This window comes from Hymenobacter endophyticus, assembly GCF_032464715.1.
GTDB classification, from domain to species: Bacteria; Bacteroidota; Bacteroidia; order Cytophagales; family Hymenobacteraceae; genus Hymenobacter; species Hymenobacter endophyticus.
Genome location: NZ_JAWDJT010000012.1, coordinates 1 through 111,055 on the forward strand (window position 1 = coordinate 1; position 111,055 = coordinate 111,055).

The following is a 111,055-nucleotide window of genomic DNA, read 5'->3' on the forward strand; positions in this document are numbered from 1 at the left end:
GGTGAATCTGTGGCGGATCGTGGACTGGCTAAATACCGTGCCGTTAGCCCAGACTCGTCAGGCTGCTTTTGAGCGATTGATGCCTCCGGCAATGACCTAAAACCAATTCGCCAACAGTATCCCAAAGGGCGGATTTACACGCTAAGCACTCCGGCGCACTTACCGAGCAGTTCATTCATTTTTTCAAGTTGAGGAACTGGTATTTCAGGAGGTTCTGGAGCATTATTTAACCGGTGTTTCACCGCTGCCGCTTTGTAAAGGACGAGTCTATTGCCAAAGCCCATTCTATCACCCAGACCTAGGCAACCGCTGGTGGCAGCTTCCAAGGGAACATAATTCTGTCCCAGACTTGCATAATTCGGAAACCAGCGCGGCAAGCAAATGGTCCTGCGCTGCACCTAAAATGCCTTACAACGCGAAGGAGGCCTATTTCGGCTGTGAGTCATCACCTCACCTAGAGCAATTAGGCCTGCCAAGCAGTGGCAGGGGACATGGCGCCTATTGGCATAAGCTTTAAATTTGTAGCCAGTTCATAGTCTTTCATGTTCCGCACGCTGCAGCCCTTCCATCGTTTATTGGCGACGACCTTTCTGGTCGTCTTCGTCAATATGTGGCTGGGGCATTGCGTATGCGCAGCCAACCTCTCGTCGCGAGCCGGAGCGGCCCACGCGACGGCTTCGAAGCCGATGGCCCCGGGCTGCCAGCAGCAACGCACGGCCACACTGGCCATCCACCAAGGCACCCCGGCGCACGACCAGCAGTTGTCGGCGGGCCATGACTGCTGCCAAGGCAAGTTGGTGGCTAAGCAGACCCTGCTGGCCGCCGCCGTGGAGAAGCAACTGCACAGCCCGGCCCCGGCCCTGTTACCCGAAGCTACGAGCTTCTTCTTCCAGCCCGCTGCCAGCCACTGGGACCCTACGGCTGCCGTCGTGCTGGTTTCCCGGCAGGTGCTGCCCCCTAAAATTCCAGACATCCGCATTTTCATCGGGTCGCTGACCATCTGATTGCTGCACCTGCACAGGCTCGCCCTGGCATAGCTCTGCTATGCCTCGGGGCGAGCCTGTGCATTGGCGTGTCCGCCCGGCAACACTGTCTTTTCCTCTCGGCCTTTCCCTCCGGCCAGGAACAGCTGCTGCCAGCCAGCGAGTACGCCCCCACCTGGGCCCCACCGCCGGCGTACGTCCCGGCCTGGGGTCAGCTGCTGGGCCTTGCAGGCAAGCAGCCCATCTTTCCTCACCGCAGACCCTCCCGATGAAAAGCATTATTGGCTTCTTACTAGCCACTGTCTCCCTATTAGCCCTAGCCTGCTCTCCCCAGCAGGATTCCGCCCAACAAGTGGCCACTTCCCCGGTCGTGGTAGCCGCCGATTCTGCGGCTCCTACTGCTGACCGTCCCAACGACCCGCCGCATACCGACCACGCGACCACCCCAGACACGCAGGCGCAGAAACCGGCCATGACCAGGAACGGCCTGGCCAAGGAGCTGGTGTGCATGGTCAACAACGCCTACATGGGCAAGAAACAGGTGCCGGTGACCTTTGAGGGCCGGCAGTACTACGGCTGCTGCCAGATGTGCGTGAAAAACATCAAAACGCAGCGCCAGGTGCGCGTCGCGCAAGACCCGTTGACTGGTAAAGAAGTCGATAAATCAGCTGCCTTCGTTGCCCTGGATGCCGCGCAGCAAAACGGCAGCGTCCTCTACTTCGAGTCCGAGGGTACCTACCAGCAATACCTGAAAAAGCGCACCCCCATTCAGTAGCGGCGTCTAATTTCCTTCCGCTGCCGGCCCTAGAGTCCGGCAGCCTACTACCGGAACTTCGGTTCCAACGGAACCCGCCGCCCTCACCTTTTTAACTTCCTAATCGATGCGAATACCACGTGTCATGCTATTGCTGTGCCTTGTGCTGACCAGTGCGGGCTATGCCCAAACCCTGAGTCTGCCGGAAGCAATCAGCAAAGCATCAGCCAACTACGGCTCCCTAAAAGCCAAAGAAAGCTACCGGCAGGCCGCGGAGGCCACCGTGCAGGAACGCAAGCGGGACTACCTGCCCGACCTGCGCCTATCCGCCCAGCAAGCCTACGGCACCGTCAACGGCCAGCATGGTCCGCTGTACGGCTTCGGGGGCCTGGGCGTCGCCTCTACGGCTTTGCCCTTGCCCCAGCAAGACTGGAACGCCGGCTTCGGGGCTCTGTACCTGGCCAACGTCAACTGGGACGTATTCACTTTTGGCCGGGTCCGCCAGCGAACCAAGGTGGCAGAATCAGAAGCGCTGCGGGCCCAGCACGAGCTGGAGCAGGCCCAGTTCGAGCACCAGGTCCGAGTTGCGGCCACCTACCTGAACCTGCTCACGGCCCAGCGCCTGCTCCGTACCCGCGAGGCGAATCTGGCGCGGGCCCGGGTGTTCAAAACCACCACCGTGGCCCGCACCAAAAGCGGCCTGGTGGCCGGCGTCGATTCTTCCCTGGCCGCGGCCGAAGTATCCAATGCCCGCACCGAGCTGCTGAAGACCCGGGACCTGGAGCTGGACAAATCCAAAGCCCTGGCCGTGCTGATGGGCGTCCCCTACGCGGCGTTTCAGCTGGACTCGGCTTTCATTACCCACACGCCCGCAGGTGCCGCCTCCCTTACCGCGGTGGACCCGGCGCATCCGGTCCTGCGGCAGCAACAGTCCCGCATCGCCAAAAGCGAGCAGGAAACGCAGCTCCAGCGCAAGCTGCCCCACCCGACGGTGTCCCTGTTCGGCGTGGTGCAGGGCCGGGGCTCGGGGTTCGAGGCCAACTACCCGCAGGACCAAACCGCGTTTTCCCGGGGGTATGCCGACGGGGTGGGCATCGGCCGGGTCAACTACCTGACGGGGTTGGGCATGAGCTGGAACCTCACCTCCTACGCCCGCAACAGCCCCAAGGTAAAGGCCCAGCAGCTGCAGACCCAGGGCCTGCAGCAGGAGATGGAGCTTACCCAGCAGGAGCTGCAGGCCCAGTCGGCGCTGGCCGATGCGCAGCTGGCCAACGCCGTGGCCAACCAGCAGGAAGCCGGCGTGCAGGTGAAAGCGGCGGCGGCGGCTTACCGCCAAAAAACGGCCTTGTACAAGAACGGCCTGACCACCATCGTCGACGTCACGCAGACGCTCTACACCCTGAGCCGGGCTGAATCCGAGCAGCAAATCGCCCACGCCAACGTGTGGCAGGCCCTGCTGCTGAAAGCGGCGGCCGTGGGCGACCTCTCCCTTTTGTTAAACCAGATTACCACTGCCCGCTAATGAACATGATTCAAAGCGCCTTACGCAAGCCCGTATCCGTCCTGGTGATGGTGATGGGATTGCTCTTCTTCGGGGTGCAGGCTACCCGCGAAGTGAAAATTGACCTGCTGCCGGAAATGAAGCTGCCGGTGGTCTACGTCGCCCACTCCTTTTACGGGTACACGCCCAAGCAGATGGAGTCGTACTTCACCAAGATGTACGTCAACATGCTCTTGTTCACCAACGGCATCAAGACCATCGAGTCCAAGAACTCGCAGGGGCTGACCCTGATGAAGGTGACCTTTCATGAGAACACCAACATGGCCTCGGCCATTGCCGAGATAAACGCCCTGTCCAACCGCTCGCAGGTGTTTCTGCCGCCCGGAACCCCGCCGCCCTTCATCATCCGCTTCGACGCCTCCTCGCAGCCGGTCGGCCAGCTGGTCTTCACCAGTCCGACCAAGAACAACAACCAGCTCCAGGACGTGGCCAACTTTGTGGCCCGGCCCTTCCTGATTTCCATTCCGGGCATCCAGACGGCCCCGCCGTTCGGGGGCAGCCCGCGCACGATTGAAATCAACATCGACCCCGAGCTGATTCGCGCCCACAACCTGACGCCGGACCAGATTGTCGAGGCCATCAGCAACAACAACATCACCGCCCCGGCCGGCAATGCCTCCATCGGCGACATCAACTACCTGACGCCGACCAACACCGTCCTCAAGACCCTGGACGAGTTCGGCGACATTCCCCTGTTCAAGGGCGGCGTGGACAACGTGTACCTGCGCGACGTGGCCACCGTGAAAGACGGCGCCGACGTCACCACGGGCTACGCCCTGATTAACGGCAAGCGGTCGGTGTACATCAACATCGCCAAGGCCGGGGATGCTTCCACCTGGGACGTGGTCAAAACGCTGAAGGAAAAGCTGCCTGCCATCCAGCAGAACCTGCCCGACGACGTCAAAATCTCCTATGAGTTTGACCAGTCGGTGTACGTCATCAACGCGGTAAAAAGCCTGGTGACCGAAGGGGCCCTGGGGGCCTTGCTGACGGGCCTCATGGTGCTCCTGTTTCTGGGCGACCGCCGCGCCGCGCTGATTGTCGTGCTGACCATTCCGATTTCCATTATATCCGGCGTGCTGCTGCTCAAGCTCTTCGGGCAGACCATCAACCTGATGACCCTGAGCGGCCTGGCGCTGGCCATCGGCGTGCTGGTGGACGAGAGCACGGTCACCATTGAAAACATCCACCGCCACCTGGCCATGGGCAAGCCCAAGGCCCTGGCCATTTGGGACGCCTGTCAGGAAATTGCCTTTCCCAAGCTGCTGATTCTGCTGGTGGTGCTGGCCGTGTTTGCCCCGGCCTTTATGATGAGCGGCATCCCCGGGGCGCTGTTCAAGCCCCTGGCGCTGGCCATCGGCTTTTCGATGATCGTCTCGTTTGTGCTCTCGCAGACCTTTGTGCCGGTAATGGCCAACTGGCTGCTCAAGGAAGAGCACCAGGCGGCCCCCGGCAAACGGTTTGAGCGGTTTCGCGCCGGCTTCAGCCGTTTGATACACCGCCTGATGCCGCAGCGCCGGCTGGTGGTTTCCGCCTACCTCGTCGCGGCCCTGGGAGTCGCCGGACTGCTCTTCGTCAACATCGGGCGGGACGTGCTGCCCACGGTGAACTCCAGCCAGTTCCAGGTTCGGCTGCGGGCCCCGGACGGCACCCGCATCGACCGAACGGAGGACAAAGTGAAAACGCTGCTGGCCCAGATTGAAAGCCTCGTGGGCAAGGAGCACGTGGCCATTTCGTCGGTGTTCATCGGCCAGCATCCGTCCACCTTCGCCGTCAGCCCCATCTACCTCTACAACGCCGGCCCGCACGAGGCCCTGCTGCAGGTGGCGCTGAAAAACTACGACGGGGACGTGGCCGCCCTCAAAGACCAGCTCCGGCAGCGGGTCCGGCAGGTGATGCCCGGCGTGAAGCTCTCCTTTGAGCCCATTGAGCTCATCGACAAGGTGCTGAGCCAGGGCTCGCCCACGCCCATCGAAGTGCGCCTCTCGGGCATGAACAAGATGCAGAACCTGCAGTACGCCAAGCAGCTGCTGGGCAAGCTCAAAAAGGTTGACTACCTGCGCGACCAGCAGATTGCCCAGTCGCAGAAGTACCCGGCCCTGAACATCGAAATCGACCGGCAGCGCGCCGCGCAGCTGGGGGTGGACGTGCGGGATATTTCCCGCTCGCTGATTGCTTCCACGGCCTCTTCGCGCTACACCAGCAAGAACATGTGGATAGACAACGGCATGATGGGCATTGCCTACGACGTGCAGGTGCAAACGCCGCTCAACAAGATGAACAGCCAGGCCGACCTGGCCAACATCCCGGTGCTGAAAAACGCCACCCGGCCGGTGCTCAGCGACGTGGCCACCATCACGGCGGATACCACTTACGGGGAAAGCGCCAACCTGGGCACCATGGGCTTTGTGACCGTGACGGCCAACCTCCACCGCCAGGACCTGGGCACCGCGACCAAAGACGTGCAGGCCGCCATTACCTCCCTGGGCGAACTGCCCAAGGGACTGACCGTCTCGCTGATTGGCACCGCGACGGTGCTGACGGAAACCGCCGACAGCCTGCAGAACGGGCTCCTGGTCGCCGTGGTGGTGGTTTTCCTGCTGCTGGCGGCCAACTTCCAGTCGGTGAAGGTGCCCCTGGTTATTCTGACCACGGTGCCCATCGTCATCGTGGGCGCGTTGGGCCTGCTGCTGGCCACCGGCTCGACCCTGAACCTGCAGTCCTACATGGGCCTCATCATGTCCATCGGGGTTTCGCTGGCCAATGCCCTGTTGCTGGTGAGCCACGCCGAAGGCGTGCGCAAAACCAACGGCGGGGACGCGGTGGCGGCCGCGCAGGAAGCCGTCGCGCTGCGCCTGCGGCCCATCATCATGACTTCGCTGGCTATGCTGGCGGGTATGCTGCCCATGGCCATCGGGCACGGCGAAGGCGGCGACCTGGTCGCTCCGCTGGGCCGGGCGGTGATTGGCGGGCTGCTGGCCAGCACCTTCGCCGTGCTGCTGCTGCTGCCCCTGGCCTTTGCCTGGGTGCAAGGCCGGTCGTCCATCGACTCCGTATCGCTGGACCCGCAGGACGCCGACAGCAAGCACTTCATTCCGGCACACGCCTAATCCTTACTTCCCCGAAATCACTTCCATGAAACCTCGTATTTTTTTAGTAACCAACATAATGACTGGTCTGGCTGTGGTAGCTGGGCTGAGCCAGTGCAGCCCGGCGGAAACGCCGGCAACTGCTGCTCCCGCTGCCCCAATGGCCATGCCCATGGCAACCATTTCGCTCGCCAAGGACCGGCTTCAGGACACGCTCTCGCTGCCGGGCGAGCTGCTGCCCTACCAGGAAGTGGACCTGTACGCCAAGGTCAGCAGCTTTGTCCAAGAGCTCAAAGTGGACGTGGGCTCCGAGGTGCAGGCCGGCCAGCTGCTGCTGGTGCTGGAGGCGCCGGAAATCAGCTCCCAGCGGGCGGCGGCCCGATCGCGGGTGCAGTCCCTGGAAGCCACGTACCTGGCCACCAAGGCCAGCTATGACCGCGTTCGGGAAGCCAGCCGCACGGAAGGCGCCATTGCGCCGGATGCGCTGGACCAGATTACGGCCCGCAAAAACGCCGACCTCGCGCAGCTGCAAGCCGCCAAAGCGGCCCTGCAGGAAGTGGGGGTAATGGAAAGCTACCTGGAGCTGCGGGCTCCCTTTAGCGGAGTCATCACGGCCCGCAACGTGGACAAGGGCGCCTACGTGGGCCCCGCCGGTAAGGGCTCCCAACTGCCGCTGCTCACGTTGCAGGAGCAGAAAAAGCTGCGGCTGGTCGTATCGGTTCCCGAAGCGCACCGCTCCTACCTGAACGCCCTGAGCACGGTGAGCTTCACGGTGCGCTCGCTGCCGCAGACCACCTTTACCGGTAAAATCATGCGGCAGGCCGGCGCCCTGGACCAGCGGCTGCGCTCGGAGCGCATCGAGCTCGACGTGCCCAACGCCGGCAAGCAGCTGCTGCCTCGCATGATTGCCGACATCCGTCTGCCGCTGGCGGCCAAAGACAGCACCTTTGTGGTGCCACTCACCGCGGTTACAGACTCGGATGAAGGCGTTTATGTTCTCAAGATGGGTACTAATGGCCCCGTAAAAGTGCCGGTCCGGAAAGGCCGTCAGCAAGGGGGGAAAGTGGAAATCTTTGGGCGCCTGGCGGTGGGAGATAAGCTACAGGCCAGGGCCATGCCGCCGATGAAAGGCGCTATGGGCGCCATGAAATAATGCCTAGCCGAGATTCCTTGCACCTTGAAACGAGTTCCTTACAACAGCTGGCCTTGGCGCCGGCTGTTGTAACTAACAAAAAGATACCAGTGCCAACTCATGAGACTCTTCCATTACCACTTGCGGGCGTCACTAGCCCTTTTTGGCGCTACAGTGCTTTTACTAGCCTCAGCCTGCAGCAACGACGGTGCCTCTTCGGAAGCCAGCTTGCCCAAAACCAGCATCGGCTCCATTTACGAGTCCGAGGCGTACAAACAGGCTTTACAAGCAGCCGACTCTGTTCAGGACAAGCCACTACCAGCCGCTTCGGCTGGTTTACTTTCCGGCAGAGATGTTCGACTTTCCCCCGTGCTGGACGAAGCTATGGTCGCGAAGGGTCAGCGGCTTTATGCCAGCAATTGCCAAGCCTGCCATAGCCTCGGTACTGATAAAACGGTAGGGCCGGGCTGGCAAGGCATCACCGTTCGACGCCAGCCCGAGTGGATTCTCAACATGATCCTGCATACGGATGCTATGCTCACCCACGACGCGACAGCCCGCAAGCTGTTGGCTGAGTATCAGGTCCGCATGCCCACGCAAACCATCTCCCAGGATGAAGCACGGCAGGTGCTTGAGTTTATGCGCACCCTGAAATAGCCCATTTGCCTTATCGCTGCTTCGCCTCTCCTTTGCCTGCTGGCGGGCGGAAGGGGCCCGAGCCTTGAATTTGCCCGGTAGTTACTCGTTTTGCACCATGGCGCTATGCCGATTAGCCAGTACATTGCCAGTCACCCAGCTTGGCCATGGCTGTGAAAAAGCGCCCTTATTCAACGGGAGCCCGCCGCGTTGTCTTGAGGCTTCTTGCTGCCTGTTACATCCCGACGGGCCCTTCGTCACTACCACAACCGGCCATATCTCGCCAAGCAGCGGAATACTGCTCAGCGGGGTGAAAATATCACCTGAAAACGCCTCTGCAATCCGCAAACTGAGGAATAACTGCTGAACCTATGAAAAACAGTAAAGTGGGCGTCGTGCAAGCGACCCCGGCCCTTTTTGACTTAGAAAGAAGTGTTGACCTAGTCATTCACTGGATTGAACGGGGTGCGGCTGCGGGGTGTGAACTGCTGCTCTTCCCCGAGTCTTTCATTCCCTGCTATCCGCGGGGCCTCACCTTCGAAGCCATTGTGGGACGCCGCACGGATAAAGGGCGCACGATGTGGCTGGACTACTGGGAAAACAGCTTAGAAGTCGGAGCCCCGGGCATGGTTCGCATTCAGCACGCGGTCCGGCAAGCGGGACTTTTCGTGGTCCTCGGCATCACGGAGAAAGAACCCCTCGGGGGCTCGCTACACTGCACGCTACTCTATTTTGGCCCTGACGGGTCGTTGCTAGGCAAGCACCGCAAGCTCAAGCCCACGGGACTGGAGCGCTACATTTGGGGCGAAAGTGACGGGCGCTCGCTCGTTACCTTGGCTACGAAGCTTGGCCGGATAGGCGGACTTATCTGCTGGGAAAACTATATGCCCCTGGCCCGCACGGCGCTCTACCAGAAGGGCGTGGACATTTATCTGGCCCCTACGGCGGATGCCCGCGATTCCTGGCAGGCTACGATGCAACACATTGCGCTGGAAGGCCGCTGCTTCGTGCTGGCCAGCAATCAGTTCGTGCGCAAAAGCGACTACCCGGAGCGCTACCAAACCGACTTACGGGACGAACCAGATATTATGAGCCGCGGGGGCAGCGTGATTATCTCCCCGATGGGTGAGGTCTTGGCGGGGCCTTTGTGGGATCAAGAGGGGCTGCTCATCGCGGACCTAGACGCGGCCATCCTGGCCAAAAGCAAGCTGGACTTTGATTGTGTGGGACACTACTCTCGGGACGATGTCTTTCAGCTAACAGTAATTAATCAGCCCGAAACACTGCCGGTACCGCTTTAAGCGAGTTTTTCTACCAGCAGTAAACCCCGGGTGGCTGGTGCAGACGCGACGCTACTACAGGAGCACCCTAGTCATGTTCCACACCAACGGAGTTCCAGCTATTTTTTACTTGACGTACAATACATGGCCGGGAGCCGTCAGTCTGGTTGCGTAGCGGCTGGCACCTGGCCGTGGCTTTTATCGCGCTCAAAGCTGTAATAGAGATAAAATAGCGCGGGCAATATCAACAGGCTGCCCAGGAGCAGCGCCTGCCCCAACGCCTCCACGGTGCGGGGTGGGGCCAACTCGTCCACCAGCGACAAATGGTGCCCGCCGCGCAGCATCAGGAAATTGGGGAAGTGCGCGTAACCCACCGCTAGCAGGATCATCGTCACCTGAAAGCCCGCCAAGATGCGCAGCATGGCCGTATTGCCCCGATCCAAGCGGAGCCACAGCAGCCCCAACGAGGCCGTTGCCAGGCCCAGGGCGGTGCGCCCTACGGCGTTGCCCAGTACCCAGTGGAGCAGCGGTAATTTCTCCATATATGCGGCCACAAACACCAGTGCTCCGGCCACCACGGCCACCACCGTCAGCAAGCGGGTTTTACGCACAAAGCGCTGCCGGTCCGGCGCAGTACGCGCTTCGCCGATGGTGTACACCGCCGCCAGGTAGCCGCACAGCGCCACCGTGAACACACCTACCGCCAGGGCAAAGGGGTGCAGCCAGCTGCCCACGTAGGCCGTCCAGAAGTCGGTGGCCAGCGGGTCGATGTACCCGGCCAGGGCACTGCCGGCAATAACGCCCAGAAAAAACGGGGTGATGGCACTGGAATACACGAAAATGCGGCTGTACACACCCTGCATCCGGTCGTGCACGGCATCGTAGTGCCGGAAGCCAAAGGCCGTACCCCGGGCAATGATGCCCAGCAGCAGGGCCAGCAGCGGCAGGTGCAGGTGCACCGACATGGTAGTATAAATTCTTGGAAAGCCCACGAATAGAATCACCACCGCGATAATGAGCCACATGTGATTGGCTTCCCAGATGGGTCCAATGGCGTGGTACACCGTCTCCCGGGTGACGCGGCGGTTTTTCTCTGAGGTGAACAGCTCTATGATGCCTCCCCCGAAATCAGCCCCGCCCAGCAGCAGGTACAACAGAATAGCTAGGAAAAGATAGGCAATGACGACGTAGGAGAGCAGCGGCATGGCAGTAGGGCGTTAGGCGTGGGCCGACGTGGGAGCTTCCACATCGTAGAGCTCGGGTACCATGCGAATCTGTCGGCTGAGTAAGAATACCACCATAAAGCTCAGGGAGACATACACGGCCGAGAAGATATAAAATGAGTACGCAATACCCGGCATGGGCGTCACGGCGTCCGCCGTGCGCATCACGCCGTTGATGATCCAGGGCTGGCGGCCCACCTCCGTCACCGTCCAGCCCGCTTCCACGGCCAGAAAACCGGCGGGGGTAGCCACCACAAAAAGTTGCAGCAGCCAGCGGCTCTGCAACCAAGCCTTTTTGCGCCAGCGGGCCAGCAGGTAGAGGACGCCAATGCCCATCATCAGGGTACCCAGGCCCACCATCAGCTGGAAAGCTAAATGGGGAATGAGCACGGGCGGCCGGTCGGCCACGGGCACCCGGTCTAGGCCCTGTACTTCCTGGGTGAAGTTGCCATGGGCCAGAAAGCTTAGCATCCCCGGGATTTTAATGGCGTAGTTCACGCGCTGCGTCTTTTCGTCGGGAATGCCCCCGAGCACGAGCGAGGCCGGCTTTTCAGTGTGGAACAAGGCTTCCATAGCTGCCAGCTTGGCGGGCTGGCGCCGGGCCACATCCTTGGCCGAGAAGTCGCCGCTCAGCGGCTGCACCAGCGCCGCCACGGTTCCAAACACGGCCGCAATGTGAAAGGCGCGGCGGTGAAATCCGACGTTCCTGCCCTTGAGCAGCATCAAAGCATGAATGCCCGCGACAGCAAAGCCGGTGGCCACAAAGGCGGCAATACTCATGTGCAGGGCCTGCGAGAACCAGGCCTCGTTGAACATGGCCTTAATGGGGTCGACGTTTAGGTACTGGCCATTCACGAAGTCGAACCCGGCCGGGCTGTTCATCCAGGCGTTGGCGGCTACCACCAAAATCCCCGACACCAGCCCGCTAATGCCCACCACGACCCCGGTAAACCAGTGAAACCAGGGGTGAAAGCGATCCCAGCCGTAAAGAAAGAACCCCAGGGCAATGGCTTCGATGAAGAACGCCGTGCCTTCCAGCGAAAAGGGCATCCCGAATATCGGGCCGGCGTGCTCCATGAACCCGGGCCAGAGCAGGCCCAGCTCAAAGGAGAGCATGGTACCTGACACGGCCCCCGTGACGAAGAAAATGGCTACGCCCTTGCTCCAGGTCTTGGTGATGTTACGATACGTTTCGTCACGCGTCGTCAGCCAGCGGAAATGCGCCACCGCCATGAAGAAGGGCATGACCATGCCAATGCAGGAGTAGATGATGTGAAAGCCGAGCGAGAGGGCCATCTGGGAGCGGGCCGCCAAAAAATCATCCATGGTACGACACTTTAAAGAGCAAAGGGGTCATGCACCTACCCGGCGAGGCCTAGGGCCCCACCGAGCATCATAGGCGAGAAGTTCAAGGCAATGAGGGCTATGCTGTTCCAGAAAACGAGAACAAGACAAATGTACGGCCCTCCCTAAGGCAGGGGAAGCCCATATGCGGGTAAATACCGGCTAAATCAACGAACTGCACAAGTTAACGCGGAAACTGATGCTGCTGGAAAGCTTCGGTCCTTGGTTCACGCACTGTAGAAGTAGCGCCTGCTGTGTAAGCGAAGGCCCGCTTCCACCAAAACGCTGCCATGCACGCAGCCAACCCTGCAACCTCCTCATTATCTTAATGATATGCCTTACGTATGAATAGAGCCCTTTTTTCATAGGTATCTTAAAGTTACCGGCCTGGTAACCATGTGCCAACGTTGATTCAGGCATAGAGCGGACAGACTAGTGACCATCGTTGATTTGTGCGGGATGTCCCCTGATTTGTGTCTTACCCGGGGGGTTGGGGGCCGGTACCTTTGTAATGTCAAATAACTCTTCATCTGACCATTATGAAACCCATTGATTCGTCTGCCCTGGCCCTGCTGGATTTACGCTGCCCCCGGTGTCATCAAGGCCCGCTCTTTTCGTATCCGGCCTACTACATCACCAAGTACGCCATGATGCCCGATGCCTGCCCAGTCTGCGCGCAGCGCTACGAGCCCGAGCCCGGCTTCTATTGGGGGGCCATGTTTGTGAGCTACGCTTTTTCCGTCGCTTGCTTTGTGGTTGGAGGGCTAATCTCTTATTTTCTGCTGAACGATCCCGACGTATGGGTCTACATGCTGGTCGTAACCGGATTTGTGCTGGCGACGGCTCCGGCCGCGCTGCGCTACTCCCGTGCCATCATGCTGTATCTGTTTGGCGGCATCAAGTATGATCCTACCTACGTGCAGCGGCAGGTGGCCTCGCCCTCCGCTTCCGTCGCGGTGAATGACGCTCCGCGTTCCTAACCTGCCTGCTTGATGTCCGCCATCCTCTCTCCCCCCGACGCACCCCGGCCCAAGCACAAGGGGTCTGCTCAGCTCTTTGATAACCCGGTTCTCGAGCGCCTTACTCATACGCACTTTGCCATTCCGGTGTCGATCTTTCTGCTTACTGCCAACGTGAGCCTCTACTACGGGCTCACGCGTAACCTGCTGACCGGCCTGAGTGCCTTCGCCTTATTTATAGCAGGCCTGCTGCTCTTCACCCTAGCCGAGTACGGGATGCATCGCTTCGTGTACCATCTGGCGATCACCTCCCCGGCCCGGGCCAAATTCCAGTACACCATGCACGGGGTACATCACGAATACCCCAAGGATAAAACCCGGCTGGCCATGCCCCCTATCCTGACCGTGTTCGTGGCCTCGCTGTTGTTTTTCATCTTCCGCTTCACGTTGGGGTACGCCGCCTTCGGGGTGCTGGCCGGCTTCGTGTTCGGCTACGCCAGCTACCTGCTGGTGCACTACTGCTTGCACATGTACGCCCCGCCCAGGAATGCGCTCAAGTGGCTCTGGCATCACCACGCCATGCACCACTACACCCAGGAGTCAGCCGCGTTTGGCGTGTCCACGACGCTGTGGGACCATGTCTTTGGCACCATGCCTCGCCGACGCCCCCGGTAACGCCCCCGGCCCGGGTGCTTCTTCCCTTTACTCTTATGAAAACAACTGCTTCACGGAGCGTGGGCGTCTGGACGCATGCCCGGGAGCCCCGGCTCTTTTTTGTCGAGCACCTGCCCGCTGCCCAAGTTCGCTTCCAGTTCACGGGGGGGCCGGCGGAGCCACCAGTCTATGTGCTGGTATACATTACCCACGGCTCGGGCAGCCTTACCGTGGATTTTGAACAGTATTCGGTCCAGCCTGACCGGCTATTTTTTCTCCTGCCTGGTCAAGTGGGTTGCGCGCAGCTGTCGGCCGACGTGCAGGGCCTGGTGCTAGGCTTTAGCGCCGAGTTTTATGAAGAGCGGTTTCCGGACTTTCCGCTGGCAGCGTACCCCTTCTTCAGCAACTTTCACCCGCCCCTGCTGGACGTGCGGCCTCCCATGGAGCCCCTGTTACCATTGCTGCAGGGGTTATACCAAGAAGCCGCCGGGCCCGCACCCCAGCAGTTGGAGGTGAGCCGCTCGTACCTGCACGTGCTGCTGCAACTGGCTGACCGCCACTACCGCCGGGCGCACCCGCTGGCCGCCGGGGACAACCCCCAGGTGGCGGCGTTCGAGTACCTGATCAACCGGCACTTCCGCTCGCAGAAGGTGCTGCGTGACTATGCTGACCAACTGCAGCTCTCGCCCAACCACCTGAATGCTTTGTGCCGACGGGTACTGCGGAAAACGGCCAGTGACCGCCTACATGAGCGCATTGTGCTAGAAGCTAAGCGCCTCTTACTATCGAGCTCGCAGTCTGTTGGGCAGGTAGCGCTAACGCTGGGGTTTGGCGATGCCTCTTACTTTGGGCGCTATTTCAAAAAGTACGTGCACGTTACCCCGGAGGCTTTCCGCCAGCAACAGCGGGCCTAGTAGCCGATATCGTGAACTTCTATCGCTGAAGCGGGCTGCTGAAGCCCACTATTCTTTTTTTACCCTACGCCTAAAACCGTGTGAAAGCGTTGATTTAGCCGGGGTTTTCCCGGCTATGTCTCTTTCCACCTACCCGAAGCCCGGGGACCTTTGTGTCGTTCTTCCACACACACACATTGCCTCTCATGGAAACGACCGTTCCCCCAACCGGCGAGGACTTATCCGCAGCTGACGTAGTGGGCCACCACGAGCATCACCCAGCGCAACACTGGCTGTTTCGCTACATTTTCAGCACTGACCACAAGACCATTGCCAAGCAATACCTGATTACTGGGATCCTGTGGGCACTTGTAGGGGGCGCACTTTCCACGTTGTTCCGCTTGCAGCTAGGCTGGCCTGATGCACAGTTTTCCTGGCTTGAACCGCTGCTGGGCAAGTGGGTAGCCGGCGGCAAGTTAGACCCGGAGTTTTATCTCTCTCTGGTCACCATTCACGGTACGATCATGGTATTCTTCGTCCTGACGGCTGGTTTGTCGGGTACGTTTTCCAACTTGCTTATCCCCCTGCAGATCGGAGCCCGCGACATGGCGTCGGGCTTTATGAACATGCTTTCTTACTGGTTCTTTTTTCTCTCCAGTGCGGTCATGTTCGCCTCTATTTTTTTAGAAACGGGCCCAGCTGCTGCAGGCTGGACCATATACCCCCCGCTTTCCGCCCTGCCGCAAGCCATTGGAGGTTCGGGGCTGGGTCAGACCATGTGGCTGGTGTCTATGGCCCTGTTCATCGTGTCGCAAATGCTGGGCGGGGTGAATTACGTGACCACCATCATCAACCTGCGCACCCAGGGCATGTCCATGAGCAAGCTGCCGCTGACCATCTGGGCCTTTATGATGACGGCCATCCTGGGCATCATCGCCTTCCCGGTACTTCTTGCTGCCGTGTTGTTGCTGGTGTTTGATCGCTCGTTTGGCACCTCGTTCTTTCTCTCCGACATCTACATCGCCGGCCAAGCCCTGCACAATACGGGGGGAAGTCCAATTCTCTTCCAGCACTTGTTTTGGTTTCTAGGTCACCCTGAGGTCTACATCGTGATTATGCCCGCTATGGGCATGGTTTCGGAAATCCTGGCTACCAATTCCCGGAAGCCCATCTTTGGGTACCGCGCTATGATTGGCTCGCTCATCGGCATCACGCTGCTGGCGTGTGTGGTGTGGGCCCATCATATGTTCGTGACGGGCATGAACCCCTTCCTGGGGTCTATATTTATGTTTCTGACGCTTATTATTGCCGTGCCCTCAGCGGTAAAGACCTTCAACTGGCTGGCTACGCTGTGGCGCGGCAACATCCGCTTTACGACGGCCATGCTCTACTCGATTGGGTTCGTTTCCCTCTTCATATCGGGGGGGCTAACGGGCATTATTCTAGGGAATGCGGCCATCGATATTCAAGTGCACAACACCTACTTCGTGGTGGCTCACTTTCATCTGGTGATGGGCTCGTCCGCTTTCTTTGGCATGTTCGCCGGGGTGTATCACTGGTTCCCGAAGATGTTTGGACGTGTGATGAATGAAACGCTAGGCTATTTACACTTTTGGTGCACCTTTCTGGGTGCCTATCTGGTCTTTCTACCCATGCACTACGTGGGCATTGCTGGGTTTCCACGTCGCTACTACGCCTTCACAGCTTTTGATACCTTTAGTCAGTTTGCCGAAATGAATAAGTTTATTTCGGCCTCAGCAGTCTTGGTCTTCCTGGCCCAGTTCATTTTTCTGTTCAATTTTTTCCATAGTATCTTCCGAGGCCGCCGGGCCACACAGAACCCCTGGCGCTCCACTACCCTGGAATGGACGACGCCCGTGGTTCCTGGTCACGGCAATTGGCCCGGCGAAATTCCTGCCGTACACCGCTGGCCCTATGACTATAGCAAGCCTGGTGCCGACGAGGACTTTATTCCCCAGCACGTTCCCCTGTCGCAAACTGCCAGCTCAAACCTGCCCAACGAACGTTATGATGTCGAGTAGGGGCCCTTCATCTGTTGTCCCTTTTGACACACAGTCTTATGCAACGACCTCTGTCTTTCTCTTCGCAAGCACTGTCGCTGTTGCTGCTTGTGATGCTCGGTACTGCCTTGGTATGTGGTCCGTTAGCCGTGTGGCTGCACATGTCCCGCGCAGCAGGTGAAGGGTTAGCTTGGATGAGCTCGGCCTTGCTGGGGCTGCTGCTGGCCGCTCCGTATGGGTTTTTACTGCTAGCTGGCTGGTTGTGGTACCGTAGCGGGGCCTTGTCCCGATACAGCCCTTCTGGCACTCCTCTCAGCAGCTGGGAGGTATGAGGTGGTCTAGGCATGACGGACAGAAGAAGGACGTATATTTCTTCTGTCATGACCGCAAAAAAGAACGGGGCGTCGCCCGACAAACGGCGCAAGTACGACGAGGCGTTTAAGGCCGAAGCGCTACGCCTGGCCGGCGAGAGCCGCAGCACGCAGGCCGCGGCCCGGCAGTTGGGCATCAGCCCCAAGCTGCTTTACCGCTGGCAGCAGGCGCAGCTCGTGGCCGAGGTCGGCAGCGAGGAAGTAGCCCGAGACCCGGAGGTGCGCGCCCTGCGGGCCCGCCTCAAGCGGGCCGAGCAGGAGCTGGATATTTTAAAAAAAGCCTTGGTCATCTTCGGCCAGCCGACCCGGTGAGCGCCTACGAGCACATCGCCCAGCGAGCGGGCCAGGTGCCCGTGCGGCAGCTCTGCCAGGTGCTGCGCGTGGCGCCCAGCGCGTACTACGCCTGGCGCCGGCAGCGGTGCCAGGCCGTGCCCGAGCCCGCGTGGCAAGTGGCCGTGCGTGAAGCGTTTGCGTACCACAGTCAGCGCTACGGCACGCGCCGGCTGCGCGCCGAAGTGCAGGCCCAAGGCCACGCGGTGGGCCGTTGGCGCATCCGCCGGGTGCTCCAAGCCCACGGCCTGCGGGCGCAGCAGCCCCGCTCGTTCGTGCCGCGCACCACCGATTCCGACCCGGCCGTGCGCGCCGCGCCCAACCGCTTGCTCGGCCAGCCGGCCCCCACCGCCCCGAACCGGGTGTGGGTGGGCGACATCACCTACCTGCCCCGGCAGGGCGGCGGCTGGCTCTACCTGGCCGTGTGGCTCGACCGCTGCTCGCGCAAGATTGTGGGCTGGGACGTGCGCGAGACCATGCCCGAGGACCTCGTGAGCGAGGCGCTCCGCCGAGCCCTCGTGGTGCGCCGGCCCCCGGCCGGGCTCGTCGTGCACTCCGACCAGGGCAGCCAGTATACGGCCACCCGGTTCAAGGACTTGCTGGCCCGGCACGGCGCCGTGCAAAGCATGAGCCGGCGCGGCAACTGCTACGACAACGCCCACGCCGAATCTGAGGTGGTCTAGTTAAAACGGACAGCGCGAAGTCTTAACTTCCGCTGCCCATGACTGAAAAATCGAACCCTGGCGGCTTGCCTGCCACCCGTAAAAAATACACACCGGCTTTCAAGGCCGAGTGCGTGCGCCAAGTAGCAGCCGGTGCCCGGCAAAGCGACGTGGCTCGTGCCCAGGGCATTTCGCCGGCCTTGCTGGGTCGCTGGCAACGCCAGGCGCTGGAAGCCGCCGTGCCCAGCAGCGCGGAGCGCGACGAAATCAAGCAGCTGCGGGCCGCGCTCAAGCGCGTGGAAATGGAGCGCGATATGTTAAAAAAAGTCGTGACCATCGGAATGCTCTAGCCGCATTATCCCAACCGCCTCAGTTATGAGCCGCTACGCCTTTATCGCCGCCTGCACCGAGCCGTGGCCCGTGCAACTGCTCTGCCAAGTGCTGGCCGTGAGCCCGGCCGGCTATTATCAGTGGCGGCACCGGCCGGCCGCCACGCCGACGCCGTGGCAAGTGGCGGCGCAAGCGGCCTTTACGCGCCACGCCCGACGCTACGGCACCCGTCGGTTGCGGGCGGAATTGCGCGCCGAAGGCCATGCCGTGGGCCGCTACGCGTTGCGCACCTGGCTGCGCCGGCACGGGCTGCGGGCTTTGAGCACCCGACCGCACCGGCCGCGCACGACGGTGGCCGACCCGGCGGCCGTGGTGGCCGAAAACCGCTTGCTGGGCCAGCCGGCCCCCACTGCCCCGAACCAGGTCTGGGTCGGCGACATTACCTATCTACCCCTGGTGGGCGGGCGCTGGTGCTACCTGGCCACGTGGCGCGATGCCTGCTCGCGGCGCGTGGTAGGCTGGCACCTGGCTGCGCAGATGCCGACCGAGTTGGTGCTCCAGGCCCTAGAACAGGCCCTGACGCTGCGCCAGCCCGCGCCGGGGCTCATCATCCACGCCGACCGCGGCAGCCAGTACACCAGCGCGGCCTGTCGCGCCCGCATCGCGCAAGCCGGCGCCCTACCCAGTTTCAGCCGGCCGGGCAACCCCTACGACAACGCCCAGGCCGAAGCCGGCTGGAGCACGCTCAAAACCGAATTATTACCACCAGGCTCCGTTTTCGCCTCCCTCGAAGAAGCCCGTTTGGAAGTCGCCCACTACCTCGATACCTACTTCAACCTAGACCGCCGCCACTCCGCCCTGGGCTACCGCTCGCCCCACCAGTTCGAACACGACCTGAAAATCAACCTATCTTAGCTCACTGTCCGTTTTTACTGGACCACCCCAGTTTTACCCTATTTGTTTAATAACACCCTATATACTGCCCGTCAGCGGGAACCTGAATCAGGCCAACGGGAAAAACGGGGGCGGTTGGGGAAAGCATGGCGGGTAAGGAAGGCGCGGTGAAAGCTGTTAACCTGGATGGCAGCCGGTGGGAGCCGCCCCGTCGGGGGCGGCTCCGTGGCTTAGCGCAGCAGCGAAGTGTGCATGATCAGGGCCGGGCCGTGCTGAAAAAAGAAGGGCTCGTACTGCTCCGGCGGATAGCTGGCTTTCCAGATGGCAGAGGCTACCGGATTGACCGGCCGCCCGTCGCGCCCATCCTCGTCGAGGATGATGATGTAGTCCTCGAACTCCCCTTGCAGGGGCTGCATCTCGATGTGGTCGCACGTCAGCAGCCGCCGCATCTCCCGCAGCTGAAAATCGGTCCCGTTCTCGGCGGTGTGAAGGCTGTGCACGCCGTTCGGCAGCAGCAGCACGGCCCCGGGGATCGGCTGGCGGGCCGCCGCATACGCCTGCTCAAACCGTTCGCTGGCCTCGGCTACTGTCAGCTCCTGGCCGTCGCACACGCGCAACGTACCCTGGTAGGCCAGGTTCCAGAGACGGTAGCCCGGCTGCATTTCGTGGAAGCTACCGGCGCTCAGGTAACAGAAATTGCGCAGGGGCTGATAGGTGGGCTCGCCTCCGGTGTACAGAAACTCAAGGCCACCGATGGGAAAAGCGGGGGTGAATGCTATGATGCTCATAGGGTCTATAATGTTGATTGATTGATACTTATTAAACGAAAATACACCCTAATAGTTACTAAAAACTATAAACAATTAGGTATTTTTTCAAGGAATTTGCGGCCCCTATCACAAAAAAAGCCGGGCAATCTGCCCGGCTCTTTTTCCCCTCTTTTTTTGCTATTGTATCAGGGAGTTTCCCCCGATTGCCCCGCCTGAAATTCGGCCAGTTCCCGCGCCGGTTCCACCTGCGCCGCCAGCGGGGCCAGCGCGTCGAGCAGCCGGCGCAACTGCTGCTGCTGGTAGTCCTGCGTGCCGGCAACAGCCTGGTTTACCTGGTACACGTTGTGGACTGCCTGATACAGGACCGACAGGGCCAGCCCGGCCGAAAAGCCCCGGCCAAACGCCTGCACGGCCGGAGTAAGCGGCCGGCTCAGGCTCTGCCCCTGCGCGGCCTGGCTGAATGCCCGAAACAGGGTATTGAGTAACAGGCCCTCGGCGCTGTCCTCGAAGGCCCGGAACTGCTGGCGGGCCTCCAGCTCCTGCGCCCGCTTGCGGGCCGGGTTCAGGTAGGCCGCCGCATTACCGGCGGCCTGAATGTGCTGCATATCCCAATCGGGCCAAAACTCTGACTCTGGCATAAACTACGGATTAGGCGGCCAGCTCCTGCTGGCCGCGGTGAAGATCCTTCTGCTGGCGGCGTGCCCGGCAGACTCGCGCAATCATGTTCGTAATGCAATCCTCACCGCTCGCGCTCTCGGTCGTCAGCGGTTCCGGCCCAATGGCCATACCCTGCACTTTTAGCCGGTACATGATGATGCCCACGCCGAGCGCAGTTTCCTTTTCATACATGCAGACATCCACGTTCAGATTGTAGATGCGCTTGCGGGCCTGCTGGGAGAAAGTGAAGAAGTCCATTGTAAAAGAGGGGTTAAGTAGTTGCTTGTCTTATACTTATTAAACGTAAAAGCCCTTGCAACTGTTGTAAAAAATTATAAACAATTACCTGTCTTTTACGCTCCCTCAACTTTCTCCCCCACTGCCCCTACCAGTTCCGGCGGCCTTCCCCCTTGTCCTGCTGCTGATCTTCCTGCAGGGCTTCCAGCAGCCCGTCCGGCACCGATATGCCGTAGGTGACCAGTGTATCGACTACGTTCTGGGCGGTCATCTGCCCCCCGCCCGGTAGTCTCAGATTCGAGAACACGTACTGGGGGAAGGGTTGCTCCTGGGCTTCATCACTCATATCCTCCACGACCAGAAAATGCCGCTGATCGGGCCGGTCCCACCCGCAGAACACCTCCACGGGGCGGGCAACTTTATTTAGCGTCGTAACGCTGGCGAAGGCATCAAAAAGGTGCTGGCTCATTTTCTCTGAAGTTGAGTGGACTCTTGTGCAAATATACGGGAAACACGGTTTTTTGATTCAATTATTAAATCAAAAAGTTATGAGCCCGTGCTTTCTCCCCTTACTGCCCTTCTGCGCCGATTGGCACGAAAAAGGCCCCCTGGTACTGACCAGGGGGCCTTGGCAGCACGGTTCCTGCGTATCTATTCTACTACCAGCCGGGCCGTATGGCGCCCGGCGGAAGAACGAACTTCTACCAGGTACAGGCCAGCCGGGAATTGCTCGAGCGACCAGCTCCAGTCCACGACGGGCGCGGCCGGCAGCTTGTGCCGGCGAACCAGCTTGCCGTGCACCGTATAGATAGCTATCTCTACGGCACTCTCGCGGTCTTTTAGCCCGCTCAGGCGCAGGTGGGCCTGCTGGTCGGCCCCTACCGGGTTGGGCCATACGGTCAGCGTGACGCTTGGCTGTACTACCGGCTGCAGGGTAAGCACGCCCGAGTAGTGCGCCGTGCTGTCCCGGTCAACCTGACGGAGCCGGTAATAGGTGGGAACCGTGAGTTGGGTTGGGTCCTGCAATTCGTACGCGCGCACGGCCGTACTGGAGCCCGCTGCCGGCCTACGGCCAACAGGTGAGAAACGGGTGCCATCCTCGCTGCGCTGCAGCTCAAAGTAATCACTGTTCACCTCCGCGGCCGTGGCCCAGGTCAGGTGCGCGAAGCTGCGCCCATCCACTTTACCCTTAAACGAGGTCAGCGTTACCGGCAGGGGCCGCGCCGGTTCCAGGCGTACCACGTTGGAGTATTCACTGTGCTGGTCCCGGTGCAGCAGCCGTAACCGATAGAAGGTAGGAGCCGTCAGCGGTACGGCCAGACTCTCTTTCCCTTTTACCTGCGTGACCGAGCTATCCATGCCGACTTCCTGCCGGTTTCCGTAGGGCAGGAAGCTCTGCCCGTCACTGGAATATTCCAGCTCGTAGGTATCAGGCAGGTAAAGGGCTGCCGTTTGCCAAGTAAACTGGGGCAGCACGCCTTCCAACTGGCCACTCAGGGAGGGGGCGAACCGGGGAGCGACGAACGTGAGGGAAGTCGGGGTGCTGTACTCGGGCTCCCCCATAAAGTTCAGGGTATATTCCGTCAGGGCAACCTCATAGACGTGCCCGATTCGCGCGTTTCGCAGGTAAGTAACCGTATCTCCTGGTCCCTGGTACCGCTCGTTGCTCAGCACGTACACCCCGCCTCCGATATGACTGTTCTCGTCCATGATCTGCCGATGCCGACTGACGGAGGGGTAAGCACTCCATTCTACCGGCGTTGGCAACGGGGCCCGTCCGTCCCGTACCTCGCGGATCAGCACCAGGTAATGCGATCCATTGCCCTGCTTCCAGTGCAGCTGCACCAGCCCGTCGTGGTAGGTAAAGGCCTGCGCGAAGCCCATTCTCAGCTTATCGGCGGATTCTGACCCGGGAACGGGCGGGAAAGCTGTCATCACCACGGTCGAGGCCGGCTGCTGGCTCAGCAGGTAAGTTGGTCGCCCATCCGGCGCAAGGTTATACTCGTAGACCTCCAGCTGATACAGGCTGGCCGGCTGCAGGCCGGTCAGGTTGATTACGCTGTCCTGCCCCGTAAGCACCACGTAGCTGCCGGGATGCGTCTGATCCCCCAGGCCGTAGGTCGCGTTGGCCTGATACACCGTATTCTGAACCGGTTTGAGCATACCCTGCGTGAATTCCCGCACGACGACCAACCGGCCCTGGCCGCTACCGTTGCGCCAAACGACGCGGGCCGTGGTCAGGGTCGTATCCGTCTGCCGAGCGTTGGTAGCCGGCCGTTCTGGCTCACTTGTGCTGCAGGTCTCCAGCTGCACGTAGGCCGTATCCGTGGCGGCGGCATAGGTAATGCTGCCGCCGCCAACGGGGTTGCCGTCCGCGTCTTTCTCGACGGCATATTCATACACGATGAATTTGTACAGGCCCCCGGGCGGCAGCCCGTAGACCGTCAGGGAAGTGTCAGTACCGAACTGCACGGCGTAGGCGTCCGGCCCCACCGTCTGCCCCTGGCCGTAATTCTGGCTGGCCAGGTAGTAGATGTCGTTGTCGGGCATAGTTGGCTTGGATGCGCCATCGGCTCTGCTTGACACGGGCTGGACCACCAGGAGCCTACCGTCCCCCTGACCGGCCCGGCAGCTGAGCTGCAGCGTCGAGCAGTCGAGGGCCGTAGCCTGGGGGGCACTGGCCGGAGCCGGCGCGGCCGGCTTCGTGGGCGGGGCCGTAGTAAAAAACAAGGTGGCGGTCGTGTCCCGGTCTTCTACTTTCGTGTAGCCCGGGGCCCGGTAGAAATCGCTTTCCGCTTCATAGGCTATCACGTCCGCCCGGTACGTAGCGCCGGGCGTCAGGCCCTTTACCACCACGATCCGGCCCGTATCGGCGTACACGACGAACTCGCCGGCTCCGATCTGCTGGCCCAGCCCGAAATACTGGTTGGCAATGTAGGCTACGCTTTCTACCGGCTTGGGGGTTGTGGCCGTGCGGCCGGAAATCAGTTGCAGCACAACCAGGCTCTTGGGCACGGCTGGGCCGGGTTTGACCCGCGTCCAGCTTAGCGTGGCCTCGCGGGAACTTACCTGCGGGGCCTTCAGGTCCTTATCGGATGGCGGAATGGACATGGCCCGCAGCAGCTGCGGAACCAGCAGTTGCAGCAGCAGCAGCAGACTGAGGCGTAAAATCGCTTTCATGGGTACAAAAAATGTGTGTGAAAAAAGGGCTGTGGGGGAAGGGGATCAGCAGGGGGCTTCTTCCGGTAGCTGCTGCAGGTGCAGCAGCTGACCCGGCCGCGAAAAGCAGGGAATCCCGATCTGGTGATAGTAGCTGAGGAGCTGTTCGGCCCATTGCCGTTCCTGCTCGCTGGCCGGCAGCGAATCGTCGAGGCCGATCAGCACCCAGTGCAGCAGCTCGCTTGGGTTCCACTCCAGCTTGTTAGTGCTGTGGCAGTTGTGGCAGGTTGGAGCGCCATCCCAGACGCCGCTGCCGCATCGCTTGCAGCGCATCATCTCCTGCTCGACTCCCTTGCAGCGCATCATCTCCTGCTCGACTCCCTCCACTCGCCGGTACACATGGGCGAAGGGATAGAGCAGCGCCGTTTCCAGCCGGTCATGCACCAGAAAGCGCCGCTGGGCCGGAATACTTAGCAGCAATGGGAGTCGCTCGCTGTCGCGCAGGGAGTTGCAGCGCATACCGATCAGCACGTTTGCCGGCAATTGTCCCCAGGGGTTGCGCCAGTACCCGTCATGCGGGAACTGCTCCCGGGCCAGCTCGGGAAAATCCGTCAGTAGCAGCCAGTCCAGGTCCGGCGAATCTTCAATCAGCTGCCACAGGCTTTCGCGCTGCAGTAGGGCCTCAGTGCCGGGGGAGAACACATCCCCCCGGCAGTACACCCGTCGCCGCCGGCCGGTCCGAAGCGCCTGACGCTGCCAGGCCTGTACCTGAGCGGCCGCTGCTTCCCCTTCAAAGTCGAAGGTGTACTGCCAGCGCCGCTGAAATTCTAACGCCTGGCCACTCATCTGCTCGGACCGGCCTGCACCGGGGCTGCGTTTGCGGGTGGGGGGCCTGGTCGAAAAGGGCCGAAATGCGCCCGTATGGCGCAGATTGTCAGGTTTCTCATAAGCGGGCTGAATACGTGAGAGATTCGCCCCCGCAAATTAGATAAAGATTAACTTTTGACGAGTAATAAATTAATTATTGGATAGATTTTGGTGATATGAAAATGATATTTACTTTTGACTCATACTCCGGGTTACAAGTGGTTTCCCGGTGCGGTGCCTACAGTTCTTCAGGCCAGCACGCCAGCGGGAGAAGTCACGCGCAGAGTGGGATCTAGCGCAGGATATCGACAGAGAATGAGAGTCCTTCTCCCGCTGGTAAAAGCCGCTTCCAATGACTTGGGAGCGGCTTTTTTCTGGTCCTGACTTCCCCCCCCCCACCGTGACCGCTCACTTTAAAGGCCTTTGCCATGCTGCTATTTCTACTTCGCTTAGCTCCTGCCACTCGCCGCCTGGTGCGCTGCCTGCTGGTACTGGTCGGCGTCCTGCTGCTCACCGCCATCCTCACCCTGCTGGCCTGCCAATTCTAACGCCGGCCCGATGGTGTACTTCTTCTTTCAGGCCCTGACCCTGCTGCTGGTTCCGAATCTGCTGCTGTTGGCCCTGCTGGCGCTGGCTTATCTGCACCTGACCCATCACCCCCGCCGCGTGTACTGGGCCGGCCCCGGGTTGCTGACGGCCACCAGCGGCCTGCTGCTGTGGGTAATGCTCCCCGACCTGGTAGCCCCGGCTTACAGCTTCAGCCTGGTCTTTTTCGGCCTGTTGGCCGCGCTGTTGCTGCCCTGGCTGCCTCGCCCTGCTGCTTCCTTCTAAGGCCAGTATCCGCTGGTCTTTTCTGCTTTTAGTGCCGGCCCGGCCGGAAATCTTTTCTCCTCATCACTTTCATCATCCCTTATGCGCTCCTTATTTCCCGCGCTTACTACCGGTCTGCTCCTGGCAGCGGCAACTACCCACTCCGTGCAGGCCCAGCAAGCCACGCGGGAACTGTTCGGCTCGATCCAGACCGATGCCGGCGAGCCCCTGCCCGGGGCCACCGTATTCATCAAAGGCACCTATATTGGCTGCACGACCAACAGCGACGGTGCCTTTCGGCTGGTGGTGCCCATCAGTCTGCTGCCCGCTTCGCTCTCGGTAAGCTTCGTCGGCTTTGAAACGGCTGCCCTGCCCCTGGACAACACGTCCGGTACGCTGGCGCCCATCATCCTGCAGCCCAGCCCGGCGCTGGTAAACGAGGTAGTTGTTTCGGCTTCCCGCGTGGAAGAGAACATTCTGCGCACCGGCGTTACCGTGGACAAGCTCAACACCCAGCAGCTGTCCCGCCTGACGATGCCTGACCTGATCACCGGCCTGGCCCGCCAGAAAGGCGTGGACGTGACCACGAGCGGGATGTTCATGGCCAGTGCCAGCACCCGTGGTTTCGGCGGAGCTACCTCCGAGCGGCTGGTTCAGCTGGTAGACTACATGGATACGCAGTCTCCCAGCCTGAACATCAACGCGGGCAATGCCCTGGGCCTGCCGGAAGTCGATATGGCCAGCGTCGAGGTACTGCACGGACCAAGCTCGGCCCTGTACGGGGCCAACGCCTTCAACGGGGTAGTACTGACCAACTCCAAAGATCCCTTCCAGTATGAGGGCCTGAGCGTGCGCCTGCGCGGGGGCAACCGCGACTACCTGGATGGCCAGCTGCGCTACGCGCTGCGCCTGGGCCGGAAGGTGGCCTTCAAGATCAGCGGCAGCTATGCCCGCGCCAATGACTGGATTGCCAGCAACAACGATGCCCTGAGCCAACTCTACGCGCCCGGCAACAACGCCGCCGGCTCCGGCCTGGGCTACGATGCCGTTAACCGCTACGGCGACGTGGGCAACACCTTCAACGCGACCGGCGGGGCCTTGGCCGGCAAAACCGTATTCATGCCCGGCTGGTCGGAACGCGAGCTGATCGGCGGCGACAACCGCGCCCAGCTTTACCGCGTCATCCCGTCCGTTCACTGGCTGATCAGCGACAAACTCAAGGCCGCCGTCGAATTCAAGCGGGCGGAGGGTACTACCGCCTACCAGTTCACCAACCGCTACCGGTTCAAGAATTTTGCCACCAACCAGTGGCGCGCCGAGCTGAAAAGCGACAACGGGTTTCTGCGCGCGTACCAGACCCAGGACTTCGGCAACGACTCCTACGACTTGCCCTTTACCGGCGCGTTTATGCAGTCGCTGAAGGACCCGAACAGTGCCGCCGGTCTGACCTATGCCCAGCAGTATTTCCAGGCCTACGCCGTGGCCTACAATACGTACCTGGCCTTGAATCCCGGCAATACGGCCGGGGCGGAACAAGCGGCCCGCACCAAAGCCGCCCCGTATCAGCTCGCCCCCGGCACGCCCGCCTTCGACGCGGCCCGGCAGCGGGTGATTGAGGATGCCACCCCCGGCGTTGGCTCCCGCATCAATCCCTCCTCGCTGCTCAACGACATCAGCGGCCAGTACAACTTCAAAACGGATGTGGCTGATATTGTCCTTGGGGGCGCTTACCGCCAGTACCGGCTAGGCTCCAATGGCCAGCTCTTTTCCGACCGGGACGGCAAGCGCATTCTCAACGATGAGTATGGCGCCTACCTGCAGCTCACGAAGGAGCTGCTCAGCAACCGGCTGAAGATGACGGCCGCCGGCCGCATCGACGACAGCCGCAACTTCGAGTCCGTCTTCTCGCCCCGGGCTTCGGCTGTGTTCTCCCTCGATAAGCAGCAGCTGCACAACCTGCGCGGCAGCTACAATCAGGCCTACCGTTCCCCCACCCAGCAAGGCCAGTACTTGTCGCTGGATCTGGCCCGGGTGCTGCTGCTGGGCAACATCAGCAACGGGTTCCTGGGCTACAGCACGGCCGCGGCCGCGCAGCTGGGCCGCATCCTGAGCAATCCGGCCACCGCGCAGACCAATCTGGACGCCTACGCCGTGAAAGCGGACCGGCTCAAACCGGAGCGCGTGGCCACCTGGGAAATCGGTTACAAAGGGCTGTTGCTGCCGAACCTGGTGTTGGACGTGAACTACTACAACAGCCGCTACAATGATTTCATTGGCCAGGTGCGGCTGATCTCCAACGTGGACGGGACCAAGCCGACGGTTGCCCAGATCGGCGCAACGGCCGCCACGCCGCGCCCCTTCCAGACCGGCAACACCCGCGTTATCCAGGTGCAGGCCAACGCCAACCAGGAAGTAAAGGCGTCGGGTAGCGTGGTCGCCCTGACCTACACGGCCTTCAAGGCCCTGAGCCTGACGGGCAACTACACCCTGAACCTGCTCAACCGCGACGGTCTGCCCGAAGGCTTCCAGACCTACTACAACACGCCCAAGCACAAATACAACGTGGGGGCCTACGGGGAGGTCGCCAAGGTGCTCACTTACTCGGTGAACTACCGCTGGGCTCAGGGCCATCTGTTTGAGTCCCCGTTTGCCGCCGGCCAGCTGCGGGCGTACTCGTCGCTCGATGCCCAGCTCGGCTACGCCCTGCCGAAGCTGCACACCACCCTGCAGGTGGGCGGCTCCAACCTGGCCAACGCCCGCAACATTCAGGTCTATGGCGGCCCGCAGGTCGGCCGCCTCGTGTACGCCGGCCTGAGCCTCGACCTTAAGTAATCTGCTACCCGCTCCGGGCCGGCATCTGCCGGCCCGGCGCAACAAGCCCCTCTTTCTGCTATGGATGCTCGCAAACTACTTCTGGCTGTACTCTGCAGCCTGTGCTCCGGCTCCGCCTGGGCCCAGTTCAGCCACGGTACTGATTCCGTGTCGGTGAATGCTCCCCGAATCGTGCTGACCGGCACCGTTACGGACGAGCAAGCCAACCCCATTGCCGGGGCCACCGTGCGCCTGCAGGGAATCGTGCCCCAATACTGCATTACCAATTCGCGGGGGCGCTACCTGCTTCAGGTACCGGCCAAAGGAGCCACGGTGACGGTATCCTTTTCCGGCTACCTCTCCCAGGATCACCCGGTAGACAGCCGCCGGCAGCTGGACGTGGTGCTGCAACCGGCTCCCGGCTTTCATCGCCCCCACAAGGCCCGCGTGGTGCACCGCCGCTACCTGCGCACGCTGCGCGCCGATGCGGACTCGATCTGAGCCGCCTGCCTCTCTCCCGCCCTCCTTCGTTCCCCTTTTCCCCTATTGCCATGACGGCTTCCTCCCGCCTCGCCCAAACATACTTTCCTGTTGCTGCGGCCGCCATGCAGGAAGCGGCGACGTTTCTGCTGGCCTCACATCCGGCCACCCGCGCCAGCTTCCCTCCCGGGGGCGGACCCATGCTGCTGAATATGCTGCTGGGCTTCTTCTCTTTCCCGGTAGAGCACATTATCGACGTGCTGGAACGGGGCGCACGCACCTACCCGGCTTCCCCGCTGGCGAAAACGCAGATCCTGTGCAGCGGCTTCCGCAAGGGTGCCCACCGCCAGACGCAGCTGGTCGTGCTGACTGCCACGCAGTCGCTGCAGGCCGCGCATGCCGTCACCCCCGACGCGCCCGCGATGGCCCGTCTCACCCAACTATTCAACGCCCACTAAGGCCCCGCCTATTTTCCACTTACCCATGAAACGAACCTTTACGCACCGGCCTTCCATCTCCGAGCGCGCCCGCGCCGCCCTGGTCCTGTCCCTGGTGGGCCTGATGATGGCGGGCGCGCTGGTATCCTCTTACCAGACGGCCGCTTACTTCTGCCTGCTGCTGGCCTGCGCGGCCCTGCTGCTGAGTCAGCTGCTGGGCGACCGGGGTTTTCTGATTCTGGCCGTTGCCTTGCTCTTTGGCAGCCTGGTGCTGTTCACTGCCCCCGCCGGCCCCGTAGCGGCCCAGCTCAGCGCCCTGCTATGACCGGACTACCGTTGCTTCGCCCGCCCCGTGACGTGCCTCTCCGCTTTACTTTGCCGGCCTGAACTATCCTAAAACCACTACTAGATCCCATGAAACGCATTGTATTTCCCGCCTTGCTCCTGACTGCCCTAACTGGCTGCATGAAAGAAGCTGCCCTGCCGACTCCCCAGCTTCCTGCTGCTACCCAAACCGGCCAGCAAACGGCCGGCTGCCGGGTTGATGGCCAGCTGTGGGTACCGGCCGGCGGCGGCTTGTTTGCCCCCAACCCGATTTCGGTAACGCTGCGGCGGGACGGGACGCGACGGCATCTCTCCGTGCTGCTGGACCGGAACCCGGCCACCGATGATGGACTGCCGAACCCGAACACGCTTATTCAGCTGTACGTGCCCAACGTGAGCGGGCCGGGGGTATTCGCCCTCGACCAGCCCGCAGATCCGCGCCTGACGAACAGCAATCCGGCTTACGCGGCTTTCTGGTACACGGCTCCCTCGCCGGATCAGCTCCTGATCACTGGCCCGACCGCCACCGGCCAGCTTACGATCACGCGGCTGGATACGGTGGCTCGCGTGGTAGCCGGCACCTTCCAGTTCAGGTCCCGGGAGCAGGCGGGGCCGGCCACCGTGCACGTCACGGACGGTCGGTTCGACCTTACCTACTAGCCCCCTTCTACTCCATGACTTCTTCTCCTACTGCCCCGGCCCGGCTCTCCCGCCGTCTGTGGGCCTCAGCGGCGGCCCTCGTGGCCGCCGCCCATTTGTCCGCCTCACCTGCACAGGCGCAGGTGCTGCCGCCCGCAACCCCTTTCACGGCTGAGAAGCCCAGTCTCTACACCCAGCTCATTGATAGCCTGATCGCTCCCCTGAGCAAGGCCAACATTCCCGGCGGCATTCTCTACGACCGGGTGCCTTCCGTCGCCCGCCTGCACGATTTCACCGCTACCACGCCTTCCAACGGCTCCCACTTTCTGCAGAGTTACTTCGAGCTGCGCACGGCTGCGTACGAGAAGTTCGCGTTTCCCTACGAGCGGTCTGTACTGCGCACGGCCGTCGATCAGATCGTAGCCACTGGGTATGTGCCCATCGGCCTGCTGGACTACCGGTTTGCCGTGTTGGATACGCTGGCTGAGGAGCGGGGTACCATCCGCGAAGCCAATGGCCTGTACTACGATGGGAACGGCTCACCCTACCAGCAGCGCGACGTGACTGTAGGCAGCGTACTGGCCGACACCGTAGCCAGCCAGTTTCAGCTCAGCATGCCGGCTGGCCTGCTGCTGGGTAATCGCGGCCGCAGCGTGCGCTTCGTCTTCGTTCGCGGATACAATCAGGCCTTTACCCTGCAGCCGGGCTCCAGTGCCCAGATGACGTTTTTCGGTACGTCCGGCTGGCAGAACCTGACGCTTACGTACTACCTCACGGACGGGTCCACCGCGCAGGCTACCTGCCAGCTGTACGTGCGCCCGCCGCTGGCTTCGCGGCCTAACGGCTCGGTTTTCATGCCCTTCGGAGCGCCTGTTCGCGGCCGGGCCTGGACCGACTACGACGGCCTGAGCGCCCAGGGCGAAGGAGAAGCCGCCGGCTACCTTTACCACCCCCAAAGCCAGCGGGATGCCCGGCTGCGGAACCCGGTAATCGTCATGGATGGCTTTGACCCCTCCGACAAGCGTAAGCTGCCCCAGATCGCGCAGGACTTTGCGCCGTTGGAGCCGGCCCTCAGCGTACCCGGCCGGGAACGGGACCTGGTTATCCTCAACTTTCCCTGGACCCTGCGCCCGGATAAAAAGGGTGTGTGGTACTGGGCCGATGGGGGGGCGGATTACATCGAGCGCAACGCGCTGGTATTTGTCGAGCTGCTGAACCGCGTCAAGCAGCTGATGATCGACCCGACCCAGAAAATCACGGTTATCGGTCCCAGCATGGGGGGGCTGATTTCCCGTTACGCGCTGGCGCTGATGGAAAAGAACTTCGCGGACGCCTCCAACCCGGCCACTTACCAGAATCCGTACTGGCAGCACAACGTGGATACCTGGCTCTCGTTTGACGCCCCCCACGGCGGGGCCAACATTCCCCTCGGCGACCAGGCCTTTCTGCGGTATTTCGAGGGCGTTTCCGAGCAGGCGGAAATCAACAATAAGCGCCTGCAATCCGTGGCCGCCAAGCAGATGCTCGTGCAACACATCAGCGACCTGGCCGGCCTGCAGTACCACGTCCCGTTCATGCGCAACCTGAACAACAACGGCCTGCCCGGCTCGTTCGGGTATCCTACCCAGGTTCGCCGCGTTGGCCTGGCCAACGGAGCCAGCTCGGGGCTGATGAACACCCAGCTGGGCTCGCCCGGCGCCACCGGCCTGCAGCTCGACGTGGTGCGCAACGCCGGCAACAAGCGCCGCCAGTTTTTCTACCGTTCCACCGAACCCGGCACCCAGATTGCGGCCAACATGTATTTCGGCCCCGGAGCCGGCGGCATGGCCACGGTGTTCAACGGGGAAGCCCGGGTAATCGTCGCCCTGGCCAAGGACATTAAGAAGCGCGTGGAGATGCGCATGACCTCCCCCCACGGCACCTACGACCTGGCCCCCGGCAGCACGTTCGATACCCAGTATCAGATTCAGTACTACACGCTCACGGGCAAGCAGATCCCGGGCTACTCGTACAGGTTTTCACGCCTGGCCCCGAATCACTGCTTTATCCCTACCGTCAGCGCCCTGGCGTTTCAATACCGTAACCTGAGCAACTACGGCACGATTGGCAACCTGCCCAACCCCTACACTGACCTCTCCAGCCGGGGCCTGATCTGCCAGGACGAAACGCCCTTTCACGAATACTACACCTACGGCCGCGCCAATGCTCCCCACGTTACGCTGGACGCGGCCGCGCAGCAATTTGTGACCCGAGCCCTGTTCAACGTGACCCAACCGCCCCGCTTTGCCCCCGGCAACCCGGTCAGCGTGTGTCCTGGTGCGACGATCAGCCTCCGCCTCGACGACTGCACCCTTCCGTCTCCCCGGACCGTGTACGCCTGGAGCATCAGTGGCCCGGCCGTCTTTACCGGCTCCGGCACGACTTCCGTGGCTGATGGAGGCCAGGGGCAAAGCATCCGGCATACGGGTGGGGCCGGCACCATCATTGTTTCCGTCATCGCGCAGCGCCCGGGGGCTGCGCCCGCCCCGGCCGCTACCCACACGATCACGTCGGCCGCCGGCTCCGACCCGCTGACTATCTCCGTGGATATGCAGGGTCAGTACCGGATCTGTCCCTACTCGTCGGTGACGCTGCAGGCGCTGGGCCGCACGCCTGGTCCCTACACCTGGACCCGCCGCACCATCCGCCCTACCGGCCCCACCGCCCCGCTCACCACGACAACCACCTCCCCGACGCTGCCGCTGCTGGTGCGCTATGACCCGATAGAGGTGACCGTGACCGCGCCCGATCCCTGCGGCGGCCAGCCCCTGCCCCTGGGAGATCTGACGGTTACGCCCGACTATGACCCCAACACCGGTAGCCACTGTGACCCTTACACCTACGAACTGACCCCGAATCCAAGCGAAAGCTACCTGCTGGCCAGCACGCTCGTGGCGGGGGAGCCGCTGCCCACTGGTAACGAGCCTGAGGCGGAAAGTCCCCATGCTTTCCGTGCCGAACTCTACAACGACCGGGGCCGCAAGGTCCGGACCCAGCAGACCCGCGTGGGTCAGGCTCGCCTCGACGTGCGGGACCTGCCGGCCGGCCTCTACGTGATTCGTCTCACCCGGGGCCGCCAGGTCATCTCGCGCAACATCCGCATTCAGCATTAATCGTCCTGCCTCCCTGCCCGGCCGGGTGGGGAGGTATCCTTTCTTTCTGGCTTATGAAACCTATTCGTTCCCTGCTGCTTGGTGCCGCCCTGGTTCTAAGCAGCCCCTTCGCCTCCCTGGCTCAGCAGCTTTCACTGGAGCAGCTGCAGAAGCTGGGGGCCCTACCCAGCGGCCTGCCGCTGCAGCGCATGACGGCCGCCCTCTTCACGCCCGAGTGGACGTACCGCGGCGTCATCACCAAAACCCAGGAAACCTACTGGACCGCCGGCGACACGCTCGACAACGGCGCGGAGCCGGAAGAAGTCTACGAGTCCAGCGTCAGCCTGCGCCCGATGCCGGGCGGTATTGTCGATGTCCTGTTCCGCACGACCAGCGCCCGCTATTTCGAACCCCTGCACCGCGCCCTGAAGCGGGAGAAGCTTACCAGTACGCCCGTTACCTGCCTGGAGTGCGAGGGCGTACGCTACGAAACGGCCGCGTACTCGATTACCCTGTACTCGGGCAAGAAAGGGGCCTATCCCTTCGTGGCCGTTCTCCACCCGGCCGCCCCGCCGGTTCCGCTGCTGCCGGCCGCTTCTGAGAATGTCGTTCCTGCCACTGGTCAATAAACCTTCCCATGTCCGCACTAGAAACCTCATCCGATTCACTCGAACGGCTTATACTGGCTCGTGGCCTTGCGCTTTCCACGGGGGATGCGCAAGACTCGCTACGCAACTATTTGCCTTATCCCCAAGCGGAGTTGCCACTGCCGGCGTTCCATGCTTCCGGGAATGTCATTCCCATCCTGATCTGCTTTTTGACGGTCGTGCTGCTCCTGCTGCTGGGCGGGGCACTCCTGCGCTCATCAATCAGGGAACATAACCGGCTGCTGGAACAGCGCATGGGGGAGTTGAAGACCAGCCTGCAAGCCAACTCGGCGGCCGTCACTTCCTGGCATAATGCCCGCCCTCTGCTGCAGCAGCGCGACCGGCTGCTGACTCAGTTCCAGTTTGCCTTAACGCTTCCCCCGGCTGAGTATGAGACCTGGAAACGATTAACCTGGAAAGAGTACGCCTACTGCACCCTGAACCATATTCGCCTGGTACGGCCCTTGACATTTCAGGATTACCGTCAGCGTGTCCTGGCTTCTTCCGCTACCTACGATCCTGAATATCGCCGATTTTCCCCTACTTCCCCCAACTTTTCCATTGACGCAAACTTTGCAGACCTGGTTGATCCCACGCCGGTACCCGTTGCCCTCGTTCCCCCGCCACCGGGTTATGTGCGCCCCCGTCGCCGCCCGCGTCTGGACCGGGACCTGGTGCAGGTTGTTTCCGCTATTATGGCCCAAAGACTCCGTTCCTGATGCTTCCCTTTTCCCGCCTCGTTTTCTGGCCACTGTTCCTTGTTTGCGCCCTTGGGGCAGGACTCGTGGCCCGCACCTGCTGGTTTTCGACGACTGCGCCAGCCCCCTCCCCGGGGCTGGCGCAGTCGCTTACGCCCGGGGCTTCGGCCGCTGCCCTTTCCCGCCTGCAGCAGGCAATCCGCTTCCGCACCGTCTCCCAGGATGATACCCTGCAGGTAGATACAGTCCAGTTCGCGGGATTTCGCCGCTTCCTGGCCGTGTCCTATCCGCTGACGCACCGGCATCTGAGCCCCCGCCTGATCGGGGGGGGCACGTTGCTCTTTACCTGGCCCGGCCGGGCCGATGGGCCTGGCACGTTGCTGCTGGCCCATCAGGACGTGGTACCGGTTGAGGACTCCGCGCAGTGGCAATTCCCTCCCTTTGCGGGCCTGGTCCGCCGGGACTCGATCTGGGGCCGGGGCGTGACCGACAACAAGGCCAACCTCATCGGCCAGCTGGAAGCCATTGAAATACTCCTGCACGAAGGCTACGTCCCTTCCCACCCAGTGTACCTGGTCCTGGGCCACGACGAGGAACTAGGCGGCTGGCGGGGGGCGGCCCGGGCCGCGGCGTGGCTGCGCGCCCGGGGTCTGCGCCTGGCGCGCGTCCTGGACGAAGGCGGCTTTATCACCCGGCGACGGGTTCCCGGCATGCAGGGCCGCCCGGTCGCGTTGATCGGAACCGCCGAGAAAGGCCTTCTCACCGTCGAGCTGATTGCCAGCGCCCCGGGCGGGCACGCCTCGATGCCGGCGGCCGAAACGGCTCCGGATCTGCTGCTCACGGCGCTGCAGCAACTGCGGCACCATGAGTTTACGGCCCAGCTGACAGAACCCATGCAGCAGCTGGCCGGCCGGGTTGGCCCCGTGCTGCCATGGCCGCAGCGCCTGGCTTTCGCCAACCGGTGGCTGCTTGAGCCGCTCATCCTGCGCGGCTACGCCGCATCGCCGGCCGGGGCGGCGGCCATCCGGACTACGCTGGCTCCGGTGCGGCTGCTGGCCGGCTCCAAGGATAACGTCGTGCCTGCGGAAGCCCGCGCCCGGCTTAATCTGCGTCTGCTGCCCGGCAGCACGGTGGCCACCACGTTGCAGCAGCTGCGCAGCCTGCTACCCGACTCCGGCCGCGTACGCCTGCGGGTCGTCGGCCGGCCGGCGGAGCCTACCCGGCAGGCGGCGCTGGTTTCCTCTCCCGACTATGCGCTACTGGATGCCTCGTTGCCGGTACGCGCCCTGAGCACGCCTTTCCTGATGGTGGGCCAGACGGATGCCCGGCACTTCACTTCCTTTACCCGCCAGGTATTCCGCTTCGGCCCCATGAGCGACCCCGCCGGATTCCATGCCCGCGACGAGCACCTGGCTGTTTCCAGCTTCCTTGGCGGTATCCGCTTCTACCGCCACTACCTGCGCAACCTGCCGGAATAATTTTCCATAACTCCCCGCAGAAACGAGCCAGTGCATTCTTTGGCATAGATATTGATCTAGTCATTACATCAATCTATCCTTACCCGTTATGTTCCCGATGTTAAGCCTTATTGCCCTGACGCTGGTAGCTTTCGCTCAGGTCGCCCTCATTCGCTCCGTTACCCTGCGGCCGGTACCGGTTACCTCCACCCGATTTACGCTGCTGCGCGGCGGCTGGGCCATTCTGCTGGGCTTCGGCGGCTGGTTGCTGCTGGGTCCCGGCTTCACCGAGTGGGCACTGAATCGACCTGAATTGCTCGTGCTGTTGGGCGTGGCCCTGCTGGCTTACGTGGATCAGATCAGCCGGCATCTGCTCTTCGCCTTCTCCCAGCAGTGGAATCAGCGTCTCGTCTGCGGAATGTACCTGGCTACGCTGGCCGGTGGCCTGCTCTATCTGCTGGACGCCCCGGCCCCCGTATCCGGCTGGCTCATCGCTTCCCGGGTGCTGGTCGTGCTGCTGGTACTGGGCACCTTCTACGACCGCACGAAACGCCGGGCTGATCGTACCCGCTGGGAAGTTACCGGCCCTGCTGCCTGCTCCCGGTAAGACGTTCAACCCCAACCGCCCCTCTGATTCGCCAAAAGTTAATTTTAAACTAATCTTAATGTTGTTTTAAATAAATCAATTACTCATATTTGCCTACTCCCTAGCTAGGACCGCGGCCGCCGAAAAGCGCACGAGTAGGCATCAAATCACTTCACTCATTACCATGCAAGGCAAATTTCAACGCCTCCTGAAAACTGTCCGTCAGAAGGGCAAAAAAGTAGCCGTAGTTGGGGCACTGGCCACCGGTGTTATGCTGGCTGCCGCTCCCGCCAACAAGGCAGAAGCCAAGCTGTTCGGCTCGGGAATGCACTGCGACGCCAACGGCGGCGGCACCTGGAGCTACTGGGTATTCGGTATCCGCCTGGGTACTGGCACAACCATCCCCAACTCCGCCTTCTGCGACTAACCCAGTCGCCGCACACCTTCTGCAGCAACACGACAATACCGGGCTCACTACCCGGTATTGTTATTTCCCCCCTTCCCTCTTCTCTACCTTTGTCATAAGTAGATCCCACAACGACCATGCTTGCTTCCCTTATCTTTCTGCTGGGCCAATCCGGCTCGCTGGCTTCTGCTCCCGATACAATCCGCCAGCAGCATCTACCTGATGTCGTCGTCCGTCCGCGCCACGAAGCGGTGGTCACCCCGTATGTTGGCCGGCCCCATCCGATCAATGCCTATTCGCTGATTCCCGGTATCCAGGTAGCCGTGCATCTGGTGGGTACCGCCGATGACCCGATCACCGGCCTTCGCCTGCACCTGAAGAAGGAAACGGTTAAACAAGGGCGGCTGCGGGTGCGTCTGGTCCCTGCCGGCTCCGACAACCCGACTTCCGTTCCCAACGGCCCCGACCTCATGCATCCCATCACCCTGACGGCCGCGCAGCTTTCGGTGCCGGATGGATTGCTTACGCTCCCGCTGCACCAGCTGAACCTGGTTATGCCCCAGGGTGGTATTTTCGTCGTGCTGGAATCCCTCGGTAATGAGCGGGCCCCGGAGTACGTGGCCGTCACGACGCCGGCCAAGGGCAACGACGGTCCGAAGGTGGTCATGAAGGGAGAGGACGCTATTGAAACCACCCCGCTCGAGGAGTGGGCTCAGCTCAAGGGAGCCACCACGAAATCTGCGGCCCGTACCTGGGTGAACGGCCACAACGGCAAAGGCTGGACGCTACGCCATCCGCGCGGCACCCGCGAGGACGTGATGAACAGCAACGTGGAGCTGCTCGTGCAGTCGCGGTAGCTCGCGCCGACAGCAACAGAAAGCGCCTGCCCCATAAGGGCAGGCGCTTTGCTATTTGCGTGGTTGCGGCGGGTGTTGTTGCAGCAGCCACTCGATGGCCTGCTTTTCGTGGCCCGCGTGAAAGACTTTGATCCGGAGCCGGGTGGAATCGCCTATCAGGTGCTTAAGCATTCCCAGCGTGGCAATCCGCACCAGCAGGCTGCGGCCCGAAAGCACGGCTGCCGCCCCGAAATCAAAATTAATGCGGGCCCTGGTCAGCCAGTCGTACTTGAACCAGACCTCCACCTCGACGGAGCAGGTCTGCATGAACTCCTGGTCCACCAGCAGCCGGTAGATGTTGAGCACCTTCCCGGTTTCCAGCGTTTTGTTAAGCGCTTCCATGATGTCTTCGTCCGTCCTGGCGCCTGATTTCCAGACTAGCCGGACGTATTCCTTATAGCTGATGATCTGACCAGCATCGTTTTCGAAGCACAACATGTAGGTGGGTAGGTGTGGGCAATAGGGAGATTAGTTACGCGGGGAGCGAAGCAGTCGCCGGCCTCGGCCGGCCAGGAACCTTACCACGGCCTGGCAGATGTTCCAGATGGACGCCGGCACGAGTGTCAGCAGTCCGTGGCCCTGGTCATAGGTCGGGTTCTGCTCCGTAAAATACACCGCATGCGGGTTAATTGCCGAGTTCCAGACGATTTTCTTTCCCGGCTCCCGCGTAATCCAGCCGACGTAGCGCACCAGCGGCGCACTCTCTGACACTTTCCGCAGCTTGAACACGTCGGCCAGCTCATAGAGCAGCGCCTGTGTTTCCGCCGGCATCGCGTGCGTAAAGGTAGGCCACACGCGCGGGGCGTACTTGGCCGCCATTGCGTACGAGGACGGGTACACCATGGACGCGAAGAAAAAGCTCTCGTAGCGCAGGCCCGACAGGCTGTGCACCAGCATCCGGGCCATCACCCGGAGTACTGTCAGATCCCGTCCCCGGTAGGCGGGGAGCTTGCCGGTTTCCATCCGGAAGATCTGCCGGCGTTTCCCGGTGATGACCTTACGGAACGTATGCAACGCCAGGTACCCGACCAATTCGCCCTGCTCCGACCGGTGCAGGTAAATCCACGTCCTCCAGGCCGTAGAATCCACTACGTACGTGCGGAACGTTTCGTAGTCAACGCCCGCAAACAATTTAGCCTGCAGCGGATACATCTGCTGGCTGAGGGCGGCGCGCTCCACCGAGTTAAGCCGGTGAACCGCAATTTTTTGTGTGAACATGGGGTTTGGGGTTTGGGTAAAAAAAAGCCCCTGCGACCATCGCAGGGGCTTTATTGATATCCAAAGGGATGAAGCTCTATCGTTCCCGGTCAAAGGCCGGTCCGTCACGGGTTAGCGGCGTGGGTTGCAGCAGCTGCTGGGAAGTCCGGCCCATCACCTGCAGGGCCGTGCGGGCTTCCTGATCTCCTGATCGGCTGGAGGCCAGATAGGCCGTCTGCATGGCCCCATCCAGGCGCCTCATCTGGTCCGGTGACAGCAGGTCGCCCCGGGATACTGTATCGGCGGCCCGCCGCACCTCCTGCGCCTCCAGCCGGCTCCCGTTGCCCCACAAGGTATTTTCCACGGTGGTGCTGGCCTGGGTAAATGCGTCACGGGTTCGCTGCCCTTCGAAAGCCGGCTGCAGTTCCTGGAGTTTGCGCAGGGCCTGCTGCAGCGGCTGGGCGGACTCAACGTGGAACGGGTTGTTTTTCTCTACGTACCGGGCGGCGTCGTTCAGTAAAGGCGCGCCTTCCCGGATCTGCTCGCCGCGGCTGACCTGATTCAGGGCCCGGTACGTATCCTCGACCCTGACCCGGGACACATCCCCCTGCACGGCAATGATGGCGTAGGTATCGACCACGTTCCGGCCGTGCTGGTGAACCGCCCGCTGCGCATCCCGCATCTGCTGGCTTACCTCGGCCGGCTCCTGGACCGGCCCCCGCATGACGGGGTGGCGCGCAGCTTCCGCCTGAACGCCGGGCAGGGGGACGGTTACGCGCTCGAACAGCGCCGTCAGCTCCCGCAGGCGGTACTGCTCACTGCCCTGCCCGGCTCTGGACTCCCCCACGTTACGCAGGGCCTCGTCGCCCGCCCGCCGCAAGTCCTCGGGCTTGATCTGGTCAAATTTCAGGTCGTAGCCGGCCTGCTTGGCCAGCACCGTCATCCCGGCCATGAGCGTCTGCTCGTTGCCGGCGCGGAAGGGCTGGATAAAATTGAGCTGATCGAAGTAGTGCGCGGCCCGCCCGGCGAAGTTCTCGGCCGTATTTCCACGCAGCATGTTCTCGCCTTTAAGCTGATTGCTCAGCGCGTCGAGGCGCGGGCCGACTTCGGCCGCCGGCGCGTAGCTGATCGTCTCGATCCGTCCCCGCTGCAGACTGCCGCTGAGCCGCTCCCGCTCGTGCTGCTGTTCCTGCCGGGTCTGGCCGGCCCAGTCGTACACGTCTTTCATGACGTGGCTGTGCAGCTGCTTCAGGTGCTGCGTGTCCAGGCTGCCTTTCACTTCCACCAGTCCGGTTTCCAGCTGCATGCGGCGGAAGTCGCCGGCAATTCGCTCTGCCCGGGCCAGCTGCTCGGCTGAGCCAGCCCCGACTTTGTTCTCCGGCAAACTATTGCCGTACCGATTATAATCCAGGTTCATGCAGTAGCGGGCTTGTCAATGGCGGCGACTTCCCCGGCATTACGCGCAGTTTCCAGGGCCATTACCTGGCTGATGGCCTCTTCCTCCGTCAGGTTTCCTTCCGATAACTGCACGTACACATCGCGCTGCTCGGGCGTCAGTTCCGGATTGCTCAGCAGCCGGGCAATGGCGGCGCTGGGTACTTGTTTGTTGCTGGTCATGGCAATAGGGAATTAAACTGGTTACTGGATGGGCTGCTCAAGCAGCCGTTTATTCCACGATCAGGCTTTGCTCGGCGCACACCTCGCACCGGGCGGCCAGAAGGCATTTTTCGTGGTTCAACTGCTCAACGACCTGCTCGACCTGGTGCGGCGTATCGACTCCGCACCGCGGACAGGTAGCGAGCACGGCCGCTTCCTGGGCCTGGTCGGCCAGCTGCTCGTCAGAATGGAAATGAGGGGGCTTCATGGGACTTGGAGAAGTAGAGAAGAGTAGGATAAAGGACTGCAGCAACGCTGTCAGCAAGATACTACGTAGCCCGGCTCAATGGGCCACTGGGGTCGGTGAATGAGCCGGTAAATCGGCTAAACGAGGGGTTTTGGCAGCTTCAGCTTATCGAGTTCAAAAGCATAGCGGTCTACCACAACGTCGATCTCCTGATAAATGCGGGTGTGGTTCTCGATCAGCAGCAGCTCCAGGGGTGAGCGGGCGCCAGTGCTGACTTTGCGGGCCAACCGATCAAAGGGTTTTTCTTCGGCCGCCGGCTGACTGGGCTCTACCCCGGCCAGCAGCTCCTTTTCCGCCCGTACTGCCAGCACCCGCTGCTGCGTTTCCCGCACCTTTTCCTCCAGCTCCAGTTCGTTGGGAACGTCACCCCACTGAAAATCGGCCCGCTTGGGAATGGGGAACTCCCCCGGCAATTCCTCGCGCAGGATGCGGCCCCGGAAAAACGTCTGCTTGCTCTCAACCGTCTGGCCGATGAATTCCCCCTGCACCAGCTCGTACACGTCGCGGCCCTGCACTACCTGCCGTTCCTGAATAGAAACGGAGGTGCCCTGGTTGCTGCCGCCCCCGGCTTTACCCCCGCCACTGCTTTTGCCCATCGAAACACTCACGACTTCCGTTTCCACCTTGCCGATCATGCGTGACACCATCTCGGCCGTTTTCTCATTGTTGACCTTGCCGATCAGTTGATTGTTGAGGTTGGAAATGATTACCTCCGTCAGATCCTGCCCGTACCGGGCTACCATCTGCGCGTAATCCTGCGTCATGTACAACAGGCAGACCTTCCGGCTCCGGGCCGTCGCCGGCAGCTGCTCCAGGCCGGGCACGTAGATTGTCGCGCCCTCGTCAATGACTACGAACGAGGGCTTTTTCTTCTCCTGGTTCATTTGCTTAATGCACATGGAAATGATGCAGCTCAGCAGCGGGCCGAACGTATCGGCCAGCGAAGCGTCGTTCCCCAGGCACAGAATGGCCGGCGCGGCCGGGTTGTTCAGGTCCAGCGAAAAGCCTTCGCCGCTTTGCTCATCCGGGGCCAGTACCCAGCTGATCTCCTTGGTGGCAATCTTGGCCAGTGACAGCTGCAGCTGGCCGACAATGCCGGCCGTCTGCTTCTCGGCCCCGCCCAGCACGGAGGAAATGATACTCTGCACCATCGTCCGGCTTTCCGTATCGGTGCTGAGCATCCCGAGGACGGCCGGCAGGTTGGGATGCTGAGCGGCCGCCACGACGTGGGGAAGCGTGCACAAGCTCGGATAGTTATTCTTGAAAAACCACATCAGCGCCCCCAGGATCATTTCGGCACTCTGCGAGAAAAAGTCGCTTTCCTTCGCTCCGCCCGGCGAGAGATTCTTCATCAGCGTCGTGGCAATTTCCATGGCCAGGGCCTGTTCCGTCAGATTCGCCGGCCGGATCGGATTTACCTTATCCGTGAGTTCCATGTCCCGGAAGTTCACCACGTAGCTGTTGGGCTTCACTTCGGCTTTGGAGTAGTGCAGAGCCTTATTCACCGCGTTGGTCAGCGTTGGAAACTTGAAGTCATACACCAGCCCGCACATGCCCTTGCCGATCATCTGCTCCAGGGCCGGCTCCCCGATGGAGTACGTCTTACCGGCCCCCGCCCCACCCAGTACGAGGATGCCGCGGAAGATATTGGGCATGTTGACGTATTGCCCCCCGGCTGCCCGCAGCACAATCCCGAACTCGGTTACAATCGGCTCTTTCTCGGCCTGCAACTCCCCTTTGGCAATTTTGGTGCTGGCCAGCGTCACGCCGCCCAGAAATCCCGTCACCAGCATTCCCGCCAGTAACGAGGGATAGCCGTATTCCAGCAGCTTATCGGTGGCCTGGTCAATGAACAGCAGACCCACTCCGAGCAGCAGCACCAGTACACCCATCACCACCAGGGCCGGCCGTACGGTCTTCAGGTCGCGTGGTATCCGCCGGGGCTGCCCCGGTCGTTTCACCGGCGCCTTGATCACAAAAAACATCGCCAGGCTAATAACCAGCAATAGGGCTCGCAGCCCTTTGCCAATGCCAAGGGCCAGCAGCTTGTTGCCGCCCGCCAGTAGCTTTTGTTCCCAGCCACCGCCGCTGAATTTATTGAGCAGCCCGCCGCCCGCCGCCGGCGCAGCCTTCGCTGCCTGGACCGTTTCGGCTGCCGCCCCCAGCGTAGCCGGATGCGTGAGTAGGTAATACTCGCCGCCGGCAATCAGTAGCAGGGCAACCAGCCCGTAAAGTGCCCCGCCGCTGCTCCCGGGGGGCCGGGCCTGTGGTACAGTTGTCATAAGATGAGTTTTGAGTTAGTTTGAAATGAGTTTATTACGAACTTTAGATTATTTTTCGCAAAAAACCTCATTTTTTCCGTAACCCGCTCTGACCTGCCGCTTTCTTTCCTCCTGTTGCTATGACTGTTTCTGAATTTGCCGCCCTTACCGCTGACGAGAAATGTAATTTGATTTGGTGCCGAGGCCATTTTCTGGCCAACTACGTGGACGGCCGTTCCATCTTCAACCTGCATTACCTGCACTCTTTTCTTGTCGAAATCAGGCACTCCCCTACCACGGCCCGGGTAGACAGCGTTATCATCCTCGATCCGTCTGCTGTGGATACGCTCTACCTCTACGTCAAGCGTCTGGAGCTGCCGCTCGATGATGACTCAGAGGCGACGGCTGCATGAGCAAAGCGGCTCGTACGATTGTGCTGGATGGCGTAGCATTTCGCCTCCGCTCTATCTGGTATGAGCTGGAGCCTACTGCTCCGGCCCCGCAGCCGGGCGAGTTGCTGGCCAGCGTCATTGGCAAGGGTACCCGCGTCGGGACGGTGTATCACATCGTTTCCTGTCGCCGCATCAAATCGCTACGGTACTGCCGCTATCAGCTCGGCCTAGTGGCTGCCCCTGAGCTGGCCAGCGTAGCGACTATAGGGCCGGGTGGCATTTCTGTGCGTGACGTGAAAGCGCATCCCCTCTACTGGCTGCCTCGCCGGCGGCCGTAACGACCGCTACCGCTCCCGCTCGTGGCGGCGGTCCGTTTTCTCCGACATATCCTGGGTGTAGTTCTCCCGCTGACCACCGGTCAGCTTAGCCACGCCTTGCCCGAAAGGCACAAGGCTGCGTCTGGTCACGGCTGCCGCCTGCGCTATCTCTGCCCCAGGATTCAGTTTGCCGGTGCGCAGCAACTGATACGGGGCTTCCACCGGTTTGCCTTCCTCCGCCCGCTTGCCGATCCGGTTCAGGCTGGAGTAAAATACCCGGTCAAATCCCCGGTCCTGCCCGATGGTCTTGACCAGTTCGGCATCCAGCTGTTTATCGGCTGGTAGCTGCAGGTTCACCTGCGCCACCTTCTCCCCTATCTTCGCCTGCCGCCGTATTATTTCCTCCTCGCTCATCAGCTCCTTGCCCTGGATTGCGCGCCGGAACGTGGCCGTCAGGGCCTGCATGGTCGGCAGCTGGCCCTGCTTGCCGGTGTAGTCTAACACCTGGTACTGCATGGCAAATTCCGCGGCCCCACGGGCGGCAAACTCGACCCGGTTAAACCGGTCGGCCTTACCCAATGGATTGAGTGTAATCTTCTGCTCCGCATCCCGCGCGGAAACCAGAACGTGGATGTGGGTCTGCAGCCCTTCCTTCTTCGCGCCGGCCACGGCTTCCCCCGCTTGCACCTCTTTGTCCGTGCCCCGGTAGTGCCGCTCGTCGTGCCGCACGGCGGCCCAGACAATCTCTTCCGGTGCCAGCTGTCGCCCGTTGGCCAGTTTGAATTCGGCCGCGTACACGGCCATCACGTCGCGGGTGAAGGCCTGAAGTTTCACCGGATCATTCCCGATTGAATGCAATTCCTGCTCACTGGGACTGATCACCAGCGAGTAGAATTTAGCGTCCGTTTTGGTAAGACCTTTCACGTTCGTGTCGATCATCTGTGCGGCTTCAGCACCGCTGATGGCGTCCTGATCGCGGGTAAAAAACTGAACTTCCTCCTTCTTTTCCAGCCCTTCCTTACGCAGGTAGTTGACTACCTGGGCGGAGCTACCGTCATTCTTGTAGGCGTCGTGACCGTCCGTCTTGGGGTTGATTACCTTAATGTACATACTGCATTCCCATCGTTATTCAACCGGAAATTTACTCCCCATTGCCCGCTGCCTGCTTCTTTCTCCGGCTGGCTTTCGATGCTGTTTCGAGCTGCTTCAGCAACAAATCCATGCCTGCTTCTGACTGATTTAGGATCGCCTTTTCCCCCTCTTGGTTGTGATAATCGAACGTATCGAACTGCCGTTGCAAGGTTAACAGCGTGCGTAAACTCTGCCGCCGACTTGCGTTGGCGTGATGCAATGCGTCGAACATGACCCGCGCCATGGGCAGCAATATCCCCATCTCCTGCACCTGCAGGAAGCGAAAAAGCCGGTCCGTGGACTTGCGGATTTCGTCGATGATCACCACGCTCTCGCGGGCTTTGATGGAACGCGGATCAAGGCCCCGCTCGGCGAAATACGATACCGCTGCGTCCACGTACTCGCCAATCGGCACCCCCAGATCCTTCGCCACAACGCTGGCCTGGCGATGCGTAACGCCGCTAATCCGAACCTGTTTCGGTGATTTCATAAAAATCTATATTCAACTGCCTGATGTGACATCAAATTAACTGGAAATAAGCTACTTAAGTAGTCAATAATACAAAAAATCAGCTCTGCTGATTGTAAGCAACTAACTACCAAGCTGTTAAGCGAGGTAGGTAGTTGCTCCTCTTGCTAAAAATTCGGGGTGGTCGATTCGGGGCTGTCGGGAGGGGATGGGGTGCGTGCTGCCGGTGCCTCCATACCGCCCCGTCGTCCGCTGACGTTGCCACCATACTGCCCCGCTTCGTGCTGACGTTGCTCCCTTACCGCCCCGTCGTCCGCGCCGGCTGCCAGACGTCCGCGCCGGTCGTGGACGCCTGGTGCCGATAGGGGCCGTTGGGCAACCCAGGTGGGGGCAACTGGGCTCTTGTCGCGTAAGTGACTGAAGCCACTTTACCATTATGCCACTTTACCACTATACCATTATACCACTTTACTACTTTACCATTATGCCACTTTACCACTTTACCATTATGCCACTTTACCACTATACCATTATGCCACTTTACCACTATACCATTATGCCACTTTACCATTTTACCATTATGCCACTTTACCATTTTACCATTATGCCACTTTACCATTTTACCATTATACCACTTTACCATTTTACCATTATACCACTTTACCACTATACCATTATGCCACTTTACCATTTTACCATTATACCACTTTACCATTATGCCACTTTACCATTTTACCATTTTACCATTATACCACTTCACCATTTTACCACTTTACCACTTTACCATTTTACCACTTTACCATTAATGGTTTTTCTTATATTGCGCCCGTTCTCTGTTTCATCACATCACAAACAATCACATTTCCCATGGTACTAGTAAGCTTTGCCAACCAGAAAGGCGGTTCTGGAAAAAGCACACTCACCACTGCTGTTGCCACTATGCTGGCGGTAGACTACAACTATCGAGTACTGGTTATTGACGCGGACACCCAGCAGTCAATTGCCGGCAAACGCAAGGCCCTCGATACGCAGCTGCTCAATGAAGGGGAGGAGTTTCCCTACCCAATCCTGGGCTTGGCCCCGGGTAAGATTCTGGACTACCTCGATAGTCTGGAAGAAGGCCAGTACGATGTCGTGCTGATTGATTTGCCGGGCCGGTCTGATGACGTTGCCGGCGTGGAAGTAATTATTTCCTGTGACCTGGTTATCGTGCCGGTTGTTGCCTCCGACTTCGACCAGCTGAGCACTGGCGCCTTTCTGGATGGCATGTCTGCCGTCATCAAGGAAGGCAACCCGGATCTGAAGCTTCGGGTGTTGCGCATGAAAGTCAACCCTGGCCAGCTGGAAGAGGAAGCAGCCGTAGAATTCCTCGAATCGTACGGCATTGCTCAGATGCCCTTATTTATCCAGGAGCGGGCCGGCTACAAGCGGGTGTCTACTTTACGACCCGTCACTAGCCGACAGTACGCCCGGGAAATGAATATTACTCCGCAGGTCCAGCAGGAAGTAGTAAAACTAACGGAAGCCGTCGTTGAAATTCTTGGCCTCCCCTCATCCACCGCAACTGAATAAGCAATGGCTAAGACAATACGAAACCGAATTAACCGGGATGTACTCCAAACAGCCCTGGCCAACCAAACGGGCACCCTCCAGTCACAGGAAGTTCTGGCCACGATTACCGCCCCCGAGCAAACTATGTCTACTGCTGCAGAACCGGAAAAGACGGAAGCCGAAGCTGCTTCGGCCTCAATAGTGGAGCCACCGATTCAGTCGGTCTCTTCTGAATCGGTGGCTCCACTTGCTTCGTCTGACGTGTCAGCTCATCGGAACTCACCAGTAACACCTACTATCCCTCGAGCTTCCCGATCGACCAAACGTGCTTCCACTGAGCCAACCGGTAACACGGAAATCACTGACCGGTTCTCTACGCGTCTCGATAGCCAGTATTATGCGCCCCTGCAGAATGCTCGGACTTTCCTGCGCAGTAAGGGGATCAAAGTATCAGCAACGGAACTAATAGAGCACGCTCTTGCCTACTACCTACCCCTTGTAATGGAGAAAGAAGAACTGGTCGCTCATCGGAAGAAGTCCTGACGACCACAAAAAAAGAGGCCCAGCAATGCTGGGCCTTTTTTCGTCTGTCTTGTGCAGCACCAACGAGTTACAACAGATGGCCCGTTTAGCACTCTGTTGCTTCGTTACGCTGAAACAAAGATAGAGGGGCAATAGGTGAAGTAAAGGACAATTGAATCAAAGTTGTGACTTTAGGGAAATGGCTTTAAAAAGAAATCCATCCAATATTAAATATAACTAATTTTGTCAAAAGACGTGCATGGAGTGTTTACTGTGTTGTTACCGGCTTCTTTTGTGACATCTGTCTTACAGTTGAGTCTAACAATTGGACGCGCTATGTCCAATTGTTGGAATTGTGGTAGGCGCAAAAGGGGCAATGGGGAAGAAGAATTCTGTGGGGCGGCAGTAGGGGAGGGGCGACCTGATCCACTGCGGCTGGTATGGAAGAGGCCACGAAAAACCCGGTTTGATATGTTGGGTAGGGGCTCACGTCCACTCCGGGCTTAGGATTTGCGCCCAGTGGCCTCCGCTGCGGGCAAACGGCCAGTCAGACATATCAAACCGGGTTTTTCAGTTACAGGAATGGGACGGCGAACAAGCGCTTGGGTGGCAGCCCGCATATCAAACCGGGTTTTAACCACATTTAAGCAAAATAAAAGTTAGCATAGTGCAATCGCCTTGCTCGGCCCCGCCTTGTGGTGCTTGTTTTGTTTCCTTTGTCCCCACTGGTTGTCGCTATCCTCTTAAATTCTCTTACTGCCGGCGAACATCAACTTTGTGTATTTATAGTCTTTGTATCTATTTGAGGCCCTTATAACCTATTGATTAGCAGGATTATACTTGCCTCAAAAACCCGGTTTGATATGCGAAAAACCCGGTTTGATATGGCAAGAGCCCGGTTTAATATGCGAAAAACCCGGTTTGATATGCGGAAGAGCCCGGTTTGATATGCGAAAAACCCGGTTGCTTTTCTAGCCGGGTTTTTGTCTATTTGACGGCATGGAATCAAAGCAGTCCCTCGAAATCCGGCACCACAATGCCATCACCACGGCGCGCTACGAATACACGGAGCTGCAGATGGATCTGTTCTTCTACCTGCTCTCCCAGTTGCGCAAGGAGAACGAGAAAGGTGTCTATCAGATTTCGGTGCGCGACCTGGCAGAGGTGACCGGGAAGAAGCAGAATCACGTCCAGCTGCGGAAAGCGACGGCCGATATGGGCTCCCGGGTTTTCGAGGTGCAGACCCGCAAGAGCTACAAGCAGATCTGGATGTTTCAAAGCGTCGAGTACCTGGATGGGGAGGGGATCATTGCCCTGAAGCTGTCGGAAGATATCCGCCCGTACCTGTTTGAGCTCAAGGAGAACTTTACCTCCTTCCAGCTATACGCGGCGCTACGCTTATCGAGTAAGTACGCCAAACGCATCTACTCCATCTGCAGTCAGTGGAAGGACAAGGCCGAAACCCCACAGATGGAAATCGCCGAGCTGAAGCGGATGCTCGGGGTGATCGACGAGAAGGGCAACGACAAGTTCAAAAAAATCAGTCAGCTGCGCGAATGGGTGCTGGACGTTTCGGTTAACCAGATCAGCACCCATACGGACCTGCGCATCAGCTACGAGCTGAGCAAGCGGGGCCGTAGCTACGAGCTGATCAAGTTTGTGATCAAGCGCCAGGCTCAGGCCCCGCAGTTGAGCATTGCCTTCGAGGACCCGCTTGACGACAACAAGGCCGCCGCCTGCAAGCGTAACCTGGAGCTGCTAAAAATTGTGCGCCCCGACCTGGTGCAGCAGATCCTGGCCAGTCCCGACCTAGTGGCCAAGGTAAACCGGTTCGTCTATGACCTGCGTACCGAGAAAGTAAAAGCCAACACCAACGCCGGCGGCTTGCTGTTAAAAACACTGGGGCTGGTGTAACCCCTGAAAAACCCGGTGCGTCTGAGCCGCGCCCCCCTGGTGCTAGAATTTCCCCTCTGTGCCGTTCGTTCGTATACGGATGGCTCCATGTACGTGCGCAGCCCTGATCGTTCAACAGACGCAAAGTTTCCGGGGTCTGTCGCCTTTCTCACCGTTCTCGCGTCCTCCTTACCCTTTAAAAGCTAATCGTTGGTATATGCTTCAGGTGCAGGCTGCCGGGATCGTCGGGCGCTTTTTCCTTTTTATTTTTTTGATTCCTTTTTAAAAAAAATCTTCCTGTAGTAAAACGTTCTTTCCTCCCTATAAGGAGTGCGTTCCGCTGAAACAACAGGGCGTTCCGTCGAAACAACAGTGTGTTCCGCTGAAACAACAATTAGGGCGTTCCGCTGAAACAACAGTCGTTCCGCTGAAACAACAGCGCATTCCTTCACAACAACAGTGCGTTCCGCTGAAACAACAGCGGCGTTCCGTTGAAACAACAGTGCGTTCCGCTGAAACAACAGTCAAAAAAGGGGGGGGTATTTACGTTATTAGAGGTAATAATCTGTGCTCGTTATAGCAGTTCCGTATATCTCAAGTAACTGATTATTAAATCATAAGCACAAAAAAGCACAAAGCTTTTATAGCCTTGTGCTTTTATATACTCATACTGTTAATGGCTAGCTAGTTACGCCGCTTGCTCGCTCATAGCTTGTGCTACTTTAGGGACGGTGAGCTTCCATTGTTCCAGTTCTTGCTGGCTGAGGGCGCTTTTCTTGCGGAGGGTGATCTTATAGGGTGGGGCCTCGCGTTTGTTCTGGCGGCTGTACTCATTCCGGTCTGCGTAGGAAGTAGGCGTTATCGTGGCCACGAACGGAATACTCTCCAGCTGGCAGCACGCGGCGAACAGTTCCTTTAGGCGAAAGGCATTCTTGCGATGAACGGCCTGCTGATGCTTGTAAGAAACGTTCTCCCGCTCCGTCCAGGCCGCCTTGAAATCCAGCATGTGGCATAGCTCGAAGTAATGCTCAAAGCTCACATCAAGCTGCTTCATATTCTCCCGCTGCCACATTCCCCAAACGTTACGCAGGCGCAAGTACAACATGCGCGCGTTAGTCCAGGATCGTTTACTAGTTCCGCTTACCAAACGCAGGTAATCATCCAGATAGATCGTCTGGTAATTAAGGTGGTTGTTCTGAATAAATCGGCCGTCAACCTCCAGCTCATAGCCTACCGGAAAGCGTTTAGCGCCGGCGCCCGGCTCACGGTTGATGGTCACCTTCCGGAACAGCTGCATCGACCCGTCGTGGACCCGTTCGATGCCTTTACCACTCGGCCGCGCCACCACGTAAGGCAGCCGTTCATCCACTGTCAGGTTACGATGGCTCATCTGGTACAGCAGGCTATCGAGTAACCACCCCTCGTACTTGCCCCGCTTGTCGGGCTCATACTTAAACCAGGTGTCCAACGTCTCGGGGGAAGCGGGGCTTAACAGGTTGGCGCGGCTATGGCCAAACATGGAGTAGATGTCACTGGCCCGGAAGAAGATGGTCTGGTCCGCCTGCAGTTGGTGCTGCCCCTGATGGTAAGCAGGCCGTAGTGTTTTGGCCGCCGTAAACAGCAGAATGTCGAGGGCAAGTCCGGGGTAAGGGCCGAAGCAGCGCACGCGGTTTGGCCACCGGCAAAAATTTGAATCCAGGTAAACTTTGTCTATATTTGGCATGTCGATTCCTGTGCAGCCCTTTCGGGCATTCCGACCGCACGGAAGCGCTCTTTATTGGCATTCAGAGTGCTTCCGAACTTAAATCCCCCCGCTTCCGGCAAGAAGCGGGGGCTGTTTTTTTTAGGGGTTTTGTTCCGGCGACGCGTTCGTAAAGAAGTACGCCACCAATTCCATCTCCTCGACCTCCAGCTTGGCAGCAATCCGACGAGTCTCCTGCAGGGAGAATAGCAACGGGTTCGTAGCGGCCGTATTGAGATGATACCATCCGATGTCCAGCTGCTCCCGGCACGTTCGCTGCGTTACCCCACGCCAGCGTAACAGTTCCAATAGGTCGGAGGAACCAGTACGTAGCGCAGGCAATGGGGCAATGGTTAGCGCGTCTTCAGGAACGGCAGGTGTGCGGGGCATCAGAAAGGGGTTCGCAGAATGGGATTGGCGAAAGTAGCAAGAAATTAGCTAATCAAAAGTTCATTTATTTCTCGCTTTTGATCGCAGCTTTCTTAGGCGCGGGCGGCCAGCCGCTGCCACTGCTGCAGCTGCTGGTCGGCTACGTGGTGCCAGTGCACCCCCTTCAGCTCGGTCCCGAAAAGGCTGTAGTCGAGTCCTTCCCAGGAAACCTGCATCAACTGGGCCGGCCCGCAATGCGGGACCTGCTCCAGCGGCACGTAGCTGAGCACCAGCACGATTTTACCCGGGTCGAGGTTGTAGGTGGCGCACATCAGGTTCACGAAAGCCGACATGCTGTTCTGCAGCGGAGCGTTGACCCGGGTTTCCTGGTGGCGAATGAACGGCACCTCACACACGATGGTCGTCCGCTGGAAGGAGTGTTCCAGCAGTTGGTAACGGGTGCGTAGGCGCGCGCCCGTTCTGTCCTGATAGTCAAGCAGACTGGGTTTCATAGCAGTAGCGGATTACTTACTGCTCTCGCAGGCAATGTCCACGTACGTGGTAGCGCACAGCGAGTGCAGCTCACGGGAATTGAAACGGTCACAGATAATCTGCTGGGCCATGCGCGCCAGCTTGCCGGGCAGAAACCGCCGCTGGCGCCCAAGCAGGGCCCGGGCCTCAGTGGCCATGGAGCCTGGTACCTGGATCACGCGCAGGGCCAGTACTTCTCCGGTATAGGTATCGGCCAAAGCCAGGGCCAGGGGAACCATCTCCCGCGCGGGTTGACGCAGCCATAGTTCCGCGGCGCCCTTACCCGGGGTCTCCAGCGTCAGGCCGGCTTCGATCACCCACTGGCGGGGACCCTTCAGGTCCAGCAGCAGAAATCCGACGCCCGGCGCGGGCTCTGCCAGTCCGTAGACGGCCGGCCAGCTCAGAAAGGCCTCACACCAGTCCTGCTCGTGCTGGCCTGACTTACGGTCGATGAAATAGGTTAGATGAAATAGATCTGGGGTAAACGAGATGGCTACGTTGTCATTACCAGGAAGTGGATTCTGAACTGGGCAGGTCTGACCAAGCCGAACGTGTGCTACGTCGATAAAATCGAGCATGTCGAAGGGGGTTCACCGGGCAATACATGACAAGCACAGGACAGGACAGAACCAGAACGGGAAGAAAGGAGCAGAATGGGAATCCAAATGTACAAAACTTCGGATATTGCACAGTAGGCTTCCCGCAAATTAGGCGGGCTGCATCTTGGCGGCCGCGGCCGCCTGCTCCGCCAGGAAAGCATCAACCTGCAACAGGCAGTGGGCGGCAAACCGGTCGGCCTCGGGCGACGACAACAGGGGGTTTGCTACGTAGTTGTCCACGGTGGCTTCAGGTTGCGATGGGGTCTGGGAGATGAAATTGGTTTCCATGGGAGTTTGTAGTGAAAAAGATAAGCAAACAATCGTAGAATCAGTTGCTGGTCCAGGCCGCCAGGTCTTCCGGCAGATCTGCCCAGCATCCGGCAAGCTGCCGCTGCCGGTCATCGTGCGCATCCCGCCGGTGCAGCAGCACCTGCTCCAGCTCATCGAGCTCCTCCGCTGCGGCCACCAGCCCCAGTTGCTTTACCAGGCAGTTGACCCACCGCGCAGAAAAGGCCGGGTGGCGTAGCAGCGCGGCCGTGCTGGCCACGGCCGGCGTGCAGGCCAGCTGCTCGACCGCCGGCCGCACGATCCGCACTTGGTACCGCTCGCCCAGCCATGGGAGCACCCGGATCTGCAGGGCCCAGCTGCTCCACTCGCATACGACGAGTTCCCCGGCCTGTACCACACCCACCCGCAGCGTGTGTCCGACGTGCCAGGCTTCGGGACCAGTCAGGTAGAACCGGTCGTCCAGTTCGAACAGAATGGCCGCCTCCGGGTAATCCAACCGCACCCGCTCGCCCATCACCACCAGCTGGCGAAGGTTAAGAAGAGCAACGGATGAGGCAGCGCGGGTCATGAGAATCGGTCTTTAGGTAGCTATACGCAGCCTTCTGCCTAATGATTCAATTACTGAATCAAAATAATAGAATACTATTCAGGTACGGAACCTTTCTCTCCTACGGCCCCCCATCTTCCAATTTATGGTGCCATAAAAATGATTGGTAAAGACGAAGGTGAAATGCTGATTGAGCATGCCAGCTAATAGCTGTGGTAGGGGTATGTTCTTATCTTGCGGGGCTGCATTCGGCCAGCGAAGTTTTTTGGCTCGGAAATGCGTTATCCTGTCATCTCACCGTTTTAGCTGGTTTTGGCCAAGAAAATCACCCCTCCTGTAAAAACGGAGGCATCCTCAACCGATAAGGCCGACAAGTGGTATGAAAAGCCTTTAAACCTGGCAGCACTTGTTCTGGGACTTATAGCCTCGCTATTCGGTGCTGGATACGGGGCCGCCACGTACAAAATCGGCGTTGAACAAGCGATGCTTAACCTTCGTCGGGAACAGGAATGCAACGAGCGGGTAAATCTGGAGAAGGAGAAATGCGCGGAATACCGCCAATCAGTGCAAGCCGAAAAAATGGAAAACCTCGTCAAAACGATTGAGAGTCTTCAGACTGTTAGCAAAAAATGACCAGCACCATAAAAGCAATTCTTACTGGACTGGTCCTTAGTGTCTTTCTTATCATTGGCGCCGTGGGGTATCAACTGCACGATACCAACGTGGAATTGAAAAACCAAATCAACCAGCGCGACAGTCTCATCAAGCGTATCCAGGCGAATGATTCTCTTTCCTGCCAGTCCTCGGAGCAGTATGAGTCAACTGTAACTAAGTATGTAACCACCGATTGTAGCCTACTAGTCGATGGTAAGAAAATTTCGCTCGAAAGCTTCATTGACATCTATGTTAATCAACAGCAGGAGCGACTAGAATTGCAAAATCAAATAAGCAAAATGGGGCGGAGCGTGGCTGCCGTCGAAAAGCAGATCAAAATCCGAGAGCTTGAGTATAGCATCTCCCAGGATTCACTGGCCCTGTACAGAGGCATCTTACGGAGTGCTAAGAATACTTATGGCCTCAGCTTTACTATTCGTCAGAACAGCAAATACCGGTATGTAGTCCCCGAATCCGCGCAGCTTGACTCCGCAATGATATTGCTACGGGTATTTCGCCGCCAGCTAAGCTATGACTCCGCCTCACGTAAATGGATCGTGAGACATGAAGTACTTCGATTACCGGCCCCAAAAAGCAAATAAGAGAGGCCCCTGACACTGCAGCGTCAGGGGCCTCTGGTAGGTCGGCACGCTTCTCAGGCACCCCGTCAAAAGACTTCCTCGGCGGCGACCAGCTCCTCCGAAGTAATAGTCGCCTCCAGGTACGGCAGCATACCAAAGCGGCTGGTCTGGTGCTCTTGCAAAGTGTTGCCCTTCAAAAAGGTGAGCAAAAAAACAGCTTCACATCGCTGCCCGAAAGCATGGCCGTGGGCTGCTCTCGGTGCGCAGCAAACTGCCGTCGTTTCCCGGCCAGCGGTGGTGCCGCTCTCAGGAGCGCACGCAGCTGAACCAGACAAAAATACCGCTGCTGCTTACTCCTGCTGTTCGGGAGGCAAAACGTACTTGTCTGGCTCGTTCGCAGTCAAGTCGTCGTCGCCCGCACTGCTGTCAAACACATGCGCCTCCAACCAGCCCTCGCTTTCGTCACCCCCCGGCTGACCGTGCGTTTCACCCCTGCGCGCTCCGCCATTCTCCAGAATGCGAATCAGGCGGTTAGGAGTAGTGATTTCCGTCTTCACCGCCCGCCCCTTTGCTACTTTCATGTGCAACGAGTAGCCCATTTTTTTCAGTTCCTGTGTCACCTGCTGGTCGATGTCATCATCAGCGTCGACCAGATTCATCACCATTTCAGCCACATCACGCACCGTGCGGTAATCGCGGTAAACCTCCTGTGCCAACGAACCGGATGGAAAACCCTCCTGACTACCAGCGATATACCAACGAGTTGTTTCCAACTTTTTCATCTTGTTTCTGACTAGTGAAATTAATTGTTCAGGACTCGTTGATACTCGGCACGAGCGTAAGCCAGATGCCCTTGTTCAATCATGTCGCTGGTCCAGGACAACGTAAACTTAATAACCAAGGCCAAATAGCAGCGAAAGAGCATGCCCGTTCATTATGAAACCGTATGAACTACCGGCCCGGGCTCGGGCATCGTGCTGGGTGATGGATTGACGGCGGGTTCAATCTGTGCCGGCTCACTACTCAGATACAACAGGATATTCAGCAACGGTGCAATCAGTTGCGTCATGCCGGCTACCGCTCCCATCTGGATGGGCATATCGACGCCAGCCTTGTGAGCTACCTGCAAGGCGGATTGCAGAATTTCCCTCACTCCCTGCTTTGGGTCAGACCCTAAGATCAAGGGTAAGGGCAGGAGCGTGCCATCGTTTTGATGAACTAATAGCCTCAATTCAGGTCGATTTTGCTTGTTGGCATCGGCTTCCAGGTGCCACCAGAACCCCGCTGCATTCAGCTTCTCCGCCTGCATGAGGTCTACGTAGCCGCCCCACTTTGGCAGATTGTTTAACAACTTTTCAACGGGAACATCCTGCGGGGTATGCTGATCAACCAGCGCGTTCAGTAACGGCTTATCGAACAGAAATACCGCCTTCGTCGGCCACCAGGCTAACGCTACGGCTACCGGCGCAATAGCCATTGCGGCAGCGGGGCGCATATTTCCACCCTTCGACACAATGGCATAGCTGCCGGCAATGGGCAGAAAGCACCAGGCTGGCCAGGCCGGAATACCGGTACCTTGCTGCCTACGGAAGCGCCGGGCCTGCTCCCAGGCAGTGGGAAAAGCCGCCAGCACACGCTGCATAGCTTCCAGCGCAGATGAATAATCAGTAGTCATTGAATGTGGAAACGGTGGAGGATACGGCCAACGGGTACTCTGCAAACTTACAGCATCATTGCCTCCAGGATATTAGGAACTGGCTCTGGGTTCTAGCGGAACGGGCCGGCCTGATCCTCAACCCGGTCTTTTCTTCAATTCAAATCGCCTGCTTGTAAAGGACTGCAACGGCAGCCTCGAACCTTCCTGAACTTGTACTTGGAAGTTCAGGTGTGGTTGTTATCCTTCTTTAGATTCGCTCGAATTAGCAATCTAAAGGCTAAAAATATCGCGGTTATAACGCCTACTACAAACGCGAATTTGAGGAAAACAAAAAGCCATGACAACCAAGTATATAAGAACAAGCTCATCAGAAGCATCATTTGAAAGGAAGAAATGAGATAAAGCAGCACTCAATAAGAGTGACTGATACAACTCGTTCACTTTTTTACACCCAGATGAAAAGTGGTAGTGCCCTTGTACAGTTCCTTTCGCAAAGTGAATCTATCACAGTAACGGTTGGATAGCCAGTTAACACTTTTGCTGGCTGGGAACTCGGTAAAGCTCAGGGGGGATGCATTCAACCGGGTATAGCCAGAGAGCTCTCCGCCGCTGAACAGAAGCAACACAATATGGTGATCACTGTATGACTGCTCATTTATCAGCTTACGCACATCGGCTGGCAACTTGTATCCGATAGAGTCCTGTACAGCTTCTGCCTGCGCATACGGCCTGATAAAGGCAAGCGAATCCCACTGCACCCGGAAATCTGCGCAGATAGCGTAAGGGAAGGTGCCTGTTAGACTCCGGGTTTTCCCTTGCACGGATTTCATGTCAATCAACTCATCAAGCGTGTACTCCCGTGTCTTTCCCCCTAAACCACAAGATTGCCCTGCCACAAGTGCAACAGCTGCAAAGAGGATAACTTTTCTCAATTTGCTCATGGTAAGAATTGGTAAAAGATGCATTAACCGGCATCAAGCAGAACTGATACTGGCAAAGCTACCTAGTTAGGCATTCTCTGTTTGGGCTTGGTCAACCCCATGTTGTGAAGGCTCCGTGTCCAGCGGCCGGCTATAAGAACTGGTGAAAGGTTGTAGGGCACTCGTAGCCATAGGCTCCCAGCATCTGCTGCATCTGCTCGATGTGGTGGGCATTGGCGGATCGTGTCTGCTTCATGAAGTGACGGATATAGCCCTCGCTGACGTTGATGCGCCGCGCCAGCTCCCGGCCGCTGGGTTTACCGCCCGGGCGGATAGCCCACCAGGCGGCTACATGTGCTTGTTCAGCAGCCAGGTCCCGGCCGGCCGGGGCCTCCGCTGCTGGACGGCCCCGGCGTTTGGTGGTGACCTCAGGCATGATCAGTAACTACTGGTGCCAACTGCCCGAGGCTTTCTTCCAGGGCCGCTGCCTTCTCATGCAGGCTATACATCAGGGTAGGGGAACCGAATTGGCCAACGGCGTCATACCACTCCCATGACTGCTTAACCACTCGGGCGGCTCGTTTGGCATTTACGGCGTCCGCGTCGTTCTCACGGAAGCGCGCCAGGTTGACCAACGACTCACATGCCTCCAACGCTGATTCTGCGGCCAGCAGCAGGATACGTTCATCCAGGTCGTCAACTTCACCATCAGTGGGCATCAAGGAAGCGTACGCATCCCGAGCCTGCAAGGCTTGCTGGTGTCCCTCAATGCTGCCGCCTTCCGATACGGGATTGGTCCGCTCGATTTCTACGAAAGTGCGCAGGGCCCTCTCCGCAAAGGCCAGTTTTTCCTGATCTACCTGTCGTCCAGCAGCCCGATACTCTGCTGCTGACTGCGCGGCGTTAATCATGTTCTGCGTAGCTGTTGATACCGTGAATTTCATGGTTACATCCGAGTGCCGCCCGGCCGGAGTTTCAGTGCGTTAAGAAGTGTGGGATGAAGATAGAACCGGGTTGGAGTCAGACCGGACAATCTATGTCCGGTCTGGGGGAGAAACTGCCCCTTGTTAGAGCAAGGTACCATGCTGGGCAAAGGCGCCGCGTAACTCATCCTCGCTGGTTTCCTCACCCGTGGCTACCAGTAGATCGATTGACTCAGCCAGTGTCAGGCGTCGGAAGGGGCAATATTACCAGCCTACCCGGGACAACTTATGTCCACTTGAAGTAGCGTGTACCGAGTAGTTGATTATGAGGTAATATACGTAGTATTTATAATAATGTACGCAATGCGTACATAAATATTTTAACGCTGCAGCAACACCCCTTCTGTAGGCTACAGAAGGGGTGTTGCTGGCTTCTAAGCGGGAAACAGGCAATTCAGCGCTCCGGTTGCCGGCTCCGGCTGGTGTGCAGTCAGCGGGAATCTACCCGGTAATTGTCCTGGCTGAACAGCTCGCCCTGTTCCCACCGCTCCACCACCTGATGCCGTAAGGGTGGCCGCTTCCGCCGGCCGCTAAGCAGCAGCGCCGGCAGCATGGCCCGACCCAGGGCCTCGGCTACCTGGGGACAGACCGCATTGCCCAGCATGGCCTTCTGCTCGGTCTGGGTACCCAGCAGCTGATAATCCTCCGGGAACCCCATGATGCGCTTCAGCTCCGGGACCTTCAGCATGCGCAGCAGGATGTCGGCAATACCGTATTTGCGGCACACAAACTTCAGCAGCCGCATCACCAGCGAATCACCCTCGGCCGGGGCCAGATGGCAGGGGCCGCGTCGGATCAGGGCCAGGTACTGATGGCGCCGGGAGGCAACTACCGTCCGGGCCGGCTCGCGCAGCAGCCGGGGCGTGTTGCTGAACTGGTGGGAGAAGGTAAAGCCGTCGAGGTGCACAGTGGCCATGGCCGCGCAGTCCTTCGTGCGCAGGGTAGGGCACGCATCCGACGTGCGCTTAACGGCCCCGTGCTTGTAGTAGGTTGTCAGCAGCTTGACGCTGGCCAGGAAGAGGTTCCCGCCATTGGTGGTGACGGTGGGGGAGTACCGGCATACCGGCCGAACGGACCGGGCGGCTTTGTCGCCGGCGCGGGTGCCGTTGTTCTGATACAGGAACTGCTGCAGCGTGCGGGGCCGGCAGTGGCTGTCTTCCTGGATGCCCTCCGCAAACAGGTCGCTTCCCTGCACCTGGCGGGCCGTTGGGAGTAACAGCTTCCGGATACCGGCCAGCAGCCGGCTGAGCGTAGCATCCGCATAGTCCTTTTTGCCGCGCTGCCGGCGCGTAAAGATGCTGTGCCCGGTGTCATCCAGATCCAGGCACTGTTCAACGCCGTTCCAGCGGGGCAACCCGCCTTTGCCGTGCCGGTCGTGGGTGGCCGCCGGCCAGCTGATAGGGATGCCGGCGCGGGTGAAAATCCCGAAGTACCGGACCCGGCTTTGCGGGGTACCGTAGTTGGCCGCATCAAGCAGGCGGCACTCGTAGTTGACATAGCCCATGCCTTTTAGCGTGGCCACCCACCGGCGGTAATACTCTCCCTTGCGGGACTTGACGGGCACGTACACCGGCTCGGGCTGGCCGTCGGCTCCTTTCCGGTACACGATCCGGCCCTGCTTGTCGCGCTTGGGCTCGGTCGGCCCCCAGTTGCGGAACTCCTTCACGTTCTCAATCATCAGGCACTTGGCATCGGCCGCCAGCGCAAAGCGGGGCAACTCCTCGGGCAAGGCCCGCTCCTGCTCGTCGCAGCTCATGCCGCCCCGGGCAATGCTGTGGTGGGTGCAGCTGGGGGAAGCCCAGATGATGTCCGCCCGGCCCAGATCAAATTCATTGGTTGCGCGCACGTCGGCGCAGAAATGGCGGGTGGTGGGGTTATTGACCTTGTGGGTGGCCACGCACGTTGCATTGTGGTTCAGCATGGCGGCCACGTCGTAGCCGCCTGCTCGCTTCAGGCCCAGGCTCCCGCCGCCGCACCCGCCGTAGTGATCGTGCAGGCGCAACCGGAATCCGGCCCGCAGCAGTTGGGCCGCGGCCTCCAGCCCTTTGAGATGGGAAATCGTGAGCGTCTTCATCTACGCGGCCAGAATAGGTTGAGCGGCTCCGGCCGCAATCCACGTTACCAGCTCGTCGATGCTCCACACCCCGCGCACCTGGTGCCAGCGGGCGGCCAGCTGGTCGAGGCGGGCCGTCGATAGCTGCCAGAGCAGCGCCCGCACCCGGCGCACCTGCCGGGCCTGGTGCCGCCGCCAGTTCTGCCAGCGGTGGAACTCTACGTGGCTGACGTGTTCCAGCTGCTGGTGTTCATCCTGCCAGCGGCCCAGCTCCGCGCGCAGGGGCTGGGCGGCCCGCTCCCGGCGTACGGCCTGCCGGGCAGCCGTGCGGCCTTTGGGGCGCAGGTGAACGGGGCGGCTGCCACCGGCCAGCAATACACAGAAGGAAACGCCGTGAACGGTAACGCTAAAGGCGGGAAGGGTCGTGGGTAGTAACATGGTAAGGGGGCTATGGGAATAAGGGTCAAAGGCTGTATTTCCAGCGGAGGTAGCGCACGTAATGCACCGGGCAGCACCATCCGTAATTGCGCTCTATGCCTTCCAGCCCGCAGGCATCCTGCTGGTCGTCGGGGTGGGCCGGGGCCTGCTGGTCGGGCCAGCGGGGCCGGGGGCAGCAGCGGGGCAAGGGCCGGGGTCGCTCGTGGGGTGGGGGAGGGGGCGGTAGGGCGAAAAGCTCCCCCTGTTGCCCGGCCCCCAACGGGAGCCGGGCGGGGTACTGCTGGCCTACTTCTTGGGCTTCCAAGTCGTCAGGTCGTAGATGGCTCCCAATCGCTCCTGTAGCTGCTCCTGAAATCCATCCAAGACTGAGGGCACATTCATGCGCTTGGCTAAGTCCTGCTGGTGCCGCTCATACTCTATGCCTACGTTGTGGGTAATCATGGCCCACATCAGCAGATTCATGGCCGATTCCAGCGTCTGGCAAGTGCGGTTGATTTGCTTGCTCATCCAGTCCTGCTGCGAGTACTCCCGCTCTCCGCGTTTCTCCCAGCCGAAGCTATCAACCAGTTCCTGTAGGGTCTGCTCGTCCATCGAGCCGCGCCGGGCGTGGAACTGGTTAGCAATTACCACCCGCAGAACGCCGGTCATGTAGTCGGCAGATACCGCCGCGTCCTCGTTGCTCACGCCCGCCGTAATGCGTTCCATCAGCACCGTTTTTTCCATGTCAGTAGTGGCGCGCTGCTTGCGGTTGTCCTTCATCACCTCGCCCCGCGTGGGCTGGTTGGCCGTTACGGCTTTGCCGCTGGGGGCTACCACGACATTCTGCAAAATCACGCGCTGGGCGTGGCCCGCCTTCGGCCCATCCACATACACGCCCCACACGCCTTCTTTCTTCTTGCGGGTGGTTTCGTACTTGCTCGGGGCCAGCCCTTTATCCCCGTAGAAGTAGTTACTCAGCAGTACGGCGGGCTGCTGCTCGGTGCTGAGGGTTTCCTGCTTGCGGGTAATTTCAGCGTTGAGCTTGGTATCCCAGCAAGCGGCATCAAGGCAGTTGTCTTTCTTGGCAAGCTCGGCAAACAGCACCGTGGCGCACCCGCTGCGCTTGGGGCAACTGCTGCAAGCCCCGGCCTCCGGCACTAGCTCCGCGTCCGACAAAGGCCACGGCGCGGCCGACAGTACCCGGCTTTCCTGTTCCAACCACCCTTTCAGGCTGGAATGTTGCAGGGCGTACCGCCCGCCCCACTTCTGAAACAGCCGCACCTGCACATCGAGGGGCCAGCGGGCCAGTTCCTCCGCGCTGCTCATGGTCACCAGTCCGTCATACACGCCCTTCGTCCACTCGGCGGCAAGCTCCGTGAGGCCGCGCCGCTGGGCGACCCAGCGCGAATCCTTCCCGAGCATGGCGGCAACTTCCTGGTACGTGCGCGTGGGCTGGCCTTCCTCCTTCCCCAGCAGCTTCGCCACGGCGGCGGCTTCGTCCAGCGGGTGCGGGTTGCTGCGGTGCAGGTTCTCCACGATACGGGCCGCTTCGGCCTCGCTCTCCGTCATATCCAGCACCATTGCCCGAATGGTCGGCCACTCCAAAATCAGCTCGTGGGCGGCAAAGCGGCTGAAACCGGCAGTCAGCGCGTAATTCTTGCCCTCCATCGGTTCGGCCAACCGGCGCATGGGCACGGCGTGAAGCAGCCCGCCCGTTGCGCGGATGCCCTCGGCCAATGCTTCCAAATCCTTGCGGTTCAGCTTCTCGCGCCGCTCCCGGTAGTTGAAAGGGAGCCACACATCCGAAAGGGCTACTTCCAACAACTCGGCGGCAGCGCGGCCCGGCTGCTCGGGGGTGTCCTGCTGCTCGGGGGTGTCGGGCTGGCCCGCCTCGGGCCGGGCCTCGTCGCCCCGTACAACATTCATCACGGCTTCGGCTTCGGTGCCTTCGGTCAACAAAAGAGGTGCTGCACTCATGGTACTGATTGTTAAGTGGTTGTTTAGTATTTATACGTTGGTAGCCCTGCTTTTGATTCAATAATTGAATCAAAATAATGGTATCTGTCACTTTATTTTTGCCCCCCCAACCTTCTCCCCACCGCCCCGTTTTTCGCCCCGGCCGGGCAAAAAAAGGGGGGCTTATGCCCCCTCCGTGTAGGTTTCCAGTACTGCTTTGCACGTCCTGGCTCCCATGATGCGCCGGGCCGTTTCAGTGTCGAGCGGGGCGGTACGCTGGCGTTCCACGCGGCCGATGATTTCCTGTGCCTCGCCGCCGATACGTTCGGCTACGCGGGCGGCGAAAACGCTCACGTCCCGGTCACCCCGGGCCGTGTTGCACTTCATGCAGCAGGTCACCAGATTGGTGGCCTCGTGGGTGCTGCCGGGCTGGCTGCGGGGTACGATGTGGTCGAGGGCCAACTTAATGCCCGACTCAACGCCGGCACCGCAATACGCGCAGGCCAACCCGTCGCGCAGGTAGATGGCAAGCCGCTTGTGCTGGCTAATCCAGTTCATGCCGTGCCATACGGGCGTGGTCGAGGCGGCGGCAACTGCGGGGGCGGAGGTGGTATGTTTTTTCATAATAAATTTGTTTATGGTTGATTTACAATAGATTATACGTCGATAAATAGATTTTGATGCAATTATCAAATCAAAAATTGTTCGTATTTTGTCACATCTTATTTTTCTCCCCACTGCCCCTATTTAATTCCGCGATTATGCCTCCGTTATCTGGCTACCGAACCCTCTTCAACACAACCTGTTACTTCGTCCAGAAGGCCGATGCCCCCGCCGGCCTTTCCTTCGCTTCCCACCTGGTGCTGGATCAGCCCCTCCACGCGTTTGCTTCCATGCGGGGCTGGCAGCTGGAAGCGGAGCCGGGCCGGTGGCTCGACGTGTTCAACAATGGTCCCCTTGCCGCCCAGCTGAATCTGGTAACGGGTGAATTGTGGACGCCCACCTACCCGAAAGAGGGCTGGGTGCTCGAAGGCATCATGCAACCCGACTACCTGGTGCGCAAAGCCGACGGCGTGCCGGTCGCCTGGTCGTCGCTGCAGCCCCGCTGGTGGGGCATGTTCCGTTCCATGAAAGACCAGTATCAGATGTACCGGCAGTTCAGCTCGCTACCCACGGACTCCGCGCTCCGGATGCGGGACTTGAAGCTGCTCACGTCGAAGGAAAACCGCTACGGCGTCTATGAGCACACGGCCACGGGGCTCTACTATATCAGCTACGTGCTGCCCACCGAGTTTTTCCAGGAATACCTGGCCGGTCCCTACTCACCGCAGGAACTGCTCACGACCGGCGACCGCATTTTCCTGCGCCGGACCGGCATTGATACCGTCCTGGATATGCTTGAAAAAAAATCCTCCCGCTCGTCCAGCCCCAGAAAAAGAGCCGTGGAAAAGGTCGAATAGGTGCTCCAAAATGGGAATGCGGGAAAGCATAATGGGAGCGATCCGGCATCGTTCCTTGCGACCAATCGGTTTACTTTGCCTCACCGGAGCAGACATCCACTCGCGTGGAGATCAGCTTAGCTGACAGCCGGCGAACTTCATTCCCGATCCCCGCACCTACGACCTTTTCCACAACCAAACAAACAACAAAAGCCCCGCATGGCTGCTGCGGGGCTTTTCGTGCGTAGAAGAATACGGTAAGCGAAAGCTTAATTCAGTGACGTCTGCAGCAGCGGCGGCAGGGGCCGATTGCCCGGGCTGCTCTTGAGCTGCATCGTGCCGGCTACCATCATCTGCCAGAGGGGGATGAGCTGATCTTCCTGCGCGGCCAGCGGGATCTGCGCGGCCGGCAACTCCTCCATCTGGGTGGTCACGGCGGCGCGCAGCGCCCGGGCCCACTCTGCTTCGGCAGTTACCTCGCGCAGGGCGCATACCCGCCCGGAATGCGTATCAACCAAGATTAACAGCACGTTACGGCCCTTACCGGCCGCCCAGCGTTCCAGGTGCGCATCCGCTACTAGTGGCAGGCGCGGCAGCGCATCGAAGACGCACATCCCGTCGATCTGCGTGACCAGGTGCGTCAACCGCCGGCGCCCCTGGTAGATGGTGATGTTCAGCTCGTGGGTCGCCCAGCTCAGCTTGTCCTCCTCTGGCAGGGGCGTGAAATACACGAGTTGCAACAGTTCGTCTGCGGCATCTGCCGGCAGGTAAGCCACGGCCCCTTCCTCGCCGGCAGGGATACTCAGTGGTCGGGAATAGGGGTAAGGAGCTCCTACCTGCAGCAGCATATCGAGGGGGGTTTCTGGGATCAAGTACGTGATCATGGGACTAGGACTAGGAAGGGAGGATGTGGACGCTCAGAATACGCTGCAACAACTGATCCACCGGGATGCCCACCAGCTCGCCCACCAGCTTCAGCTGGGCGCAGGTGATTTCGCGGCCCTGCACCGGCAGCTGCGTCATTTCCGCCGGCGGCAGGGCAACAGTCAGTACCCAGGCCAGCAGCTCACTGGCGGGACGTCCCAGCAACTGGGCCAGCTGGTCTACCTGGGCGCAGGTCAGGCGGCCGGGCTCCGCCAGCCGGGCTTTCAGCGTCCGCATGTCCACGATGCCCAACTGTTCGCGGGTTTTGCGCAGTGAGACGCGGTGCGCCGTCAGGATGGCTTCCAGATCCGGCATTTCCTGCAGGGACGCAGGGGACTGATGAGGAACTTGTTTACGCGGCATAGGGAGTGGGATAAGCCCCGAAGATAGCGCCACCGGTAGAAAGGCGTCCGGCCAGGCCTGCCGCAACGCTTCCGCCGCCGGCAGCAGCCGGGGCCGACGATAACGTATCAGGCAGAATTCCTGCCGCTCCGTGCCGTCGAAACTCACTTGCTGGAGCAGGTCCAGCCGGAGCATGCCCGCCTGAATCGGCTGCCGGCTGAGCAGCAACTCAAACCGGGTGGCCTGCAGGCTGAAATAATCCCCCAGCTTGGTGGCCAGGGACTCGAGTACGTCGGGCAACTGCGGTAGTGCGACCCTTGTACCGTCATCCTGCCGCGGCCATTCGGCCACGATCAACACGCGGCTCTGCTCGCGGCCCGGCTCACCGGCCCGGGTAAGCAGGATGCGACTCTGCCAGCGAACCTCCTGCTCATCGGGGAATAGGTAACGCTGAAATAGAACACTATCGGTAACCATGGATGGGTAGATTAAGCGGTCCAGTAGCGGACCCGGGGATTCTTACGCAAGCAAGGTACAAAGTGTTGTAATCAATCACAACACTTTGTACCTTGCCGCCGTACACTCCCCCAAAGCCTCTCCATCCAGTACAGCGCTTCTTCTGAGCGGATTGCCCTACATTGCAGCTCCGGAGCTGAAATTAAAATTACGTTTTGGCGAGCTTTTAAATAGTTTTGCATTCAGTCACTCCGTCGGGCGAAGTGTTTTGCCTCGTCTCGCTCCGGATGTCTATCCCCGCTACTGCCCTTTGCACTTTTTCGGTACGCCGTTCAGGTGCCCCCGCTTTCAGCACGCACACCTATCCGCTTTCCGTCGTGTTGTTCCACTACTATTCTACCGTTTCCCGTGCGCATCATTCGTCACACTCTCGCGCTGGCCGGGCTCCTGTGCGCGCTGCAGGCTCCCGCCCAACAAGTCCCCGCCGCTGACACGAGCCGCCAGGTGCACCTGGCCAACGTGGACGTGGCCCCCGCGGCCGCCGACACCAAAGGCTGGCTGCTGCTCGATGAGAATATCAAGCTGGAACTGGAGGGCGCCATGCACAACCTCTACAATTTCCACTATGATCGGGCCGAGAAGCAGTTCCGCAGCCTGCGCCGGCGCTACCCTGAGCACCCGATGCCCTACTTCCTGATGGGACTGACCCAGTGGTGGAAAATCATGCCCAGCAACGTAACCAACCGGCAGTACGACAAGGTCTTCTACGCCTACATGGATTCGGCCATCACGAAAGGAGAGCGCCTCTATGAGGCTGATCAGAACAACTACGAAGCCAGCTTTCTGCTCTCGGCCGCGTACGGATTTTCCGCCCGTCTGCACGCCGAGCGCCGCGACCTGCGCCTGGCCACCGTCTACAGCAAACGGGCCCTGGACTACGTGCAGCGCAGCCAGCAGGCCAACGGCCTGAGCCCGGAATTCCTCTTCGGTACGGCCCTGTTTAATTACTACGCCGTATCCGTGGCCGATGATTACCCCTTCCTGCGGCCGATTTTGCTCTTTTTCCCCAAAGGCAACCGGCCACTGGGCCTGCAGCAGCTGCGCTCCACGGCGGAAAACGGCTTTTATACCGGGGCCGAAGCCCGGTATTTTCTGATGAAGATCCTGGCCAGCCCGAAGGAGAATGACGAGGCCGGCGCCCTGGTCATTGCCCGGCAGCTGGCAAAGGCCTATCCCGACAACGCCTACTTTCAACGCTACTACGCGCTGCTGAGCTTCAACCAGGGCGAGTACCGCGAGTGCGAGCAGATCAGCCTCAACATCCTCGACAAGCTTAACCAGGGGCTACCGGGCTACGAGTCGTTCAGCGGCCGCTACGCCACCTACTACCTGGGCTTCCTGCAGCAGACCAAATACAAGAACCTGACCAAGGCCCGCGACTACTACCAGCGCTGCATCGTGTTCTCGGAAATGGCCGAGATGACCAAAGGCGGCTACTACCTCTACGCGAATTTCAACCTGGCCCGCATTGCCGAATCGCAGCGGGACCTGCGCGCCGCCCACCACTACTACCAGGTCGTACTGAAGCAGGCCGACCGCTCCTCCCCGATGTACACGACGGCCAAGGCCTTCCTGCGCGAGCACCGCGCGACGCGTCTGACCGATACCCTGCCCGCCGGCTACTCGGCCCGCTAACTGCCCTCCCGCTCCCTGTCTGTGCTTTGCCTGCTGCACCCGGTCGTCCGGCCGGTGGCCCGCTTGTCTCACGTTTCCGTCATTGCTATGTCTCTGCTCGAGAAAATCGTCCGGGGCCTGCCCGTCAGCCCCGACATCCAACAGGCGCTGACCAGCCCCGACCTGCTGCGCAAGCACGCGCTCTACCTGCGCCTGCCTCATTTGCTGGCTCCTGCCTACGGGCCGGTAACACCCCAGCAACTGGAACAGCTATCCGCGTACGGCTACCTGTACTTCCGCTTTCTGGTCGAGTTCGACCAGGTGCTGGATCAGGCCGGCCACCAGCCGCTTTCGGCCGCCGCTACCGGCCGCATCTTCGAGTTTTGCGCGGTCTACGAGGCCGCCATCCGGGGCCTGAGCGCGCTGTTTCCGGAAGCCGATCCGTTCTGGAACCACTTCGCCCAGTGCAAGCGGGAGTACGCCGGCAGCAACCGCCAGGAAAAGACCCTGGCCGCCACCCGGCCTGCTTTCACCGCCGCTATGTTCGAGGAGCTGGCCGCCGGCAAGTCCGCCGCTTGCTACGCCATGGTACACGCCCTCGATAGCCTCAGCGGCCGGTCCCAGCCCAGCACCCCGCTGCTGACGTGCCTGCGTCATGTGCACATCGGCCTGCAGTGCCTGGATGACGTGGATGATTTCGTTCAGGATCTGCACCACCGGCAGTACACATTCGCGCACTACGGGGTCATCTCAGAAAACGGAATAAATAGCACGTTAAGACCTGGAAAGGGGACGTAGAGGCTGAAATTTGCCGGGTGCACGCTTGGTACGCCACGAATAGTCGCCCGTCAGGTTGATGTGCTCCCAACCCAGCGGTGATAAGTAGGGCAACAGCGCTTCGTCCACGTTATGGCCGTGGGCGCGCAGGGCCTGCACGGCACGCTGCAGGTACACCGTATTCCACAACACGATGGCAGCCGTGAGCAGATTCAGGCCGCTGGCCCGGTAGCGTTGCTGCTCGAAGCCCCGGTCCCGGATTTCGCCCAGCCGGTGGAAGAACACGGCCCGGGCCAGTGCGTTGCGGGCTTCGCCTTTGTTGAGCCCCACCTGCACGCGGCGGCGCAAGTCGACGCTTTGCAGCCAGTCCAGAATGAACAGGCTCCGCTCGATGCGGCCCAGTTCGCGCAGGGCCACGGCCAGCCCGTTCTGGCGCGGGTAGCTGCCGAGCTTGCGCAGCATGAGCGAGGCCGTCACGGTGCCCTGCTTAATGGACGTGGCCAGACGTAAGATTTCTTCCCAATGGGCCAGGACGTGGCGCACGTTGAGCGTCCCGCCCAGCAGGGGCTGCAAGGCCTCGTATGCCGGGGAGCCCGGCGGCATATACAGCTTCGTGTCGCTTAGGTCGCGGATGCGGGGGGCAAACCGGTAGCTCAGCAGCGGCATCACGGCAAACAGGTGGTCGGTAAAGCCGGCCGTGTCGGTGTAGTGCTCGGCGATGCGCAGGTCGGATTCGTGGTAGAGCAACCCGTCGAGCACATACGTGGCATCGCGCACGCCGACGTTGATGACCTGACTGCTAAAGGGGGCGTACTGGTCCGAGACGTGGGTATAAAACAGCCGGCCCGGCTCGGCCCCGTATTTGGGATTAATGTGCCCGGTGCTCTCGGCGCGTCCCCCGGCCCGGAACCGCTGCCCGTCCGACGAAGAGGTCGTGCCGTCGCCCCAGTGGGCCGCGAAGGGGTGGCGCAGCTGCGCGTTGACCAGCTCGGCCAGGGCCAGCGAATAGGTATCATCGCGGATGTACCAGGCTTGCAGCCAGGAAAGTTTGGCGTGGGTGCTGCCGGGGCAGGATGCCGCCATTTTAGTCAGGCCCAAGTTCAGGCCATCGGCTAGCAGGGTGGTGAGCAGCAAGGCCGGGTCTCTGGTCGGGGCCCCGGTTCTCAGGTGCGTGAAGTGGCGGCTGAACCCGGTCCACTCGTCGACTTCCAGCAGCAGGTCCGTAATCTTGACGTGGGGAAGCTGGCGGGCTGCCTGCTCAATCAGGGCCTGGGCCGCGTCCGGCACGGCCGCATCGAGGGGCATGATTTTCAGGCCGGCCGCCGTCAGGCTGGCATCCGGCAACTCACCCGCTGCGGCCAGGCGGTTAACTGTTTCCAATTGTTGGGTCAGGTGCGCGAGGCGCTGCTGCAGGTACCGTTCCCCGTTCGGTTCCACGGCCAAGGGTAGCTCACCGGCCTGAAGTAGGGCGGCAAACGGTTCCGTCGGCACCAAGTACTCCTCGAAGTCCTTAAACTGGCGCGAGCCCAGCACCCACATATCGCCCGAGCGCAACGCGTTTTTGAGTTCAGCCAGGGCACATAGCTCGTAGTAGCGGCGGTCCAGCCCTTGGTCCGTCAGCACCAGCTTCTGCCAGCGCTTGCTGATGAAGGCCGTCGGCGCATCGGCCGGCAGCTTGCGGGCGCCCGTCGTGTTCAGCTCGCGCAACACGTCCAGCGCGGCCAGCAGACGTTTCGCGGCCGGGGCCGCCCGCAGCGGCAGGGCGGCTAGAAACGCGGGGGCGTAGCGGCGCAGCGTGGCGTAGTGCTCGCCTACCCGGTGCAGGAAATCAAAATCAGCCGGTTGAGCCAGTTGCTGCGCTTCGCCCACGCTGGCGGTGAATTCCTCCCACGGCAGCACCGATTCGATGGCCGCGAACGGGTCCGTGCCCGTGGCGCGGGCCGTGAGCAGGGCCTGCCCAATGCGCCCGAACAGGCGCACCTGCTGGTTGATGGCCTTGCCCGAGGCCTGAAACTGCTGCTGGTGCTTGTGTTTGGCCGCGTTGAACACCTTCCCCACGATGCGGTCGTGCAAGTCGAGCAGTTCGTCCAGCACCGTGGCCGTGCCTTCCAGGGCCAGGGCGACCAGCGTGGCCAGGCGACGCACCGGCTCGAATTTGGCCAAGTCGGCCGGAGTCATCTGGCCTCCTTCCCGGGCGATTTTGCGCAGCCGGTTTTGGTGGACCCGCCGTGCCAGGTCCGCCGGCAGCCCCAGCTGTTGCCACGCCGCCAAGCGGGCCAGGTGTTCCAGCATCTGCCGCGAAGTGGGGGCGGCGGGGGCTTGCCGCAGCCACGCCAACCAGGTCAGGGTACTGCCCTCGCGGCGGGTGAGCAGGTTTTCCAACGCCTGCCGGGTTTCCGAGGTCAGGTCCTCGGTCAGCGTCTGGTAAAGCCAGCGATTAGCCCGGGTTAAGGCCTCCGCGCTGAGACGTTCGAGAACGGTGACCGCGGGCAACAGGACACCCTGGTGGCGTAAGTGCCCTATCAAGGCTTGCACCAGCACCACGCCTTTGTCAGTTTGCCGGGCAACTTCGGCCAGCCACGGCACGGCGGCCCGGTAGTGCGGTAAGCCAAACGTCTGAATCGAAAAAGCCGCTTGCAGTTCCAGCAAGTGTTCGCGCCGGGTTTGCTCGCGCTGGCCATACACGGCCCACTCTGTTACCGAAATCTTCAGTTGGGTGGCCACAAAAGCCAGCAGCGACGAAGCCGGCAATTGCTCCACTGCCAATGATACCCCCGGAAACCGCAGGTAGCAAAGTTGCACAGCAAAGCCCAGGCGGTTAGCCACACCACGGTGTTGGTGAATCAGCGACAGGTCGGCTTCACTAAAGGTGTATTGCCGGATGAACTCCTCCGGGCTTTCGGGCAGCGCCAGGAGTTGCTCCCGTTCCGCTGCCGATAATATGGAACGACGAGGCATGGGGGTAGAGCAATTGGTAGCTAAAGATGATGATTCCGTTCCATCGCGCCGATACCAGCCTAATTAGCAGCCATCTACACAGCCCTTTCTGTTCACTTAGTGCGTGTTTGTGAATTTAAAAAAACACATTCTGCTCATCTGGCGTTCGCTTGTCGAGGCAATTCTCCCACTTCGTCATGTCGATTGATTGACAACGCCAGATGAGCAGGACGGTTTAAAGTGATTAAGAAAAATCCAAACACGCTCTTAATGTCACTGCTCGCACAACGCCCATGCCCCGACGCGGAGAAGTTTGAGAGCCACTGCATGAGGCACAGACGGACCAATCACTGACAAAAGCTGCAACACTCCAGGTCAGGGCGATGGACCGCCATTGCGCACGCTTGACGATAATCATGGCCTGGTCTGATGAAACTCATGGGCCAAGCAGCACCTACCCCGGAACTTTGACCCATTCATCCCGGCTAGCGCTCCTGCTCTTTTGCGGCAGGAATCCGGCAATCCGGTACCGCGCCAGGGTGGGTGTGTTTATGCTTTTCTGGTTGCCGTTTCCTATGACTAACTCCTTCAAGGCCCTCAGCCTTACCTATAAAAAGGCGCCATTAGCCATCCGTGAGCTGTTGGCGCTGAATGAGTTGGAATGTGAGCAAGTACAGCGCAGCCTTCAACAGGAGTTGGGCCTTTCCGACCTGCTGGTGCTGAGCACCTGCAACCGCACGGAAGTGTACTATACGGCCGAGGACGACCAACAGATAGCCATCATTGACGCGCTGGGTCACACCAAAGGCTGCGCCAGCAGCCGGGGCTACGCTTCGTACTTTGAGCACTTTACAACGGCCGGGGCCGCCGCGCAACATCTCTTCGAGGTAGCCTTGGGGCTGGATGCTCAGGTTGTCGGCGACCTGCAGGTTATCAACCAAGTGAAGCTGGCCTACCGCCGTTCGGTGGCGGCGGCGGCGGCAGGGCCGTTTCTGCACCGGCTGCTCCACGCGGTGCTCGCGGCCAACAAGCGGGTGCAGCAGGAAACGGCTTTTCGCGACGGCGCAGCCTCCACTTCCTCCGCCACCCTGGAACTGGTGGAGGCGCTGACGGCCGACCTGCCCTCGCCGCGGGTGCTGGTTGTGGGGCTGGGCGAAATTGGCGCCGATGTGGCCCGCCACTTCGCCAAAAGCCGGCGCTTTACGCACGTCACGCTCTGCAACCGGACCCGCGTCAGGGCCGAGGCGCTGGCCGCGGTGCGCGGCCTGAAGGTCCTTGAGTTTGCGGACCTGGCCGACGGCGTGCGGCAGGCCGATGTTATTATTTCCTCAGTTTCCGCGCCGGTGCCCCTGTTCACCCGGGAGCTGGTGGCCGGCCTAGAGGTGCTGAGTCCTAAGTTCTTCATCGACCTTTCGGTGCCGCGCAGCGTGGACCCCGCCGCCGAGCACGTGCCGGGGGTGCTGGTTTACAACATCGACGCCATCCAGCATCAAGCCTCGGCGGCCCTGAGCCGGCGCCTGGCGGCCGTGCCCCAGGTGTGGGCCATCATTGCTGAAAGCGTAGCCGGCCTGCGGGAACGGAGCCGGGAGCTGCATGTGTCGCCGGCCATTCAGCAGTTGAAAAATACCCTGGAGCAGCTGCGGCAACAGGAGCTGGCCCGATTTCAGAAAAAGGCCAGCCCCGCCGAAGCCCGGCGGCTCGACCAAGCCACCCAGGCCCTGACCCAGAAGTTTCTCAAGCTACCCGTGCTGCAACTTAAAGCCGCCTGCCAGCGCGGCGAGGCCGACGAGCTGGTTGCCGCGCTCACCGAATTATTTGTGTTGAAAGCCTAACGGAGCGGATAGCCGGCCCGGTACCGCATAGGCTGCAAGCGCCACCGTCTGTGCCGCTTCGAGCCTATTGTGCGGGAGGCAAGCAGTCCCAGCGCGGGCGCACGGGGCTGAGCCGGTTTCTGCAAGCCAGCTCAGACAGCCTCCGTCGGGCCTGCTAACGCTTGAAAACGGCCCGACAGGCGCTATATCGGGCCGGTGAGCTGGTAGCCCGGCGGCCCAGCGCTTCCTTTACCGGCACTTTCCGCGCAGGTCGAGGAACACCAACCGCCAGCGGCCACCCACGCCGGCCGATTTCGAGAAGTGGAACTGGTAGCCGGTGCGGGTTTGCAGCACCCCGCGCACGCAGCGGCCCTGGGCGGCCTGGGCCTGGTTGCGGTTGCCCCCTTTGATGGCCGCGGTTTTCCAGAAATCCAGCGCCCGAAACGGCGCGGATGGCCCTACGAAGCAGCCCTCTTCGGCAAAGGTGCCGGCGGGGCAGGCCGCAGCGGGCAGCTTGGCCACCGGCTTGGGCGCCGCGCAGGTCATGAGTTGTTTGTCCAGGGCGAAAAGCGGCTGTTGGTGCTGGTCGCGGAAGCGGCGCACGTCGGCCACCCGCGTCACGAGTGGCACGCCGCCGGCCTGCTCCAGTACCCACAGGCCGTATTCGGGGTCGAGCAGTTGATTGAGGGTGGCCGCGTCGTGTCCCCGCAGGCTGCCGTCGAGGATAAGCCAGGCGCCGGTCACGGAGGTATCGGCAGGCATGACCGGATTTTCGGTTTTGGCGGCGGCCGAGTCGGGCTTGGGTGTGCTGGCGGCCGTGAGTACCTGCGGCTGGCCCTGGCCGGTGGGCTTGGCGGGCATGCCATTGGGATTTTTAACGTCGCCGCAGGAGGTTACCAGCAAGGCCAGGACGGACAAAAGTTGTTGAAGACGCATGTGAGGTGATAATTGAGCTGTTGGCCAGACTGGATGAGGCGGCCGATGGAGAAAGTGTGGCCGAGCTCGGTCGAGGGGCTGGCGCTGTCGGAGCGGGGAGTGGGTGAAGGGTCAGGAAGCCAGCCAGTCGATGCCTTTGCGCAGCCAGGCTTGGGTGTCGGCCTCCGCCGAGCCGGGCTCCGGGGTGAGGTTGTAGTGCCACTCGGCCTGGGGCGGCAGGCTCATCAGGATGCTTTCCGTGCGCCCCCCGGTTTCCAGACCGAAGCGGGTGCCCCGGTCGATGGCGAGGTTAAACTCGGCGTAGCGGCCGCGACGCACCTGCTGCCAGTGCTTTTCGCGGGCGCCGTGGGGCAGGTCGCGGTTCTGGCGCATCAGGGCGCAGTAGGTGCGGCCGTATACCTCGCCCACGGCTTTCATGAAGGCAAACAGCTCGTCAAAAGTGCCGTCCGGCCCCACTGTAAGTCGGTCGAAGAAGATGCCGCCCACGCCCCGGGTTTCCTGGCGATGGGGCAGGTAGAAATACTCATCGGCCCATTCCTTGAAGCGGGCGTAGTAGGCCGGGTGGTGCTGGTCACACACCTGCTTGATTTCCCGGTGAAACCAGCGCGCTTGCGCCTCATTCACGTAAATCGGGGTTAGGTCCAGCCCGCCGCCGAACCAGGCTTCGCCGTTGCCGGCCTCAAAGTAGCGCACGTTCATGTGCGAGATGGGCACCATCGGGCTGCGCGGGTGCTGCACCACCGAAACGCCGGTGGCGAAGTAAGTGGGGTCGGGCATGAGCAGCTGGCGCGCGGCGGCCTCGCTCAGGCGGCCCCACACCGCCGAGAAGTTAACCCCGCCTTTTTCCAGCACTGCTCCCGGACCGATAACCCGGGTGCGTCCACCACCCCCGCCTTCGTGCGACCACGCATCCTCGCGGAAGGTGGCGCCGCCATCGGCGGCTTCCAGCTGCTGGCACAGCCAGTCCTGAAACTGGCGCATCCACGCCTCCACGGTGGCGCGGGCGGATGCAGGGAAGGTTTGGGGGGGCAAGGGCAGGGAAATAGTCATTTGATAAAGTGGGTTGTCAGGGTGGCGCGCACTCAGCTTGCCGATGCTTTTTCAAGGTGCGGCCCAGCTATCAGCCGGGCTTCGGCTGCTTTGCGCAGGCTGCATTGGGCGCAGCAGCTTGCCGTGGGCTCGGTGCTGGTGCCCAGCACAAGCACCGGAATGCGCAAGTGGTAGGCGTTGGTTTTGGCATAGTGCGGATTGAAGAAGCGCCGCACCAGGCAGCCGTCGGCCGTAGCTACCACCAGCAGTTGCGCCGCCTGTTGCTCGCAGAATTCGCTGAGGTCTTCCAACTCGTCCTCGGCAGGCAGCAGGTGCACCGCGGCCGCAGCAAAGCGGCTGCGCGCAGCAAGCACGCCTTTTTTTAGGGGCGCGAGGCCCGCGCTGCCGGCCCCGTAGAACTGCACCAGGTCGAAGTGCGCCCCGGATGGGCGCACTAAGCCCGGAAGCGGGCTCAGGTGCCGACTGGCCAGCCGGGTAAAGTCGCCCGACACGACCACGCGGGCGGGCAGCTCATGTCGGCCGGGCGGTACCAGCAGCACGGGGCAACTCACTAGCTCGGGCAACAGGGCGCGGGGTGCGCCAGCGGCCTGCGCTTCGGCGCAATCGGCCAGAGCCAGGCCGGCCACCACCAAGTCGGCGTTGAAACCGGCCACCAGCACTTGCAGGCCTTCGGCCGAGAGCCCATCTCCCGCGTGGTAATAGTAGTTGATGCGCCGGCCGCTCTGCCGGGTTAGCTGCCGGTAGCGCAGGCGTTCGGCTAAGGCCTCCAGCCGGTGAAGCAGGTCCGCCCGCCGTTCGGGCGTGAGGGGGCCGTCGGCGGCGCTGTGCACCAGCACAATTTCGGCGGGCAGGCGCAAAGCCAGCTTGTTGGCGTACACCAGCGCGTGTTCGGACGACGCCGTGAAATCAATAGGCACGAGAATGGTTTGCATGGCGAAGAGCTGGTGGGCGCGGGTTGAAAACGGTAGGACAATGCGAGAATAACTATTTGGACTGCTCAGTTGGAGCGGCCGCGGCGGGGCCGTGACAGTAATGCACCGTAGCCGGCTGGCCTGCGGCAACGCGTTCGGAGCCACCTAGTTGCGGACTCACGTAGGGAATGCCCAGTCCCAGCCCCCGCAGAATGAACAGCCCCGCCATAACGGTGGCCAGCACGGGCACGGCCCGCCGCAGCCGCCCCCGCCACGCCAGTGGCACCAGCTGCCCAGTGAGCGACAAGGCCAGCATCAGCGGCAGCGTGCCCAGACCAAACAGGGCCATGTAGCCCGCTGCCCCGGCCACGCCCGGCACGCTCAGGGCCCCGGCCAGCGCCAAATACACTAAGCCGCAGGGCAGCAACCCATTGAGCAGACCCGTGGCATAAAGCGCCCCCAGCGAGGGCTGCTGGTAGTAATACGCCAGCCGGCTTTTAACTTTAGCCAGCACCACATCCAAATCAACAAAGGCAGCGGCCCGGCCCAGCCACCGCTCGGGTGTGGCCACGAGCAGCAGAATCAGCGCGCCCGAAAGCACCGACAAGCCCTGCTGCCAGCCCGCCAGCCGCAGACCCTGGCCCACCGCACCAGCTGCAGCGCCCAGCGCGGCGTAGGTACTCACGCGGCCCAGGTTGTAGAGCACCCGCCCAGCCACGTAACGCCTGCGCGAGCCACCCGCGCCCGGCAGCGCCAGCGCAATGGCCCCGCACATGCCCACGCAGTGGAAGCTGCCCAGCAACCCAAATAGAAAGCCTGCCCAAAGCATCATACCGCGTATTATTAAGATACAAAGACGCCGGCGCGAACGCCCTGGCCAAGAGTTAGATGGATAACTCCTTTTCCACAAAATACTGGTGGCCGCCGGCCGTAAAATCCAGCCGCAGCCGCCAGTAGCCCGCCAGCAGCCGGCTGGTGTTCAGCTCTTGCCGCGCCGAGTCCCCGGTCGGCGAAAAGGGCAGCCGGAAATCCAGCTTCTGGTCGGAGGGCCGGAAGAAGTACAGCGTGCCCCGCACCGCCTGCCCGGCCAAGGCGGGCGGCAGTTGGAGGGTAAGGCGCTGAGAAGCTCGTTCGTAGGCCACACGCACCGGGGCGGGCAGCGCGGCCGTGCGCGCCACCGATTCCATGCGCTGCTGGTAGGCCAGCTCCTGCTGGTAGTAGTCGGCGCTCACCAGGTCCACGTTGGTGCGCATGGCCCGCTGCACCATGTAGCCGATGTAGGCAGCAAAGAGCACGAAAGTGGCAATGATGGCGTAGGGCCAAAGGTTGCGGCGGGTAGTGGTCATGGGGTTGAATTGTAGCGCGGACGCTGCGAGTCCGCGCCTGGGCGGATTTCGTTCGGGTGTGGTGCGGGCGCGGACTCGCGGCGTCCGCGCTACTTTTCACTGCACCGGCCCGAGGAACTTGGTTTTGGTTTCGGTAATCAACTGGCCCCCGCTGAACACACCGATGCGGATTTTCTGGTTGGTGGTGTGCAGCGCCGACTTGGGCAACTCAGCGAAGAACACGCCCTCGGTGATGCCTTGGGCTGGTAGTTTCAGCCCGTCGTTGCCGACCAGCGCAATGGTGCCGCCGGCGGGCTCCAGCATCTTCAGGGTGATGGGGTACGGGTGATTGGTTTTGTTGATAACCGAGATGTTGTAGAGGTTGGTGATGGTGCCGTGGGCGGTTTTCTGAAACAGCTGGCCCGGCGTGCGCAGCACCGTGGCTTCCACGTTGGAGCGCGACACCAACAGGAAGGTGAGGCCCAGCAGCACCGCCACCAGGGCCCCCGATAGCGCTTTCATGCGGCCCGTGAGGCGAAAGCGCGTGCCCTGAGCAATGTCGTTGACCGAGGCGTGGCGGATGAGGCCCAGCGGCAGGTTCACCATTTCCATGATGTGGTTGCAGGCGTCGACGCAGGCCGTGCAGTTGGTGCATTCCAGCTGCTGCGCCCCGTTGCGGATGTCGATGCCCGTGGGGCACACCTGCACGCACTGGTGGCAGTCGATGCAGTCCCCAGCCAGGCGCACTTGGTTTTTGCGCAGCTTCTCGCGCGGCTCGCCCCGCTTGTAATCGTAGGCCACCACCAGGCTGTCTTTATCCAGCAACACGCCTTGCAGACGGCCGTAGGGGCAGGCGATGGTGCACACCTGCTCGCGAAAGCGAGCAAAAACGGCGTAGAACACGCCCGTGAACACGACCATTGACGCCAGTCCGCCCAGGTGAGCCGCGGGCGGGTCCGTAATAATCTTCACCAGCTCGTCCGAGCCCACGATGTAGGCCAGGAAGGTGTTGGCAATCAGAAAGGAAAGCAGCAGAAACAGCGTGTGCTTGCTGGTTTTGCGCCAGATTTTGTTCCAGGTCCAGTCGGCCCGGTCCAGGGCTTTTTGCTGGGGGCCGTCGCCTTCGAGCCAGTACTCGATGCGGCGGAACACCATCTCCAGAAAGATGGTCTGCGGGCACACCCAGCCGCAGAACAGGCGGCCGTAGACGATGGTGAACAGGATGATGAACAGCACAAACGCCAGCGCCCCTACCAACAGAATGAAAAAATCCTGGGGCCAGAAAATCTGGCCGAAGATGATGAACTTCCGGGCCGGCAGGTTCAGCATGAGCACCGGCAGCTCGTGAATGCGCAGCCAGGGGCCGGCAAAGAGCAAGGCCAGCAGGCCGTAGCTAATCCACTTGCGGGCGCGGTAGAGCCGGCCGCTGGGCTTCTTGGGATACAGCCAGATGCGCTTGCCTTCGCCATCCACCGTCGCAATGTGGGTGCGAAAGTCGTCGTCGGGCTGATAGTTGATAGCGGCCATTGGGGTGGTAAATTAGTGGTGTGCTCCGGTGCGCCGGCGCCAACCGGCCGGCCGGGGTCGGTCAACTCGTCAACAGCCGGTTTGCGGTGCCGGGCCTTACTTGCTGGCCAGGGGCTTGCCGCCGGCTTCCTTCTCGCCCTGCGGCTCTTTGGCGCCCGCCGGCTTCGAGCCTTGCAGCGACTGGATGTAGGAGGCCACTTGCAGAATCTGCTTGCCGGCCAGCTTGCCCTTCCAAGCCACCATGCCCTTGCTGGTCACGCCGTACTTAATGGTTTTGTAGACGTGGTTGATTTCGCCGCCGTGCAGCCAGTACTCGTCGGTGAGGTTGGGCCCCACTTTGCCCTCGGCGCTGGCCCCGTGGCAGGGGGCGCAGTTGGTGGCGAAAATGCTTTTGCCGGCGGCCAGGTCGGCCGGGGCGGTGAGGGCCGTGTAGGTCGTAAGCTTGTTGGGGTCGTCGGCCTCGGCCGACACCAGCAGGGTAGCCTGGCGCATCTCGGTTTCGTACTCGGCCAGCTGCAGCTGCCCGGCGTTGGCCACGTGGTAGTAGCCCATGTAGCCCACGGCAAACACGATGGTGAAGTAAAAGCCGTACTTCCACCACGGCGGCAAGTCGTTGTCGTACTCCGAGATGCCGTCGTACTCGTGGCCCATCAGCTCGTCCTTGCGTTCCCCGTTCACCAGGCGGGTGTCACCGACCAGCAGGCCCACCACCTTGCCGCTCCAGGTGTCGTGCACCGTGGGCAACTCGTAGAGTTTGCGCAGCTGTGGCTTGAGCTTGACGACTATCATCGTAAAGAGCAAGGCAAACACCAGCAGCACCAGCACCAGCGTGCTGAGCAAAAACCAAAACAGCATTTCCTGGGTGTCGGGGCCACCCGTCTTGGCCGGCGCGGCGGCCGGCTCCTGGGCTACGGCGGCGCCTGCCTGTAGTAGGCCGGCGAGGAGCAGCGGCCCGGTCTTTCGGGTCAAATGGGTTAACATGCGGCGGCTTCTGGCTTCGTGGAGGTAGAAGAGGACGGGTGGGTGGCCACTTCCGGCGCGGCGCGCTGCTGCTGCCAGTAGGGGCTGCTGGTGGCCGAGGCCACGGAGGTGCCGACGACTACAACCAGCAGCGCCACGAGGCCCAGTACGCCCACCAGCACCCAAAACAGTGCATCCGAGCCCGAGGGCGCGGGCGCGGTGGCCGGAGTTTGGCCAGCGGCCAGGTAACTCGTGAGCAGGCCCGTGGCCGTCATCAGGAGGGAGCGTCTGGCTAGCATAGCACGTCGGGGCCGAGGGCCGGTTGCGGGGTTTCGTCGTCGGCGCGCAGGGGCATTTCGCTCATCTCGCGCAGGTGCTGGCGGTTGGCCCGCACCACGTACACGAGCAGGCCCAGGAAAAACAGGAAGAAGATAGCCAGCGAGATGAGCGGGTATATCTCGACCCCGGCAATAGATTGCAATACTTTCTTGTCCATGGTCTGGCACTGAAAAGGGGTTACTGGGCGGCCGCGGCGGCCTGCTCGGGCTTCACTTTGATGTCGGTGCCCAAGCGCTGGAGGTAGGCAATCAGGGCCACAATCTCTTTGTCCGACTTCACCTCGATGTCCTCCTTTTTCAGGTCGCGCACGATGCCGTCGGCCTGGGCGCGGGCATCGGCCTCGGCCTGCTGGTCGAAGCCCGCCGGGTAAGGTGTGCCCAACTGTTGCAGCACCCGAATTTTGGTAGGCAGGGTACTGTAGTCAATGGTGTTGTCATACAGCCAGGGGTAGGGCGGCATGATGGAGCCGGGCGACATGCTGGTGGGGTCCAGCATGTGGTTGTAGTGCCAGGAGTGCGGGTATTTGCCACCCAGGCGGTGCAAATCGGGCCCGGTGCGCTTGCTGCCCCACAAAAAGGGCCGGTCGTACACAAACTCGCCGGCTTTGCTGTACTCGCCGTAGCGCTCGGTTTCCGAGCGGAACGGGCGCACCATCTGGGTGTGGCAGTTCGAGCAGCCTTCTTTAATGTAGAGGTCGCGGCCTTCCAGCTCCAGGGGCCGGTAGGGCTTGACGGAGGCGATGGTGGGCACGTTGCTTTTGACCAGAAAGGTGGGCACCATCTCGATAATGCCGCCAATGGCAATGGCCACGGTGGCCCAGAACGCCAGCTGAAACGGGCGGCGCTCAATCCAGCGGTGCCAGTGGTCGGCGTCGGCGTGCGGGTCTTCGGCGGCGGGCAGCAGCGCGGGGGCCGTGGCTTTCTCCTCGGCCAGCAGCGCGCCGGCCTGGGCCGTCTTGAACAGGTTGTAGGTCATCAGCAGCGCGCCGGCCAGGTAGAGCACCCCGCCGATGCCGCGCAGGTAGTACATGGGCACGATTTGCAGCACCGTTTCCAGGAAGTTGGGGTACTGCAGCATGCCCTCGGCGTTGAACTGCTTCCACATGAGCCCCTGCGTGAAGCCGGCCCAGTACAGGGGCAGCGCGTACACCAGAATGCCGATGGTGCCAATCAAAAAGTGGATGTTGGCCAGCTTCTTGGAGTACAGTTCGGTGCGGTAGAGGCGCGGCCACAGCCAGTAGAGCATGGCAAAGGTCAGGAAGCCGTTCCAGCCCAGGGCCCCCACGTGCACGTGGGCCACAATCCAGTCGGTGAAGTGGGCAATGGCGTTCACGTTCTTAAGGCTCAGCATGGGGCCTTCAAAGGTGGCCATGCCGTAGGCCGTGATGGCCACCACCAGAAACTTGAGCACCGGCTCCTCGCGCACTTTGTCCCAGGCGCCGCGCAGCGTCAGCAGCCCGTTAATCATACCGCCCCAGCTGGGCGCAATCAGCATAATGCTGAACGCCACACCCAGGCTCTGGGCCCAGTCGGGCAAGGACGTATACAGCAAGTGGTGCGGCCCGGCCCAGATGTAGATAAAAATCAAGGACCAGAAGTGGATGATGCTCAGGCGGTAGGAGTACACCGGCCGCCCGGCCGCCTTGGGCAGGAAGTAGTACATCAGCCCCAGGTAGGGCGTGGTCAGGAAGAAAGCCACCGCGTTGTGCCCGTACCACCACTGCACCAGCGCGTCCTGCACACCGGCGTACATGGAGTAGCTTTTCATAAAGCTCACCGGCAGCTCCATGGAGTTGACGATGTGCAGCACGGCGATGGTGATGAACGTGGCGATGTAGAACCAGATGCCCACGTACAGGTGCCGCTCGCGCCGCCGCGCAATGGTGCCGAACATGTTCCAGCCGAACACCACCCAAATCACCGTAATGGCAATGTCAATGGGCCATTCCAGCTCGGCGTACTCCTTGCTCGTGGTGAAGCCCAGGGGCAAGGAAATCAGGGCGCTGAGGATGATGAGCTGCCAGCCCCAGAAGTGAATCTTGCTCAGGGCCTTGGAGTACATCGGCGTTTTGCACAGGCGCTGCAGCGAGTAGTACACGCCCATGAAGATGCCGTTGCCGACGAAGGCGAAAATCACCGCGTTAGTGTGCAGCGGCCGGATGCGGCCGAAGGTGGTGACGGCCGTGTTCATGTTCACGGCGGGCTGCGCCAGCTCGAAGGCGGCCAGGATGCCCACCAGCATGCCGGCAATGCCCCAGAATACGGTGGCCAGGCCGAAATTGCGGACAATCTGGTTGTCGTAGAAAAACGTGTCGACCGCCTGGCTGAGCCGGCTCGGAACCTGCGGCTCGTCGGCGGAAAGAGGCGGCATGGGGGTGGCTTGCATGAGCAAAAAGAAGCTAGTGGTTTACTCCTCCAAAGGTCCTGCAAGCCCCTTTCGGGCGGCATGACGGCGGTCAAGCCCGCACTTGATTAATCTCAACCAAGCGGCTTTTCGCCGCTCCTTGGTTCGTCCGGGTCGGCCGGTTCGTCGGGCACGTCATCGAACAGCATCCGCACCGAGGGCGTGTAAGCATCGTCGTACTGCCCGCTGCGCACGGCCCAGAGAAAGCCACCCAGAAACAGCAGGGCCACGAGCAGGCTGATACCAATCAGCGGAAAAATAATGGTCATAAAAAGCCGGTTTATAGCCGATGGCGCCGGGCCGCCCAGCCCACCAGCAGGGTCGCTGCTACCATCACGCTCAGCGAGCTGATGGGCATGAGAATGGCCGATACAATGGGCGTGAACCGGCCCTGCACCGCCAGCGCCAGCCCGAAGCCGTTGTAGCAGAATGACAACCCAAACGTGACCAGCACCACCCGCAGGCAGGCCCGCGAAAAGCTCAGAAACGCGGCCAACTGCCCAAACGCCCCGGCATCGAGGATGGCATCGCAGGCGGGCGAGAAGTTGGTGAGCTGGTCGGTGAGGGCCAGGCCGGCGTCGGCGGCCCGCAGCGCGCCCGCGTCGTTGAGGCCGTCGCCCACCATCACCACGGTGTGGCCCTGGGCGCGCTCAGCGGCGATGTAGGCCAGCTTATCGGCCGGCGACTGCCGGAAATGCAGCGCCGCGTCCGCGCCAAACAGTGCCCGCAGGCGGGGGCCTTCGGCTTCGGTATCGCCGGAAAGCACCGCCAGCCGGTAGCGGCGGCCCAGTTGGGTTAGCAGCGCCGGCAGGGCCGGACGGTACACGTTGTGAAAGGTAAAGTAGCCAGCCAGCTCGTCGTTCAGGGCCACGTACACCCGCGTTTCGGGCGCCAGGGTCGAAGCCGGCTGTTCCGGTTCTTTTGGTCCGACGGCTTTTTCAGCCGTCCGGTCGGAGGGGGTGACATTGACGAACTCCTGGCCCCCCAGACGCACCGTGCCGCCGGCCGCGTCCGTAGCGGCCACGCCCTGGCCGGGCACTTCGCGGCAGGTGGCCAGCACCAGGGAGGTGGCCGGCAGCTCGTGCGCCAGGCGCTGGCTCAGCGGGTGCGTGGACTGAGCGGCAGCGGTGGCAATCAGCTGCTTTTCGGGGGCCGAGAGGGGCCGGCCGTGGTAGTGCACTTCGGCCTGTGCCGTGTCGGTGAGGGTGCCGGTTTTGTCGAAAATCAGCGTATCGGCGCGGCCCAGCGTTTCGATGACGGCGGCGTTTTTCAGATACAGCTGGTGGCGGCCCAGCACCCGCAGCGCGGCCCCCAGGGCGAAGGGCGTGGCCAGCGACAAGGCGCAGGGGCAGGCAATGACCAGCACCGAGGTGAAGGCCCGCCACATCAGGGCCGTATCGCGCGGGGCCCAATAGGCCAGTGTGCCGGCCGCCAGCAGCAGCGTGAGGGCCACGAAGTAGCGGCCCACGCGGTTGGCGTAGGTTTCCAGGGTGCGGTGAGTTGCCTCCTTGGCGAAGGCCGGGTTGTTCCAGAGCTGGGTGAGGTAGCCTTGGCTGACTTCGCGCACCACTTCCAGCTCAATGGCTTCGCCCAGCTGCCGGCCGCCGGCGTACACCAGCTCGCCCGAGGCGCGGGCCACCGGCGTGCTCTCGCCCGACACGAAGGAGTAGTCCACTTGGCCCGCGCCGCGCAGCAGCACGGCATCGGCGGGCACCACTTCCTGGTGCCGCACCCGGATGCGGTGGCCCTGCTTCAGCTCGTTCACCGAGATGGATTGCTCGCCGGCGGGCGTGAGCAGAGTAACGGCTACCGGGAAGTAAGAAGTGAAGTCGCGGTCGAAGCGCAGGGCGTCGTAGGTGTGCTGCTGCACCCACTTACCAATCAGCATGAAAAACACCAGGCCCGTGAACGAGTCGAAGTACCCCGGTCCGCGCCCCGTGAGCACCTCAAACGTGCTCACGCAGAACAACGACAACAGCCCTAGGCTGATGGGGAAATCGAGGTTGATGTAGCGCTGCCGCAGCCCCTGCCCCGCCGAGTGCCAGAACGGCCGGGCACTGTACAGCAGCACCGGCAACGCCAGGACCATGCTCAGCAGGCCAAAAAAGTATCCGAACCCGGCCTGCAATTCCTCCACAAACGAGAAGTACTCGGGTAGGGCCAGCAGCATCACGTTGCCGAAGGCGAAGGCGGCCAGGCCCAGCTGGTAGTAGAGCGTGCGACCGGCGCGGTGGGGCTGCGCGCCCAGCTCGGCCAGCGTAATCTGCGGCTCGTAGCCCACCGAGGCCAGCAGCTGCACCACGGCCTTGAGGCTGGTTTCGGCCGGGAGGTAAGTAATGGTGATTTCCTTGCGCAGAAACTGCACCCGCGCCTCCACGATGCCGGGGTTGAGCCGGGGCAGGTGCTCGAGCAGCCAGATGCAGGACGTACAGTGCATCTGCGGGATGGCCAGCGTGAGGCGGGCCCGCTCCGGCGAGCGAAACGCGAGTAGCTGCGCCTGCACGGCTTCCGAGTCAAGGTAGTCGAAGCGGCCGGACAGCTCCACGGCCTTCACTTTCAGGCCGGGCTGCGCGTCGAGGCGGTAGTAGGTGCAGAGGTTATGGGCGTCGAGCAGCTCGTACACGGTGCGGCAGCCGGCGCAGCAGAAGGGCTTTTCGGCCAGCAGCGGCTCCGGCGGGCACGCTTCGCCGCAGTGGGCGCAGGCCAGGCGGGTAGCAGGCAGTTCAAGTACGGTAGCGGACACGGTGGACTTGGCAGGTGCAGCCACAAAGCTCCGGGCCGGCCCTTTCGGAAACCTTGACGAGTATCAACCCCCCGCTTGATTGTTGTCAGGGCGGGTCCGGCGGGGGCTGTTCACCTTTGTGCTGCTGGCCGCCTACCGCTGCCAGGGCGGAACCACTCACGCCTTCCGCCAACTTCTCCCCGTTGCACGCCATGATGCGTCCGCCTTTTGCCCTCGTGCTGGTGGCCACCCTGTTTCTATGGGCCGGCCTGATAATTGGCATCTCCTTTCTGGAAGCGCCGCTCAAATTTACGGCCCCACACATCACCCTGGCCCTGGGCGTGGGCATCGGCCGGGTGGTGTTCCACGCCCTGAACAAGGTGGAAATCGGGCTCTGTGCCGGGGCCGCCGTTTGCGCCATTTACCTGCGCGTGCCGGGGCGGGTCGGCGGGGCGCTGGTTCTGCTGGCGGCGGTGCTGCTGCTCCAAACCTTTTGGCTGCTGCCGGCCCTGGATGTGCGGGCCGAGGCCCTACTCCATGGCCACCCCCCGCCGGCCAGCTCCCTGCACCTGCTTTACATCGGCGTGGAGGCGGTCAAGCTCTGCTTGGTGCTCGGCACGGGCACGCTGGCTTACCTGGCGCTGCACCGCCCGCCGCCCCGCCTGGCTTCCCCAACCGGCTTTTGACGCCCGCGCTACCCCGGCCTGCCGGGAGCCCGACAGGCCAGTTGGCTCTTTTTCTTTCGCTATGCCCGATTCCCGCCCCGATATTCAAACCGAAGCCGACGTGAAAACGCTGGTGGACACCTTCTACGACAAAGTGAATGCCGACCCGCTGCTGGCGCCCGTGTTCAACGAGTTTGCCCGCGTCGACTGGGCCGCCCACCTGCCCCGGATGTACGACTTCTGGAGTGGCCTGCTCCTGCACACCGCGCGCTACCGGGGCCAGCCGTTTCGCAAGCATATCCCGCTGCCTATCGGCGGCGCGCACTTTGAGCGGTGGCTGGCCCTTTTTCACCGGACCGTGGACGAGCTGTTTGCCGGCCCGGTGGCGGCCGAAGCCAAGCTCCGCGCTCAAAGCATTGCCCACGTGTTCGAAACGCGCCTGCAGCCCGGCCGGTTGTCGGTGCTCTGAATACCCCAGCAAACCGAAGCAGCCAGCCGCTTCCTTTCATCCCCCATTCATCCCCTACCCTTATGGAATTCAGCAACGGCAGCCTGCTCGCGGGCACCCACCCGCGCGCCACTGAAACGCCCACCCAGGTGCTGCTCCAGCGCGACGGCCACCGCGTGCTGCGCAAAAGCTTCGAGCCCGGCCAGGGCATGGCCCCGCACCACGCCCCGCACGACGTGTTTGTGGTGGTGCTCTCCGGCGAAATGGTCATCACCGTTGGCGGCCAGCCGCAAACCTACGTGGCCGGCGACTACGTCATCTTCCCCGCCGGGGCCGAGCACGGGCTGCGCTGCCAGCAGGCCGCGCATGTTCTCATCTACCTCTAATAAGCCCGTGTTTTCCCCGACAGTCCGTTTTATCGCCTGCCATTTTCCAGCGGGCCGCCAACGGGCAGCCGGGATTTAGGTCGTCCCGGCGGCTTCCAGCAGGTGCGTTACCTGGGCTTCGTCTTCGGGCAGGCCCTCGTGTCGCCACAGCTCCACGCCCTGCCGCACCAGCACGCAGGCCGGCAGCGCGGGTGTACCGAAGCTGCGCACCACGGCCGGGTGGCTGGCTTCGTCTACCTTCAGCACCCGGATGGCCGGGCCCAGCCGGCTTTGCAGCGCCCGCAGGGCGGCGCTGGTGAGGGCCGTGGGCAAGGCGTCGCCCAGTGCGGCCGGCGGCAGCAGAATCAGCAGCACGGCCGGAGCGGGTGGCGGAGCGGGCAAGGAGGAAACAGGCGCCATTAGCGGATACGTGTAGTGAGTTGCCGTAAAATTACTTTTCGCGACCAGCGGCTCCCATGAGCCTCCTCAAGTTCGGGCTTGACCTTTATCATCGCCGCCGCTGGCGGGCCTGGCTAGGCATAAACAGGTCGCCGGGCAGGCAATTAGCAAACCCTTCGGAGTGGGCTAATCGTTTGACCAGGTACTTTAGAGGCTCAGAGGGTCCTTTCGCCCAGTGGCTGCTCTATGACTTTTACCGCCGCTTGCGGCCTTTGCCATGCCCCACGACCCGTTTGCCCGCGCCCTGATTGATGTTTTCCTGAATCAGGCTTCGGAATTTGTGGGCGTGTACGAGGCCCGCGAAGGGCGCTTCACACGGGTGAACCCCGCCGGCGTGCAGCTGCTGGGCTATGCCTCGGAGGCGGCCCTGCTGGCCGAACCGGGCCGGGCCCTCCGCACCCCGGCCTTTTCCGACGCCGACTGGGTGCGGCTCTGCGAGCAGGCCCAGACCCAGGGCCGGCAGGAAGTGGAAACCGAAGTCGGGCCGCCCGACGGCCCGGCCTTTCTGGCGCGCATCGAGCTGACGCCTTTTGCAGTGGAAGGGAGCCCGTATTTCCTGGTGCGCCTCAGCGAGCTTAGCCGCCTGCGGCAGGTGGAGCGCGAGCTGGCCGAAAGTCACCGCCGTTTCGAGGCCGTGGTGGCCAACGCCACCATCGGCATCCTCGTGTGCGACCGCGCCGGCATCATCGTGTCGGCCAACCGGATGGCCCACCAGCAGTTCGACTACGCGGAAGGCGAGCTGGAAGGGTCAGGCATCGACCGGCTGGTGCCGCCCCTGCCGAGCCGCAGCCACGAGCAGCTGCGCGCCTCCTACAATGCCAACCCCCAAGTGCGGGCGCTGAGTGCCCACCGCGGCGAGCTGCACGGCCGGCGCCGCGACGGGTCGGTGTTTCCGGCCGAAATCAGCCTGAGCTATTTCCACCTCGATGAAGCGTTGTTCGTGGTGTCCTACGTTATCGATATCACCGACAAAAAGACCGCCCAACAAGCCTTGGTGGCCGAGCGCCAGCGCGTGGAGCGCCTCAACGCCGACCTGGAGCAAAAAGTGGCCGACCGCACCCACGCCCTGATGACCACCCTCGAGCAGCTGGAGCAGCGCAAGGAAGAACTGGCCCAGGCCCTGGCCGCCGAGCAGGAACTGGGCGAGTTGAAATCGCGCTTCGTGAGCATGGCCTCGCACGAGTTTCGCACCCCGCTCACAGCCGTGCTCACCTCGGCCGCGCTGATTGAGAAATACCCGGCCACCGAGCAGCAGGACAAGCGCCGGCGCCACTTGGAGCGCATCAGGCAGTCGGTGAACCACCTGAACGACATCCTGGAAGAGTTTCTCTCGGTGGGGCGCATCGAGGAAGGCAAGGTGCAGGCCCGGCCGGCCCGCCTCGATTTGCCTGCGCTGCTGCACGACACCATCGCCGATGTGGAGGGCCTGCGCAAGCCCGGTCAGGTTATCCGGCCGGAGGTGAGCTGCCCGACCCCGCTGTGGCTCGACCCCTCGCTGCTGCGCAAAATCCTGGTCAATCTGCTGTCTAACGGGCTGAAATACTCCGGCGAAAACGCGGTGGTGACGGTGCGTGCCGTCTGCGCCGCCGGCCAGCTCGTGCTCACGGTGCAGGACCAGGGCGTGGGCATTTCGGCCGAAGACCAGGAGCACTTGTTTGAGCGGTTTTTCCGGGCCCGCAACGCCGCTAACCTGCCCGGCACCGGCCTGGGCCTCTACATCGTGGCCCGCTACCTGGAGCTGATGCGTGGCACCATTGCCTTGCAAAGCGCGCTGGAAGTGGGCACCACCGTCATCATTACCATTCCCTATGAAGACCATTCTGCTGATTGAGGACAACGACTTTATCCGCGAAAACACCGCCGAAATCCTGGAAATGACCGGCTACCAGGTGCTCACGGCCGAAAACGGCAAGATGGGCGTGGAAAAAGCCCTGGCGACGAAGCCGGATTTGGTGGTCTGCGACATCATGATGCCCGTGCTCGACGGCTACGGCGTGCTGCACATCTTCAACCAAAACCCGCAGCTGGCGGGCGTCCCGTTCATTTTCCTCACCGCCAAAACCGAGCGTACCGACCTGCGCCGCGGCATGGAGCTGGGCGCCGACGACTACCTCACCAAGCCCTTCGACGACTCGGAGCTGCTCAGCGCCATTGCCGGCCGCCTGGCCCGGTTCCAGCACCTCAAGCCGGAGTACGCGCCTACGCCCACCGGCTTGGATTCCTTTCTGCGCGATGCGCAGCAGGCCGGCGGCCTGGCAGCCCTGACCGCCGAGCGCCGCCCCCATGCCGTGCCCCGCAAGCAGCTCGTTTACGCCGAAGGCGACGAGGCTACCCGCCTCTACTTCGTGCAGCGCGGGCGGGTGAAAACCAGCAAAACCACGGCCACGGGCAAGGAGCTGATTACGGCAATTCACGAAGAAGGCGCGTTTTTTGGCTACCAGGCCCTGCTGGCCGGCACGCCCCATCACGATACGGCAGTGGCCGTGGAAGACACCACCCTGCTCTACATTCCGGCGGCCGACTTCACGCTGCTGCTGCTGCGCAACCCCGAGGTGAGCCACCAGTTTGTGCGCCTGCTCGTGGGCCGGGTGCAGCAGCAGGACGAACAACTCCTGGACCTGGCCTACAACTCGCTGCGCAAGCGCGTGGCCGACGCGCTACTGCACCTGCACGCCCAGCAATCCGCTTTCACTCCGGCCGACCCCCTCATTCAACTCACCCGCGACGACCTGGCCGCCCTCATCGGCACCGCCCCGGAGTCGCTGAGCCGCATTTTGAGCGAGTTCCGCCAGGAAGGCATTATCGAGCTCACCAACAAGTTCATCCGCGTGCTGCACTCCGACAAGCTGCGCGGCAGCAATTGGTAGGATGGGTTTTCACATTTATATCCCCGTTTCAGTAAACAAGCCAGCAACTTGTCTAGGCAGTTATGAATTCTTTGAAAAACCGGCAAAATCAGTTCGAAAATTTCTTCAGCTAGCAGTGGTCAGAAAAAGGCTTCGCACCATCAGTAAGCTGTACGACTCGGCGCTGTTGAAATGGACGAACACCCAGAAACACTCGAGCCAACACCTGCCCTTTCAGTAATCCTGATATGGCCTGGTCATCCAAGCCAGGGCATTCTCTTTCCGGTAGAAAAACCCGGTGCAACCATTCATCATCCGACGGGCACGATGGTATCTACAGTAGAATCAGCGAAAAAAAGACAAGCTAACATTTTTTAAACGAGCGTTTGGAAAACGTTAACTTTGCCGGAAACGCCGGTTTTTGCTCCTTCTATATGCGTACTTCGTCTTCACCAGCCCGTCACTACTTTGCCTACTACCGGGTCTCAACGCAGAAGCAGGGTGCGTCGGGCTTGGGCTTAGAGGCTCAACGGGCAGCGGCTCGCGCCTTCGTGGCGGACCCGACTGCCTTGCGCGGTGAGTACGTCGAAATCGAGAGCGGCAAGAAGAACCACCGGCCTCAGCTGCTGGCCGCCATCGCGGCGGCCCGACAGGCGGGCGGGGTACTGCTCATCGCCAAGCTGGACCGGCTCTCGCGCAACGCCGGTTTCATCTTCACCCTACGCGACGCGGGGGTGGAATTTATTTGCTGCGACATGCCCGACGCGAATACGCTTACCGTGGGCTTGTTCGCGGTGCTGGCCCAGCACGAGCGGGAGACCATCTCCAAGCGGACTAAGGACGCGCTCACCGCCAAGAAGGCACGGGGGGCCACGTTGGGCACGCCGGCCAACCTGACGGCCGCGGCCCGGCAACGGGGCTTAGCCGTGCGCCAGCAGAACGCCCGGGACAACCAAGCCAACAAACAGGCCAGCCGTGTAGCAACGCTGCTGCAGCTGCAAGGCCACAACCTGACCCAGATTACCCGCGAACTCAACGAGGCCGGCTACCGCACCCGCCGGGGCAAGGCCTTTCACTTGGCCACGGTTCGTCGGCTCCTGGTCCGGGTCGCCACAAAACCAACGTAACCAGCAGCCCATCTGCTTGCCGACCCCGACGTGTAGGGAGGGCGTTTCAGCCGCAGCAAAAACCCACGCGTGTGATACCACCGATGACAGACGTGAAATTCCTTAACGTGCTATTTATTCCGTTTTCTGTGAGGACCCCACTACCTGACCGAGCAGGCCCATCAGGCGCAATCCGACCGGCCGGCCGCCGCGCTGAGTCCGTCGGAGCTGGAGTTTCTGTTTCATTCCTCGCGCACGGCTTCCGGGCTCTACGACCGGGCCCAGCAGCACTTCCGCCAGGCCCAGCAGCTCTGCCGTACGCACGGCCTGGCCGAACTGGCCACCGTTACCGGTCAGCTGCTCCAGAGTGCGCGGCGCCAGCAGCGCCAGGCGGTGCTACACGCCGACTTGCACGCGCAACAACGCACTAAAAGCGACCAGCTCTTCTTTCCCGACCGCCCTGCCTTCTCCCGCGACCTGGTACCCGGGGCACTCAGCCGGTGCCGGCAGCAGCTCGGGGCCAGCCGCACCCCGCAGGGCCGGTGGCTGGATCTGCTCACGGATCAGGCCGACAGCCAGTACCTGGTAACGGCGTATGCCGGCGCGCTCCTCTGTGACGACGTTGACCGGCCCGGTCTGGCGGTAGAAGCCAGCGACAGCTTGTTTCCCATCGAGCAGCAGCCCGGCCGCCTACTGCCCGGCGTAACCCTGGCCCTGGGCCTGCGCCTGCAGAAGCGCAGCAGCGCGCACCAACCCGTTGCAACTCCCCGCGCCTGGCTGGATTACCAGGACGCCGACGGCGGGTGGGTTGCTTACCGCGACGTGGCCGCACTGCGCCAACAACTGGGCGGCCGGGAAGAACAGGACCTGAGCGGCTGGACCAGTACCCATGCCTGTATCACGGCCCTGAACGCGTGGGTTCTGCGCGAATTTTCCGCCTGCACGGCCGCCTATGCCGCGTCCTGCGCGTGGCTGCTGACCCGGCAGGAGCCGGATGGCAGCTGGCCGGCCTACTGGTGGTCGAGCCCCCTTTTCAGTACGGCCTACGCGGTGCTGGCCCTGGGCAACACGCCGGCCCACCATGCGGCCGTGCAACGGGCAAGCCGGTGGCTGCTGGCCGGCCAGCAGGCCGACGGCAGCTGGCACGTTCAGGGCCGGCCCAGTGCCTATTACACGGCGCTGGTTCTGCAGGCCTTGCTGGCCGGCCCTGATCAGGCGGACAGCCCGCCTCTGGAAGCGGCCGCCGCCTGGCTGGTGAGTCAGCAAATGACCGATGGCAGCTGGCCCGCCACGGCGCTGCTGCGCCTGCCGGAGCCGGCCGCCCAGCAACCGGATTCACTTGCCCCGGCCAACCCTTCCCCCTTCGGCCTGAACGTGGTGCTCGTCGATCACAACCGCGTGCTCACGACGGCCGCGGCCTACAGTGCCCTGCGGGCCTACTACCAGCGGCAAGTTCTCCAGCAAGCCGCCTGATGCTCGTATCCCATCTCGAAACAACACCGTTCGGAGACGGCCGCTGGGTGCTGCGTACCCCCAGCGGCCGTCATGCGTTACTGAGCGAGGCCAGCTACCGCCTGCTGCAGCTGCTGCGCGACGTGCCCCACCCGGAGTATGCCCTACCGCGTTTCAACGCCGAATTCGGCGGCGCGTACTCACCCGCCGAGTTTGCCGACCTGATTCACGATCAGTTTGCGGGCCTGGGTGTGCTGGCGCAGGACGAAACACCGCTCCGGCCGCTGCCGCCCGATCCGCTACCCGTGCGCTGGCAGCTGCTGCCGGCACCCGTGGCCGGGCGGCTGGCCACGGTGCTGCAGCCGCTGCTCGGTTATGCCGTGCTGCGCTGGCTGCTGCCGCTGCTATTGGTGGTGAGCCCCCTGGTGGCCTGGCAGGCGGCGCACCTGACGGCCGGCACTACTACCCACGCGGCGGCCGGTGGCGGGCTGCTGGTGGCGTTACTGCTGCTGTCGTCGCTGGTGCACGAGCTGGGCCATATCGCCGCCTGCTCCCGGGTCGGTATCCGGCACGGCGGCATCGGGGTCGGCCTGTACCTGTATCTGCTGCCGGCATTCTACGCCGACGTGACGGCCATCTGGCAGGCCCCGCCGCAACAGCGGCTCATTGCCAACGCCGCCGGCATTGTCACCCAACTGGTATTCGCGCTGGCGCTGGCCGGCGTTGCCGTAGCAGGCGGCTGGCCCGCGCTGCTGCCCGCCGTCGTGACCATCATCGTGATGGCCTGGTGGCAGTTCAACATTTTCAGCCGGCACGACGGGTACTGGCTGCTCGCTGATTTTACGGGGCAACCGCTGCTCATGGAAAATGCGCGGCAGCAACTGCGGCAGACGCTGCAGGGCCTCTGGCCCCAGTCCCGCCCGCAGTGGGCGTTGCTGGCCTACGGCCTGGCCAACGGCGCGGCCACTTCCCTGCTGCTGGGCCTGGCCCTGCTGCGCTATAGCCATCGCCTGCCCGAACTGCCGGCCCACCTGGTGCTGGCCGGCCGCCAGCTGCTGGCCGGGCAATGGCCCCGGCTCAGCCCCGGCGACCTGCCCGCCCTGGTATTTTGCCTGATCCTGGGCCGGCTGCTGCTGCAGGCCCTCAAGTGGGCAATGCGGCAACTGAAACGGCTGATTAAAAATTAATTATAGACGAAATAAAAATTAACTTTTGATTAGGTATCGAAACAACTACTTTTATCCATCGTGTCACCGGTTGCAGTCCCTTCCCGCACGATGCAGCACCGGCCTGAAGCGGGTTAGCCGGCCTGTTGCCAAGCGCTCAACCCGCCATTTCCTCACCTATTTCCCTACCAGCATGAGCAAGCCCTCTTGGCCGCCGCCCGCTGCCGAGCAGCAGGCCCCGCAGTTCACCACGGAACTGCTGCCGGCCCGCCTCGAAAATCAGCACTGGGACGCCACCTTGGATACGACCAAGGAGGAAGTACCGGCCCCGCGCCAGCAGTAGCGCGGTCTACCGCCCGTTAGGCCCCACGGTGCATCGAGTACGCGTATCCTGATCAGCTGCCGGTGCCGGCCCGCGCTGCTGCCTCAGGCTTCATTTTTTCACCTCTTTCCTTCATCACTTTTCACTTATGGAAGATTCGACCAAACAGTTCTCTACCGAAGAGCTGCCCGCCCGCCTGGAAAATCAGTATTGGTCCAGCCTGGGCACGGGCGACGTGGAAAAAGGCTCCCCCGACCAGAAATAAAGCCTGCCCTTATCCACGCGAGTAAGTTCTTCCGGTTGTGGGGCAGGACTTACTCAACAAACAAGAAGCGTCGGCCCTCGGGCCGACGCTTCTTCTGTTTCTGAACATGTATTGAAAACAAGTAATCTGTCGAAAAGCTGTGCCGTGTAGTGATGCGCAGGTAGATTAATCACTTATTCATCTGGCCAGCACCTAAAAAAACTGATTACACGAGAACGGCTTTAATCAATTTTGATGTAGTAATTAACCGTCACGTTCCGGGGTCGCGTTTCTAGACCGCCAGTGGCAGTTGTGCGCGCTGGTTTATCGTTGCGCCAGATGTCATAAACTGAACCTCCGGTACGAGGGATCTTGTCATTATAAAGGGCATACCCGTGATCATGCGATTTTAGCTCGTCAGCCTGATAAGCTCCCGGCTCTTTATCATTATCTGGATTACCGGTGTTCGGATCACGATTATAGTTGCGTCCCCGTAGAAATACCCCACGAAGATCCGGAACACTAGGGCCCACGAATGACTTGTAGCGGCTGTTTTCTGGTACCGCTCGCCCATCAGCTAGCACCCAACCGAGCCCATACGCCTGCGTAAACTGTTCCGGTGAAAGCATAGATGCTATGATTTCTCCAACATTAGCATTCAGCTCTGGATTGCTATAGATAGGAGGGATCCTAACAGAGTAAACACCCATATCTGTTTCAATTTTTATAAGGGCTTCCGAGGCGCGTACGTATGTATTGTTTGTGCCTAAAAGCTTTTGTGGGGTAGTAAATATTTTACGCTCACAGGTCATTGCATAAGTAAGCGAAGGACGAACACGCGCAGAATCGATTTTCAGATCCACGATTGATCCCCTGCAGGTATAACACCCTGCCGGACTAATTACAATGTCTTTCACTTTGGGCACTCTACCTGTAAAATCAGGCCGCTTATAGGTCATCGTGAAGCCAAGAGAACGAGCAAGCAGATCATTGGCCTGTCTTAAAAGTTTGGTCCAAAAATCGCTTTTGCGGATTGTGCGGTCTCTGTAGTTCATAATTGCTCTTATCTCCACCAAGCCATGAGGTAGCAGGATAATAAGTTGTTAAATATTTATATGAAATAGTTATTGTAATAGAAATAGTTAATACTTTCGAGCCTCTACTCCGCTCCCTTATCCTGCACACCTATTGCCAGCATTCGCGTCGCCTTCCTCTCCAGGAAGGTGCGGAGCTGGCTTTTTTGTGTTTTGATACATCTGTTTTTGCATACCAAGTTGCAAAGTGGTAGCAGGGTTGTCGAAATATTTTGCTGAAAACTTCATCATTTCTTTCTTCACCCTAACCCAATCCCTTCATGCTTACTTCTACCAAATGCTGTTTATCAATGCGTTTGTTTGCACTCCGACCCCCGAAACTTACCCTGCTGGTAGGTGGCTTGTTAAGTCTGAGTGTGCATTCCAGTATGGCGCAGTTCCAGGCCAGAAAAGGAGTCACCGCGCCCTATCCAAAAGAGAAAATCAGTCAGTTAGCAAAGGAGGTGAGAGCTGACGGCTGGATCCTTTTTAAGGAAACATTAAAGGAAAAGCCCCAAGAGATTGCAGGCAAACACAAGGAAGCGCTTGGTTTGGGATCAGCGGATGAACTCCAAGCTACTGAGGCGTTGACTGACGAGTTGGGCATCACCCGTTACCGATACACTCAGTACCACGGAAAATGGCCTGTCCAAGGAGCAGACTTCAGTATTTACGGAAAAGCGGAAAAGTCACTTTTCGCTAACGGGCGACTGGTTCAGACGCTCCCCTCCCCGCAAGTTCCGGCCGTGACGGAGAGCCAGGCGCTTGCGACGGCATTGGCCAATGTTCCAGCCAAGCGATACCTATGGCAGGACCTGCGCCAAGAACAACAATTACGCATCTCCAAGCGCGACTCCTCAGCCACCAATTATCCGAAGGGGCAAATACTATATGCCCTAACAGCCAATGACGGTAACGCCGAGGGTACTATCCATCGCTTAGCCTACCGCTTTGACATCATGCGGTTGGATCCGGAAGCTTACGAGGCGGTATACATCGATGCTATTACGGGCCGCTTGCTGCGGATTTCCTCGTTAATGAGCAATGGTAGCTGCCAAGATAATCAAGTTGATACCTGGTATAACGGCAACCGGTATGTAGGCACTTGGTGGGATAGCAACTCAAATAACTTTAAGCTCCAGGACTTTTGCCGCGGGGGCTATATCTACACTAAATACAGTGATGGCACAGGCTCTTCGGCCAGCGAGTTTGCCAACGGGTACTTTATTACGGCCAGTGGCAGCGAGAACAACGCGCTGAACACTAATTGGAACTGGGATTTTAAAGCAAAGTCGGCCGCTACGGCCCATTACGGAGTTCAAGCTGCCCACTACTTCTTTAAAACCGAATATGGGCGCAACGGGCCTGCCAATCGCAACCGTGACATTCGCGTGGCAGTGAATAACCTCCAAAACAATGCCTATTACTACCAGCTGAATGATGCCGATTACATCGTGGTTGGGCGCTGGTACCGGAATGGCGCAAATGGTAGAAGCTTAGCCGAGACAGACGTCATGGCCCATGAGTTCACTCACGGGGTAGTAAAAACCTCGGCTGGTCTGGACGGTGGAGAAGCAGATGCGCTCAACGAATCGTTCGGCGACATTTTCGGCGAAATGGTCGAGCGCTACAACAATTCAAATAACCACGACTGGCGGGTAGGAGCCAATGCCGGATTGGGGCGCGCTTTCGCTCGCGAGGTGGATCCGTTCACCTCACAAGCACAGGTGTATCAAGGAGATGGCTGGGATTTCGGCGGTGGACCGCATCGGAATGGTGGTGTGCAGAATCGCTGGTTCTATCTGCTCTCAGTAGGGGCAGCACCTAGCTCCGGTGTTTACATTCCCGCAATCGGTGAGGACAAGGCGGCCCGTATTGCCTACCGTAACCTCACCCGCTATCTGGGGTCTAATTCAAACTACGCCAACGCACGTGCCGGAGCCATTCAGGCCGCGACAGATCTGTACGGGGCCTGCTCGATCGAGGTTATTGCCACTACTAACGCTTGGGCAGCCGTGGGGCGTCGGGAGCAGTACATCCCCTAATTGCGCCGCCCAAATCACTGGCTCCCCGCAGTTTTGCGTCGAGAATGGGTCCAGTGTATACGCTGAGTACCGGGTGCAAACCTCACCGGGAGCCACGAAGACCTGGTCGGTTGATAACCCAGCTTTCGGTTTCTCGCAAATCGGGCAAGTGGATTATGCCGTTTTAACCCAGATACCCTCGTATGCTGATGCGGCCACGCTCAGTGTTTACGTTCAGTACCCAAATCCGGCAGCCAACGTTTGGCGCTACTATTCGCTCAGCACCCTAATATGCAATCCCCAGCCTCCCTATTGCCCGCCGGGGCAGATATGTGAAATACAGGTTCAGCAGCGGCAGCAGCAAGCGGCAAGTGGCGGGGCGACCGGCCAAGAGGTTGCTGTTTTCCCCAATCCGGCTGACGCCTTCATGACCTTGGACCTGGCTGTACCAACCGCTACTCCTACTACGGTCAGCATTAAGGACATGCTGGGTCGAACACTCCACATTCAGCAAGTTGCGCCTGGGCAGCGAATGGTTTCTCTTGATGTGTCCCAGCTACCAGCTGGCTCCTTTATCGTAACCATCGCGACGACATCGGGTACGACGGCAAAACGCATTCAGATTAGCCGTTAGGAATTGGCTGGCTTCTCGCTAAAGCGCGTTAACTTATAAGTACTGCCGCGTAAATCATGCGTGGTGGTACTTATAAGTTACCAGCTAGACCGGCGACGCAACCATTATCACCGGAAATAAATCACGCTTTTGAAGCCAGGTCAATGGCTTCAATTAACCCCCGCTCATATGAAATCACTCTGTATTTTGATGGCCAGCCTCTGGTGTCTAGCCGGATGCAAGAAAGAAGCCGCCGTGGCCCCTAGCATCGATGCGGCGTTCAACCAGTCGGTAACATTGCGCTACCAGCAACGCGCGGCCTTGCCCAATCAGGGTACTCCGGAACTGACTGTCACGGTCGATGACGTGGTGGACACCCGCTGCCCTGAGGGAGTGAATTGCTTGCAACCGGGTGATGTGCAAACCGTGCTTGGCGTCCGGGACCAGAACGGCACGGGTCAGGTCTTAACCTTGCAACTGGAAGGGCGCTCCAGTAGTGTCGATTCGACGGCGGTGCAGGCCAACGGGCGACAGTATACAATCGTGCTGCAGGAAGTCACACCCTACCCGAAAACGACGGACGTAGCAAAAAAGGATAAGCGTGTGGTGCTTGTTGTCAAGCGCCGCTAACATCCCAGTCCGACGAACTAATGCTTCCGACCTGCGCAAAGCTGTTGTTGGCCCTGCCCCATGGAGTGGTTTCCTGTCTGCGGCGCTGCTTGCTTACGGGACTAGGCGTTTTGCTGAGCTGGTGCGCCCACGCCCAGCTGGAGGCATCGCAATGGTACTTTGGGCGACAGGCCGGCCTAGACTTTCGGGCCGGGGAGCCCGTGGCTCTGACCAACGGGGCTCTTGATTCGGATGAAGGATGCAGCAGCAGGGCAGATAGCCTTGGCAACCTGCTGTTCTATACCAATGGGGTTACCGTCTGGAACCGGCAGCACCAAGTGATGGCGGGCGGCGCCAGTCTGCGGGGTAACACATCTACCACGCAGTGCCTAGTGGTGGCCCAACCGGGCAGCCGCTCTGTATATTATCTGTTCTCGCCGGATGAGGTAAGCCAAGGTGCAGGATTCCGCTATTCTGTTGTGGAGATGGACCGGCAGGGCGGATTGGGCGAGGTGGTCCGCCGCGACGTGTTGCTGCACCCAACCTCCACAGAGCGGGTGGCTGCTGTACCTCATGCAAACGGCCGCGACCTGTGGGTGATTGGCCACGAGCGCGATACTGACGTGTGCTTTGTCTATCTGCTAACCGCTCAGGGAGTAGTGAGTTTGCCGGTGCTGAGCCGCGACGGGTTTGTTCACCAGCGGGTGCAGGCCATCGGCCAACTTAAGGCCTCGCCGAACGGACGTCGCCTCGCCCTAGCTGCCGGGACCGTCAACCCCCAGCAGACCCAAGGCATTCCCAGCGTCGAATTGCTAGACTTCGATCCGGCCACTGGTCGCATTAGCAACCCAGTGGTGCTGCCTCCAGCCCGTATCGCCAGCTACGGGGTGGAGTTCTCGCCAGACGGCACCCGGCTGTACGTGACCGACCCGTTTTTTGGGGCGCTTTTCCAGTACGACCTCACTGCGGCCAATATAGGTGCCTCGGTGGTGCCGATTCCGGTGGCACCGGGGCAAGCAGGCAGTACGCCCAGTGCCCTACAGCTCGGCCCGGATGGTCGCATTTACGTGGCACTCACCAACACTACCGTCCAGGCCGTGAGCGTAATCACGGAACCAAACAGCTTGGGTACGGCATGCGCCTATATAAACCAAGGCGTGAGCCTGAACGGGCGTCGGTCTGCCCTAGGTTTGCCTTCCTATGTGCAGCGCGACCTATGGCACTTTACCCTAAAAGGGAAGTGCCAAAACTCTCCTATTGCGTTTGCCTTCCCGGCTAGCTATGCCCCTGATTCAGTCAGGTGGGATTTTGGGGATCCTGCGTCCGGACCCCGCAATCTCTCCTCCCTATTAGCACCCACGCACACCTATTCCGCTCCAGGGCGTTATTTGGTAAGTCTTACCTTGTCACTGCCGGGGGGCTACATCTCCACCTTGCGACGCTACGTAGATGTGTTCCCTCTACCGCAGGTAAACATCGGACGTGATACTTCGCTGTGCCCCGGCAGCAGGCTTACATTGAATGCAACAACTGTTGGTGCCACTTACCGGTGGCAGGATGGTTCCACTACTGCTACCATTACCACAGACCGGACTGGTTGGTATTGGGTTGATGTCACTAGCGCAGCAGGCTGTACTACCCGCGACTCACTACGCATACGGGCAGCACCTGTACCTCGAGTCCGGTTAGGCGCTGATACGGTTCTCTGCGTGGGGACCTCGGTAATGCTTCAGCCCCGGTTGGTTGAGCTAGGGACACGCTACCGATGGCAAAATGGAGTGACAACTTCCGCCTTAATTGTAAATCAGCCTGGTATTTACTGGGTTGAAGGCACCAATGGGGCCGGGTGCAGTACGCGAGATTCCGTAAGGGTTTTCTACCTGGATCCTCCGACTGTCTATTTAGGCCGGGATACCACTTTGTGCAGTACGCCAGAGCAGCCTTTCATGCTTGACGCAACCCTGCCCGGCGTCCGGTATCGGTGGCAGGACGGCTCTACTGGGGCCACGTTCACCCCCGACCGTTCCGGCCGTTATTGGGTGAGAGTTTCTACCGATTTCTGTAGCGCCACTGACACAATCCTCGTTCGGTTGTATGAATGCCGCCAAAGCGTATTCGTTCCAAACATCATCACGCCGAATGGAGATGGGAAGAATGACGCTCTACAAGTAACAGGGCTTGGTACTGTGCCTTGGTCACTCGTTATTTATAACCGGTGGGGCAAACAAGTGTATGAGACTTCCAATTACCAGCAGAACTGGAGTGCCGATGGCTTAGCGGATGGAACGTATTTTTACTTACTCCGTCACGCGCAGTCCACTCAGCAGGTCAAAGGCTGGGTAGAGGTGCTCCGGTAGTCTTGCAGCTAACACTAATCTCTCTTGTCACGAAGTGAAGAGGAAATCTTGCCATGTAGTATTCTTGTAATAAGGCGGCTTCATACGTTCAATTCGGGGTTGAGTTAGTGACTGGACAAAGAATTACGGTAAGGCCTCGTCGCCCGCCTTGCTGGTAGGCACCATGGACTTTTCATTAATCTGGCAGCCAGCAAAGCGCAGGATTTTGTAGAGCGTGCGGCGGGAGCCAATCTGGAAGTAGGCCATCAGCTGGCGGGTGGACTGCTGGCCGGCCTCGTAGAGTTCCTTGACGGCGGGGGCCACTTTTTGGTAGCGTGGGGCCAAGCCCGGGGGCCGTCCGCCCTGGCGGCCGCGGGCACGCGCCGCCTGCAGCCCGGCGCGGGTGCGCTGCACGAGGACGTTGCGCTCGTGCTCGGCCAGGGCGCAAAAAATCTGGAACACGAGCTGGCCGCCCGGCGAGGTCGTGTCGATGGGGTCGTGCAGCGAAATCAAATGCAGCTGCCGACGGCTCAGGTCCTCAACCACTTCAATCAGGTGCTTGGTGGAGCGGCCCAGCCTGTCGAGCCGCCAGATGACGATGGTATCCCCCGCTCGCGCATACGCCAGCAGTTTTTCCCAATTGGGCTTGTGGGCCTGCACCCCCGAAACGGTGTCCGTATAGATATCGTCGCAGCCGGCGTGGCGCAAGGCGTCGAGTTGCAGGTCGAGCACTTGTTCCTGGGTGCTGACGCGGGCGTAGCCGAGTTTCTTCATAGTAAAAGGAGGGTGAGCGGTACCGGAAAGAGGCGAAATGCGAATTTACGGTATCTTGATTGCGGAAACCAGTTTCCGGTACCGTCATTCGCTGGGTTAGGGGCGTGATCTTAGGCAGCGCCCGGTGGTACCGGAAAAGGGGCGTTTTCCGACCACCCTCCTTTTTTTGACTCGTCCTGAAAAAAGTTGACCGTTTGGTGGTAGTCCGCCTCTGAGTTGACCATTCTGGCGGTAGTCCTAAGTTAGCTCATTCGGCGCTCACTGGCGTGGACGGTTTGTAGTAGTTTTTCCATCTTCTCTCCAACGGCCCCCAACTGGCATGGGCTTGATTGGGGCTCTGCATGTCGCAGCTCAGGTGGGGCCGTTTGTAGTTGTAGAGAAACACGGCTTGTTCCAGGTGCTGCTCCGCCTCCCGCAGCGAGTAGACCGGTTGCTGGCTCAGATACTCCTGCTTAAGAATGCCGTTCACGCGCTCGGCAATGGCGTTTTCCAGCGGATCAGAGTTCTCCGTCATGCTGACCTGGATATGGAAGGGAGCCAGCGTGTCCAGATATTCCTGGCTGCAGTACTGAATGCCCCGGTCACTGTGGTGAATCAACTGGCTCCCCGCCCGTTTACTGATCTGCCGTAGGGCCATCTCCAGGGCACGGCGCGCGTGCACCGTGGCCAGCGTATCGGCGACGGCAAAGCCCATGATGCGGCGCGAATAGGCATCGGTCAGCAGCGAGATGTACAGGCAGCCGGCCTGGGTGAACCAATAGGTGATATCGGCCACCCATACTTGGTTGGGCCGCAGCGGCGTTAGGTCCCGGATCAGGTTGGGATATTTGCGGAAACGGTGGCGGGAGAAGGTCGTCAGGGCCTTGCGGCGGCGCTTTCGGATCAGCAGGTTATGGGCTGCCAGCAGCGAAAACAGGGCATCCCGTCCCAGCTTGATGCCTTGCTGACGTAAGTCCTGCTCCAGCAGGTAGTAGAGTTTGCGGCCGCCCATCCGACCGTGCTCCTTGCGCAACTGCGCGACCTGCTCCAACACATAGTGCTCACGCTCTTCGCTGCTCCACTGCCGCGTTTGGTGCTGATAAAAGGCCTGGCGGCTGAAGCCAAGTACTCCGCTGATCCGCCGCAGGCAAAAGTGCGGACAGCTTACTCGCAGGAGCTGGACTACTTGGTAGCGGACTTTTTTTCGATGCTCAAGCCCAGTTCCTGCTCGGCCACGCGAATCACGTTTCTGTAGTAGAGCACCTGCAATTCGGCTTGTTCAAGCTGTTTCTGCAACTGCTTGACCTGCCCGGTCAGCGCATCCGCATGCTGCACCACGTGCTCAACGAGCGTGGTAGGCGGCTTTTTCAGATTGTCTTCCATGGCTTGGGTACGGGCCTGCTCTTCCTGGCGGACACGTTCCAGCCACTTGGTCACGGTCGAGCGGGTGAGCACCTGGTACTTGCTCATGGCTGACTCAATCGTATGCCGGCCGCAGGTAATTTCCTCGACCATCTGGCGCATTTTCAACTCGTGCGCCTGCTTGCGAAACAGAAATAAGTGTTCCATCTGACTGAGAGTGATGGTCAACCTATTTTAGGACAAGACACTGCGTACCGGCCCTTCATGTACCGGTACACCTCGCCCCCTTGCGGCGTAAACTTCCGCCGTTCGGCCGCATGGGTAAGCGTATACACAACCCGTCCCTCTGTAGTGGCTACCAGCACCAGCACCAGGGTTGCGACAATGAAGCTCATGTAATAATACGCCGGGTAGAAACAGCTCAGCCCAAGTGAGAGAAACAACCCAACCAAGCCGACGTCTTCAACATCTCTACTGTATTTATCCTGCTCAAATTGTGCCATGTGCATAGTAGCTGAGTTAGTATCGAAATGCTTACATGAAGCTGCTGGGTCGTTACCCCAACGCGTATTTCGGCAGCTTCAGTAGCCGCTGCAGGTGCTCGTCGCGCTGCTGGCTGGATGCAAAGCCGCGCTGCAGCACGTACCAGGTTCTGCGCGGCCCGTACTTGGCCCGGATAACGGGTTTGTGAATTCTGACGGTCCCGGTGTTACTAGGATTACGAATGATGGTGCTGGCCTCAAACGGTTCCAGCAGCATATAGCCCGTGTCGAGCAGCTTTTCCTGTTCCTGAATGCTCATGCGTGAATGATTAAGTGAAAATCCTGACGCCCATCATCAGGGCTGCAGCTCGGTATAGCGCCAACCTTGAAAGCCAGTATGGGCGATAGGGGGGATAGAGCGCCAAACAGCCAGCACCACTTTTTTGCCGCTAATCACCTCGGCGTTCTGCTGGTCGGCCCCGTGGCGTAACACGTCGGTATCGGTGAACTCCAGCACAGTGAAGTATCCCCGGATGAACCCGCTGTGAATCATAAAGCACGCCTGCCCGGGCCCGCTTTCTCTGGGGTAATGCCGGCAGCTGAAGGTCCAGAAATCGTCCTCACTATCACACGCCTGGAGTATCTTCTCGACGTCGGCCCAGTGCCGCAAGTCGCCCCGCTGGGGAATGGTGGTAAGTAGGTTTTTCATTCTGACCTCTTACTTCATCCTCGGTATTGGAAACAAGCCTGGCCTCAATTCCTATAGCTTCTCATAGCTTGGATATACTCAAAGCCGGATGCCCCAATCCGTTCAGTAAACAACGCCCCTTCTAAAACGAAGCCCTGGTCAATCCGCCGGTTTATCTGCGCGCTTACTGAGTCTGCATTGGTACCATGCACGATGATAAACCCACGCCCGTTGGATGAGCTATTGGGACGGCCATTTGGGGTTGGTATGACCGCTTGGTCGATGTCGGCATCCTCATTGAGAGCTGCCCCGTGAATGGCCTTTGTTGCGTCGTTAGACGCGTTTGCTGGCCTTAAGAAGAAGCAAAACAGGCTGAAGAAAGCCAATACCAAGGCGCACCCTGATAAGATTGAAACAGTAGCTCGCATGGACAAGTAGAATGAAATGATTATCGCTTTAGCAGGCCGGTTTCTACCAGTCACTGGAACTGGCCCCGCCGCCGCCCGAGTCACTGTCGCCTCCAAAGCTGAAGCTGCTCCCGGAATCAGATGAGCTGGAGCTGAAAAAATCGTAGCTGATGGGATTACTACGACGGGGTTCCTCGTCGTTATCGGAAAGCAGGCTGCCCACAATCAGCGCACTGACCACATTACTACTGCTGCTTTCCTGTCTGGTGGGTGCCCCTTTCTCATCCGTGCGTTTCGAGGCTTTGTCGCGCCATTTACCGCGAAACTTAATCCGCTTCCGTTCCCGCCATTTACCTGGTGCACGTTCAGGCTGATCTAAGCTGCGCGGAGATTGTTGCAGCCGGCTTAGTTCATCTGCTGTCGCCTCGTACTCCTGCTCGTTTCGCCGGATTAGGATCATCATGACCACCCACCCGACTCCCAGCAGACCGAAGAGGACCACGCCGGCGTAATTCCTTTCCCTCGGTTCCTCCTGCAGCAGCACCTCCTGGATCTGCTCGTCCTGGGCGTGGTCTAGGGCCAGCTGCGGCTGATCGGGAGTTATCTGCCGGATGATGGCCAGCGTACGGGCCCGGATGGCGCCGGGCAAATCCTGGCTGGGCTTGGGGCGGGTTGCGTTCAGAATGCGCAGACACTCGGCATCCGTCAGGTAAGCCTCCATGCCGCGGCCGACGCGGATACTTTGCTTATGCTCAGCAGGGGCAATGAGGTAGAGAATGCCCGTCTGGGACTGCTTATTGCCTACCCCCAGCGCGTTTTTGATACTGTCGCCGACCTGGCCGACCTCGCGGCCGTGCAGGCTGGCCACCGTCACCACGGCCAGCTCAACGCCGGTGCTGTCGGCGTAGCGGATCAGCCGCTGCTCCAGCTCTGCCCGTGTCTGGGCCGGAAGGACCGCCGCATAGTCGCGCACCACGTAGCCGGTACGTAGGGAATCCGGGGCGGTAGGGGAGGCAAGGAGGGATTGGGCACCCAGCGCGAACGGGAATACCAGACTGCGTAAGATCCTCTTCATACATCATCAAAAGTTAATCCAAAACTAATATTTATTTTTCTCAATGCTGCTTAATCCGCTTGGTATTCTTACTTTTGCGGCGGGGAATCAGCCGGCAACAGTCGCTCTGATTCGGTGAAATGCTACCGCTCCGCCGTTCTGCCGGCGGAGCGGTCTGTTTTCAGCAGATATGCAATCTATAGTTAATCATAAACTCGTAATATTGCTTTATACCAATCTCACGCATCACCTTATGTCAACCAACGTTTCAACCTCTGTTCCTTCATCGCCGCTGCGGGTGCAGTGGCTGGTTATTATGTACCTGATTGTTAACCTGCCCAGCATCGTGTTGGTAGCAGCCGGCTTTTTCCTCCCTGCCTACTCAAAATCCTTATTCACTCTGGCCATGGTAGCCGGCTTTCAGTTTAATCTGACAGCCTTCAAGAAGTCAAAGAGTATCGAGGAAAAGCAGGAGAATCCACATCACAGAAAAGTAGTATCCGTAATCAAGTTTCTATTCATGGTAACATGCCTCGGCATGCTCCTAGCCGCCCTGGTGTCGCTGGTTATGCGTTTTCTGGATTAACCGACTTATTTCCAGGCCCCGTGCCTCCTGGACCGCCCCGCCGCTTCTGCCGGCGGGGCGGTCTGCATTTTAGGCGGCCAGATCCAACAGGCTCAGCTGCGTACCGGGGCCGGCCAGCCGGCGCACGGTGGCCACCGGGGCTACCTCCGCCACCGGGGCGGCCTCGGGCTGCGGCTCGGGCGCAAACGGGCTGCGCTTCCGCTCCTGGTAGGCCTTCATTTCCGGCTCGGGCAACCACTGCTTGCCGGCACAGGCGGCCAGGTTAAATTCTTGCCATACCTTCTCCTGCCGGAACTCGAGATGAAGCGTGCCTTTCTTAAAAAAGCGGATGTTGAAGAACTCGCTTTGACACTCGTTGTAGAAGGAGCCCTTCCCGATGCGCCCGAGGCTACGAAAACGCGTTTCCAGGGCCTGGGCAATCGTGTAGCATTTATCGTAGTCCGTGCCGGTGAGGTAACAGAGTACCTTGTCAATGTCCGATAACTGGCCATGGCGCGACACGTTAAACGTTTCCATGTACTTGCACAGATTTACCCAGTAGGGAAGGATTACCTTACGATTCACTTTCCAACGTGAATTTGTCTTCCATCCCTCCTGATAGACCCGGTTCTCTTCGTAGTAGGCGGTAAACTCGTCGAAAACATCCGTCACGGCCTCTTTCATGATGGTACCGGTGTTGGCCATTACCATGCTCATGAGCGACCACACGCTTTCGTGTGTAACCTCCATGTAGCCCTGGGCCCGCGCAAAGGCAGTAAAGTTCTCCTGCACCTTCTGGGTGAGGTACTTTTTGATATGGAGCTTATCCAGGATGGCCCCCCAAATCTCCTGCCGCATTGCTTCGGTAAAGGTGTTGTAGCAGCTGGCATAGTCGCCGCGGCCGGTGCGTCTGCTGACTACTTCCTGTGCCACTTCCCAGGCCGAGCGGTACTCACTGTTCACCAGCCCTTTTCCGTAAAAGTTGATCCCATCGACGGCCCGCAACAAGGCAACAAACTGCTCTTTCAGCTGGTCAAACTGCACCATCATGTTACCAATCACGTCCCGGGTGGCTACCTGATCCTTATACAGGTGCTCGCCCAGCTCCGCGTGTTTTTCCCGGCCCTTGCTTTCCCACTGGAAGGAAAACGGGCTGTCCTGCTGGGGCTTCTTCAGCCGGATCAGGCTTACCTCGACGTCGGTTGGCCGCTCGGCCTGCAGGAATACCTGGCCCAGCTCTTCGCTCTGGCCGTACTGCTCGATGACGCGCGCCAGCTGCTGGCGCGTCTTGGTGTAAGGGTTGCGCAGGGTTTCCGAGTTGCACAGGGCCACCACGTCACCCCCGGCCCCCACTACCTGCCAGGCTTTAAGAATGTGCTTATCGGCGCAGCTGAAGGGGGGATTCATCAGAACCAGGTCGAAGATGGTATCTCCCTCATACTGTAAGAAATCCTCGCCGACCAAGCGGTGTCGCTTGCCCTGGAGCGTGGCCTTCAGGTCGGGCTCTACCTCGCAGCAATACAGTTTTGCCGCGCCCCGGTCGCTGTAGTTCTTGCGTAACGACTCCTCAACGTAATCGAGCAGCGCCCCACTACCGGCGCTCGGGTCAAACACGGTCTTACCGGCCAGCTTCAGCATCCGATGCGGATACGGCCGCTCGCGCTGCTCGTAGAAAGGCTCCAGCATTTTTTCGATGACGGCGGCGGGGGTCGGAAAGAACTCGGGATGCAACATGCGCAGAAAGGGAAAAATGGCTACTGAACCTATACCCTTTATACGGTATGACATACTTTTTTGATTCAATAATTAAATCAAAAAAAACGTATTTACCGCACCTTTATTTCATCCTCCATTATCGGATATATTCAACAAAAAGACCCTAAAAACGTATACTAATAAGGATAAAGTATAAAAAATATGCAACTTGACTTCTTTACTGCCGTTCCCGAACAGACACTGGCGCTGCGCTCTACTCCGCTGCCGGAACTGAGTGAGGCCGCCGCCCGCGTGGGCACGCCGGAGCAGTGGGCTACCCTGACGCTTAGTCAGGTGCTGGAAAGGTGGAATGAGGTGTATACCGAGTTCATCAGCCCCCTGGATGGTCCCATTCAGTACGCCAAAGAATGCAGCAAGCCCCGCCCCGATCAGCCGCAAGCCAACGACCTGCAGGCGCGGCGGTTCTATAAACGGGAGTATGACCGCCTGAGCCACGGACAAGGCCAGCTCCGAGCCCTGATCGAAGAAGTATTCTGCCACAACCTGACGCTGGCCATCGAGCAAGGGCAAGCCGTGCTACGAGCTCACGGGCTGGATGAGGAGGAAATAGACAACAGCCACGAGTTTTTCAATGACGTGATTCAGCACCCGCAGGTAACGGATCTGGGTAAGCTGCTGCCGGTTCTGATGCAGGACGTGGCCCAGGAATTCCTGCGGCTGCCGGTCTGATACAGTAAATATTTTCCACCTTAATTATGATAATAATCCAACTCAACAAGCCAAATAAACGTATAATATGTATATAAACTCCAAATAGTCCCTAATATGGACGACTACCAGGAAGACACCCGCTACGCCGAAGATGTGGAAATGGACGGTGACGAGTACGGCCCGTATGATGACGGCCCGGGGGGGGACTTCGAGTATGAGGACGGATACCAGGACGACGCCGCCGACTTTGAGGCCCGCGAGCTGAGCCACGATCTGGAAATGGACTAATCCGCAAAAAAGCGGCCCGGGCAACGTGCTCCGGGCCGCTTTTCGGTTCTGGCGACATTCCTCCCAACGGCCCCGCTATCTAGCTTCGGCGGTAAAGGCGCAGCCGCAATCCGGCCAGCAGCACCAGCACCAGCATAGCCCCGCCCACGAAGCCCAGCAGCAGCCCATAGCGCGGGGCGGGGTGGCGGATGGCCTCGGTGATGAAATCGGCGGCCAGACTAGCCTGGCCTAGTAGCAGAATCAAAAAGGAACGGCGGTACTCCAGGCGTCTCAACGCGGAACCCTGTTGCAGCGGCCCGGCCGCCAAGTGCAACCCAAGGAAAGCGACGGCCAGCACCGGCAGCGGCGGCAGGAAACGTTGCAGAACAGCGGCCAGCGCAATGGCCAGCACCGTGCCGACGGCGGCGGCGGCCAGCGTGCGGTTGTAAGGGGGATAGAGTAAGCGCATACGATCAGGCTGCGGATTCAAGATTACGACTCACGGCCAGCAAAAACTGTTCCCGCCGTTCCCACTCCCGCGCGTTTTCCTCCTGGGTGGTCAGGCGCGGCCGGTCGTCCTGGCCGCCCCGCCCGGCCCATTCGCTCATCAGCCGGCCGGCGTGCCGGTACGCGCGGCTGATGAGGTAAACGCGGGTGGCCAGCGGCTCCGGCTCGTTGAGCGCCTCCAGGGCCCGGGCCAGCAGCCGGGCCTCTTCCTGAGTAGCCCGGAGCTGGGCAAACAGCAGCGCCGACCGGGCCTGGTCCTGGGTGCGGTGCAACATCTGCGGATCATGGCGTAGCTGCTCGGCGGCGGCCGCCACGTCGGGCAATGGGGGGGAGGGTAGTGTCAGCATCAGGCCGCGGCTTGGGGTTCGTGGATTGTGTAAGTGGTGCGCCCGCCCAACAGCCAGGCATCGTATTCCTCATCCAGCAGAACTTCCTGCTGGATCTGCGGCATCGAGTAGAAGTCCAGCGGCAGTTCCAGCGTGACTTCCTCGCGGTGGGTGTACGTGGTGAAGGTGGCCTTTACGAACGTGCAATAGGGCTCCACGCCTAATGCCTCCGCCGGCAACGACTCGTCCGCCTGTGCCGGCCGGGTAGGTAGCTGCACCTCGGCCGGCAATTCCAGCAGGGGCATGGGCGGGTGGCTTGGGATCAGCTCAAAGGCCCTCAGGAAGGAATACGGGTCTCTCTCGTGTCGGGGCTCCTGGGTGCGCACCTGCACGAAACGCCCATGGGGTAGCGCGTACACGTACGGGTCGTTCATTTCCGGCCACTGGCCCCGCACCCCGGCAAACATACTTGGCTCCAGTGCTGGCTCGTCCGACGCCCCGGCGCCCATCGTGAAGTGCCCGGCCGGCAGCTCCAGGCGGTGCCATCCCCAATCCTGGGCCTCCTCTTCCAGCACGAAGGGAAGTACCAGCTCAAAGTTCAGGGGCAGGGCCTCCCCGTTCTTGCGGTTAAACCAAAAGTTCAGCGGCTGATCGGTCAGATTGATGAGTACCATGGTCAGAAACAAAAGGTTAGCAGTGAGTAGGGGCGGGTACCGGCTCGGGCATGGCCAGCACTTTCGCCACAATGGCCGGCGTCATCAGCGTTGCCAGCGTCGGCTGCCAGCGCCGCACGTAGGCCGCGGCGTATGCATTCTCCGGGCGCAACAGCAGCACCGTTTCAAAGCTCTCCGGGATGCGGTCGGGCCGGTGCAGGTACGTGGCCAGCAGCCAGGTCG

The 111,055-nt window shown here is 60.5% G+C and carries 114 protein-coding genes (1 of these 114 cut by a window edge); 54 read left to right on the forward strand and 60 right to left on the reverse strand.

The genetic code is table 11. The annotated features are described in order from the left end of the window. Nucleotides 1-575 precede the first annotated feature (575 nt). The 7 genes from ROI90_RS16275 to ROI90_RS16305 all read left to right on the forward strand — a co-directional run bounded on the left by ROI90_RS16275 (nt 576) and on the right by ROI90_RS16305 (nt 9,456). Entirely contained in the window at nt 576-1,004 is a 429-nt protein-coding gene (locus ROI90_RS16275) for a hypothetical protein (protein ID WP_315999418.1), read from the forward strand. A 247-nt stretch (nt 1,005-1,251) separates the two neighbouring features. Further along, entirely contained in the window at nt 1,252-1,758 is a 507-nt protein-coding gene (locus ROI90_RS16280) for a hypothetical protein (RefSeq protein WP_315999419.1), read from the forward strand. A gap of 106 nt (nt 1,759-1,864) precedes the next feature. Continuing rightward, on the forward strand, nt 1,865-3,259 hold the full coding sequence (locus ROI90_RS16285) for a TolC family protein (protein ID WP_315999420.1): 1,395 nt from the start codon (nt 1,865-1,867) through the stop codon (nt 3,257-3,259). Beyond that, the gene (locus ROI90_RS16290) at nt 3,259-6,408 is read left to right on the forward strand and encodes an efflux RND transporter permease subunit (RefSeq protein WP_315999421.1); all 3,150 of its coding nucleotides are present in this window, start codon (nt 3,259-3,261) and stop codon (nt 6,406-6,408) included. Before ROI90_RS16285 ends, ROI90_RS16290 begins: the two co-directional genes overlap by 1 nt. Nucleotides 6,409-6,466: 58 nt before the next feature. Continuing rightward, nucleotides 6,467-7,540, forward strand: a complete 1,074-nt coding sequence (locus tag ROI90_RS16295; RefSeq protein WP_315999422.1) for an efflux RND transporter periplasmic adaptor subunit — start codon at nt 6,467-6,469, stop codon at nt 7,538-7,540. A 207-nt stretch (nt 7,541-7,747) separates the two neighbouring features. Further along, a complete protein-coding gene (locus ROI90_RS16300) occupies nt 7,748-8,176 on the forward strand; it encodes a c-type cytochrome (protein WP_315999423.1) in 429 nt (142 codons plus the stop codon). A 350-nt stretch (nt 8,177-8,526) separates the two neighbouring features. Further along, nucleotides 8,527-9,456, forward strand: a complete 930-nt coding sequence (locus tag ROI90_RS16305) for a carbon-nitrogen hydrolase family protein (RefSeq protein ID WP_315999424.1) — start codon at nt 8,527-8,529, stop codon at nt 9,454-9,456. Between the two features lie 137 nt (nt 9,457-9,593). Here the strand turns inward: ROI90_RS16305 and ROI90_RS16310 are convergent, their stop codons facing one another. Together ROI90_RS16310 and ROI90_RS16315 are read right to left on the reverse strand one after the other, a co-directional pair. After that, nucleotides 9,594-10,640: a cytochrome d ubiquinol oxidase subunit II gene (locus ROI90_RS16310; protein ID WP_315999425.1), complete on the reverse strand. Its 1,047-nt coding sequence runs from the start codon at nt 10,638-10,640 to the stop codon at nt 9,594-9,596. A gap of 12 nt (nt 10,641-10,652) precedes the next feature. Then, the gene (locus tag ROI90_RS16315; protein WP_315999426.1) at nt 10,653-11,984 is read right to left on the reverse strand and encodes a cytochrome ubiquinol oxidase subunit I; all 1,332 of its coding nucleotides are present in this window, start codon (nt 11,982-11,984) and stop codon (nt 10,653-10,655) included. A 557-nt stretch (nt 11,985-12,541) separates the two neighbouring features. Here ROI90_RS16315 and ROI90_RS16320 point away from each other — a divergent pair. From ROI90_RS16320 to ROI90_RS16355, 8 genes are all read left to right on the forward strand, one after another. Beyond that, a complete protein-coding gene (locus tag ROI90_RS16320) occupies nt 12,542-12,982 on the forward strand; it encodes a DUF983 domain-containing protein (protein ID WP_315999427.1) in 441 nt (146 codons plus the stop codon). 12 nt (nt 12,983-12,994) lie between these two features. Continuing rightward, nucleotides 12,995-13,636, forward strand: a complete 642-nt coding sequence (locus ROI90_RS16325) for a sterol desaturase family protein (protein ID WP_315999428.1) — start codon at nt 12,995-12,997, stop codon at nt 13,634-13,636. 35 nt (nt 13,637-13,671) lie between these two features. After that, nucleotides 13,672-14,529, forward strand: coding sequence for an AraC family transcriptional regulator (locus tag ROI90_RS16330; RefSeq protein WP_315999429.1), 858 nt, complete (start codon nt 13,672-13,674; stop codon nt 14,527-14,529). A gap of 185 nt (nt 14,530-14,714) precedes the next feature. Next, nucleotides 14,715-16,550, forward strand: coding sequence for a cytochrome c oxidase subunit I (locus ROI90_RS16335; RefSeq protein ID WP_315999430.1), 1,836 nt, complete (start codon nt 14,715-14,717; stop codon nt 16,548-16,550). Between the two features lie 359 nt (nt 16,551-16,909). Further along, on the forward strand, nt 16,910-17,212 hold the full coding sequence (locus ROI90_RS16340; RefSeq protein ID WP_315999431.1) for a transposase: 303 nt from the start codon (nt 16,910-16,912) through the stop codon (nt 17,210-17,212). Continuing rightward, nucleotides 17,209-17,913 carry an IS3 family transposase gene (locus ROI90_RS16345; protein WP_315999432.1) on the forward strand — a complete coding sequence of 235 codons (705 nt, stop codon included), beginning with the start codon at nt 17,209-17,211 and terminating at the stop codon, nt 17,911-17,913. The genes ROI90_RS16340 and ROI90_RS16345 overlap by 4 nt, the downstream gene beginning before the upstream one ends. 38 nt (nt 17,914-17,951) lie before the next feature. Further along, entirely contained in the window at nt 17,952-18,242 is a 291-nt protein-coding gene (locus ROI90_RS16350) for a transposase (protein WP_315999433.1), read from the forward strand. A gap of 25 nt (nt 18,243-18,267) precedes the next feature. Next, the gene (locus ROI90_RS16355) at nt 18,268-19,137 is read left to right on the forward strand and encodes an IS3 family transposase (RefSeq protein WP_315999434.1); all 870 of its coding nucleotides are present in this window, start codon (nt 18,268-18,270) and stop codon (nt 19,135-19,137) included. Nucleotides 19,138-19,346: 209 nt separating this feature from the next. On the opposite strand, the gene ROI90_RS16360 is transcribed toward ROI90_RS16355, so the two are convergent. From ROI90_RS16360 to ROI90_RS16385, 6 genes are all read right to left on the reverse strand, one after another. Beyond that, entirely contained in the window at nt 19,347-19,904 is a 558-nt protein-coding gene (locus tag ROI90_RS16360) for a hypothetical protein (protein ID WP_315999435.1), read from the reverse strand. A gap of 167 nt (nt 19,905-20,071) precedes the next feature. Continuing rightward, the gene (locus ROI90_RS16365) at nt 20,072-20,524 is read right to left on the reverse strand and encodes a hypothetical protein (protein WP_315999436.1); all 453 of its coding nucleotides are present in this window, start codon (nt 20,522-20,524) and stop codon (nt 20,072-20,074) included. 10 nt (nt 20,525-20,534) lie between these two features. After that, entirely contained in the window at nt 20,535-20,801 is a 267-nt protein-coding gene (locus ROI90_RS16370; RefSeq protein ID WP_315999437.1) for a hypothetical protein, read from the reverse strand. 127 nt (nt 20,802-20,928) lie between these two features. Further along, the gene (locus ROI90_RS16375; protein WP_315999438.1) at nt 20,929-21,249 is read right to left on the reverse strand and encodes a hypothetical protein; all 321 of its coding nucleotides are present in this window, start codon (nt 21,247-21,249) and stop codon (nt 20,929-20,931) included. A gap of 182 nt (nt 21,250-21,431) precedes the next feature. Then, nucleotides 21,432-23,960: a T9SS type A sorting domain-containing protein gene (locus tag ROI90_RS16380; protein ID WP_315999439.1), complete on the reverse strand. Its 2,529-nt coding sequence runs from the start codon at nt 23,958-23,960 to the stop codon at nt 21,432-21,434. Nucleotides 23,961-24,005: 45 nt separating this feature from the next. Then, entirely contained in the window at nt 24,006-24,785 is a 780-nt protein-coding gene (locus ROI90_RS16385) for a DUF5131 family protein (RefSeq protein ID WP_315999440.1), read from the reverse strand. Between the two features lie 579 nt (nt 24,786-25,364). Between ROI90_RS16385 and ROI90_RS16390 the strand changes: the two genes are divergently transcribed. From ROI90_RS16390 to ROI90_RS16450, 13 genes are all read left to right on the forward strand, one after another. Beyond that, complete coding sequence (locus ROI90_RS16390; protein ID WP_315999441.1) at nt 25,365-25,637, forward strand: hypothetical protein; 273 nt, start codon at nt 25,365-25,367, stop codon at nt 25,635-25,637. A gap of 81 nt (nt 25,638-25,718) precedes the next feature. Next, nucleotides 25,719-28,448, forward strand: a complete 2,730-nt coding sequence (locus ROI90_RS16395; RefSeq protein ID WP_315999442.1) for a TonB-dependent receptor — start codon at nt 25,719-25,721, stop codon at nt 28,446-28,448. Between the two features lie 60 nt (nt 28,449-28,508). Beyond that, entirely contained in the window at nt 28,509-28,928 is a 420-nt protein-coding gene (locus tag ROI90_RS16400) for a carboxypeptidase regulatory-like domain-containing protein (protein ID WP_315999443.1), read from the forward strand. Between the two features lie 50 nt (nt 28,929-28,978). Further along, nucleotides 28,979-29,365, forward strand: a complete 387-nt coding sequence (locus ROI90_RS16405; protein WP_315999444.1) for a hypothetical protein — start codon at nt 28,979-28,981, stop codon at nt 29,363-29,365. Nucleotides 29,366-29,390: 25 nt separating this feature from the next. Further along, a complete protein-coding gene (locus ROI90_RS16410; RefSeq protein ID WP_315999445.1) occupies nt 29,391-29,669 on the forward strand; it encodes a hypothetical protein in 279 nt (92 codons plus the stop codon). 89 nt (nt 29,670-29,758) lie between these two features. Beyond that, nucleotides 29,759-30,328 (forward strand): lipoprotein, encoded by a 570-nt coding sequence (locus tag ROI90_RS16415; RefSeq protein WP_315999446.1) that lies wholly within the window; start codon nt 29,759-29,761, stop codon nt 30,326-30,328. Between the two features lie 14 nt (nt 30,329-30,342). Further along, nucleotides 30,343-33,459, forward strand: a complete 3,117-nt coding sequence (locus ROI90_RS16420; RefSeq protein WP_315999447.1) for a PGAP1-like alpha/beta domain-containing protein — start codon at nt 30,343-30,345, stop codon at nt 33,457-33,459. A gap of 53 nt (nt 33,460-33,512) precedes the next feature. Beyond that, nucleotides 33,513-34,067 carry a hypothetical protein gene (locus ROI90_RS16425; RefSeq protein WP_315999448.1) on the forward strand — a complete coding sequence of 185 codons (555 nt, stop codon included), beginning with the start codon at nt 33,513-33,515 and terminating at the stop codon, nt 34,065-34,067. Nucleotides 34,068-34,075: 8 nt separating this feature from the next. Then, nucleotides 34,076-34,804 (forward strand): hypothetical protein, encoded by a 729-nt coding sequence (locus ROI90_RS16430; RefSeq protein ID WP_315999449.1) that lies wholly within the window; start codon nt 34,076-34,078, stop codon nt 34,802-34,804. Next, nucleotides 34,804-36,261, forward strand: a complete 1,458-nt coding sequence (locus tag ROI90_RS16435) for a M20/M25/M40 family metallo-hydrolase (protein ID WP_315999450.1) — start codon at nt 34,804-34,806, stop codon at nt 36,259-36,261. Before ROI90_RS16430 ends, ROI90_RS16435 begins: the two co-directional genes overlap by 1 nt. A gap of 88 nt (nt 36,262-36,349) precedes the next feature. After that, on the forward strand, nt 36,350-36,847 hold the full coding sequence (locus ROI90_RS16440; RefSeq protein ID WP_315999451.1) for a hypothetical protein: 498 nt from the start codon (nt 36,350-36,352) through the stop codon (nt 36,845-36,847). A gap of 163 nt (nt 36,848-37,010) precedes the next feature. Further along, nucleotides 37,011-37,253, forward strand: a complete 243-nt coding sequence (locus ROI90_RS16445; RefSeq protein ID WP_315999452.1) for a hypothetical protein — start codon at nt 37,011-37,013, stop codon at nt 37,251-37,253. 116 nt (nt 37,254-37,369) lie between these two features. Next, nucleotides 37,370-38,089, forward strand: coding sequence for a hypothetical protein (locus tag ROI90_RS16450; protein ID WP_315999453.1), 720 nt, complete (start codon nt 37,370-37,372; stop codon nt 38,087-38,089). Nucleotides 38,090-38,140: 51 nt separating this feature from the next. Here ROI90_RS16450 and ROI90_RS16455 read toward each other — a convergent pair whose 3' ends face one another. From ROI90_RS16455 to ROI90_RS16480, 6 genes are all read right to left on the reverse strand, one after another. Then, nucleotides 38,141-38,566 carry a hypothetical protein gene (locus ROI90_RS16455; protein ID WP_315999454.1) on the reverse strand — a complete coding sequence of 142 codons (426 nt, stop codon included), beginning with the start codon at nt 38,564-38,566 and terminating at the stop codon, nt 38,141-38,143. Between the two features lie 30 nt (nt 38,567-38,596). Next, a complete protein-coding gene (locus ROI90_RS16460; RefSeq protein WP_315999455.1) occupies nt 38,597-39,346 on the reverse strand; it encodes a hypothetical protein in 750 nt (249 codons plus the stop codon). Nucleotides 39,347-39,422: 76 nt separating this feature from the next. Further along, entirely contained in the window at nt 39,423-40,742 is a 1,320-nt protein-coding gene (locus ROI90_RS16465) for a Fic/DOC family protein (RefSeq protein ID WP_315999456.1), read from the reverse strand. After that, a complete protein-coding gene (locus ROI90_RS16470; RefSeq protein ID WP_315999457.1) occupies nt 40,739-40,942 on the reverse strand; it encodes a hypothetical protein in 204 nt (67 codons plus the stop codon). The genes ROI90_RS16465 and ROI90_RS16470 overlap by 4 nt, the downstream gene beginning before the upstream one ends. 49 nt (nt 40,943-40,991) lie before the next feature. Next, a complete protein-coding gene (locus tag ROI90_RS16475; protein WP_315999458.1) occupies nt 40,992-41,189 on the reverse strand; it encodes a hypothetical protein in 198 nt (65 codons plus the stop codon). 116 nt (nt 41,190-41,305) lie between these two features. After that, nucleotides 41,306-43,510 carry a type IV secretory system conjugative DNA transfer family protein gene (locus tag ROI90_RS16480; RefSeq protein WP_315999459.1) on the reverse strand — a complete coding sequence of 735 codons (2,205 nt, stop codon included), beginning with the start codon at nt 43,508-43,510 and terminating at the stop codon, nt 41,306-41,308. Between the two features lie 119 nt (nt 43,511-43,629). Between ROI90_RS16480 and ROI90_RS16485 the strand changes: the two genes are divergently transcribed. Then, complete coding sequence (locus ROI90_RS16485; protein WP_315999460.1) at nt 43,630-43,902, forward strand: hypothetical protein; 273 nt, start codon at nt 43,630-43,632, stop codon at nt 43,900-43,902. Then, nucleotides 43,899-44,219: a hypothetical protein gene (locus ROI90_RS16490; RefSeq protein WP_315999461.1), complete on the forward strand. Its 321-nt coding sequence runs from the start codon at nt 43,899-43,901 to the stop codon at nt 44,217-44,219. Before ROI90_RS16485 ends, ROI90_RS16490 begins: the two co-directional genes overlap by 4 nt. 6 nt (nt 44,220-44,225) lie before the next feature. Here ROI90_RS16490 and ROI90_RS16495 read toward each other — a convergent pair whose 3' ends face one another. Together ROI90_RS16495 and ROI90_RS16500 are read right to left on the reverse strand one after the other, a co-directional pair. Beyond that, on the reverse strand, nt 44,226-45,308 hold the full coding sequence (locus ROI90_RS16495; RefSeq protein ID WP_315999462.1) for a DUF5712 family protein: 1,083 nt from the start codon (nt 45,306-45,308) through the stop codon (nt 44,226-44,228). 31 nt (nt 45,309-45,339) lie between these two features. Next, the gene (locus ROI90_RS16500) at nt 45,340-45,819 is read right to left on the reverse strand and encodes a BfmA/BtgA family mobilization protein (protein WP_315999463.1); all 480 of its coding nucleotides are present in this window, start codon (nt 45,817-45,819) and stop codon (nt 45,340-45,342) included. Nucleotides 45,820-46,665: 846 nt separating this feature from the next. Between ROI90_RS16500 and ROI90_RS16505 the strand changes: the two genes are divergently transcribed. After that, nucleotides 46,666-47,370 (forward strand): ParA family protein, encoded by a 705-nt coding sequence (locus tag ROI90_RS16505; RefSeq protein ID WP_315999464.1) that lies wholly within the window; start codon nt 46,666-46,668, stop codon nt 47,368-47,370. Nucleotides 47,371-48,870: 1,500 nt separating this feature from the next. Further along, nucleotides 48,871-49,785 (forward strand): replication initiation protein, encoded by a 915-nt coding sequence (locus tag ROI90_RS16510; protein WP_315999465.1) that lies wholly within the window; start codon nt 48,871-48,873, stop codon nt 49,783-49,785. Between the two features lie 667 nt (nt 49,786-50,452). Here the strand turns inward: ROI90_RS16510 and ROI90_RS16515 are convergent. The 6 genes from ROI90_RS16515 to ROI90_RS16540 form a co-directional block, all read right to left on the reverse strand. Further along, nucleotides 50,453-51,430 (reverse strand): hypothetical protein, encoded by a 978-nt coding sequence (locus ROI90_RS16515; RefSeq protein WP_315999466.1) that lies wholly within the window; start codon nt 51,428-51,430, stop codon nt 50,453-50,455. Nucleotides 51,431-51,607: 177 nt separating this feature from the next. After that, a complete protein-coding gene (locus tag ROI90_RS16520; RefSeq protein ID WP_315999467.1) occupies nt 51,608-51,895 on the reverse strand; it encodes a hypothetical protein in 288 nt (95 codons plus the stop codon). Nucleotides 51,896-51,987: 92 nt separating this feature from the next. Next, nucleotides 51,988-52,386 (reverse strand): hypothetical protein, encoded by a 399-nt coding sequence (locus tag ROI90_RS16525; protein WP_315999468.1) that lies wholly within the window; start codon nt 52,384-52,386, stop codon nt 51,988-51,990. A 12-nt stretch (nt 52,387-52,398) separates the two neighbouring features. Further along, nucleotides 52,399-52,983, reverse strand: coding sequence for a hypothetical protein (locus tag ROI90_RS16530; protein WP_315999469.1), 585 nt, complete (start codon nt 52,981-52,983; stop codon nt 52,399-52,401). A gap of 129 nt (nt 52,984-53,112) precedes the next feature. Then, complete coding sequence (locus tag ROI90_RS16535) at nt 53,113-53,292, reverse strand: hypothetical protein (protein ID WP_315999470.1); 180 nt, start codon at nt 53,290-53,292, stop codon at nt 53,113-53,115. Between the two features lie 40 nt (nt 53,293-53,332). Beyond that, nucleotides 53,333-53,860 (reverse strand): hypothetical protein, encoded by a 528-nt coding sequence (locus ROI90_RS16540; protein ID WP_315999471.1) that lies wholly within the window; start codon nt 53,858-53,860, stop codon nt 53,333-53,335. A 291-nt stretch (nt 53,861-54,151) separates the two neighbouring features. Between ROI90_RS16540 and ROI90_RS16545 the strand changes: the two genes are divergently transcribed. Beyond that, a complete protein-coding gene (locus tag ROI90_RS16545; RefSeq protein ID WP_315999472.1) occupies nt 54,152-54,472 on the forward strand; it encodes a hypothetical protein in 321 nt (106 codons plus the stop codon). Further along, on the forward strand, nt 54,469-55,095 hold the full coding sequence (locus ROI90_RS16550; RefSeq protein ID WP_315999473.1) for a hypothetical protein: 627 nt from the start codon (nt 54,469-54,471) through the stop codon (nt 55,093-55,095). Before ROI90_RS16545 ends, ROI90_RS16550 begins: the two co-directional genes overlap by 4 nt. A gap of 329 nt (nt 55,096-55,424) precedes the next feature. On the opposite strand, the gene ROI90_RS16555 is transcribed toward ROI90_RS16550, so the two are convergent. From ROI90_RS16555 to ROI90_RS16600, 10 genes are all read right to left on the reverse strand, one after another. Then, nucleotides 55,425-55,856: a hypothetical protein gene (locus ROI90_RS16555; RefSeq protein ID WP_315999474.1), complete on the reverse strand. Its 432-nt coding sequence runs from the start codon at nt 55,854-55,856 to the stop codon at nt 55,425-55,427. Nucleotides 55,857-56,008: 152 nt separating this feature from the next. Beyond that, the gene (locus ROI90_RS16560) at nt 56,009-56,749 is read right to left on the reverse strand and encodes a hypothetical protein (protein WP_315999475.1); all 741 of its coding nucleotides are present in this window, start codon (nt 56,747-56,749) and stop codon (nt 56,009-56,011) included. Nucleotides 56,750-57,168: 419 nt separating this feature from the next. Then, nucleotides 57,169-57,672, reverse strand: a complete 504-nt coding sequence (locus ROI90_RS16565) for a hypothetical protein (protein ID WP_315999476.1) — start codon at nt 57,670-57,672, stop codon at nt 57,169-57,171. 130 nt (nt 57,673-57,802) lie between these two features. Next, a complete protein-coding gene (locus tag ROI90_RS16570) occupies nt 57,803-58,087 on the reverse strand; it encodes a hypothetical protein (protein WP_315999477.1) in 285 nt (94 codons plus the stop codon). Next, nucleotides 58,080-58,595 (reverse strand): hypothetical protein, encoded by a 516-nt coding sequence (locus ROI90_RS16575; protein ID WP_315999478.1) that lies wholly within the window; start codon nt 58,593-58,595, stop codon nt 58,080-58,082. The genes ROI90_RS16570 and ROI90_RS16575 overlap by 8 nt, the downstream gene beginning before the upstream one ends. A gap of 469 nt (nt 58,596-59,064) precedes the next feature. Then, nucleotides 59,065-60,708 carry a DNA cytosine methyltransferase gene (locus ROI90_RS16580; protein ID WP_315999479.1) on the reverse strand — a complete coding sequence of 548 codons (1,644 nt, stop codon included), beginning with the start codon at nt 60,706-60,708 and terminating at the stop codon, nt 59,065-59,067. Continuing rightward, a complete protein-coding gene (locus ROI90_RS16585) occupies nt 60,709-61,125 on the reverse strand; it encodes a hypothetical protein (RefSeq protein ID WP_315999480.1) in 417 nt (138 codons plus the stop codon). A gap of 25 nt (nt 61,126-61,150) precedes the next feature. Then, the gene (locus tag ROI90_RS16590) at nt 61,151-61,429 is read right to left on the reverse strand and encodes a hypothetical protein (protein WP_315999481.1); all 279 of its coding nucleotides are present in this window, start codon (nt 61,427-61,429) and stop codon (nt 61,151-61,153) included. After that, nucleotides 61,411-63,081: a ParB/RepB/Spo0J family partition protein gene (locus ROI90_RS16595; RefSeq protein WP_315999482.1), complete on the reverse strand. Its 1,671-nt coding sequence runs from the start codon at nt 63,079-63,081 to the stop codon at nt 61,411-61,413. Before ROI90_RS16595 ends, ROI90_RS16590 begins: the two co-directional genes overlap by 19 nt. A 162-nt stretch (nt 63,082-63,243) precedes the next feature. Next, a complete protein-coding gene (locus ROI90_RS16600; protein ID WP_315999483.1) occupies nt 63,244-63,684 on the reverse strand; it encodes an HNH endonuclease in 441 nt (146 codons plus the stop codon). Nucleotides 63,685-63,821: 137 nt separating this feature from the next. Here ROI90_RS16600 and ROI90_RS16605 point away from each other — a divergent pair, with 137 nt between their 5' ends. Continuing rightward, nucleotides 63,822-64,520, forward strand: coding sequence for a hypothetical protein (locus ROI90_RS16605; RefSeq protein ID WP_315999484.1), 699 nt, complete (start codon nt 63,822-63,824; stop codon nt 64,518-64,520). Nucleotides 64,521-64,768: 248 nt separating this feature from the next. Here the strand turns inward: ROI90_RS16605 and ROI90_RS16610 are convergent, their stop codons facing one another. Then, on the reverse strand, nt 64,769-65,383 hold the full coding sequence (locus ROI90_RS16610) for a hypothetical protein (protein ID WP_315999485.1): 615 nt from the start codon (nt 65,381-65,383) through the stop codon (nt 64,769-64,771). Nucleotides 65,384-65,393: 10 nt separating this feature from the next. Further along, nucleotides 65,394-66,242 (reverse strand): hypothetical protein, encoded by an 849-nt coding sequence (locus tag ROI90_RS16615; RefSeq protein ID WP_315999486.1) that lies wholly within the window; start codon nt 66,240-66,242, stop codon nt 65,394-65,396. A gap of 387 nt (nt 66,243-66,629) precedes the next feature. Here ROI90_RS16615 and ROI90_RS16620 point away from each other — a divergent pair, with 387 nt between their 5' ends. Both ROI90_RS16620 and ROI90_RS16625 read left to right on the forward strand, forming a co-directional pair. After that, nucleotides 66,630-67,916, forward strand: a complete 1,287-nt coding sequence (locus ROI90_RS16620) for a tetratricopeptide repeat protein (RefSeq protein WP_315999487.1) — start codon at nt 66,630-66,632, stop codon at nt 67,914-67,916. An 87-nt stretch (nt 67,917-68,003) separates the two neighbouring features. Next, on the forward strand, nt 68,004-68,693 hold the full coding sequence (locus ROI90_RS16625) for a hypothetical protein (RefSeq protein WP_315999488.1): 690 nt from the start codon (nt 68,004-68,006) through the stop codon (nt 68,691-68,693). Here the strand turns inward: ROI90_RS16625 and ROI90_RS16630 are convergent. After that, complete coding sequence (locus ROI90_RS16630; protein ID WP_315999489.1) at nt 68,670-71,630, reverse strand: Tn3 family transposase; 2,961 nt, start codon at nt 71,628-71,630, stop codon at nt 68,670-68,672. The two genes, ROI90_RS16625 and ROI90_RS16630, sit on opposite strands and share 24 nt — an antisense overlap. A 554-nt stretch (nt 71,631-72,184) precedes the next feature. Between ROI90_RS16630 and hemA the strand changes: the two genes are divergently transcribed. Continuing rightward, entirely contained in the window at nt 72,185-73,441 is a 1,257-nt protein-coding gene (gene hemA / locus ROI90_RS16635; protein WP_315999490.1) for a glutamyl-tRNA reductase, read from the forward strand. 228 nt (nt 73,442-73,669) lie between these two features. On the opposite strand, the gene ROI90_RS16640 is transcribed toward hemA, so the two are convergent. The 12 genes from ROI90_RS16640 to ROI90_RS16695 all read right to left on the reverse strand — a co-directional run bounded on the left by ROI90_RS16640 (nt 73,670) and on the right by ROI90_RS16695 (nt 85,614). Then, complete coding sequence (locus tag ROI90_RS16640; RefSeq protein WP_315999491.1) at nt 73,670-74,356, reverse strand: hypothetical protein; 687 nt, start codon at nt 74,354-74,356, stop codon at nt 73,670-73,672. A gap of 111 nt (nt 74,357-74,467) precedes the next feature. Continuing rightward, on the reverse strand, nt 74,468-75,406 hold the full coding sequence (gene hemF / locus ROI90_RS16645) for an oxygen-dependent coproporphyrinogen oxidase (protein WP_315999492.1): 939 nt from the start codon (nt 75,404-75,406) through the stop codon (nt 74,468-74,470). A gap of 32 nt (nt 75,407-75,438) precedes the next feature. Next, on the reverse strand, nt 75,439-76,338 hold the full coding sequence (locus ROI90_RS16650; protein WP_315999493.1) for a universal stress protein: 900 nt from the start codon (nt 76,336-76,338) through the stop codon (nt 75,439-75,441). 52 nt (nt 76,339-76,390) lie between these two features. Then, the gene (locus ROI90_RS16655) at nt 76,391-77,149 is read right to left on the reverse strand and encodes a sulfite exporter TauE/SafE family protein (RefSeq protein ID WP_315999494.1); all 759 of its coding nucleotides are present in this window, start codon (nt 77,147-77,149) and stop codon (nt 76,391-76,393) included. A 52-nt stretch (nt 77,150-77,201) separates the two neighbouring features. Further along, entirely contained in the window at nt 77,202-77,663 is a 462-nt protein-coding gene (locus tag ROI90_RS16660; RefSeq protein WP_315999495.1) for a FixH family protein, read from the reverse strand. A 96-nt stretch (nt 77,664-77,759) separates the two neighbouring features. Beyond that, nucleotides 77,760-79,169 carry a cytochrome c oxidase accessory protein CcoG gene (ccoG, locus tag ROI90_RS16665; RefSeq protein ID WP_315999496.1) on the reverse strand — a complete coding sequence of 470 codons (1,410 nt, stop codon included), beginning with the start codon at nt 79,167-79,169 and terminating at the stop codon, nt 77,760-77,762. A 96-nt stretch (nt 79,170-79,265) separates the two neighbouring features. Continuing rightward, nucleotides 79,266-80,138 carry a cbb3-type cytochrome c oxidase N-terminal domain-containing protein gene (locus tag ROI90_RS16670; protein WP_315999497.1) on the reverse strand — a complete coding sequence of 291 codons (873 nt, stop codon included), beginning with the start codon at nt 80,136-80,138 and terminating at the stop codon, nt 79,266-79,268. Nucleotides 80,139-80,143: 5 nt separating this feature from the next. Continuing rightward, entirely contained in the window at nt 80,144-80,428 is a 285-nt protein-coding gene (locus ROI90_RS16675; RefSeq protein WP_315999498.1) for a hypothetical protein, read from the reverse strand. Next, nucleotides 80,422-80,625 (reverse strand): hypothetical protein, encoded by a 204-nt coding sequence (locus ROI90_RS16680; protein WP_315999499.1) that lies wholly within the window; start codon nt 80,623-80,625, stop codon nt 80,422-80,424. The genes ROI90_RS16675 and ROI90_RS16680 overlap by 7 nt, the downstream gene beginning before the upstream one ends. Nucleotides 80,626-80,645: 20 nt before the next feature. Continuing rightward, entirely contained in the window at nt 80,646-82,838 is a 2,193-nt protein-coding gene (gene ccoN / locus ROI90_RS16685) for a cytochrome-c oxidase, cbb3-type subunit I (protein ID WP_315999588.1), read from the reverse strand. Nucleotides 82,839-82,945: 107 nt separating this feature from the next. Continuing rightward, nucleotides 82,946-83,140 (reverse strand): cbb3-type cytochrome oxidase assembly protein CcoS, encoded by a 195-nt coding sequence (gene ccoS, locus ROI90_RS16690; RefSeq protein ID WP_315999500.1) that lies wholly within the window; start codon nt 83,138-83,140, stop codon nt 82,946-82,948. Nucleotides 83,141-83,151: 11 nt separating this feature from the next. Further along, nucleotides 83,152-85,614, reverse strand: coding sequence for a heavy metal translocating P-type ATPase (locus ROI90_RS16695; RefSeq protein ID WP_315999501.1), 2,463 nt, complete (start codon nt 85,612-85,614; stop codon nt 83,152-83,154). Between the two features lie 191 nt (nt 85,615-85,805). On the opposite strand from ROI90_RS16695, the gene ROI90_RS16700 reads away from it, so the two are divergent. The 3 genes from ROI90_RS16700 to ROI90_RS16710 all read left to right on the forward strand — a co-directional run bounded on the left by ROI90_RS16700 (nt 85,806) and on the right by ROI90_RS16710 (nt 87,092). Beyond that, nucleotides 85,806-86,279, forward strand: a complete 474-nt coding sequence (locus ROI90_RS16700; protein ID WP_315999502.1) for a hypothetical protein — start codon at nt 85,806-85,808, stop codon at nt 86,277-86,279. A 61-nt stretch (nt 86,280-86,340) separates the two neighbouring features. Beyond that, nucleotides 86,341-86,727 carry a group III truncated hemoglobin gene (locus tag ROI90_RS16705; RefSeq protein WP_315999503.1) on the forward strand — a complete coding sequence of 129 codons (387 nt, stop codon included), beginning with the start codon at nt 86,341-86,343 and terminating at the stop codon, nt 86,725-86,727. Nucleotides 86,728-86,789: 62 nt separating this feature from the next. Further along, nucleotides 86,790-87,092: a cupin domain-containing protein gene (locus tag ROI90_RS16710; RefSeq protein WP_315999504.1), complete on the forward strand. Its 303-nt coding sequence runs from the start codon at nt 86,790-86,792 to the stop codon at nt 87,090-87,092. A 75-nt stretch (nt 87,093-87,167) separates the two neighbouring features. Here ROI90_RS16710 and ROI90_RS16715 read toward each other — a convergent pair whose 3' ends face one another. Beyond that, nucleotides 87,168-87,491 (reverse strand): thioredoxin domain-containing protein, encoded by a 324-nt coding sequence (locus ROI90_RS16715; RefSeq protein WP_315999505.1) that lies wholly within the window; start codon nt 87,489-87,491, stop codon nt 87,168-87,170. A gap of 256 nt (nt 87,492-87,747) precedes the next feature. On the opposite strand from ROI90_RS16715, the gene ROI90_RS16720 reads away from it, so the two are divergent. From ROI90_RS16720 to ROI90_RS16745, 6 genes are all read left to right on the forward strand, one after another. Beyond that, nucleotides 87,748-89,361, forward strand: a complete 1,614-nt coding sequence (locus tag ROI90_RS16720) for a sensor histidine kinase (protein WP_315999506.1) — start codon at nt 87,748-87,750, stop codon at nt 89,359-89,361. Further along, a complete protein-coding gene (locus ROI90_RS16725; RefSeq protein WP_315999507.1) occupies nt 89,339-90,397 on the forward strand; it encodes a response regulator in 1,059 nt (352 codons plus the stop codon). Before ROI90_RS16720 ends, ROI90_RS16725 begins: the two co-directional genes overlap by 23 nt. A gap of 413 nt (nt 90,398-90,810) precedes the next feature. After that, nucleotides 90,811-91,503: a recombinase family protein gene (locus ROI90_RS16730; RefSeq protein WP_315999508.1), complete on the forward strand. Its 693-nt coding sequence runs from the start codon at nt 90,811-90,813 to the stop codon at nt 91,501-91,503. 387 nt (nt 91,504-91,890) lie between these two features. Further along, nucleotides 91,891-92,955, forward strand: a complete 1,065-nt coding sequence (locus ROI90_RS16735) for a prenyltransferase/squalene oxidase repeat-containing protein (protein WP_315999509.1) — start codon at nt 91,891-91,893, stop codon at nt 92,953-92,955. Further along, nucleotides 92,955-94,121, forward strand: a complete 1,167-nt coding sequence (locus ROI90_RS16740) for a site-2 protease family protein (protein ID WP_315999510.1) — start codon at nt 92,955-92,957, stop codon at nt 94,119-94,121. The genes ROI90_RS16735 and ROI90_RS16740 overlap by 1 nt, the downstream gene beginning before the upstream one ends. A gap of 172 nt (nt 94,122-94,293) precedes the next feature. Continuing rightward, on the forward strand, nt 94,294-94,443 hold the full coding sequence (locus ROI90_RS16745; RefSeq protein WP_315999511.1) for a hypothetical protein: 150 nt from the start codon (nt 94,294-94,296) through the stop codon (nt 94,441-94,443). A 465-nt stretch (nt 94,444-94,908) separates the two neighbouring features. On the opposite strand, the gene ROI90_RS16750 is transcribed toward ROI90_RS16745, so the two are convergent. Further along, nucleotides 94,909-95,721, reverse strand: a complete 813-nt coding sequence (locus ROI90_RS16750; protein WP_315999512.1) for a hypothetical protein — start codon at nt 95,719-95,721, stop codon at nt 94,909-94,911. A gap of 299 nt (nt 95,722-96,020) precedes the next feature. On the opposite strand from ROI90_RS16750, the gene ROI90_RS16755 reads away from it, so the two are divergent. The 4 genes from ROI90_RS16755 (at nt 96,021) to ROI90_RS21195 (ending at nt 101,342) form a co-directional block, all read left to right on the forward strand. Then, entirely contained in the window at nt 96,021-97,784 is a 1,764-nt protein-coding gene (locus ROI90_RS16755; RefSeq protein ID WP_315999513.1) for a M4 family metallopeptidase, read from the forward strand. A 148-nt stretch (nt 97,785-97,932) separates the two neighbouring features. Beyond that, nucleotides 97,933-98,397: a T9SS type A sorting domain-containing protein gene (locus ROI90_RS21190; protein ID WP_380230178.1), complete on the forward strand. Its 465-nt coding sequence runs from the start codon at nt 97,933-97,935 to the stop codon at nt 98,395-98,397. A 168-nt stretch (nt 98,398-98,565) separates the two neighbouring features. After that, nucleotides 98,566-99,006: a hypothetical protein gene (locus ROI90_RS16760; protein ID WP_073288270.1), complete on the forward strand. Its 441-nt coding sequence runs from the start codon at nt 98,566-98,568 to the stop codon at nt 99,004-99,006. 464 nt (nt 99,007-99,470) lie between these two features. Next, on the forward strand, nt 99,471-101,342 hold the full coding sequence (locus ROI90_RS21195; RefSeq protein WP_380230179.1) for a T9SS type B sorting domain-containing protein: 1,872 nt from the start codon (nt 99,471-99,473) through the stop codon (nt 101,340-101,342). 123 nt (nt 101,343-101,465) lie between these two features. Here ROI90_RS21195 and ROI90_RS16765 read toward each other — a convergent pair whose 3' ends face one another. The 6 genes from ROI90_RS16765 to ROI90_RS16790 form a co-directional block, all read right to left on the reverse strand. After that, the gene (locus ROI90_RS16765) at nt 101,466-102,095 is read right to left on the reverse strand and encodes a recombinase family protein (protein WP_073288266.1); all 630 of its coding nucleotides are present in this window, start codon (nt 102,093-102,095) and stop codon (nt 101,466-101,468) included. A gap of 247 nt (nt 102,096-102,342) precedes the next feature. Continuing rightward, nucleotides 102,343-103,344 (reverse strand): IS3 family transposase, encoded by a 1,002-nt coding sequence (locus ROI90_RS16770; protein WP_139252471.1) that lies wholly within the window; start codon nt 103,342-103,344, stop codon nt 102,343-102,345. Continuing rightward, nucleotides 103,257-103,643 carry a hypothetical protein gene (locus tag ROI90_RS16775; RefSeq protein WP_244535999.1) on the reverse strand — a complete coding sequence of 129 codons (387 nt, stop codon included), beginning with the start codon at nt 103,641-103,643 and terminating at the stop codon, nt 103,257-103,259. The genes ROI90_RS16770 and ROI90_RS16775 overlap by 88 nt, the downstream gene beginning before the upstream one ends. Before the next feature lie 348 nt (nt 103,644-103,991). Further along, nucleotides 103,992-104,237: a hypothetical protein gene (locus ROI90_RS16780; protein ID WP_315999514.1), complete on the reverse strand. Its 246-nt coding sequence runs from the start codon at nt 104,235-104,237 to the stop codon at nt 103,992-103,994. A gap of 36 nt (nt 104,238-104,273) precedes the next feature. Further along, nucleotides 104,274-104,627: a hypothetical protein gene (locus tag ROI90_RS16785; RefSeq protein ID WP_315999515.1), complete on the reverse strand. Its 354-nt coding sequence runs from the start codon at nt 104,625-104,627 to the stop codon at nt 104,274-104,276. Between the two features lie 450 nt (nt 104,628-105,077). Then, nucleotides 105,078-106,088: a TPM domain-containing protein gene (locus ROI90_RS16790; protein WP_315999516.1), complete on the reverse strand. Its 1,011-nt coding sequence runs from the start codon at nt 106,086-106,088 to the stop codon at nt 105,078-105,080. Between the two features lie 232 nt (nt 106,089-106,320). Here ROI90_RS16790 and ROI90_RS16795 point away from each other — a divergent pair, with 232 nt between their 5' ends. Next, the gene (locus ROI90_RS16795) at nt 106,321-106,653 is read left to right on the forward strand and encodes a hypothetical protein (protein WP_315999517.1); all 333 of its coding nucleotides are present in this window, start codon (nt 106,321-106,323) and stop codon (nt 106,651-106,653) included. A 69-nt stretch (nt 106,654-106,722) separates the two neighbouring features. On the opposite strand, the gene ROI90_RS16800 is transcribed toward ROI90_RS16795, so the two are convergent. After that, nucleotides 106,723-108,366: a DUF4942 domain-containing protein gene (locus ROI90_RS16800; RefSeq protein ID WP_315999518.1), complete on the reverse strand. Its 1,644-nt coding sequence runs from the start codon at nt 108,364-108,366 to the stop codon at nt 106,723-106,725. A gap of 183 nt (nt 108,367-108,549) precedes the next feature. Between ROI90_RS16800 and ROI90_RS16805 the strand changes: the two genes are divergently transcribed. Further along, complete coding sequence (locus ROI90_RS16805; RefSeq protein WP_315999519.1) at nt 108,550-109,077, forward strand: hypothetical protein; 528 nt, start codon at nt 108,550-108,552, stop codon at nt 109,075-109,077. A 96-nt stretch (nt 109,078-109,173) separates the two neighbouring features. Further along, the gene (locus tag ROI90_RS16810; RefSeq protein ID WP_315999520.1) at nt 109,174-109,347 is read left to right on the forward strand and encodes a hypothetical protein; all 174 of its coding nucleotides are present in this window, start codon (nt 109,174-109,176) and stop codon (nt 109,345-109,347) included. 79 nt (nt 109,348-109,426) lie between these two features. On the opposite strand, the gene ROI90_RS16815 is transcribed toward ROI90_RS16810, so the two are convergent. The 4 genes in view from ROI90_RS16815 to ROI90_RS16830 are tightly spaced (at most 16 nt apart) and all read right to left on the reverse strand, a layout consistent with a single transcriptional unit that may run on beyond the window. Continuing rightward, nucleotides 109,427-109,795 carry a hypothetical protein gene (locus tag ROI90_RS16815; RefSeq protein WP_315999521.1) on the reverse strand — a complete coding sequence of 123 codons (369 nt, stop codon included), beginning with the start codon at nt 109,793-109,795 and terminating at the stop codon, nt 109,427-109,429. A 4-nt stretch (nt 109,796-109,799) separates the two neighbouring features. Further along, on the reverse strand, nt 109,800-110,180 hold the full coding sequence (locus ROI90_RS16820; RefSeq protein ID WP_315999522.1) for a hypothetical protein: 381 nt from the start codon (nt 110,178-110,180) through the stop codon (nt 109,800-109,802). Next, entirely contained in the window at nt 110,180-110,833 is a 654-nt protein-coding gene (locus ROI90_RS16825; protein ID WP_315999523.1) for a hypothetical protein, read from the reverse strand. The genes ROI90_RS16820 and ROI90_RS16825 overlap by 1 nt, the downstream gene beginning before the upstream one ends. A gap of 16 nt (nt 110,834-110,849) precedes the next feature. Continuing rightward, nucleotides 110,850-111,055, reverse strand: the 3' end of a protein-coding gene (locus ROI90_RS16830; protein WP_315999524.1) for a hypothetical protein. Its footprint extends 361 nt past the window's final position; only the last 206 of its 567 coding nucleotides appear in the window; its start codon lies off the right edge, out of view; it ends in the stop codon at nt 110,850-110,852.

Excerpts from the sequence above, each read along its gene's own strand:
- ROI90_RS16280 (WP_315999419.1), top strand. The coding sequence starts at position 1,252 with ATGAAAAGCATTATTGGCTTCTTACTAGCCACTGTCTCCCTATTAGCC.
- ROI90_RS16285 (WP_315999420.1), top strand. The coding sequence starts at position 1,865 with ATGCGAATACCACGTGTCATGCTATTGCTGTGCCTTGTGCTGACCAGT.
- ROI90_RS16290 (WP_315999421.1), top strand. The coding sequence starts at position 3,259 with ATGAACATGATTCAAAGCGCCTTACGCAAGCCCGTATCCGTCCTGGTG.
- ROI90_RS16295 (WP_315999422.1), top strand. The coding sequence starts at position 6,467 with ATGACTGGTCTGGCTGTGGTAGCTGGGCTGAGCCAGTGCAGCCCGGCG.
- ROI90_RS16305 (WP_315999424.1), top strand. The coding sequence starts at position 8,527 with ATGAAAAACAGTAAAGTGGGCGTCGTGCAAGCGACCCCGGCCCTTTTT.
- ROI90_RS16310 (WP_315999425.1), bottom strand. The coding sequence starts at position 10,640 with ATGCCGCTGCTCTCCTACGTCGTCATTGCCTATCTTTTCCTAGCTATT.
- ROI90_RS16315 (WP_315999426.1), bottom strand. The coding sequence starts at position 11,984 with ATGGATGATTTTTTGGCGGCCCGCTCCCAGATGGCCCTCTCGCTCGGC.
- ROI90_RS16320 (WP_315999427.1), top strand. The coding sequence starts at position 12,542 with ATGAAACCCATTGATTCGTCTGCCCTGGCCCTGCTGGATTTACGCTGC.
- ROI90_RS16325 (WP_315999428.1), top strand. The coding sequence starts at position 12,995 with ATGTCCGCCATCCTCTCTCCCCCCGACGCACCCCGGCCCAAGCACAAG.
- ROI90_RS16330 (WP_315999429.1), top strand. The coding sequence starts at position 13,672 with ATGAAAACAACTGCTTCACGGAGCGTGGGCGTCTGGACGCATGCCCGG.
- ROI90_RS16335 (WP_315999430.1), top strand. The coding sequence starts at position 14,715 with ATGGAAACGACCGTTCCCCCAACCGGCGAGGACTTATCCGCAGCTGAC.
- ROI90_RS16340 (WP_315999431.1), top strand. The coding sequence starts at position 16,910 with ATGACCGCAAAAAAGAACGGGGCGTCGCCCGACAAACGGCGCAAGTAC.
- ROI90_RS16350 (WP_315999433.1), top strand. The coding sequence starts at position 17,952 with ATGACTGAAAAATCGAACCCTGGCGGCTTGCCTGCCACCCGTAAAAAA.
- ROI90_RS16355 (WP_315999434.1), top strand. The coding sequence starts at position 18,268 with ATGAGCCGCTACGCCTTTATCGCCGCCTGCACCGAGCCGTGGCCCGTG.
- ROI90_RS16360 (WP_315999435.1), bottom strand. The coding sequence starts at position 19,904 with ATGAGCATCATAGCATTCACCCCCGCTTTTCCCATCGGTGGCCTTGAG.
- ROI90_RS16365 (WP_315999436.1), bottom strand. The coding sequence starts at position 20,524 with ATGCCAGAGTCAGAGTTTTGGCCCGATTGGGATATGCAGCACATTCAG.
- ROI90_RS16370 (WP_315999437.1), bottom strand. The coding sequence starts at position 20,801 with ATGGACTTCTTCACTTTCTCCCAGCAGGCCCGCAAGCGCATCTACAAT.
- ROI90_RS16375 (WP_315999438.1), bottom strand. The coding sequence starts at position 21,249 with ATGAGCCAGCACCTTTTTGATGCCTTCGCCAGCGTTACGACGCTAAAT.
- ROI90_RS16380 (WP_315999439.1), bottom strand. The coding sequence starts at position 23,960 with ATGAAAGCGATTTTACGCCTCAGTCTGCTGCTGCTGCTGCAACTGCTG.
- ROI90_RS16385 (WP_315999440.1), bottom strand. The coding sequence starts at position 24,785 with ATGAGTGGCCAGGCGTTAGAATTTCAGCGGCGCTGGCAGTACACCTTC.
- ROI90_RS16390 (WP_315999441.1), top strand. The coding sequence starts at position 25,365 with ATGGTGTACTTCTTCTTTCAGGCCCTGACCCTGCTGCTGGTTCCGAAT.
- ROI90_RS16395 (WP_315999442.1), top strand. The coding sequence starts at position 25,719 with ATGCGCTCCTTATTTCCCGCGCTTACTACCGGTCTGCTCCTGGCAGCG.
- ROI90_RS16400 (WP_315999443.1), top strand. The coding sequence starts at position 28,509 with ATGGATGCTCGCAAACTACTTCTGGCTGTACTCTGCAGCCTGTGCTCC.
- ROI90_RS16405 (WP_315999444.1), top strand. The coding sequence starts at position 28,979 with ATGACGGCTTCCTCCCGCCTCGCCCAAACATACTTTCCTGTTGCTGCG.
- ROI90_RS16410 (WP_315999445.1), top strand. The coding sequence starts at position 29,391 with ATGAAACGAACCTTTACGCACCGGCCTTCCATCTCCGAGCGCGCCCGC.
- ROI90_RS16415 (WP_315999446.1), top strand. The coding sequence starts at position 29,759 with ATGAAACGCATTGTATTTCCCGCCTTGCTCCTGACTGCCCTAACTGGC.
- ROI90_RS16420 (WP_315999447.1), top strand. The coding sequence starts at position 30,343 with ATGACTTCTTCTCCTACTGCCCCGGCCCGGCTCTCCCGCCGTCTGTGG.
- ROI90_RS16425 (WP_315999448.1), top strand. The coding sequence starts at position 33,513 with ATGAAACCTATTCGTTCCCTGCTGCTTGGTGCCGCCCTGGTTCTAAGC.
- ROI90_RS16430 (WP_315999449.1), top strand. The coding sequence starts at position 34,076 with ATGTCCGCACTAGAAACCTCATCCGATTCACTCGAACGGCTTATACTG.
- ROI90_RS16435 (WP_315999450.1), top strand. The coding sequence starts at position 34,804 with ATGCTTCCCTTTTCCCGCCTCGTTTTCTGGCCACTGTTCCTTGTTTGC.
- ROI90_RS16440 (WP_315999451.1), top strand. The coding sequence starts at position 36,350 with ATGTTCCCGATGTTAAGCCTTATTGCCCTGACGCTGGTAGCTTTCGCT.
- ROI90_RS16445 (WP_315999452.1), top strand. The coding sequence starts at position 37,011 with ATGCAAGGCAAATTTCAACGCCTCCTGAAAACTGTCCGTCAGAAGGGC.
- ROI90_RS16450 (WP_315999453.1), top strand. The coding sequence starts at position 37,370 with ATGCTTGCTTCCCTTATCTTTCTGCTGGGCCAATCCGGCTCGCTGGCT.
- ROI90_RS16455 (WP_315999454.1), bottom strand. The coding sequence starts at position 38,566 with ATGTTGTGCTTCGAAAACGATGCTGGTCAGATCATCAGCTATAAGGAA.
- ROI90_RS16460 (WP_315999455.1), bottom strand. The coding sequence starts at position 39,346 with ATGTTCACACAAAAAATTGCGGTTCACCGGCTTAACTCGGTGGAGCGC.
- ROI90_RS16465 (WP_315999456.1), bottom strand. The coding sequence starts at position 40,742 with ATGAACCTGGATTATAATCGGTACGGCAATAGTTTGCCGGAGAACAAA.
- ROI90_RS16470 (WP_315999457.1), bottom strand. The coding sequence starts at position 40,942 with ATGACCAGCAACAAACAAGTACCCAGCGCCGCCATTGCCCGGCTGCTG.
- ROI90_RS16475 (WP_315999458.1), bottom strand. The coding sequence starts at position 41,189 with ATGAAGCCCCCTCATTTCCATTCTGACGAGCAGCTGGCCGACCAGGCC.
- ROI90_RS16480 (WP_315999459.1), bottom strand. The coding sequence starts at position 43,510 with ATGACAACTGTACCACAGGCCCGGCCCCCCGGGAGCAGCGGCGGGGCA.
- ROI90_RS16485 (WP_315999460.1), top strand. The coding sequence starts at position 43,630 with ATGACTGTTTCTGAATTTGCCGCCCTTACCGCTGACGAGAAATGTAAT.
- ROI90_RS16490 (WP_315999461.1), top strand. The coding sequence starts at position 43,899 with ATGAGCAAAGCGGCTCGTACGATTGTGCTGGATGGCGTAGCATTTCGC.
- ROI90_RS16495 (WP_315999462.1), bottom strand. The coding sequence starts at position 45,308 with ATGTACATTAAGGTAATCAACCCCAAGACGGACGGTCACGACGCCTAC.
- ROI90_RS16500 (WP_315999463.1), bottom strand. The coding sequence starts at position 45,819 with ATGAAATCACCGAAACAGGTTCGGATTAGCGGCGTTACGCATCGCCAG.
- ROI90_RS16505 (WP_315999464.1), top strand. The coding sequence starts at position 46,666 with ATGGTACTAGTAAGCTTTGCCAACCAGAAAGGCGGTTCTGGAAAAAGC.
- ROI90_RS16510 (WP_315999465.1), top strand. The coding sequence starts at position 48,871 with ATGGAATCAAAGCAGTCCCTCGAAATCCGGCACCACAATGCCATCACC.
- ROI90_RS16520 (WP_315999467.1), bottom strand. The coding sequence starts at position 51,895 with ATGCCCCGCACACCTGCCGTTCCTGAAGACGCGCTAACCATTGCCCCA.
- ROI90_RS16525 (WP_315999468.1), bottom strand. The coding sequence starts at position 52,386 with ATGAAACCCAGTCTGCTTGACTATCAGGACAGAACGGGCGCGCGCCTA.
- ROI90_RS16530 (WP_315999469.1), bottom strand. The coding sequence starts at position 52,983 with ATGCTCGATTTTATCGACGTAGCACACGTTCGGCTTGGTCAGACCTGC.
- ROI90_RS16535 (WP_315999470.1), bottom strand. The coding sequence starts at position 53,292 with ATGGAAACCAATTTCATCTCCCAGACCCCATCGCAACCTGAAGCCACC.
- ROI90_RS16540 (WP_315999471.1), bottom strand. The coding sequence starts at position 53,860 with ATGACCCGCGCTGCCTCATCCGTTGCTCTTCTTAACCTTCGCCAGCTG.
- ROI90_RS16550 (WP_315999473.1), top strand. The coding sequence starts at position 54,469 with ATGACCAGCACCATAAAAGCAATTCTTACTGGACTGGTCCTTAGTGTC.
- ROI90_RS16555 (WP_315999474.1), bottom strand. The coding sequence starts at position 55,856 with ATGAAAAAGTTGGAAACAACTCGTTGGTATATCGCTGGTAGTCAGGAG.
- ROI90_RS16560 (WP_315999475.1), bottom strand. The coding sequence starts at position 56,749 with ATGACTACTGATTATTCATCTGCGCTGGAAGCTATGCAGCGTGTGCTG.
- ROI90_RS16565 (WP_315999476.1), bottom strand. The coding sequence starts at position 57,672 with ATGAGCAAATTGAGAAAAGTTATCCTCTTTGCAGCTGTTGCACTTGTG.
- ROI90_RS16570 (WP_315999477.1), bottom strand. The coding sequence starts at position 58,087 with ATGCCTGAGGTCACCACCAAACGCCGGGGCCGTCCAGCAGCGGAGGCC.
- ROI90_RS16575 (WP_315999478.1), bottom strand. The coding sequence starts at position 58,595 with ATGAAATTCACGGTATCAACAGCTACGCAGAACATGATTAACGCCGCG.
- ROI90_RS16580 (WP_315999479.1), bottom strand. The coding sequence starts at position 60,708 with ATGAAGACGCTCACGATTTCCCATCTCAAAGGGCTGGAGGCCGCGGCC.
- ROI90_RS16585 (WP_315999480.1), bottom strand. The coding sequence starts at position 61,125 with ATGTTACTACCCACGACCCTTCCCGCCTTTAGCGTTACCGTTCACGGC.
- ROI90_RS16595 (WP_315999482.1), bottom strand. The coding sequence starts at position 63,081 with ATGAGTGCAGCACCTCTTTTGTTGACCGAAGGCACCGAAGCCGAAGCC.
- ROI90_RS16600 (WP_315999483.1), bottom strand. The coding sequence starts at position 63,684 with ATGAAAAAACATACCACCTCCGCCCCCGCAGTTGCCGCCGCCTCGACC.
- ROI90_RS16605 (WP_315999484.1), top strand. The coding sequence starts at position 63,822 with ATGCCTCCGTTATCTGGCTACCGAACCCTCTTCAACACAACCTGTTAC.
- ROI90_RS16610 (WP_315999485.1), bottom strand. The coding sequence starts at position 65,383 with ATGATCACGTACTTGATCCCAGAAACCCCCCTCGATATGCTGCTGCAG.
- ROI90_RS16615 (WP_315999486.1), bottom strand. The coding sequence starts at position 66,242 with ATGGTTACCGATAGTGTTCTATTTCAGCGTTACCTATTCCCCGATGAG.
- ROI90_RS16625 (WP_315999488.1), top strand. The coding sequence starts at position 68,004 with ATGTCTCTGCTCGAGAAAATCGTCCGGGGCCTGCCCGTCAGCCCCGAC.
- ROI90_RS16630 (WP_315999489.1), bottom strand. The coding sequence starts at position 71,630 with ATGCCTCGTCGTTCCATATTATCGGCAGCGGAACGGGAGCAACTCCTG.
- hemA (WP_315999490.1), top strand. The coding sequence starts at position 72,185 with ATGACTAACTCCTTCAAGGCCCTCAGCCTTACCTATAAAAAGGCGCCA.
- ROI90_RS16640 (WP_315999491.1), bottom strand. The coding sequence starts at position 74,356 with ATGCGTCTTCAACAACTTTTGTCCGTCCTGGCCTTGCTGGTAACCTCC.
- hemF (WP_315999492.1), bottom strand. The coding sequence starts at position 75,406 with ATGACTATTTCCCTGCCCTTGCCCCCCCAAACCTTCCCTGCATCCGCC.
- ROI90_RS16650 (WP_315999493.1), bottom strand. The coding sequence starts at position 76,338 with ATGCAAACCATTCTCGTGCCTATTGATTTCACGGCGTCGTCCGAACAC.
- ROI90_RS16655 (WP_315999494.1), bottom strand. The coding sequence starts at position 77,149 with ATGATGCTTTGGGCAGGCTTTCTATTTGGGTTGCTGGGCAGCTTCCAC.
- ROI90_RS16660 (WP_315999495.1), bottom strand. The coding sequence starts at position 77,663 with ATGACCACTACCCGCCGCAACCTTTGGCCCTACGCCATCATTGCCACT.
- ccoG (WP_315999496.1), bottom strand. The coding sequence starts at position 79,169 with ATGGCCGCTATCAACTATCAGCCCGACGACGACTTTCGCACCCACATT.
- ROI90_RS16675 (WP_315999498.1), bottom strand. The coding sequence starts at position 80,428 with ATGCTAGCCAGACGCTCCCTCCTGATGACGGCCACGGGCCTGCTCACG.
- ROI90_RS16680 (WP_315999499.1), bottom strand. The coding sequence starts at position 80,625 with ATGGACAAGAAAGTATTGCAATCTATTGCCGGGGTCGAGATATACCCG.
- ccoN (WP_315999588.1), bottom strand. The coding sequence starts at position 82,838 with ATGCCGCCTCTTTCCGCCGACGAGCCGCAGGTTCCGAGCCGGCTCAGC.
- ccoS (WP_315999500.1), bottom strand. The coding sequence starts at position 83,140 with ATGACCATTATTTTTCCGCTGATTGGTATCAGCCTGCTCGTGGCCCTG.
- ROI90_RS16700 (WP_315999502.1), top strand. The coding sequence starts at position 85,806 with ATGATGCGTCCGCCTTTTGCCCTCGTGCTGGTGGCCACCCTGTTTCTA.
- ROI90_RS16705 (WP_315999503.1), top strand. The coding sequence starts at position 86,341 with ATGCCCGATTCCCGCCCCGATATTCAAACCGAAGCCGACGTGAAAACG.
- ROI90_RS16710 (WP_315999504.1), top strand. The coding sequence starts at position 86,790 with ATGGAATTCAGCAACGGCAGCCTGCTCGCGGGCACCCACCCGCGCGCC.
- ROI90_RS16715 (WP_315999505.1), bottom strand. The coding sequence starts at position 87,491 with ATGGCGCCTGTTTCCTCCTTGCCCGCTCCGCCACCCGCTCCGGCCGTG.
- ROI90_RS16720 (WP_315999506.1), top strand. The coding sequence starts at position 87,748 with ATGCCCCACGACCCGTTTGCCCGCGCCCTGATTGATGTTTTCCTGAAT.
- ROI90_RS16725 (WP_315999507.1), top strand. The coding sequence starts at position 89,339 with ATGAAGACCATTCTGCTGATTGAGGACAACGACTTTATCCGCGAAAAC.
- ROI90_RS16730 (WP_315999508.1), top strand. The coding sequence starts at position 90,811 with ATGCGTACTTCGTCTTCACCAGCCCGTCACTACTTTGCCTACTACCGG.
- ROI90_RS16740 (WP_315999510.1), top strand. The coding sequence starts at position 92,955 with ATGCTCGTATCCCATCTCGAAACAACACCGTTCGGAGACGGCCGCTGG.
- ROI90_RS16745 (WP_315999511.1), top strand. The coding sequence starts at position 94,294 with ATGAGCAAGCCCTCTTGGCCGCCGCCCGCTGCCGAGCAGCAGGCCCCG.
- ROI90_RS16750 (WP_315999512.1), bottom strand. The coding sequence starts at position 95,721 with ATGAACTACAGAGACCGCACAATCCGCAAAAGCGATTTTTGGACCAAA.
- ROI90_RS16755 (WP_315999513.1), top strand. The coding sequence starts at position 96,021 with ATGCTTACTTCTACCAAATGCTGTTTATCAATGCGTTTGTTTGCACTC.
- ROI90_RS16760 (WP_073288270.1), top strand. The coding sequence starts at position 98,566 with ATGAAATCACTCTGTATTTTGATGGCCAGCCTCTGGTGTCTAGCCGGA.
- ROI90_RS21195 (WP_380230179.1), top strand. The coding sequence starts at position 99,471 with ATGGACCGGCAGGGCGGATTGGGCGAGGTGGTCCGCCGCGACGTGTTG.
- ROI90_RS16765 (WP_073288266.1), bottom strand. The coding sequence starts at position 102,095 with ATGAAGAAACTCGGCTACGCCCGCGTCAGCACCCAGGAACAAGTGCTC.
- ROI90_RS16775 (WP_244535999.1), bottom strand. The coding sequence starts at position 103,643 with ATGGAACACTTATTTCTGTTTCGCAAGCAGGCGCACGAGTTGAAAATG.
- ROI90_RS16780 (WP_315999514.1), bottom strand. The coding sequence starts at position 104,237 with ATGAGCATTCAGGAACAGGAAAAGCTGCTCGACACGGGCTATATGCTG.
- ROI90_RS16785 (WP_315999515.1), bottom strand. The coding sequence starts at position 104,627 with ATGAAAAACCTACTTACCACCATTCCCCAGCGGGGCGACTTGCGGCAC.
- ROI90_RS16790 (WP_315999516.1), bottom strand. The coding sequence starts at position 106,088 with ATGAAGAGGATCTTACGCAGTCTGGTATTCCCGTTCGCGCTGGGTGCC.
- ROI90_RS16795 (WP_315999517.1), top strand. The coding sequence starts at position 106,321 with ATGTCAACCAACGTTTCAACCTCTGTTCCTTCATCGCCGCTGCGGGTG.
- ROI90_RS16800 (WP_315999518.1), bottom strand. The coding sequence starts at position 108,366 with ATGTTGCATCCCGAGTTCTTTCCGACCCCCGCCGCCGTCATCGAAAAA.
- ROI90_RS16805 (WP_315999519.1), top strand. The coding sequence starts at position 108,550 with ATGCAACTTGACTTCTTTACTGCCGTTCCCGAACAGACACTGGCGCTG.
- ROI90_RS16810 (WP_315999520.1), top strand. The coding sequence starts at position 109,174 with ATGGACGACTACCAGGAAGACACCCGCTACGCCGAAGATGTGGAAATG.
- ROI90_RS16815 (WP_315999521.1), bottom strand. The coding sequence starts at position 109,795 with ATGCGCTTACTCTATCCCCCTTACAACCGCACGCTGGCCGCCGCCGCC.
- ROI90_RS16820 (WP_315999522.1), bottom strand. The coding sequence starts at position 110,180 with ATGCTGACACTACCCTCCCCCCCATTGCCCGACGTGGCGGCCGCCGCC.
- ROI90_RS16825 (WP_315999523.1), bottom strand. The coding sequence starts at position 110,833 with ATGGTACTCATCAATCTGACCGATCAGCCGCTGAACTTTTGGTTTAAC.